Source organism: Siphonobacter sp. BAB-5405 (genome assembly GCF_002872335.1).
In the GTDB taxonomy this organism is placed as follows: Bacteria; Bacteroidota; Bacteroidia; order Cytophagales; family Spirosomataceae; genus Siphonobacter.
The window spans coordinates 173,014-288,356 of the sequence record NZ_NJAG01000005.1; the positions used below are offsets into that span (position 1 = coordinate 173,014).

General features: G+C 48.9%; 95 protein-coding genes and 2 pseudogenes (1 of these 97 running past the window's edge). 40 read left to right on the top strand and 57 right to left on the bottom strand.

Features of this window, described 5'->3' with window-relative positions; genetic code table 11:
• Nucleotides 1-222: 222 nt before the first annotated feature.
• On the top strand, nucleotides 223-7,473 hold the full coding sequence (sprA, locus tag BWI97_RS04755; RefSeq protein ID WP_102200217.1) for a cell surface protein SprA: 7,251 nt from the start codon (nucleotides 223-225) through the stop codon (nucleotides 7,471-7,473).
• Between the two features lie 84 nt (nucleotides 7,474-7,557).
• Entirely contained in the window at nucleotides 7,558-8,298 is a 741-nt protein-coding gene (locus tag BWI97_RS04760) for a hypothetical protein (protein ID WP_102200218.1), read from the top strand.
• A gap of 78 nt (nucleotides 8,299-8,376) precedes the next feature.
• Here BWI97_RS04760 and BWI97_RS04765 read toward each other — a convergent pair whose 3' ends face one another.
• On the bottom strand, nucleotides 8,377-10,212 hold the full coding sequence (locus BWI97_RS04765) for an ABC transporter ATP-binding protein (protein ID WP_102200219.1): 1,836 nt from the start codon (nucleotides 10,210-10,212) through the stop codon (nucleotides 8,377-8,379).
• Between the two features lie 115 nt (nucleotides 10,213-10,327).
• On the opposite strand from BWI97_RS04765, the gene BWI97_RS04770 reads away from it, so the two are divergent.
• Together BWI97_RS04770 and ggt are read left to right on the top strand one after the other, a co-directional pair.
• On the top strand, nucleotides 10,328-11,233 hold the full coding sequence (locus tag BWI97_RS04770; protein WP_102200220.1) for an NAD(P)/FAD-dependent oxidoreductase: 906 nt from the start codon (nucleotides 10,328-10,330) through the stop codon (nucleotides 11,231-11,233).
• A 103-nt stretch (nucleotides 11,234-11,336) separates the two neighbouring features.
• Nucleotides 11,337-13,099 (top strand): annotated as a pseudogene (ggt, locus tag BWI97_RS04775) (gamma-glutamyltransferase).
• A gap of 83 nt (nucleotides 13,100-13,182) precedes the next feature.
• Here the strand turns inward: ggt and BWI97_RS04780 are convergent.
• Nucleotides 13,183-13,905, bottom strand: coding sequence for an RluA family pseudouridine synthase (locus BWI97_RS04780; protein WP_102200221.1), 723 nt, complete (start codon nucleotides 13,903-13,905; stop codon nucleotides 13,183-13,185).
• Nucleotides 13,906-14,054: 149 nt separating this feature from the next.
• Here BWI97_RS04780 and BWI97_RS04785 point away from each other — a divergent pair, with 149 nt between their 5' ends.
• From BWI97_RS04785 to BWI97_RS04810, 5 genes are all read left to right on the top strand, one after another.
• Nucleotides 14,055-15,029, top strand: a complete 975-nt coding sequence (locus BWI97_RS04785) for a MoxR family ATPase (RefSeq protein WP_102200222.1) — start codon at nucleotides 14,055-14,057, stop codon at nucleotides 15,027-15,029.
• A 119-nt stretch (nucleotides 15,030-15,148) separates the two neighbouring features.
• Nucleotides 15,149-20,620, top strand: a complete 5,472-nt coding sequence (locus BWI97_RS04790) for an alpha-2-macroglobulin (protein WP_102200223.1) — start codon at nucleotides 15,149-15,151, stop codon at nucleotides 20,618-20,620.
• An 870-nt stretch (nucleotides 20,621-21,490) separates the two neighbouring features.
• Nucleotides 21,491-22,174: a response regulator transcription factor gene (locus BWI97_RS04800; protein ID WP_094816441.1), complete on the top strand. Its 684-nt coding sequence runs from the start codon at nucleotides 21,491-21,493 to the stop codon at nucleotides 22,172-22,174.
• 16 nt (nucleotides 22,175-22,190) lie between these two features.
• Nucleotides 22,191-23,567: an ATP-binding protein gene (locus tag BWI97_RS04805; RefSeq protein ID WP_102200225.1), complete on the top strand. Its 1,377-nt coding sequence runs from the start codon at nucleotides 22,191-22,193 to the stop codon at nucleotides 23,565-23,567.
• Nucleotides 23,568-23,790: 223 nt separating this feature from the next.
• The gene (locus BWI97_RS04810) at nucleotides 23,791-25,371 is read left to right on the top strand and encodes a SulP family inorganic anion transporter (protein WP_102200226.1); all 1,581 of its coding nucleotides are present in this window, start codon (nucleotides 23,791-23,793) and stop codon (nucleotides 25,369-25,371) included.
• Nucleotides 25,372-25,511: 140 nt separating this feature from the next.
• Here the strand turns inward: BWI97_RS04810 and BWI97_RS04815 are convergent, their stop codons facing one another.
• Together BWI97_RS04815 and BWI97_RS04820 are read right to left on the bottom strand one after the other, a co-directional pair.
• On the bottom strand, nucleotides 25,512-27,602 hold the full coding sequence (locus tag BWI97_RS04815) for a T9SS type A sorting domain-containing protein (protein ID WP_158242687.1): 2,091 nt from the start codon (nucleotides 27,600-27,602) through the stop codon (nucleotides 25,512-25,514).
• Between the two features lie 109 nt (nucleotides 27,603-27,711).
• Nucleotides 27,712-29,019 (bottom strand): aminotransferase class V-fold PLP-dependent enzyme, encoded by a 1,308-nt coding sequence (locus tag BWI97_RS04820; RefSeq protein WP_199181986.1) that lies wholly within the window; start codon nucleotides 29,017-29,019, stop codon nucleotides 27,712-27,714.
• Nucleotides 29,020-29,172: 153 nt separating this feature from the next.
• On the opposite strand from BWI97_RS04820, the gene BWI97_RS04825 reads away from it, so the two are divergent.
• From BWI97_RS04825 to BWI97_RS04845, 5 genes are all read left to right on the top strand, one after another.
• A complete protein-coding gene (locus tag BWI97_RS04825; protein ID WP_233207752.1) occupies nucleotides 29,173-29,787 on the top strand; it encodes a rhomboid family intramembrane serine protease in 615 nt (204 codons plus the stop codon).
• A 5-nt stretch (nucleotides 29,788-29,792) separates the two neighbouring features.
• Nucleotides 29,793-30,641, top strand: a complete 849-nt coding sequence (locus tag BWI97_RS04830; protein ID WP_102200229.1) for a LytTR family DNA-binding domain-containing protein — start codon at nucleotides 29,793-29,795, stop codon at nucleotides 30,639-30,641.
• Between the two features lie 140 nt (nucleotides 30,642-30,781).
• On the top strand, nucleotides 30,782-31,498 hold the full coding sequence (locus BWI97_RS04835) for a hypothetical protein (RefSeq protein ID WP_094816433.1): 717 nt from the start codon (nucleotides 30,782-30,784) through the stop codon (nucleotides 31,496-31,498).
• 83 nt (nucleotides 31,499-31,581) lie between these two features.
• Nucleotides 31,582-32,754: a nicotinate phosphoribosyltransferase gene (gene pncB / locus BWI97_RS04840; RefSeq protein ID WP_233207753.1), complete on the top strand. Its 1,173-nt coding sequence runs from the start codon at nucleotides 31,582-31,584 to the stop codon at nucleotides 32,752-32,754.
• 41 nt (nucleotides 32,755-32,795) lie between these two features.
• Nucleotides 32,796-33,512, top strand: coding sequence for an FRG domain-containing protein (locus BWI97_RS04845; RefSeq protein ID WP_102200231.1), 717 nt, complete (start codon nucleotides 32,796-32,798; stop codon nucleotides 33,510-33,512).
• Between the two features lie 56 nt (nucleotides 33,513-33,568).
• Here BWI97_RS04845 and BWI97_RS04850 read toward each other — a convergent pair whose 3' ends face one another.
• Together BWI97_RS04850 and BWI97_RS04855 are read right to left on the bottom strand one after the other, a co-directional pair.
• Nucleotides 33,569-34,336 carry a M48 family metallopeptidase gene (locus BWI97_RS04850; RefSeq protein ID WP_094816429.1) on the bottom strand — a complete coding sequence of 256 codons (768 nt, stop codon included), beginning with the start codon at nucleotides 34,334-34,336 and terminating at the stop codon, nucleotides 33,569-33,571.
• Between the two features lie 249 nt (nucleotides 34,337-34,585).
• Nucleotides 34,586-35,836: a nitrate/nitrite transporter gene (locus BWI97_RS04855; RefSeq protein WP_102200232.1), complete on the bottom strand. Its 1,251-nt coding sequence runs from the start codon at nucleotides 35,834-35,836 to the stop codon at nucleotides 34,586-34,588.
• Nucleotides 35,837-36,006: 170 nt separating this feature from the next.
• Here BWI97_RS04855 and BWI97_RS04860 point away from each other — a divergent pair, with 170 nt between their 5' ends.
• On the top strand, nucleotides 36,007-36,486 hold the full coding sequence (locus BWI97_RS04860; RefSeq protein WP_233207754.1) for a molybdopterin-dependent oxidoreductase: 480 nt from the start codon (nucleotides 36,007-36,009) through the stop codon (nucleotides 36,484-36,486).
• Between the two features lie 94 nt (nucleotides 36,487-36,580).
• The gene (locus tag BWI97_RS04865) at nucleotides 36,581-37,621 is read left to right on the top strand and encodes a cytochrome-c peroxidase (RefSeq protein WP_102200233.1); all 1,041 of its coding nucleotides are present in this window, start codon (nucleotides 36,581-36,583) and stop codon (nucleotides 37,619-37,621) included.
• 4 nt (nucleotides 37,622-37,625) lie between these two features.
• On the opposite strand, the gene BWI97_RS04870 is transcribed toward BWI97_RS04865, so the two are convergent.
• Both BWI97_RS04870 and BWI97_RS04875 read right to left on the bottom strand, forming a co-directional pair.
• Nucleotides 37,626-37,988, bottom strand: a complete 363-nt coding sequence (locus BWI97_RS04870; RefSeq protein WP_094816421.1) for a hypothetical protein — start codon at nucleotides 37,986-37,988, stop codon at nucleotides 37,626-37,628.
• Between the two features lie 221 nt (nucleotides 37,989-38,209).
• The gene (locus BWI97_RS04875; RefSeq protein WP_102200234.1) at nucleotides 38,210-40,564 is read right to left on the bottom strand and encodes a prolyl oligopeptidase family serine peptidase; all 2,355 of its coding nucleotides are present in this window, start codon (nucleotides 40,562-40,564) and stop codon (nucleotides 38,210-38,212) included.
• A gap of 272 nt (nucleotides 40,565-40,836) precedes the next feature.
• On the opposite strand from BWI97_RS04875, the gene BWI97_RS04880 reads away from it, so the two are divergent.
• Nucleotides 40,837-42,219 carry a DEAD/DEAH box helicase gene (locus tag BWI97_RS04880; RefSeq protein WP_102200235.1) on the top strand — a complete coding sequence of 461 codons (1,383 nt, stop codon included), beginning with the start codon at nucleotides 40,837-40,839 and terminating at the stop codon, nucleotides 42,217-42,219.
• Between the two features lie 101 nt (nucleotides 42,220-42,320).
• On the opposite strand, the gene BWI97_RS04885 is transcribed toward BWI97_RS04880, so the two are convergent.
• A complete protein-coding gene (locus BWI97_RS04885) occupies nucleotides 42,321-42,821 on the bottom strand; it encodes an SRPBCC family protein (RefSeq protein ID WP_102200236.1) in 501 nt (166 codons plus the stop codon).
• A 148-nt stretch (nucleotides 42,822-42,969) separates the two neighbouring features.
• Between BWI97_RS04885 and BWI97_RS04890 the strand changes: the two genes are divergently transcribed.
• The 4 genes from BWI97_RS04890 to BWI97_RS04905 all read left to right on the top strand — a co-directional run bounded on the left by BWI97_RS04890 (nucleotide 42,970) and on the right by BWI97_RS04905 (nucleotide 46,876).
• Nucleotides 42,970-43,368 (top strand): nuclear transport factor 2 family protein, encoded by a 399-nt coding sequence (locus BWI97_RS04890; protein WP_102200237.1) that lies wholly within the window; start codon nucleotides 42,970-42,972, stop codon nucleotides 43,366-43,368.
• A 67-nt stretch (nucleotides 43,369-43,435) separates the two neighbouring features.
• On the top strand, nucleotides 43,436-44,035 hold the full coding sequence (locus tag BWI97_RS04895; RefSeq protein WP_094816469.1) for a GNAT family N-acetyltransferase: 600 nt from the start codon (nucleotides 43,436-43,438) through the stop codon (nucleotides 44,033-44,035).
• A 12-nt stretch (nucleotides 44,036-44,047) separates the two neighbouring features.
• Complete coding sequence (locus tag BWI97_RS04900) at nucleotides 44,048-44,947, top strand: carbon-nitrogen hydrolase family protein (RefSeq protein WP_094816413.1); 900 nt, start codon at nucleotides 44,048-44,050, stop codon at nucleotides 44,945-44,947.
• A 270-nt stretch (nucleotides 44,948-45,217) separates the two neighbouring features.
• Nucleotides 45,218-46,876 carry a beta-xylosidase gene (locus tag BWI97_RS04905; protein WP_102200238.1) on the top strand — a complete coding sequence of 553 codons (1,659 nt, stop codon included), beginning with the start codon at nucleotides 45,218-45,220 and terminating at the stop codon, nucleotides 46,874-46,876.
• 81 nt (nucleotides 46,877-46,957) lie between these two features.
• Here BWI97_RS04905 and BWI97_RS04910 read toward each other — a convergent pair whose 3' ends face one another.
• Together BWI97_RS04910 and BWI97_RS04915 are read right to left on the bottom strand one after the other, a co-directional pair.
• The gene (locus BWI97_RS04910) at nucleotides 46,958-47,290 is read right to left on the bottom strand and encodes a hypothetical protein (protein WP_102200239.1); all 333 of its coding nucleotides are present in this window, start codon (nucleotides 47,288-47,290) and stop codon (nucleotides 46,958-46,960) included.
• Nucleotides 47,291-47,302: 12 nt separating this feature from the next.
• Nucleotides 47,303-47,827: a hypothetical protein gene (locus tag BWI97_RS04915; RefSeq protein ID WP_102200240.1), complete on the bottom strand. Its 525-nt coding sequence runs from the start codon at nucleotides 47,825-47,827 to the stop codon at nucleotides 47,303-47,305.
• 225 nt (nucleotides 47,828-48,052) lie between these two features.
• Here BWI97_RS04915 and nadB point away from each other — a divergent pair, with 225 nt between their 5' ends.
• The 8 genes from nadB (at nucleotide 48,053) to BWI97_RS04955 (ending at nucleotide 58,572) form a co-directional block, all read left to right on the top strand.
• Nucleotides 48,053-49,630 carry an L-aspartate oxidase gene (gene nadB, locus BWI97_RS04920; protein WP_094816405.1) on the top strand — a complete coding sequence of 526 codons (1,578 nt, stop codon included), beginning with the start codon at nucleotides 48,053-48,055 and terminating at the stop codon, nucleotides 49,628-49,630.
• 47 nt (nucleotides 49,631-49,677) lie between these two features.
• Nucleotides 49,678-50,388: a thioredoxin gene (gene trxA, locus BWI97_RS04925; protein ID WP_094816403.1), complete on the top strand. Its 711-nt coding sequence runs from the start codon at nucleotides 49,678-49,680 to the stop codon at nucleotides 50,386-50,388.
• Between the two features lie 118 nt (nucleotides 50,389-50,506).
• Entirely contained in the window at nucleotides 50,507-52,450 is a 1,944-nt protein-coding gene (locus BWI97_RS04930) for a KUP/HAK/KT family potassium transporter (protein ID WP_094816401.1), read from the top strand.
• Between the two features lie 116 nt (nucleotides 52,451-52,566).
• Nucleotides 52,567-53,628, top strand: coding sequence for an NAD-dependent epimerase/dehydratase family protein (locus tag BWI97_RS04935; RefSeq protein WP_102200241.1), 1,062 nt, complete (start codon nucleotides 52,567-52,569; stop codon nucleotides 53,626-53,628).
• A gap of 131 nt (nucleotides 53,629-53,759) precedes the next feature.
• On the top strand, nucleotides 53,760-54,305 hold the full coding sequence (locus tag BWI97_RS04940) for a hypothetical protein (RefSeq protein WP_094816397.1): 546 nt from the start codon (nucleotides 53,760-53,762) through the stop codon (nucleotides 54,303-54,305).
• 65 nt (nucleotides 54,306-54,370) lie between these two features.
• Entirely contained in the window at nucleotides 54,371-54,967 is a 597-nt protein-coding gene (locus BWI97_RS04945) for a Crp/Fnr family transcriptional regulator (protein ID WP_094816395.1), read from the top strand.
• A gap of 377 nt (nucleotides 54,968-55,344) precedes the next feature.
• Nucleotides 55,345-57,705: a TonB-dependent receptor gene (locus tag BWI97_RS04950; RefSeq protein ID WP_102200242.1), complete on the top strand. Its 2,361-nt coding sequence runs from the start codon at nucleotides 55,345-55,347 to the stop codon at nucleotides 57,703-57,705.
• A gap of 3 nt (nucleotides 57,706-57,708) precedes the next feature.
• The gene (locus BWI97_RS04955; protein WP_102200243.1) at nucleotides 57,709-58,572 is read left to right on the top strand and encodes a DUF4249 domain-containing protein; all 864 of its coding nucleotides are present in this window, start codon (nucleotides 57,709-57,711) and stop codon (nucleotides 58,570-58,572) included.
• A 63-nt stretch (nucleotides 58,573-58,635) separates the two neighbouring features.
• On the opposite strand, the gene carA is transcribed toward BWI97_RS04955, so the two are convergent.
• Nucleotides 58,636-59,751: a glutamine-hydrolyzing carbamoyl-phosphate synthase small subunit gene (gene carA / locus BWI97_RS04960; RefSeq protein ID WP_102200244.1), complete on the bottom strand. Its 1,116-nt coding sequence runs from the start codon at nucleotides 59,749-59,751 to the stop codon at nucleotides 58,636-58,638.
• Nucleotides 59,752-60,215: 464 nt separating this feature from the next.
• Between carA and BWI97_RS04965 the strand changes: the two genes are divergently transcribed.
• A complete protein-coding gene (locus BWI97_RS04965; RefSeq protein ID WP_102200245.1) occupies nucleotides 60,216-61,661 on the top strand; it encodes an amidohydrolase in 1,446 nt (481 codons plus the stop codon).
• 56 nt (nucleotides 61,662-61,717) lie between these two features.
• On the opposite strand, the gene rplQ is transcribed toward BWI97_RS04965, so the two are convergent.
• The 31 genes from rplQ to dnaN form a co-directional block, all read right to left on the bottom strand.
• Nucleotides 61,718-62,278 (bottom strand): 50S ribosomal protein L17, encoded by a 561-nt coding sequence (gene rplQ, locus BWI97_RS04970; RefSeq protein ID WP_102200246.1) that lies wholly within the window; start codon nucleotides 62,276-62,278, stop codon nucleotides 61,718-61,720.
• Nucleotides 62,279-62,440: 162 nt separating this feature from the next.
• Nucleotides 62,441-63,430: a DNA-directed RNA polymerase subunit alpha gene (locus tag BWI97_RS04975; protein WP_094816383.1), complete on the bottom strand. Its 990-nt coding sequence runs from the start codon at nucleotides 63,428-63,430 to the stop codon at nucleotides 62,441-62,443.
• A gap of 140 nt (nucleotides 63,431-63,570) precedes the next feature.
• Entirely contained in the window at nucleotides 63,571-64,179 is a 609-nt protein-coding gene (rpsD, locus tag BWI97_RS04980) for a 30S ribosomal protein S4 (RefSeq protein ID WP_094816381.1), read from the bottom strand.
• 171 nt (nucleotides 64,180-64,350) lie between these two features.
• Nucleotides 64,351-64,746, bottom strand: coding sequence for a 30S ribosomal protein S11 (gene rpsK, locus BWI97_RS04985; RefSeq protein ID WP_094816379.1), 396 nt, complete (start codon nucleotides 64,744-64,746; stop codon nucleotides 64,351-64,353).
• Nucleotides 64,747-64,823: 77 nt separating this feature from the next.
• Nucleotides 64,824-65,201, bottom strand: coding sequence for a 30S ribosomal protein S13 (gene rpsM / locus BWI97_RS04990; RefSeq protein ID WP_094816377.1), 378 nt, complete (start codon nucleotides 65,199-65,201; stop codon nucleotides 64,824-64,826).
• 40 nt (nucleotides 65,202-65,241) lie between these two features.
• Entirely contained in the window at nucleotides 65,242-65,358 is a 117-nt protein-coding gene (ykgO, locus tag BWI97_RS04995; RefSeq protein WP_094816375.1) for a type B 50S ribosomal protein L36, read from the bottom strand.
• 95 nt (nucleotides 65,359-65,453) lie between these two features.
• Nucleotides 65,454-65,672, bottom strand: a complete 219-nt coding sequence (infA, locus tag BWI97_RS05000; protein WP_093200805.1) for a translation initiation factor IF-1 — start codon at nucleotides 65,670-65,672, stop codon at nucleotides 65,454-65,456.
• Between the two features lie 57 nt (nucleotides 65,673-65,729).
• Nucleotides 65,730-66,521: a type I methionyl aminopeptidase gene (map, locus tag BWI97_RS05005; protein ID WP_094816373.1), complete on the bottom strand. Its 792-nt coding sequence runs from the start codon at nucleotides 66,519-66,521 to the stop codon at nucleotides 65,730-65,732.
• An 11-nt stretch (nucleotides 66,522-66,532) separates the two neighbouring features.
• The gene (gene secY, locus BWI97_RS05010; RefSeq protein ID WP_094816371.1) at nucleotides 66,533-67,855 is read right to left on the bottom strand and encodes a preprotein translocase subunit SecY; all 1,323 of its coding nucleotides are present in this window, start codon (nucleotides 67,853-67,855) and stop codon (nucleotides 66,533-66,535) included.
• Nucleotides 67,856-67,895: 40 nt separating this feature from the next.
• On the bottom strand, nucleotides 67,896-68,342 hold the full coding sequence (rplO, locus tag BWI97_RS05015) for a 50S ribosomal protein L15 (protein ID WP_094816369.1): 447 nt from the start codon (nucleotides 68,340-68,342) through the stop codon (nucleotides 67,896-67,898).
• A 49-nt stretch (nucleotides 68,343-68,391) separates the two neighbouring features.
• The gene (gene rpmD / locus BWI97_RS05020) at nucleotides 68,392-68,571 is read right to left on the bottom strand and encodes a 50S ribosomal protein L30 (RefSeq protein WP_094816367.1); all 180 of its coding nucleotides are present in this window, start codon (nucleotides 68,569-68,571) and stop codon (nucleotides 68,392-68,394) included.
• A gap of 76 nt (nucleotides 68,572-68,647) precedes the next feature.
• A complete protein-coding gene (gene rpsE, locus BWI97_RS05025; protein ID WP_094816365.1) occupies nucleotides 68,648-69,160 on the bottom strand; it encodes a 30S ribosomal protein S5 in 513 nt (170 codons plus the stop codon).
• 12 nt (nucleotides 69,161-69,172) lie between these two features.
• The gene (gene rplR / locus BWI97_RS05030; protein WP_094816363.1) at nucleotides 69,173-69,520 is read right to left on the bottom strand and encodes a 50S ribosomal protein L18; all 348 of its coding nucleotides are present in this window, start codon (nucleotides 69,518-69,520) and stop codon (nucleotides 69,173-69,175) included.
• Nucleotides 69,521-69,607: 87 nt separating this feature from the next.
• Nucleotides 69,608-70,162 carry a 50S ribosomal protein L6 gene (rplF, locus tag BWI97_RS05035; RefSeq protein ID WP_094816361.1) on the bottom strand — a complete coding sequence of 185 codons (555 nt, stop codon included), beginning with the start codon at nucleotides 70,160-70,162 and terminating at the stop codon, nucleotides 69,608-69,610.
• A gap of 73 nt (nucleotides 70,163-70,235) precedes the next feature.
• Nucleotides 70,236-70,631 (bottom strand): 30S ribosomal protein S8, encoded by a 396-nt coding sequence (rpsH, locus tag BWI97_RS05040; protein WP_102200247.1) that lies wholly within the window; start codon nucleotides 70,629-70,631, stop codon nucleotides 70,236-70,238.
• A gap of 76 nt (nucleotides 70,632-70,707) precedes the next feature.
• The gene (gene rpsN / locus BWI97_RS05045) at nucleotides 70,708-70,977 is read right to left on the bottom strand and encodes a 30S ribosomal protein S14 (RefSeq protein ID WP_094816357.1); all 270 of its coding nucleotides are present in this window, start codon (nucleotides 70,975-70,977) and stop codon (nucleotides 70,708-70,710) included.
• Between the two features lie 62 nt (nucleotides 70,978-71,039).
• Nucleotides 71,040-71,594 (bottom strand): 50S ribosomal protein L5, encoded by a 555-nt coding sequence (gene rplE / locus BWI97_RS05050; RefSeq protein ID WP_094816355.1) that lies wholly within the window; start codon nucleotides 71,592-71,594, stop codon nucleotides 71,040-71,042.
• A 67-nt stretch (nucleotides 71,595-71,661) separates the two neighbouring features.
• Nucleotides 71,662-71,994 carry a 50S ribosomal protein L24 gene (rplX, locus tag BWI97_RS05055; RefSeq protein ID WP_094816353.1) on the bottom strand — a complete coding sequence of 111 codons (333 nt, stop codon included), beginning with the start codon at nucleotides 71,992-71,994 and terminating at the stop codon, nucleotides 71,662-71,664.
• Nucleotides 71,995-72,024: 30 nt separating this feature from the next.
• On the bottom strand, nucleotides 72,025-72,393 hold the full coding sequence (gene rplN, locus BWI97_RS05060) for a 50S ribosomal protein L14 (protein ID WP_094816351.1): 369 nt from the start codon (nucleotides 72,391-72,393) through the stop codon (nucleotides 72,025-72,027).
• A 98-nt stretch (nucleotides 72,394-72,491) separates the two neighbouring features.
• Nucleotides 72,492-72,752, bottom strand: coding sequence for a 30S ribosomal protein S17 (gene rpsQ, locus BWI97_RS05065; protein WP_094816349.1), 261 nt, complete (start codon nucleotides 72,750-72,752; stop codon nucleotides 72,492-72,494).
• Nucleotides 72,753-72,789: 37 nt separating this feature from the next.
• Complete coding sequence (gene rpmC / locus BWI97_RS05070) at nucleotides 72,790-72,972, bottom strand: 50S ribosomal protein L29 (protein ID WP_094816347.1); 183 nt, start codon at nucleotides 72,970-72,972, stop codon at nucleotides 72,790-72,792.
• Nucleotides 72,973-73,067: 95 nt separating this feature from the next.
• The gene (gene rplP / locus BWI97_RS05075; protein WP_094816345.1) at nucleotides 73,068-73,493 is read right to left on the bottom strand and encodes a 50S ribosomal protein L16; all 426 of its coding nucleotides are present in this window, start codon (nucleotides 73,491-73,493) and stop codon (nucleotides 73,068-73,070) included.
• A gap of 54 nt (nucleotides 73,494-73,547) precedes the next feature.
• Nucleotides 73,548-74,438, bottom strand: coding sequence for a 30S ribosomal protein S3 (gene rpsC / locus BWI97_RS05080; RefSeq protein WP_094816343.1), 891 nt, complete (start codon nucleotides 74,436-74,438; stop codon nucleotides 73,548-73,550).
• A 6-nt stretch (nucleotides 74,439-74,444) separates the two neighbouring features.
• Nucleotides 74,445-74,828 carry a 50S ribosomal protein L22 gene (gene rplV, locus BWI97_RS05085; protein WP_094816341.1) on the bottom strand — a complete coding sequence of 128 codons (384 nt, stop codon included), beginning with the start codon at nucleotides 74,826-74,828 and terminating at the stop codon, nucleotides 74,445-74,447.
• An 85-nt stretch (nucleotides 74,829-74,913) separates the two neighbouring features.
• Nucleotides 74,914-75,192 carry a 30S ribosomal protein S19 gene (gene rpsS / locus BWI97_RS05090; RefSeq protein WP_094816339.1) on the bottom strand — a complete coding sequence of 93 codons (279 nt, stop codon included), beginning with the start codon at nucleotides 75,190-75,192 and terminating at the stop codon, nucleotides 74,914-74,916.
• On the bottom strand, nucleotides 75,192-76,016 hold the full coding sequence (rplB, locus tag BWI97_RS05095) for a 50S ribosomal protein L2 (protein WP_094816337.1): 825 nt from the start codon (nucleotides 76,014-76,016) through the stop codon (nucleotides 75,192-75,194). The genes rpsS and rplB overlap by 1 nt, the downstream gene beginning before the upstream one ends.
• A gap of 84 nt (nucleotides 76,017-76,100) precedes the next feature.
• Complete coding sequence (gene rplW / locus BWI97_RS05100) at nucleotides 76,101-76,388, bottom strand: 50S ribosomal protein L23 (protein WP_094816335.1); 288 nt, start codon at nucleotides 76,386-76,388, stop codon at nucleotides 76,101-76,103.
• 41 nt (nucleotides 76,389-76,429) lie between these two features.
• Nucleotides 76,430-77,056, bottom strand: coding sequence for a 50S ribosomal protein L4 (rplD, locus tag BWI97_RS05105; protein WP_094816333.1), 627 nt, complete (start codon nucleotides 77,054-77,056; stop codon nucleotides 76,430-76,432).
• A 52-nt stretch (nucleotides 77,057-77,108) separates the two neighbouring features.
• Complete coding sequence (rplC, locus tag BWI97_RS05110; protein WP_094816331.1) at nucleotides 77,109-77,726, bottom strand: 50S ribosomal protein L3; 618 nt, start codon at nucleotides 77,724-77,726, stop codon at nucleotides 77,109-77,111.
• A 682-nt stretch (nucleotides 77,727-78,408) separates the two neighbouring features.
• Nucleotides 78,409-78,840: a DUF255 domain-containing protein gene (locus tag BWI97_RS05115; protein WP_094816329.1), complete on the bottom strand. Its 432-nt coding sequence runs from the start codon at nucleotides 78,838-78,840 to the stop codon at nucleotides 78,409-78,411.
• Nucleotides 78,841-78,972: 132 nt separating this feature from the next.
• Nucleotides 78,973-80,097: a DNA polymerase III subunit beta gene (gene dnaN / locus BWI97_RS05120; protein ID WP_094816327.1), complete on the bottom strand. Its 1,125-nt coding sequence runs from the start codon at nucleotides 80,095-80,097 to the stop codon at nucleotides 78,973-78,975.
• A gap of 308 nt (nucleotides 80,098-80,405) precedes the next feature.
• Between dnaN and treF the strand changes: the two genes are divergently transcribed.
• Nucleotides 80,406-82,028: an alpha,alpha-trehalase TreF gene (gene treF, locus BWI97_RS05125; protein WP_102200248.1), complete on the top strand. Its 1,623-nt coding sequence runs from the start codon at nucleotides 80,406-80,408 to the stop codon at nucleotides 82,026-82,028.
• 48 nt (nucleotides 82,029-82,076) lie between these two features.
• Here treF and BWI97_RS05130 read toward each other — a convergent pair whose 3' ends face one another.
• Nucleotides 82,077-83,192, bottom strand: coding sequence for a serine hydrolase (locus tag BWI97_RS05130; protein WP_102200249.1), 1,116 nt, complete (start codon nucleotides 83,190-83,192; stop codon nucleotides 82,077-82,079).
• A gap of 366 nt (nucleotides 83,193-83,558) precedes the next feature.
• Between BWI97_RS05130 and BWI97_RS05135 the strand changes: the two genes are divergently transcribed.
• Nucleotides 83,559-86,483 (top strand): DEAD/DEAH box helicase, encoded by a 2,925-nt coding sequence (locus tag BWI97_RS05135; RefSeq protein WP_094816321.1) that lies wholly within the window; start codon nucleotides 83,559-83,561, stop codon nucleotides 86,481-86,483.
• 83 nt (nucleotides 86,484-86,566) lie between these two features.
• Entirely contained in the window at nucleotides 86,567-87,295 is a 729-nt protein-coding gene (gene trmB / locus BWI97_RS05140; RefSeq protein ID WP_094816319.1) for a tRNA (guanosine(46)-N7)-methyltransferase TrmB, read from the top strand.
• Nucleotides 87,296-87,362: 67 nt separating this feature from the next.
• On the opposite strand, the gene BWI97_RS29185 is transcribed toward trmB, so the two are convergent.
• Together BWI97_RS29185 and BWI97_RS05145 are read right to left on the bottom strand one after the other, a co-directional pair.
• The gene (locus tag BWI97_RS29185) at nucleotides 87,363-87,533 is read right to left on the bottom strand and encodes a hypothetical protein (RefSeq protein ID WP_369826536.1); all 171 of its coding nucleotides are present in this window, start codon (nucleotides 87,531-87,533) and stop codon (nucleotides 87,363-87,365) included.
• 8 nt (nucleotides 87,534-87,541) lie between these two features.
• A complete protein-coding gene (locus BWI97_RS05145; RefSeq protein WP_369826537.1) occupies nucleotides 87,542-89,185 on the bottom strand; it encodes an ABC transporter ATP-binding protein in 1,644 nt (547 codons plus the stop codon).
• Between the two features lie 380 nt (nucleotides 89,186-89,565).
• On the opposite strand from BWI97_RS05145, the gene BWI97_RS05150 reads away from it, so the two are divergent.
• A complete protein-coding gene (locus tag BWI97_RS05150; RefSeq protein WP_094816315.1) occupies nucleotides 89,566-90,000 on the top strand; it encodes a cytochrome c in 435 nt (144 codons plus the stop codon).
• Between the two features lie 2 nt (nucleotides 90,001-90,002).
• Here the strand turns inward: BWI97_RS05150 and lptC are convergent, their stop codons facing one another.
• Genes lptC through BWI97_RS05165 form a run of 3 tightly spaced genes read right to left on the bottom strand, consistent with a single transcriptional unit; the run spans nucleotide 90,003 to nucleotide 92,598 of the window.
• Nucleotides 90,003-90,548 (bottom strand): LPS export ABC transporter periplasmic protein LptC, encoded by a 546-nt coding sequence (lptC, locus tag BWI97_RS05155; protein WP_146010874.1) that lies wholly within the window; start codon nucleotides 90,546-90,548, stop codon nucleotides 90,003-90,005.
• 12 nt (nucleotides 90,549-90,560) lie between these two features.
• Nucleotides 90,561-91,868, bottom strand: coding sequence for a hypothetical protein (locus BWI97_RS05160; protein WP_094816311.1), 1,308 nt, complete (start codon nucleotides 91,866-91,868; stop codon nucleotides 90,561-90,563).
• The gene (locus tag BWI97_RS05165; RefSeq protein WP_233207756.1) at nucleotides 91,861-92,598 is read right to left on the bottom strand and encodes a type III pantothenate kinase; all 738 of its coding nucleotides are present in this window, start codon (nucleotides 92,596-92,598) and stop codon (nucleotides 91,861-91,863) included. The genes BWI97_RS05160 and BWI97_RS05165 overlap by 8 nt, the downstream gene beginning before the upstream one ends.
• Before the next feature lie 77 nt (nucleotides 92,599-92,675).
• Here BWI97_RS05165 and BWI97_RS05170 point away from each other — a divergent pair, with 77 nt between their 5' ends.
• Entirely contained in the window at nucleotides 92,676-93,338 is a 663-nt protein-coding gene (locus BWI97_RS05170) for a thiamine diphosphokinase (RefSeq protein WP_102200251.1), read from the top strand.
• A 40-nt stretch (nucleotides 93,339-93,378) separates the two neighbouring features.
• On the opposite strand, the gene BWI97_RS05175 is transcribed toward BWI97_RS05170, so the two are convergent.
• Nucleotides 93,379-95,817 carry a TonB-dependent receptor gene (locus tag BWI97_RS05175; protein WP_102200252.1) on the bottom strand — a complete coding sequence of 813 codons (2,439 nt, stop codon included), beginning with the start codon at nucleotides 95,815-95,817 and terminating at the stop codon, nucleotides 93,379-93,381.
• 710 nt (nucleotides 95,818-96,527) lie between these two features.
• Between BWI97_RS05175 and BWI97_RS05180 the strand changes: the two genes are divergently transcribed.
• Nucleotides 96,528-98,813 (top strand): penicillin-binding protein 1A, encoded by a 2,286-nt coding sequence (locus BWI97_RS05180; RefSeq protein WP_094816306.1) that lies wholly within the window; start codon nucleotides 96,528-96,530, stop codon nucleotides 98,811-98,813.
• 252 nt (nucleotides 98,814-99,065) lie between these two features.
• On the opposite strand, the gene BWI97_RS05185 is transcribed toward BWI97_RS05180, so the two are convergent.
• Nucleotides 99,066-102,311: a VCBS repeat-containing protein gene (locus BWI97_RS05185; protein WP_102200253.1), complete on the bottom strand. Its 3,246-nt coding sequence runs from the start codon at nucleotides 102,309-102,311 to the stop codon at nucleotides 99,066-99,068.
• Between the two features lie 158 nt (nucleotides 102,312-102,469).
• Here BWI97_RS05185 and BWI97_RS05190 point away from each other — a divergent pair, with 158 nt between their 5' ends.
• The 3 genes from BWI97_RS05190 (at nucleotide 102,470) to BWI97_RS05200 (ending at nucleotide 105,918) form a co-directional block, all read left to right on the top strand.
• A complete protein-coding gene (locus tag BWI97_RS05190) occupies nucleotides 102,470-103,609 on the top strand; it encodes a glycerate kinase (protein ID WP_102200264.1) in 1,140 nt (379 codons plus the stop codon).
• Between the two features lie 6 nt (nucleotides 103,610-103,615).
• Nucleotides 103,616-105,421 carry an excinuclease ABC subunit UvrC gene (gene uvrC / locus BWI97_RS05195; protein ID WP_102200254.1) on the top strand — a complete coding sequence of 602 codons (1,806 nt, stop codon included), beginning with the start codon at nucleotides 103,616-103,618 and terminating at the stop codon, nucleotides 105,419-105,421.
• Between the two features lie 134 nt (nucleotides 105,422-105,555).
• Nucleotides 105,556-105,918, top strand: a complete 363-nt coding sequence (locus tag BWI97_RS05200) for a hypothetical protein (protein WP_094816302.1) — start codon at nucleotides 105,556-105,558, stop codon at nucleotides 105,916-105,918.
• Between the two features lie 111 nt (nucleotides 105,919-106,029).
• On the opposite strand, the gene BWI97_RS05205 is transcribed toward BWI97_RS05200, so the two are convergent.
• Complete coding sequence (locus tag BWI97_RS05205) at nucleotides 106,030-108,717, bottom strand: TonB-dependent receptor domain-containing protein (protein WP_233207757.1); 2,688 nt, start codon at nucleotides 108,715-108,717, stop codon at nucleotides 106,030-106,032.
• 386 nt (nucleotides 108,718-109,103) lie between these two features.
• Here BWI97_RS05205 and BWI97_RS05210 point away from each other — a divergent pair, with 386 nt between their 5' ends.
• Entirely contained in the window at nucleotides 109,104-110,120 is a 1,017-nt protein-coding gene (locus BWI97_RS05210; RefSeq protein ID WP_158242688.1) for a type IX secretion system membrane protein PorP/SprF, read from the top strand.
• Between the two features lie 56 nt (nucleotides 110,121-110,176).
• Here the strand turns inward: BWI97_RS05210 and gldN are convergent, their stop codons facing one another.
• The 5 genes and pseudogenes from gldN to BWI97_RS05235 all read right to left on the bottom strand — a co-directional run.
• Nucleotides 110,177-111,253, bottom strand: coding sequence for a gliding motility protein GldN (gene gldN, locus BWI97_RS05215; RefSeq protein ID WP_158242689.1), 1,077 nt, complete (start codon nucleotides 111,251-111,253; stop codon nucleotides 110,177-110,179).
• Between the two features lie 20 nt (nucleotides 111,254-111,273).
• A complete protein-coding gene (gene gldM / locus BWI97_RS05220; RefSeq protein WP_094816298.1) occupies nucleotides 111,274-112,848 on the bottom strand; it encodes a gliding motility protein GldM in 1,575 nt (524 codons plus the stop codon).
• Between the two features lie 63 nt (nucleotides 112,849-112,911).
• Nucleotides 112,912-113,732, bottom strand: a pseudogene (gene gldL / locus BWI97_RS05225) (gliding motility protein GldL).
• A 144-nt stretch (nucleotides 113,733-113,876) separates the two neighbouring features.
• On the bottom strand, nucleotides 113,877-114,965 hold the full coding sequence (locus BWI97_RS05230) for an SUMF1/EgtB/PvdO family nonheme iron enzyme (RefSeq protein ID WP_102200265.1): 1,089 nt from the start codon (nucleotides 114,963-114,965) through the stop codon (nucleotides 113,877-113,879).
• A 307-nt stretch (nucleotides 114,966-115,272) separates the two neighbouring features.
• Nucleotides 115,273-115,343 carry the end of a type IX secretion system membrane protein PorP/SprF gene (locus tag BWI97_RS05235; RefSeq protein WP_102200256.1) on the bottom strand. It continues 880 nt past the right edge of the window, so the window shows 71 of its 951 coding nt (coding positions 881-951); its start codon lies beyond the right edge, outside the window; its stop codon occupies nucleotides 115,273-115,275.

Here is a 115,343-nt window from a genome sequence, read left to right on the forward strand (position 1 = left end):
CTTGAAAAAAAAGCGTTACTCCCTTAAAACAGAGTCGAATCAACCATTCACTACCATTTATCATTTCTTAATCGAATACAAGCGATAGCCTATCCCACTTTTTTTGCAATTTTACTTTTAGTTTTGGCGTTTAAGGATGCGGTAACCCAACACTTCGTTCCCCCGAAGTGCACACGCCTACTCTTTCAATAGATCATATTGCGAAGGACACTTTACCTAACAATGCGAATTTTCCAACCCGTTCGAAAGTCAGGAACCTATTCCCGGCGGCGGCGATGGATATCTGTACCAGGATTAGTAAAGGCTTTTTTGTTGTTTGGTGCAAGTACTGCGATGGCTCAGGCTCAGCAGATTCAACCCGACACGGCCCGCGTAGACACCTTGTACAGAACCAAAACCGGACGTCGACCTCTATTAAAAGTATCGGATCGTTTGGCCAGTCGGTTTAGTTATCGACTCCCGCAATCCCCTTTAATTCCACCTGATCCTAAAGACTTACAAACTCAGTTCCGGTTTAATCCGCTGGATCAGAAAATTACCATCAACGACGCGTTTAAAGTAGGCGACCGAACGATTCCGTACCGGCCCGGCGAAAACATCTCGCTGGACGAATACCTGCGAATTCAGAACAACGCTTCCTATCGGGACTTGATTCGTGAATACGCGGGTCGAAGCGACGGCAAAAGTGAAGTGACGGGTCGGGGACTTTTCCCGAAAATTAAACTGTCCGATCCTTCGCTCGACCGGATTTTTGGTTCGAACATTATCGACTTCCTACCCAATGGTTCGGTACTGCTCGACTTTGGTTATCTTCATCAGAATATCGACAATCCGGCGATTCCGGTACGACAGCGGCGAACGGGTAACTTCATTTTCAACGAACAGATTGCCGTAAATTTCGCCGGGAAAATTGGGGATAAGCTCAACCTGAATACCAATTTTGATACGAAAGCCGCCTTCAACTTCGAGAACAAACTCAAGCTTGGCTTTCGGAATCAGGAGGAAGACATTATCCAGCGGGTGGAGGCCGGAAATACGAGTTTTCGTACCAACAGTCAGCTCATTCCTGGCGTTGAGAACCTGTTTGGAGCAAACGTAGCCCTGCGGTTTGGCAAGCTGGACGTGAATCTGGTAGCCGCTCAGCAACGTTCCAAGCGGCAGAGCATCGTCCTCCGCAACGGAGCCCAGAATCGTGGCTTTTCCATTCGTGAAGATTTATACGATGAAAACCGACACTTCTTCCTGAATCATTTCTTTCGTAACAACTACGAACGCTCGCTCCAGCAACTGCCGATGATTACTTCGGGCGTTACCGTAACACGGGTGGAAGTTTATATAACCAACCGTTCACAAAATACGGAAACGCTCCGGAACCTGGTTGGTCTGGCTGATTTAGGTGAAGGCAATCCGTTTAATAAGACGTCCCCGCTGGTACAGCCCATTTCCGGCTCGGCAGGTTCGCCTGCGGATAACAGCGTCAACGGACTGTTTCAGAACGTATCGCAGAACCCTACCGTTCGGCAGATCGATAACGTTGCCAGTGAACTGACCGGCAGTAACTACGCCCGGGGAGCTGACTTTGATCTTTTACGCGGAGCCCGCAAACTCAACGACCGGGAATTCCGCTTTCATCCGCAGTTAGGCTACATTTCCCTGCTGGCTCCCATCCGTAACGACGAAATCGTTGCCGTTGCCTATGAGTATACGTATCAGGGTCGGAAGTTTAAGGTTGGTGAGCTGACAGAAGATTATCAGAATCGGCAGCAGGACGAAGTGATTGTCCTGAAACTGCTCAAATCATCCACCCTTCGGAATAATACCAGTTTGCCGATGTGGGATTTGATGATGAAAAACATCTATTCCCTCAGTACCCAAACGCCTACCAGCACCACCAGCACAACGACGAGTTACTCGGGAGGAACCGTAAGCGTACAGCGGCAGGGTTTCCAATTACGGGTCATCTACAAGGATGATATTACGGGCGTGGATAACCCCAGCTTACAGGAAACCAACCTGGCTGGTATTCCGCTCTTACAGGTCATGAATCTGGATAAACTTAACCAGATGAACGACGCCCAGCCCGACGGGAATTTCGATTTTGTGGAGGATGTCACGATTGATTCCAAAAATGGTCGCATCATTTTCCCCGTACTCGAGCCTTTTGGTTCCACGCTACGGAATCGCCTCACCAGTACTGATCCGGCTCTGGTAGAAAAGTACGTGCAGAATACGCTCTACCGGGGTACACAGATTGACGCAACGCAACAGGCGGAAAAGAATAAATTTTTCATTCAGGGAAGTTATCAGGGAGCCAACGGAGCCCAGATTCCGCTGGGTTTTGGTGTCGATGAGAGTACCGTGCAGGTATCGGCAGGGGGCGTCAACCTGAATCCGGGCACGGACTTCGTGGTGGAAGGCGGAAGCGTGCGGATTATGAACGATGCCCTGATGAACTCAGGCAGGGAAATTACCGTCAGCTGGGAAACCCCCGAACTCTTCAATAACCAGATCCGTACTTTGCTGGCGGGTCGCTTCGACTACCGAATCGACAAGAACTTCAACATTGGAGCGACGCTGATGCGACTGCGGGAAAGTACGCCCGGTAACATTACGCGGGTCGCTTTGGGCAACGAGCCGGTCAACAACTTCCTCTTTGGTTTTGATGCCAACCTGAAGAAAGACGCTCCTTTTCTAACCAAAGCCCTCGACGCTCTGCCGCTGATTCAGACCAAGGAAATGTCGAGTATTACCTTCGGTGGCGAATACGCTCAACTGCTACCCGGCGTAACGCCCCGGGCACAAAATCGGAGCTATCTCGATGATTTTGAAGGCAGCCGTACCATCTATGACTTCACGCGTCAGCCCATCCGCTGGCGAATGGGAGCAACCCCCACCACTTTTAATCAGGGCACTCCGGCCAATCCGTTGCAATACAACTATCGCCGGGCTTTAATTTCAGTGTATAACGTCGATCAGACCTTTTACGGGACGGGTGGACTGGGTAACAACGTTGTACCCGCGGATCTGGATGTTTCCAACTTCTACGAAAAGCAGTACCTGCCCCAGCAAATTTTCAAAGGCAAGGCGGCTCTGAACTATAACCTTCCCCTGAACATTCTGGATCTGGCGTACTTTCCTGCCGAACGCGGGATGTACAATTACAATCCGGATCTGACGTCAGACGGTCGGCTGAGAAATCCCAAACAGAGCTTCGGGGCCATTACGCGGGCGATTACGTCAGACAATGACTTTGATAACTCCAACATTGAAATCATGGAGTTCTGGGTCATGGATCCGTTCCTGGACGTACCCGTTCGGGCGAATGGCGGTACGCAGGATAAAGCTAACACCACGGGGGGTAAACTGCTGATTCACCTGGGTGATATTTCCGAAGACGTCGTTCCTGACGGTCGGTTCAATTTCGAAAACGGACTACCCACGGGCGAGGTACGCACGCAGACGGTCAACGGGCAACCCGCCAACGTCGATTCGACGGCCTGGGGAAGAGCCACCAAGCAGCAATTCGTTATCAATGCCTTCAACAACGATAACATTGCCGCTCAGGATGTTGGACTTGACGGCGTAAACAATGCCGCCGAGCAGACGTATTTTAGTAACTACCTCAACCAGGTGCGTTCGCGGGTAACGGGTCCGGCACTGGATCAGATTACGAATGACCCTTCCAACGATGATTTCCGGTATTATTTCAGTCCGGAAGCCGATCAGAATAACTGGTCGATCATTCAGCGGTACAAGCGGTTTATGGGTACGGAAAATAACTCGCCGGCGAATACCGCCTCGGGTTCGCAGATTACGCCTTCTTCGACCAATTTGCCCGATTCAGAAGATTTAAATAACGATAACACCATCAACGAAACGGAAGCGTACTACGAATACGAAATTCCGCTGAAACCCGGTGAACTGAAAATCGGATCGAATAACATTGTTGATGAAATTCAGACGGACGACGGAGCCAAGTGGTATTTATTCCGGATTGAAGTACGTAAGCCCACCCGCTCTGTTGGCGGGATCACCAGCTTCAAATCCATTCGCTTCATGCGGATGGTCATGACGGAATTTGAAGAACCCGTAGTCCTTCGTTTTGCTCAGTTACAACTGACGGGTTTCCAGTACCGGAAGTATGAGAGTGATCTCAACGCGAAAGGCCTCGACGAAGTACCCGAACCCTACGATGCGGACTTCCGGGTTTCAACGGTCAGTGTGGAAGAAAATGGCCCCACCGCTGCCGATCTGAATAGCAACAACAACACGCGGGTACCTTACGTCGTACCTCCCGGCTACGAACGCGACCGCGACATCATGACGCTGAACAACGCCGCCCTGAACGAACAGGCCTTAAGCTTGTGCGTGACGGATCTGCGGGACGGTGATTCACGGGCGGCCTACAAAATTGTTAACTACAACCTGAACCAGTACCGCCGCCTGACGATGTCCGTACACATGGACAACCTGAGTGATGAAGACGGCAAGACCTCCGCGTTCATCCGACTGGGTACGGATTTCAAGGATAACTTCTACGAAATCGAAGTACGAAGCCTGACCGCTACTCGCCCAAGTTCGCTCAATATGGGCTCGCCCGACCCAACGCTGGTGTGGCCCCTGGACAATAAGTTTGACTTCGCCATCGACGAACTTCGCCGCGTAAAAGCGGAACGTAACCGTCTCGGAGCGGCTAACGCGACGCCTTTTACGCTGGTATCCGAAGATGGCAAGTATAACATTACGGTGGTGGGAACGCCCGACATTTCTGCCGTTCAGGTGATGATGCTGGGGGTACGGAACCCGAAATCGGATGATGGACAGGCCAAGTCCTTCTGCGTCTGGGTAAACGAATTTCACGCGACGGATTTTGATCAGCGATCCGGTTACGCGGCCATCGCCCGGGCAGACATTAAACTAGCCGATTTTGCAACGGTAACATTGACCGGAGCCATGAAGACCTATGGTTTTGGCGGAGTGGACACGCGTATTTCGGAACGTTCACAAAGCAATTCAATGGCTTTTGGGGTTGCTTCGAATGTGAATCTGGATAAGCTCTTCCCGCAAAACTGGGGGTTACAGATTCCGTTTTATTTCAGCTACGACCGGCAGAACATTCGTCCGCACTTCAATCCGCTTGATCCGGATATGCCGCTGGATTTATCACTGAGTACGATGCCTGCCAGTCAACGCGAAGCGTACCGGAAAATGGTGGAAGAAAACTCCATGCGGAAAGCAATCAATTTCTCGAACGTGCGGAAGATTCGCGTCAATCCGAACAGCCGGGCTCATTTCTACGATATTGAGAACTTTTCGTTTACCTACGCCTACTCTGACGCCGTACGGTCAAGCATTACGCTGGCGGAATACCGGCAACTGTCGCAGCGGGGTGGCTTTACCTACGCGTACACGACAGCACCGAAACCCTGGGAGCCCTTCAAGAAGTGGAAGAACGACCAGCACATTTTCCAGCTAATCAAGGATTTCAACTTTACGCCTATTCCCAACAGCGTAACCTTCCGGGCCGACATGGACCGAAGCCTGATTCGGACGCAGTACCGACAGGCGGCCACGGGCTCTACGGCGGGAAATCCGATGCTGACAACGGACGGCGTGACGCCTTTATTCGAGAAATACTGGCTGTTCAACCGACTGTATGGACTGAACTGGAATTTCTCGAAAAACTGGAATGCTCAGTATAACGCCACGGCTCAGGCCATCATCGATGAACCCTACGGCGACATCAATACGCTGGAGAAACGCGATTCGGTAATGAACAGTCTGAAGCGACTTGGCCGGATGAAAAACTTTGAACAACGGATCACCAACACCTGGCAGATTCCGCTAAACAAGTTTCCGCTCACGGACTGGATGACGGCTCAGCTGCAATACAACGTCGCGTACAAGTTCCAGGCGAATAGTTACGGCATCGTCGATTCGACGGGCGTGGCCTTTGGTAATACCATTCAGAACACCCGCGAACGGGTACTCACGGGTCGGGTTGATTTCGTTGCCCTGTACAACAAAGTGAAGGCTTTACGCTGGGTGAACTCCCCCCGGGCTCCCCGCCGCGATATTGCCCGTAGCCCCGGTGACTTTGACGAAGTGGACGTGGAGCGGAATCAATTCCTGAAAAGCGTATCCCGATTACTGCTAACGGTTCGGGGAATTCGCTATACCTACGCCATTCAGGAATCGACGATTTTACCCGGTTTTTTACCTACGCCGCACTTGTTCGGAGATCGTAGTGGAGTACCGGGTCTGCCTTTCATTCTGGGTAGCCAGGACGGAAGCATTCGTTACCGTGGAGCCGAAGAAGGCTGGATCACCAAGAGTACCGTACAAAACCAGCCTTTTGTACAAACGCTTACGAAACGCTTTGAAGCCACCACCGATCTGGAGCCGTGGAAAGACTTTAAAGTCTTCGTGGATTTACGCTACAACCGTTCGGACAACTACCAGGAATTCTTCCGGCCCGCTACGGTCAATGGCCCGTTCGTGAGCCAGTCGCCCCTGCGGTCGGGTAACTATTCGATGAGTTACTTATCCTTCCTCACGGCTTTTGAAAAAACTAGTCGGGAAAGCTTTTCGGCCAACTTCGAACGTTTCAAAGACTACCGGAACATTTTGCTCGAACGGCTGAAAGCCGCGAACCCCGCCGGCGATTCGTACAACCTCAATTCGCAGGACGTACTGATTCCGGCATTCTTTTCCGCCTATTCGGGTAAAAGTCCAAATAAGGTGAAATTTTCGCCTTTCTATAAAATTCCGCTGCCGAACTGGCGGGTGAATTACAATGGTCTGACGAACGTCCCCTGGTTCAAGAAACGGTTCTCGCAGATTCAGGTTACGCACTCCTATTCGAGTACGTACAACGTTGGAAACTTCGTTTCTTCGCTGGAATACGATGCTGCGTTCGTTGCGATGAACGCTCCGCTGTATCCCTTTGCCAATCAGGTGAACGCCGAAGGTCAGTTTGTACCCGTGTACGTGATGAGCGTAATTTCATTCGTGGAACGCTTTGCTCCTTTTATTGGGGTACAATTCCGTACGAAAGACGGCATTTCGGGAGGACTGGAATACAACCAGGATCGAAACGTTGGACTGAACCTTTCCAATGTCTCGGTCAATGAAGTGAATAATAAGGATTTGACAGGTCGGCTGGGCTTCACGCGGCAGAATATCCGCTTCCGCTTCGGGGGTCGTCAGGTACGACTCAAGAATGACCTGACCTTCGATTGCCGCCTGACCTTCCGTGATCAACGCGTTATGATCCGGAAGCTGGAAGGCGAAACGACCCCGACGGCAGGTAACGTATTCTTCCAGTTTAATCCCAGCGTCACGTACAATGCCAGTCGTCAGCTCAACGTTCGCGTGTATCTGGATCGTACGGTCAACGACCCGCTCGTCTCTAATTCCTTCCGACGGGCCGTTACGCAGGGCGGGGTGCAATTACGACTTAGCTTGAACTAACTTTCTTAAAAAGGCTGTCTGATTGAGGCAGCCTTTTTATTTTTGAGTATCGAATCCATCCCTCCTCAAACCGGTTCCCTGCATATGCATTTCCTGCGATTGAGCTTTGTGCTACTGCTTGCCTATACTACGCAGGCCCAAAACCAGCTTTCTGACGTCTCCAAGGAGCGGATCAACATGGGCAGCGGTCATAATAATTTCAATAGCGTTTTGTGGGGAAGTGCTCCGGCCTCGCGTACCATCCTGGGTGAAATTTACCTGGATACGCTTTGGCATACGGGCAGTGTTAAGCTGAATCAGGGTTTGCTGGACGATAAAAAAACGGCATCTGACAGCATCGGTGGTATACAAATGCGGTACAACATTTACGAAAATGAAGTGGAAGTACTCGCTAATGAAGCACGCCGGGACATTCGGGTTATTCCGGGGAATCAGCTCAAGTACTTTACCCTGAATCAGGGCACGCAATCCATGCGTTTCATCAATACCCGACAGTTTCAAACGGATGAAACCGTAACGGGATTTTACGAACTGCTTGCCCCCGGTCGCCTGCAACTGGCCAAACATCACCGAACAAAAACGATCAAACCTAATTACAATACGGCGTTTGGAACGGGTGAAAAAAACACTCGAATTGAACTAACCAGCGACTACTACGTGATTTCGCAGGGAAAAGCGTCTCGACTGAATCCCGGCAAAAAAACCATTTTGGCTCTCATGCAGGATCAACAGGCTGCGATAGAGGCGTATATCAAAACGAACAAAATCAGCTTCCGCGATCCATCAGATCTGACTAAACTGTTTGCGTACTACAACCAGCTTTAAAGTACAGTTCCCAGTATCTATAGATAAAAAGAGGTCCCGCTGAGTATAGCCAGCAGGACCTCTTTGCTTACAGGATTCTTAACGATAGCCTTCGGCCTGTAATTCGAACAACTCCGCGTACCGCCCCTGCTGGGCCAGCAACTCTTCGTGCGTACCCATTTCCAAGACCTTACCCCCTTCCAGTACCAGAATACGATCAGCCATGCGAACGGTACTGAATCGGTGCGAAATCAGTACTGCCGTTTTTCCTTTGGTCAATTCTGCGAAACGCTGGAAAACTTCGTATTCGGCCCGAGCGTCCAAAGCGGAAGTCGGTTCATCCAGAATCAGCAGATCGGCTTCGCGGAGGTACGCCCGGGCCAGAGCTACTTTCTGCCACTGACCGCCCGATAATTCTACCCCGCCCGAAAACCGACGGCCCAGCGGCTGTTCGTAGCCCAGCGGTAAGCCCGCAATCACGGCATCGGCCAGACTATCTTCAGCGGCTCGTTCCAGAGCGGGCAGATTCTCCCGTTCAACGATGTCGCCGACGGCAATGTTATCTCCCGCCGAAAACTGAAAGCGTAGGTAATCCTGAAAAATGACGCCGATATGCGTACGGAGTTCTTCCAGATTGTAGGCTTTTAAATCATAGCCATCGAGGAGAATACGTCCCTCATCCGGATCGTATAAACGGCCCAGCAGTTTTACTAACGTTGTTTTCCCGGCTCCATTTTCGCCGACTAAAGCCAGTTTTTCTCCGGCTCGCAAATGAAAGCTCAGATTGCGAACGGCCCACTTTTCTGAGTTGTGATACTTGAACCCTACGCCTTCAAAAACAAAGCCTTCGCGAATGGGTACCGGGAACGGTCGGGGCGATACGGGCGATACAATCTGCGGCTGGATTTCGAAGAATTCAAAGAGATCTTTCAGATACAAAGCTCCCTGGGAAATACTATTGAACCGTCCCAGAATGCCTTCCAGCAAACTCCGTACCTGCCGAAACGAACCCGCCAGAAAGGTCAGATCACCCAGCGTAACGCGACCCTGTACGGTCTGGAAAATCATGTAGCCATACGCGGCGTAATAGCCCACCGTACCAATGGCCAGCAGCAAACTGCCCCAGCTCGCCCGCTCCAGAGCGAGCTTCCGGTTTTCGTGGAAATACTGCTCCGAAAGCGTCCGGTAGCGATTAATCAGAAAATCGGACAGCCCGAATAGTTTTACTTCCTTCGCCGTATCGTCGCTGGCCCCGAGGTAACGGTAGTAATCCAGTTCACGGCGTTGGGGCGTCCAGCCGTAGAGGAGCGAATAACTTTTTGCGTTGAAGTGCAGTTCACCCAGAAACGAAGGAATCACGGCGACGAGTAACAACAGTAACAACCAGGGAGCAAAACTGATCAGCCCAATGGCCAGGGAGGCAATCGTCAACAGATCCTGTACCTGTGAAAAGGTTTGGGAGAGCAGTTGTGTACGCCCCGCCGTCTGTTGCCGGGCTCGTTCGAGTTTATCGTAAAAAGTCGCGTTTTCAAACTGGGCCAGATCCAGCGTAGCGGCGTGTTGCATCAGCCGGACGGAAGTTTGATGAGCGTACCAGTCACCCAGTAGGCTCTCGCTGAGGTTAATTCCCCGGCTTAGAAGATCACTTCCGATGGCCAGTCCAAACTCAATCGCGACTAAGGTCCACAAGTGCGTCAAATCAGAGCTGTGGGCATTCGCTAGCCGTATGACTTCATCGACAATGAGTTTGCCCACGTACAGCGTAGCCGTCGGTACGGTTGAGCGAATCAGTCGTAAAACAAAATTCAGAATCGTCAGGGAAGGACTCGTTTGCCAGATTTGCCGGAAGAACGCAGGCAGATTTCGCAAAGCCGCAAATCGTTCGCGAAAGGAAGGTTGATGTTCAGAAGTTTCAGTATTACGTTTTCTTGCCATTGTACAGGGATAACATCCGAATGCCTCAAAAAAATCCCAGGCCAATCCTGGAGTTTTGCTCCTTTCCTAGTACAGCTTTTTTGGCGATCGAGCTAGTCTTTCTAATTCCTTTGACATGACTTTTGATACCATTATTATAGGGGGCAGTTATGCTGGCCTTTCGGCGGCCATGACCCTGGGTCGTTCGCTGCGAAAGGTGCTCATCATTGACAGCGGCGAGCCCTGCAACCGTCAGACCCCACGGGCCCACAATTTCATTACGCACGACGGGCAATCGCCCAATCAGATCCGTACCCTGGCCAAAGAACAAGTCCTGCAGTACGATACCGTTACCTTTCAGGCGGACAAAGCCATTAAAGCTCAGAAACTTAGCAATGGTTTTGAAGTACGAACGGAATCAGGCGATACGTATACGGGTCGAACCGTCCTACTGGCCACGGGGGTTTCGGATCAGATGCGGCCCATTCCCGGCTTTGCGGAATGCTGGGGTACGTCCATCATCCACTGCCCCTACTGCCACGGTTACGAAGTGCGTAATTCACCCATCGGCATTTTGAGCAACAGCGGCGTAACGTATGACTTTGTCCGGTTACTGAGCAACTGGTCAAAAGACCTGCACGTCTTCACGGATGGTCCCTGCGAATTGCCCGAGGATGATTGCACCAAGCTCAAAAAGCACGGCATTCCAGTGATTGAGGATGAAATTCAGGAATTCCGGCACGAAGCGGGACAACTGAAAACCATCGTTTTCAAAAACGGACTAACCACGGATTTTCCAACGCTCTTCGTGCGTACCCCTTTCAGTTTTGCTACGGACCTGCACGAACAATTAGGCTGTCAATTGACCGAAGATGGCTACCTCCAGGTGGATGCTTTTCAACGGACTACGGTACCGGGTGTCTTTGCGGCGGGAGACGCCGCCCACGCCTTTCGGGCCGTATCCGTCGCAACGGGTTCGGGTACTACGGCTGGGGCGTATATCCACCATGACCTGATGCACGAGGAAGAGCCACTGGCGTAGGAAAAAAAGCATCATTACTGACCTGACTTCACGAGATTTTAAGCGGGTTTCATTCCTTTTTACGCTGGATTCGCTATTTTCCAGACTATAAACCTTGTTCCCGATGCGATATCTTTCCCTGGCCTTTCTCTCCCTGCTCCTATTGACGGTTGCCTGCCGAAAAAGCACGCCGAAAATCAGTAAAGGAGCCTATGAATTTATTACGGACGATCCTAACGCCCAGCCTATCGTCTACACCAAAAAGGGTGTTTTTGAAAAGCACGTCATGGTGGCTGCGGCTCACCCGGAAGCCTCGCGGGTGGGAGCGGCAATTATGAAAAAGGGCGGCAATGCCGTTGATGCCGCCGTAGGTACGTTTTTCGCTCTGGCCGTAGCCTTTCCCTGGGCCGGAAACCTGGGAGGCGGTGGCTTTATGGTGTTTCGGTCAAAAGACGGACAGAGTTACTCACTGGATTTTCGGGAAAAAGCTCCCGCCGCCGCCTACCGGGATATGTACCTGGACTCACTCGGCAATGTTATTCCCAATATGGCCTGGTTAGGGCATTCGGCGAGTGGCGTGCCGGGTTCGGTAGATGGCATGGTGGAAGCTCATCGGAAATTTGGTAAACTTCCCTGGAAGGACGTCATTCAACCCGCCATTGAGCTGGCCGAAAAAGGCGTTGTACTTACCGAAAATGAAGCCAAGGGCCTCAACCGCGTCCGTTCCGATATCAAGAAGTACAATCCCGGAAAAACCTATTACCTGAAAGCCGGAGCCGATACCACCTGGAAAATGGGTGATCTTTTTGTCCAGATGGATTTAGGAAAGACCCTCCGCCGCATTCAGGAAAAAGGCCGGGCGGGTTTTACGAGGGCGAAACGGCCCGCTTGCTAATTCAGGAAATGGCCGTAGCGAAAGCTCCCATTGTCCAGAAAGACCTTGATGCGTATCATTCCGCCTGGCGAACGCCCATTACGGGTACGTACCGGGGGCACAAAGTCATTTCCATGCCGCCCACCTCTTCGGGCGGTATTGCACTGGTGCAATTGCTAAAAATGGTAGAACCTTTTCCTTTGAAACGCTGGGGCTGGCATTCTGACTCGACCACGCAGGTCATGATTGAAGCCGAACGCCGCGTGTACGCTGATCGGGCCAAATGGCTTGGTGACCCGGATTTCTTCAAAGTTCCGGTGAACGAACTACTCGACTCCACTTACTTACAAAAACGCTGGAGTGATTTCAACTGGGCGAAAGCCAGCGATTCCCAGGCCATTGCGGGCGGAGCCATTCCCGGCTACGAAAGCAACGAAACAACGCACTTCTCCGTCGTTGATACCGAAGGCAATGCGGTATCCATCACAACCACGATTAACAATGGCTACGGAAGTCGGGTCGTAGTGGGTGGAGCTGGTTTTCTGATGAACGATGAGATGGAAGACTTCGCCGTAAAACCGGGCGTACCAAACGTATTCGGACTGGTAGGTTCCGAAGCCAATTCCGTACAGCCGGGCAAACGGATGCTTTCCAGTATGACACCAACGATTGTGGAAAAAGACGGCAAATTGTTCATGGTTGTAGGTACGCCCGGTGGCTCGACCATCATCACCAGCGTTTTCCAGACCATTCTGAACGTCATTGACCACGGAATGAGTATGCAGGAAGCGGTTAATGCTCTCAAGTTTCACCACCAGTGGCTGCCCGACCGTACGACCTTCGAACGGGGAGCTTTTTCGGATAAAGTACTGAACGCTCTCAAAGCAAAAGGCTACGCCATTGAACCGCAAACCGGCACCCTGGGCCGCATGGACTGTATTCTGGTTTTACCGGATGGTCGGCTGGAAGGCGGTTCCGATCCCCGGGCGGATAATACGAGTATCGGCTGGTAACTTGCCCCACTCTTCGGACTAGTCATGAGGCCATAATAAAGGCTTCCGTTACGGAAGCCTTTTCTTTTTCTATCACTCTCTACTTAGCCGTTCTTTTCCAGTTGCTTGACCAGTACCTCAAAGTCTTTCGGGTACGGAGCTTCAATCTTTACTTCTTCACCGTTCAGCAAATTGAACGTCAGCGAATATGCGTGCAGGGCTACCCGTTTCATGAGCGGTTGTTCGTCGGTATCTTTTTTCAGATTGAATTTCCGCTTGAGTTGTGACAGGTAAACCGGTTTTCCGCCATAGGTTGAATCCGCTACAATGGGGGCTTTCAGGCAAGTCAGGTGAATACGGATCTGGTGCATCCGGCCCGTAATGGGTAGACATTCCACGATGGTATACTGCCGATACGCTTTCAGGGTAAAGAAAATGGTTTCGGCTTCCTTCCCCTTGGCCCGGTCAATTTTCACGACTCCATCGCGGGGCAGAGCCAGAATGGGCAGATATACCGATTCCCCTTGAAAATTATGGACACCATTCACCACCGCATGGTAACGTTTTACCGTTTCGCGGTGCTCGAACTGCATCGACAAATGCCGATACGCTTCCGGATTCTTGGCAATGGCTAGTACACCCGAGGTTTCCTTATCGAGCCGGTGACACAACTGGGCGTCGTCGCTGTAGGCTTTGGCTAATCGTAAAATACTGAGGGTATTATCCGCCTGCCGTTCGTCGAGCGACGCGATGTAAGGCGGTTTATTGATGACGATGAAATCTTCGTTCTCGAAAATAATTAAATCCTTAAAATCCAGTGGCTTCATGCCGCAAAGATACGCATTTTAAACCGGCTTCACTGGCTTTGGAAAGGAGTTAATGAATGACTTGCGAGCAATTCCACCGCCTTTAATTCAGGGCTTTGCGGTACAAATGCAGATTTTGCCGTATTTTGAGAGCCTGAACGCGTGAATCCATGGATGCCTTTGAATCTCGAATTGACTTAAGTGAACTGTACCAGACCGTCGCTGATATTCGCACGGAAGTAGGAAAAGTAATTGTGGGCCAGCACGCCATGATTGATCTACTGCTGACGGCCCTCTTTGCCGATGGTCACGTACTGATTGAAGGCGTACCCGGTGTAGCCAAAACGCTGACGGCCAAGTTACTGGCCAAAACCATTTCGGTCGATTTCAACCGGATTCAGTTTACGCCCGACTTGATGCCTTCGGACGTACTGGGTACTTCGGTATTCAATCCTAAAGTTTCCGAGTTCGAGTTCAAACCCGGTCCGATTTTCTCGAATATCGTGCTGATTGACGAAATCAACCGGGCTCCGGCCAAAACGCAATCGGCTTTGTTTGAGGTCATGGAAGAACGGCAGGTCACCAACGCCGGACAAACCTACCCGATGTCAGCTCCCTTTCTGGTGCTGGCGACGCAAAACCCCATTGAGCAGGAAGGTACCTATCGACTGCCCGAAGCCCAGCTGGATCGTTTTCTTTTCAAGATCATCGTGCAGTATCCCACGCTGGATCAGGAAACGGAAATCCTTCGCGGTCACCACGAACGCCGCTCCAATACGGACGCCGTAGAGGCCATCCAGGCCGTTTTATCGCGGCAACAACTGACGACCTTACGCGAAAAAGTCCGTCAGATTGTGATTGAAGATAAAGTCCTTAGTTACATCGCTCAACTGGTTCACGAAACCCGCACTTCGAAGTTTCTGTACCTGGGAGCTTCGCCCCGGGCCTCGGTAGCTCTACTCAATGCCTCCAAAGCCCTGGCAGCCTTGCGGGGACGGGATTTCGTTACGCCCGAAGATGTACAGGAACTGGCCCTTCCGGTGTTACGGCATCGCCTCATCCTGACGCCCGAAAAAGAAATGGAAGGCACCACGCCCGATGCCATCATCGAACAGATTCTCAAGAAAGTAGAAGTGCCTCGCTAATACACCATTTGCCGTTACCGAACGCATCCGGTAACGGCTTTTTTCTTTCTTTCCAATTTTCCAGGATTCCTTCCGTTATTGGGAGCAGTATCAACACTTCAATCAAATTTTCTTTTACTATGCGTGGCTTCCGCGTGTTTGGGCTGCTGGCTCTGGCCGTCCTGTTTTCTACCTGTTCGAAGCTCAACGAAGTCGTCGTGCGGGCTACCAATTTTGAAGACGAAATTCAACTGGCTCAAAATCTGGTTTTTACCTTCAATAAAGACCTCGTACCGGAAGCTGAACTGGGCATCTGGCAAAGTACTAAATTCGTTGAATTCGAACCTGCCATTCCGGGTCGTTTCAAGTGGGTAGGGAAAAATGAACTGGTGTTTTCGCCGACGTCTTCCTTCCAGCCCGCCACCGAGTATCAGGCCCGGCTTTCCGACAAAATCCTGACGCAGGCCAAGGACAAATCCCTGGGCGTTTCGTCTGATAAACTCACCTTCCATACGCCTTATCTGGAGGTAAAAGAAACGGAAGCGTACTGGACCCGCTCACGTACGGGCCATCAGGCCGTAGCGAAGCTAAAACTGCATTTCAATTACCCGGTATCGGGCGGTGAAGTGGGTACCAAACTGACCGTCAGCGAAAAGGATCAGAAAGTCGGCTTTAGTATCGGACAGAACGGCGTGGCTAGTACCGTACCCCTTACCTTGTCGGGCGTTCAGGAAGCTAAACCCCTGGATCTGAAGCTGGAATCGGGACTTCCGGTAGCCAATACTACCTTTAAAACCAAAGAAACCACCGAGCTACAAACGACGCTGCCTGATCCGAAAACGCTGGAAATCGTACGCGTAGAAACGGGCTTTGAAAATAATCGCGGGTTCATCAAGGTCATTACTACGCAGGAACTGAACCCGGAAAATCTGGCAGCGGCGTATCAGCTCATCAGCAGTACTGCTCCCCCCGCTACCGTTGAATACGATACGCTGGGCAATCCGATTCCAGTAAAAACGAAGACGACTTCGCTGCAAACGCAACCTGAGTTACTGGAAAACGGGCTCCTCATTCGCGGGGACTTTAACGAAACGGATACCTACACCCTGACCCTCAACAGCCAGCTACGCGGCGTACTCGGGCCTTCGCTGAGCGAAGCATATACCAAGGATTTGTACTTTGGAAGAATGCCCGCCGGCCTGGAATTTGTGCATAAGAAAGCGGTGTACCTGACGTCCAAAGGCCATCGCAACGTGGCGGTCAACATTACGAATATTCCGAAAGTACAGGTACGGATTGCCAAGATTTACGAAAACAATATCCTCAGTTACCTCCGTAACAACCGCTATCGCGATTACCGCTACGACAGCGAGGGCAACGGATCGGAGCAGGGGTACGTGTACTCGGAAGACGGCGGTACGTACTCCGACATCGTCGTAAACAAAACGATTGAAACGGAGGATTTACCCAAAACGGGCGGGGTTTCCTTACTCAACCTGAGTCTGCCCGACCCGACCAATTCCTTCCGGGGCATTTATCTGGTCTCGCTGAATTCCAACGACGAGTACTACCATAACGCTACCAAGCTGGTCAGCATCTCGGATATTGGCCTGATTGGCAAACAGTCCGGCGACGAATTTCTGGTCTTTGCCCACTCCATCCGGACGACCGAACCGCTGAAAAATGTACAGGTGAATCTGGTTTCATCCAATAACCAGACGCTGCAAACCATTGCTACGGACTCCAAAGGACTGGCCGTATTCAAGGATTTAAAGGAATCGGACTTTACGACGGCCCTCATTACGGCCCGTACCGACGAGGACTTCAATTATCTGTTTCTGGAAGATACGCAGGTACAAACCAGCCGCTTCGAAGTAGAGGGCAAACGCGATAATGCGTCGGGTTTCGAGGCTTTTCTGTACGGCGACCGGACCATTTACCGACCCGGCGAAACGCTACATTTCAACGTAGTGGTCCGCAAACAGACCTGGGAAACGCCGGGTGAAATTCCGCTGAAAGTACGCTTGCTGATGCCGAACGGGAAAGAGTATCGTACGCTGCGACTCACCACCAACACCGAAGGAGCCGTAGCTCAGGACATTCCGCTGGAAACGGCTACGCTAACGGGCACCTATCAGCTGGAAGTACTGAATGCCAACGATGTACTTCTGACTTCGCAGGCCATTTCGGTGGAAGAATTCATGCCGGATCGTATTAAGGTAGACGTCCGTACGCCCAAAGAAAGCTACCGTTCCGGGGAAACGGCCCCGGTTACGGCGACGGCTACCAACCTGTTTGGCCCACCCGCCGCCGACCGGAACTACGAAATGGAGTTGCAGGTGAAACGTCAGCTATTCCGACCCAAAGGATACGAAGGTTTCGTTTTCGATATTCCCGATCAGACCAAATTCGACAATCAGGTACGGCAGGGCAAAACCGATGCTACCGGACTCGCCAGCGAGCGTTTCGTACTCCCCGCTACCTGGCAGGATATGGGATTGCTCGAAGCCCAGACTTTTGTGACCGTATTTGACGAAACCGGGCGACCCGTGAACCGACTCCAGCGTTTTACAATTCAAACCCAACCCGTTCTGTACGGCATCGGGCTACCGGATACCTACGTCGGTACCAACGCTCCCGTGACCATGCCGCTCGTGGCTTTGAATGCGGCCGGACAGCCTGTAACGGCCACCGGGCAGATTGACATTGTGAAACACGAATACCAGACCGTCATTGAAAAGAATACGGACGGTTCGATGAAGTATTCTTCCAAACGACAATCCAAAGTCGTGTTTACGCGGGAGGTCACTTTTGCCAAAGGCCGGGCTTCGGTCAGTTATGCTCCGGCGACTTCGGGCGAGTACGAAATTCGCCTGCATCGCACGGGCTCCCGCAACTGGACGAGCCAGGAATTTTACGCCTACGGTCGCGGGCAAACCAGCAGTACCGCCTTTGAGGTAAACAACGAAGGACAGGTCGAAATGACGTTCGACAAAGCCCGCTACGAGGTCGGCGATAAAGCAAAAGTGCTTTTCAAAACCCCTTTCGCGGGAAAACTGCTGGTGACGGTGGAACGAAACCGGGTACTGGAACACCACCTGCTGGATACCGACGAGAAATCGGCCGAACTGCAATTCTCCATCGGGGAAGAACACCTACCCAACGTGTACGTCTCGGCGACGCTCTTCCGCCCTATGGACGATGCCGACCTGCCGCTGACGGTGGCTCACGGCTACGCTCCAGTGATGGTTGGTCAGCCCAACCGCCAGTTGCCCGTAACGATTACGGCGATTGAGCAGTCGCGTTCGAAAACCAAACAGACCATTCGGGTGAAAACCGAAGGCCGTGCCCAGGTAACGCTAGCCGTGGTGGACGAAGGCATTCTTCAACTTAAAAACTACAAATCTCCCGATCCTTACGGCTTTTTCTACCAGAAACGAGCCCTGGAAGTAGGCGGATTCGACCTCTACGCCTATCTGCACCCGGAGCTAAGTATTCGTTCGCGTAGCTCGGTGGGGGGCGATGGGTTTAGTATGGAAAAACGCATCAATCCACTGGCGAATGGCCGGGTGAAGCTCGTCGCTCTCTGGAGCGGCATACTGACTACTAACGGCAGCGGCGAGGCGGAATTTTCGGTAGATATTCCGCAGTTTTCGGGCGACTTACGCATCATGGCGGTAGCCTACAAAGACAAAGCTTTCGGCTCGGCTTCCAAAAACATGAAAGTGGCCGATCCGCTGGTGATCAGTACGGCCCTCCCCCGTTTCGCCAGTCCAAACGACGAGCTGACCGTACCCGTCAGCATTACCAACACCACGAAAAAACTGGCTCAGGTAACCGCTACTCTCCAAACGACGGGAGCCTTGCAGAATACCAGTACCGCTCCGCAATCCATCTCGATTGCTGCCGACCAGGAAGGACGGGCCGTATTTTCGGTGAAAGCCGCTCAGACCATCGGTACGGGTAAAGTGGTGGTACGCGTGAAAGGTCTGGGCGAAACGTTTAGTGAAGAGATTGATCTGACGGTACGGCCCAGCGTAGGACTAGTGAAAACGTCCGTTTCGGGCGTAGTAAATGGCGGACAAACGGCCGCCGTTCCGCTGAATGTTGGAGAGCTGGTGCCGGGTACCGTTAAAGCCTCACTACGGGTAAGTCGTTCGCCGCTGGTGTCGCTGGCCGATCCTTTAAACCGCCTGTTGCAGTATCCTTATGGCTGTTTGGAGCAGACGGTATCCGTGGCTTTCCCTCAATTGTACCTCGCCGAGCTGGTTAAAACCTTGCAATCGGGACGAAAACCGTACCTAAAAACGGGAACTTCGGACCTTAACCCAACGACTAACATTACAGCAGCCTTACATAAAATTGAGACGTTGCAACTCTTCAACGGCGGTTTCTCGATGTGGCAGGCGGGCCAACGCGAAGATTGGTGGACGACGGCATACGCGGTTCATTTCATGCTCGAAGCCCAGAAAGCCGGGTACGAAATCAACCCCGCTACCTTGAGCAAGGCTCTTGATTTTCTCAACCAGCAGGTCAGCAAGCAGGCCACTGAAAAGACAGCCCAAACTAACGAAGACGGCAGCGTAACCACCCGAACGCGGGCGAAACGTGAAACCGTTTACAGCCTCTACGTACTCAGCCTGGCCGGGAAACCAAACCGGGCAGTGATGAACTATTACAAAGCGAACCCCGCCCTGCTGACTTCCGAGAGGCGATACCTGTTGGCGGCGGCTTTCGGTACGGTGGGTGATGAAGGCAGCAAAGCCTCCTTACTTCCCGCCAATTTCCGTCCCGAACAACAGGAGCGGGAAACGGGGGGCAGTTTCTCCAGCCCTATTCGGAATCAGGCTCTGGTTCTGAATACACTGCTGGAAACCGACCCGGCCAATAGACAGATTCCGGGTCTGGCCCGGCAACTTTCAGCAGCGGTGAAACAGGCTCCCTGGCTTTCTACGCAGGAAGAAAGTTTCGCTCTGCTGGCTCTCGGCAAGCTGGCTCGTAAGGCGGCTCAGTCGTCGGTAACGGCCCGCATTTTGAGTAATGGGAAAGTACTGGAAACGTTTAGTGGCAAAGATTTGCTGCTCAGCAAAGGTCTGGATCAGCCTGCCACAATTACCGCCACGGGCAAAGGTTCGCTGTATTATTTCGCCGAAGCGGAAGGCTTAAGCCGTAGCGGTACCATTGCGGCAACCGATCAGGTACTGGAGGTACGCAAACAATACCTGGACCGAAATGGTAAACCTCTTTCGGGAGCCTTACAGCAGAATCAACTGATTGTGGTGAAAGTGACGGTACGCTCGCAAAATGGCCTGCCCGTCGATAATGTGGTTGTAACCGATATGTTACCCGCCGGACTGGAAATTGAGAACCCCCGCCTTACGCCCGAACGCGAACTGAGCTGGGTCAAAAACCAATCCATTCCCGACCATTTCGACCTGCGGGATGACCGGATTCATTATTTCACCAGCGTTTCGGCTCAACCCAAAACGTTTTATTACCTGGCCCGAGCCGTCTCCAAAGGACGCTTTACGGCAGGCCCCGTCTCTGCCGATGCGATGTACAACGGAGAGTACCGGAGTTATTCGGGGGGTGGGACTGTAGTGGTGGAGTAGGTTTTGGTAAGCGTTTTATTAGTAATGAAGCCTCCGAAAATTCAAGATTTTCGGAGGCTTTGATTTGCATCGGTTGCTGCTGGTAACGCTACGCTACACACTAACAACGGGGGGAACTGCATTCATCCTGTAGTTCTTCCTCTGATTATTGTATTACATTTATAAGGTCTTTAGTACAAACGATCATTAGTGGTAACGCTTTGCTGAATACAGCTAATGATAAAAATAAGAGCTTATCTTATAATTAAATTTTATACCCACAAAATTTAAGATGTGTTTATGGAACTGTATGGCTGCTCTCAGTGCGTTTTTGATGAAGAAACATATGAAGAATTCGAAGAAAGATACACAGGTTTTTTAAGTGACTTTTACTTGCAATTAAAACAGGAGCTTCCCGAATCATTTCTGAAACTGACTTTTCACAAAAAACGCAGAGAGGATTCCATGACTTTTTACGAGAGTGATTCATTCGCTTGTTATGAAAATGGTTCTAAATCTTTCGTTATTCAGATTGATCCTGAATGTGAATCCATTATTGTAATAGGGCACAATCTGCATCACGAATGGGGTCGCTTATGGAGTAAGGATCCATATACAGACGCATTGCAGTCTATTCGGATCATACTAAATCAATAAATTTCCTGCAATTGATTTGTTTCTGCCGTTGCTAGTGTCAGCATAACGTCACCAACCACTACATTCATCGTGTAATTCTTCCCCGGATTGGTGTATCACTTTTGCAAAAAGCTTTAGTACAGGCGATAGCCATGCTAAGCACCAGCAAGCGAACCGCCAAGAACTAGTCCTTCCTCCTCTAATTTCCATCTTCACCCGTCAATCCGTACTTTCGTAGCCTAATCTCCTGCGGAAATGAAAATCCTGATTGTCGAAGATGAGCACGAAGTCGCTTCTTTCATCAAAAGTGGCCTGGAAGATTACGGTCTGGAAGCGGACGTAGCCGAGGACGCCTTGAAAGCTCAGCAACTGCTGAAAGAACAGGAATACGGTACAGTGATTCTGGACGTGAATCTACCCATCATGAATGGCTTCGAACTGTGCAAGATCATTCGGGATCGCTACGAGAATGTGTCCATTCTGATGCTCACGGCTTTTGGTACTACCGAAAACGTCCTGACGGGTTTTGATGCCGGGGCCGATGATTACCTGGTGAAACCATTCGAATTTCGGGAACTGATGGCCCGCCTCCGGGCACTCAACCGCCGCCGACTGTCCGTACCGGCTGAAGCCGTGGTGCTGAAACTGGCGAATCTGGAATACAACCAGAAAAGCAAAACGGTGAAGCGGGATAATCACAAGATTAACCTGACTGCCCGCGAGCTGGCTTTACTGGAGTTTTTCATGAAAAACCAGAACCGGGCTTTGTCCCGCAGTGAAATTGCGGAAAAGGTATGGGATGTAAATTTTGATACGGGCACGAACGTGGTTGATGTATACGTCAATTACCTTCGTAAGAAAATTGACAAGGATTTTTCGCCCAAACTGATTCATACCATCAGCGGCATCGGTTACATCATGCAGGAGACCGAAGACTAGTTTACCCTCTATCCCTATGAAAATCAGATCCAAACTATCATTAACCTTCCTGTTGATTGTAGCGGCCAATCTGATTTTGTTTTCGTCGGTCGTGTACTTCACTTCGGAGTACTTCCGGCAAAAGGATTTTTACCTACGCCTCAGCGACAAGGCCAAAACGACGGCACGTCTGCTCATTGAAGAGGAAAAAATCGACGCCCAGCTGTTAAAGCTTTTTGAGCGAAATAATTTGACCTCTTTGCCTGAAGAACAGATCATTGTCTATAATTCCAAAAATCAGATTGTTTACGAAAGTGACAACCGGCCCGACCGTCTGGCCGACCAGCTTCATTTGCTGGAGCGGGTGCGGCAAAAGGGCGAGGTGTTCGTTCGATACGGGCAGCGGGAAATTGTTGGGTTAACGTATCGCTACGACAGCAAGGAATTCATCATCATTGCCTCGGCTTACGATGAATACGGGCTTACGGAGATGAGGCACTTGCGGACTATTCTGGGTTTCGGACTCGTATTCGGCCTGACGCTGGTGGGAATTTCGGGCTGGTTTTTTGCCGGGCGTACCCTACAGCCCATCTCCGAAGTCGTACGGCAGGTGGAACAGATTACGGCGTTCAACCTGAATCAGCGACTGGTAGCGGGTAAAGAGGAAGATGAAATTGCCCAGCTGGCTCAGACGTTCAATTCCATGCTGGATCGCGTGCAAAAGGCCTTTGAAGTACAGCGGGATTTCGTAGCCAACGCCTCGCACGAATTACGTACGCCGCTCACCATCATTACGGGCCAGATTGAAGTGACGCTGATCAAACCCCGTACCCCAGAAGAGCACGAGGCCAAATGGAAAACCGTACTCGAATCCATCCGGCGGTTGAACAATCTGGCCAATAACCTGCTGGAACTGGCCCAGGTCAATCAGGATGTATCGACCATTACCTTTCAGGAAGTCGCTCTGGACGAAGTCATCTACGACGCGGCCAAACTGCTTACCACCAAGCACCCCTCGTATCAAATGATTTTTTCGTTTGAAGGCGATACGGCAACTTCACAACCTTCGTTACTGGTAAAGGGGAACAAGTCGCTGCTGACGACGGCATTTCTGAATTTGATGGAAAACGCTTGTAAATTTTCCCAAAACAAGCAGGTAGAAGTAACGCTGGGCGTGAATACGGAAGGAGCCACCGTCACCTTTACCGATCAGGGCGTAGGCATTAGTGCCGAGGATCTCAAACACATTTACGAACCCTTCTTCCGGGCCGAAAATGTTAAGAAAATTCATGGATACGGCATTGGGCTTCCCCTTACCCACCGAATCATGGAATTGCACCACGGTCGCATCTTAGTTAGCTCCGAACTCAACCGGGGGACTTCTGTCGTGTTACAGCTACCCAAGCTTTTCTAATCGTTTTCTAATCACCTCCTCATTACTCTCTAACAATCTTCTAATGGCCTCTTAATTTTGAAAGAGACCGCATGCCCTAGCTTTGTATCAGGCTAAAAAATCGCCTTCTCGTACGAGGAATTACGATTTCCGGGATTGGATGATTTTAGCGTCTATCCAACCTACTAGCCTTCCCACTATCTCTTGACATAGGCCCAAACGCTAGTTCCAACCACGAACCGTTATGAATACGAAGCTTCAATACGGGACTGACGTTTCCATAGCGGGTGACCTGCGAGGTGGCCTGGTTTCCTTTCTGGTGGCGGTTCCGCTGTGTCTGGGCATTGCTCTGGCGTCGGGTGTACCGCTCTTTTCTGGAATCATTGCCGGGATCGTGGGTGGACTGGTCGTTGGGTTACTCAGCAAATCTCAGTTAAGTATATCCGGACCTGAGGCGGGCTTGATTGTCGTAGTACTGGCGACCATGGAACGCCTGGAGGCTTTTCCAACGTTTCTGCTGGCTACGTTTATCGCCGGACTCATTCAGGTGAGTTTAGGTTTTCTTCGGGCGGGGATTATTAGTAATTTCTTTCCCTCCTCCGTCATTAAGGGGATGCTGGCCGCGATTGGTATCATTCTGATCATCAAACAGTTGCCGCATCTGGTGGGCTACGACGCCGATGCCGCTGAAGGCTTTTCGCTTTTTCAGCCCGATGGCTTTGACATCCTGACGCAGTTGACGATTGCTTTCCAGCAGTTTAGCGGAACGGCCATTCTCATTTCGCTGCTTTCACTCAGCGTACTGATTCTTTGGGAACGGCCACTTTTTCGTCAACATGCAGTTTTAAAGAATATTCCGGCTGCCCTGGTTGTCGTTACGCTGGGCATTGGCATTAATATGCTGATTTCCTCCCTGAACCCCACGCTGGCTTTACAGGGAAATCATCTGGTCCAATTACCCGTACCCAAAACCGTGGCGGGGTTCCTTGGGCTTTTTACGTTTCCTGATTTTACGTCCTGGGATAATCCGCAGGTCTATGCCTCGGCCCTGTCGATTGCGATGGTAGCCAGCCTGGAAGCTCTTTTGGCCATCGAAGCCATTGATGAGTTAGATCCACTCAAGCGAAAATCACCGACGAATCGGGAATTGAAGGCTCAGGGTATCGGTAACGTGGTGAGTGGACTGATTGGAGGTATGCCGCTGACTTCGGTCATCGTCCGGAGTTCGGTTAGCCTGAATGCGGGAGCACGTACCAAACGGGCCGCTCTGATTCACGGATCTTTACTACTGGTTTGCGTCGTGACGCTGCCGTCGGTACTGAACCGGATTCCGTGGGCTTCGCTGGCTTCCATTTTACTGGTAACGGGCTATAAACTTTCCCGGGTCAGTATTTTCAGACAGCAGTATGCGGCGGGTATACTCAAGTTTTTGCCTTTCGTTACGACGGTTGTAGCGATTTTACTAACGGATTTGTTAGTGGGCATCGGCATCGGTCTGGCCGTAGGATTATTCTTCGTTCTGCGGGAAACCTACGTGAAAGCCCACCAGACCCATGCCTATCATGTCAACGGGCAGGAACGTATTCGCATTCGCATGGGCGATTACGTATCCTTTCTTAATAAAGTCAGTGTTACGGAAATTCTGGAAACCATTCCGGATGATAGCGTAGTAGAAATCGACTGTACGCGATCTTCTTATATCGACAGCGATGTGCTGAACATTTTAAACAGTTTTGAATCGAAAGCTCATTTACGAAATATTCAGATCACGTATCTGCAACCCATAGTCGAAAATAAATCACTTCATCATCAAATCGCTGTTTAAGCAGTACTTTCTAAAGAATCGCAAGCCTTTGGAGTAACAAGAAAAGGAGTTAGTTTGATAAGGGCCCTTTCATCCGGGGCTTCTTTTTAGGAGTAGAAAGGTAAAGGCTCTGCTAGCCTTTACCTTTTTTGTTTTACAGCTTAGTTCGTCTTTATCAATTTGCCTTCCCGTACGTACGCTCCAGCTTGTACTTTCCAGAGTAACATACCTCCCGTAACGCCTGACAAGTCCAGATCAAAGCGATGCTGATGCTGTACCTGCGTATCCTGCTGATGTAGTACAGGCTGTCCTGTCAGGGTGTACACCTGCAACTGGGCGGCGGCGGCCTGGGGTAAATTTATTTCAATAATGGCCCGACTGGCGGAAGGGTTGGGATATACCTTCACCGCGACTTCGGTCGTACCCGGCTCTACGGCCGTAGGTCCTTCAATCCAGACGTTTACGGGCGAAGAGGGGACGGAGCACCCTTCACTAATCACCACTACGACGTAATTGCCCGTTGCCTGCGAACCCCGAAGTACCAGGCGAGGCCGCGTCGCTCCTGCGATTTCCGCGTTGTCTTTCCGCCACTGATAGGCATAATTGGCTCCCGTAACGGCATTCAATACGACGCTATCGGGAACCATGGTTGTAGTTTTCCCAGCCGGAACGATATTCGCAACGATGTTCTGCCCCCGCTCCACAATAGAAACTGCCGCCGATTCCTTCCGACAACCCAGGCTATCCCGAACCGTAACTGTGTAATTACCCGGAGCAGAGGCATTGAACTGCACACCGGAAGCATTGGGCACAACTGCTGTACCGAGTTTCCATTCGTAGGCGTACGGAGCCTGTCCACCCGCGGGGTTCGCCCGTAGTAAGGCTCCACCACCCCGGCAGTAGAACAAATCACCGGAAATTTGTACCGTAGGCGTTGGTTTGATGGTGATACTCCGGCTCAGCGAATCTTCGCAGCCGCGGGCATCTTCGACTTTAATCAGGTAGGTTCCTTCTTTCGTCAGGTTTACGCGATTGCCAAATACGAGACTTGATCCCTGCCGCCAGCTATAGGTTACAGCACCCAGGCTATCGGTGACCCGCCCCGTCCACTGTGTACTGCTTCGACCCTCGCAGAGGTAGTCAGCCCCCGTTACACTCAGTTTTAGCTTACAGGCAATATAGGTGATTCGGGCCGTATCGCGGGCCGTACAGCCATTTCGATCCGTTACCGTTAGCCAAACCTGTGCAGAGCCTTTAAAAGGCCCAATGCTCGGATTGGCCACGGTATAAACGGGTGTATTAGCGGACGTTTGCCAGGCGTAGGTATAGGGACCCGTACCGCCTCTGGCTGTAATGATGCCTTTCGGCTCAAAGCGATCTTTGCCCGTCAGGGACGTGTCAGCTCCGGCATACGCAGTGGGAGAGTTGTACTTCTGAATTGGAATGTTGTTGCCGGATACGGCCTGACAGCCATTCTTTGCCGTAGCCTGCAAGGTATACGTTCCAGCGTCCCTGGCTTCAAAGGTAGAGCCCGTCCCCACCACCGTTGTACCGCGTCTCCAGGCATAGGTATCCGGCGTAAAGTTCTCCGTCCGAAAAATCTGCATCTTTACCCCTTCCTGATCCGCCGAACACAGGTTGAGCTTACTCGTCGCCGTGGTGATATACAGGACGGGTTTGGTTTCCTGTACGGTTTTCGTGGTGGAAGCAGTACAGCCTTTCGCATCGGTTACCGTCACGGTGTACGTACCGGTCTTGGTAATCGAAAGCTGAGGTGTTTTATCGGCGAGCACGGTCGATCCAAGTTTCCATTGATACGTATAGGGACTCGTGCTACCGGAGGTCGTTACACTCAGGCTGCCTTTCTGTCCCTCGCAAAGGGCCGAATCGCCCGCAATGCTGGAAAGGTTGGGGGTAGGATTCAACGTGATGGTCAGTGTATCAGTAGCTCTACAGGAACCCTGGCTAAGCGTAACGCTGTAGATCCCCACGGTGGTTGCCGTATAGGTTCGGCTCGTACCAACAATTTGAGTACCCCTCCGCCACTGATACGTCAACGTCCCGGAAGACGCCGTACCACTGGGGTTCGCGGTCAGTACCACGCTCCCACTGGCACAAAGGCCCACGCTCGCGGGCGTTATTTCCACTTTTAAGGGGCAAACGGGATTTTGAAAGAATCCATTAGCCGGATTTCTGCCCCAACTCATCAGAGCCGAGGTCAGCAGGAAAAGACTAAGTACAAAATTTTTCATATGGGTTGATGTTAGGTTCATGCGAAGTGGCGGTTCATACCTACAAAAAAAACAAATTCCCCGGGGAAGTATTTGACTTCCCGGGGAATTTACCCGTAAATCCTTGTGATTACTTTCCGGCCTTTGCCAGTTTATCGGTATTTTCTTTGGACAGAATCGTCAGGGCACTGACTAATCGGTCGAGATCCGAGGGTAAAATATAGACGTGCGGCGTTACCCGAACGCCCTTCACATTCTCTTTATCTATTGGCGTTGTATGGATTTTGAAGCGAGTCAGGAGTGCACTTTCCAGCTGGCCGGGCGTCATCCCGTTCACACCAACGACGGCCAAGGCTCCGGAATAGCCCTTTTTCAGCGAGGTATACAACGTTATACCGGGCAAGTCTTTTACTTTTTCAGCCCAGTAGTTTTTCAGATAAAACAGACGCTCGTATTTCCGAACTGCCCCGATGGAATTATTGAACTGAATGGCCTGCCCGATGGCCTGTTCGATGAAAAAGGGTCGCGTACCCAGGTTTTCGAATTTGCGAATATTGTCTGACTGCGGCTGCTCGTTGGGTACCAGGGGGAATATCTTCGAAATTTTCTCTTTTTTCACCCAAAGCATGCCTGTACCAATCGGAGCACTTAGCCATTTGTGCAGACTCGTACCGTAATAATCGCAGCCCAGGTCGGGTACTTTGTAATCCAGATGCACAAAACTGTGGGCTCCGTCTACGAGTACTTCAATCCCGCGTTTGTGAGCTTCGTCGGCAATTTTCCGAACCGGTAGTACCTGTCCCGACCAGTTGATGACGTGCGTGAGGTGTACCACTTTGGTCTTCGGTGTCATTTGCTCGACAAACAGCTTCACCAGCTGATTCTCGTCTTCGCAGGGCATGGGCAGCTTTACGTAATTGAGCTTCAGACCATCGCGGAGTTCGCGTTGCCGCCAGGCACTCATCATATTCGGGTAATCGAAATTGGAGACGACTACTTCATCGCCCTTTTGCAGGGGTAAGCCCAGAATGACCGTATCCAGGGCTTCGGTAGCATTCCGGTTAATGGCGATTTCCTCCGGCGACGTACCCGCTACCTTGGCCAGCTGCTCCCGTAGCGGTTCACGGCCCTGATCCAGTACCCGCCACATGTAGTAGCTCGGGGCTTCGTTGGAATAGCGGAAATACCGTTCGACGGCTTCCTGAACCAGCGTTGGACTGGGACTTACGCCACCGTTGTTGAGATTCAGTATCGTTGGCGAGACGGTGTACGCCCGCTGGATGAGAGCCCAGAAATCTTCATCAGCAGCCAGAGCCTGGGCTGAGTCTCCCGAGCGGTACCGTGCTACTTCCTGAAAGTACGATTCGCTGAGTGGTTTTAAACTGGGAAAGAGGGCAACGCTGGCCGACTGGCGAAAGAACGCACGGCGAGAAGGCATCATAACAGTATGATTGCTAGTGGATAACAGGTTGCGGCCCGGATGGAAATTACTGTAAAATCGGTAAAATCACTATCCCCCCGTGAAAACAGCTATTTTTACGCGTCAAAATACCCTTATCTTTCGACTGAAAGATCGTTTTGTATTGCTACCATGAATCTGAGTCTGACCTTACTGTTTATACTACTGGCCGTAGGTGCCAGTTTATACGCCTGGAATAACGAATCCATCCTGCGTCGCTGGGTAATGAATCCGTACGAAGTCAATCGCCGGAACGAGTACTGGCGGTTTATTACGTCGGGCTTTATTCACGCCGATATTGGTCACCTGGCCTTTAACATGATCTCGCTGTATTCTTTTGGCGGTCTGGTGGAAAGCATTTTCTCGCAGATTTCGCCGATGGGAAATCTGTTGTATGTAGCTCTGTACATGGGCGGTATTATTATTTCCGACCTGCCCACGTACTTCAAGCACCGGAATAATCCCAACTACAATTCCCTCGGGGCTTCGGGCGGGGTATCTTCCGTCATTTTCGCGGGGATTATGTTTGCTCCCACAACGTCGCTGTATCTGTTTTTCATTCCCATCCCCATTCCGGGCTGGATTTTTGGTGGACTGTACCTGGCCTATTCCTACTGGGAGTCCCGGCGGGGAACGGGGTATATCAATCACTCGGCCCACTTGTGGGGGGCTTTGTACGGTATTGCTTTTGCCATTGCGGCTTATCCGCCCGTTATTGGCATGTTCATTGAGCAAATCCGGGGATAACTCGTATGTTCTCGATTCTGGCTCAGCCCCATCCCCGCTTCGAGCGTGATGCCGCTACCTGGTGGCTATCTGTCGGAGCGGGTCTATTCGTGGGCCTGTTTATCATTATTTTTCAGCCCTTTGGAACCGCCCGGGTCGTCATGCCCGGAAAGTACCTGTTTCTTGCGGGTTTTGGAGTCATTACTTCGCTGGTACTGGTTACCAATTACTTTGCCTTACCAGCTCTGTTTCCAGCGTGGTTTCGGGAAGAACGCTGGACGGTTGGTCGCAACATCGTCTTTGTACTGGGCCATTTTCTGGGCATTGCCGTACTTAATTACTTTTACACCACGAGCGTTTTTGGCATATCCCGACACCTGCCGGGTTTACTTTCCATGATTGGGTTTACGCTGATTATTGGTGTTTTTCCGACAACGGCCTTTACCATTACCACGTACGTCAAAAAGCTTAAGAAGTACAGTCAGCCTCCCCAGCCGGAACCCCTCTCCCCGCAGGAACTCGCTACCGAAACCCAACAGTATATTCAGTTTACGGCGGAAAACGGAAAAGATCAACTACGCCTGCCCGTGACCGAACTGCTGTACATTGAGTCCGCGGACAATTACTCGGAAATTGTTTTCCAGGAAAATGGGCAGCTTCGCAAAGAACTGCTCCGGAGTAGTTTGAGTCGGCTGGAAACGCAAATCTCCTACGACTTCATCGTCCGCTGTCACCGTTCCTACATTGTCAATCTGCACTGCGTAGTACGGGTGAGTGGGAACGCTCAGGGGTACAAACTCCATCTGCGGTCGCTGGAAACACTTGTCCCCGTCGCCCGCAAATATTCCGAACTGGTAACCGAACGCTTTCACTGACCTTGTCAAACATCCCAAACGGCTGCTGAATTGTCCCTGGCTTTGTCAAACGTCCCAGAATCCTGATAATCAACCCATTGATTTGACATGTTTTCGTCGTAGCTCTACGTTTGTATGGTCTTGTCAACCATGCAATTCTTATGAAAACGCTTCAGGCTTCGATCCTCGTCATTCACGTTATCTGTGGTTTCACTGCTTTACTCAGTGGATTGGTACCTATGATTGCCCGCAAAGGGGGTCGCTTACATAACTTCTGGGGACTGGTATATTACTGGGCCATGTTTGGCGTATTCATTACGACGGTGGGCCTGTTTGTACTGGATCCGCTTTCGCTGAAAATGCAGTTCTTTCTACCCGTAGCCGTCGGTAGCTTTTACCAGACCTTTACCGGAAAACGAATTTTATTACGCAAAAAATCAGAGACACCACCTGCCCGACTGGACTGGGCCGCGATGTACGGCGTGAGCTTCTTCGGGCTGGTAACACTTGCCTGGAGTATCCAGCGATTTATGGTACAACAACCTTACCAAGGCATTCTGTTTCTATTCCTGACCGCTCTTTGCCTGGCCAATGGCTGGAACGATTACAAGGTATTTAGTGGACGGGTACAACCCCAACGCATGCACTGGTTTTTTACGCACCTGGGTCGAATGCTGGCTTCGTATGCCGCTACGCTAACCGCCTTTCTGGTCAATGTAGGTCCCCGTTTCTTACCCGCTGATATGCCTTCTTTCGTCAATCTCTTGCTATGGGTTGGTCCGGGTGTAACCGTTGGCTTCTTCATTAGCCGACTCACGAAACAGTACCGCAAAAAGATGGGCTTGACGGCTCCCTCCGCCTCCGCTACACCTGCCTAATCGTTTACTGATACGGTTTCAAACTCCGGGCATAACTTTTATGGAAAAACTATCATTTCCATTAGCCCCGAGTTTCCATGTCTATGCCTTCCATTCTTCCCTCCCTGCTGGATAATGACTTCTACAAGTTCACTATGCAGCAGGGAGTTATTCGGCTCTTTCCATCAGCCCGAGCCCGTTATCAATTCATTAATCGGGGAAAACACGCGTTTCCGCCCGGCTTTGCCAAAGCCTTACGTGAAGCCGTTGATGCCATGGCTTCTCTGCAACTGACCCGCGAAGAGAAACACTTCTTACGAGTTACCTGCCCCTATCTTGATCCCGTCTATCTGGATTTTCTGGCGGGATACCGATATAATCCTGAAGAAGTACACATTACCCAAACCGGCGAAGCACTGGAAGTACGCGTTGAAGGCCTGTGGTACCGTACCATTTTGTGGGAAGTACCACTCATGTCGCTAATCTGTGAGCTGTATTATCAACTGAATCATCTGGAACGAATTAGTGATGCGGAAGTAATAGAAAATACCCGCCAGAAGATTGAAAATTACCGCGACCTGAACGTTACGGTGGCTGAATTCGGTACCCGTCGTCGCCATTCGTACGGAGTACATCGCTTGGTCTTACAGGCTTTACAACAGTACGGGGCGGGTTCATTTGTCGGAACCAGCAACGTGCACATGGCCATGCTGTATCAGACCAAACCCATTGGTACGCACGCCCACGAATGGTTTATGTTCCACGCAGCCCGGTACGGTTTTAAGATGTCGAATGCTTTAGGACTGGAACACTGGGTACAGGTCTATCGCGGGGATTTGGGCATTGCCCTATCGGATACGTACACAACGGACGTCTTTTTCCAGCAGTTTGACAAGATGTTTTCCAAGCTTTTCGATGGGGTCCGGCACGACAGTGGCGATCCGCTCGAATTCGCCGATAAAGTCATCCAGCATTACCAAGGCATGGGGATCAATCCGCTGTCGAAAACCATCACTTTCTCCGATTCGCTCAATTATGAAAAAGTCGCACGCATTGCCGAACACTGTCGGGGTCGCATCGGCATGTCGTTCGGCATCGGTACCAGTCTGACCAATGACGTCGGCCCTAAAGCCATGAACATTGTGATTAAAATGACGGAAGCCCAGCCGGGTGAAGGGGAATGGACCGAGGTCGTCAAGCTATCCGACGAAAAAGGCAAATACACGGGCAGCGAACGGATGATTCATCTGGCCAAGGAAATCCTCCACATCGAATGAGAAGTACGTAGTGAATATCAAGATTTTCCACCGATCCAGCCATGAAAGAAATTGAATTAAGTACGATTGAAGCCTACCTCACTCTCATCAAGCAGAGTAAAGAAGAACACAGCCAGCAGGGTTACTCGATTGATTTTCTGTTTCGCGGACAAACGTTCGATCATCCCCTGCTTCCCAAGATTTGCCGCCTGAAAGCCAAAGGCGACATTTTGCAGGTGGAACAAACGCTTTTACAGGAGTTCAAGCGAACGAATCCACTGCTGATTGAGCCGCATCGTCCCATGGACGACTGGGATTACCTCACGCTCGGCCAACACTTTACCTTACCCACGCGTTTGCTCGACTGGTCGAACAATGCCCTGACGGCCCTGTGGTTCGCTACGGGTGAATCGCTGGTAGCCTCGCCGTATAGTGTAGTCTGGATTTTAATGGCTCAGGAAGAGGATTTTGCGGCCAATCTGGAAACGATGCATCCTTTCGATGTGCCACAAACCAAGCTGGTACGACCCCGGATTATCAAGCAACGGATCAATAACCAGTCGGGTGTATTTAGCGTCGCGTCGTCTCAGGAACTACTGACCAAGCAGTACATGAACGAAATCGACTCGTATACGGAAAAGTTGATCAAGGTAAAAATTCCGTCCACCTGCTTGAAGCAAATTCGTACCGATCTGGATACACTAGGCGTCAATGCGTTCTCGATTTTCCCGGAACTGGAAGGGCTCTGTACCTATCTCCAATGGCGTTACTTTGAATAATGAAAAAGGCGGAGAACGAGTCGTTCTCCGCCTTTTTCATTTCATTCTATCGTTACTTATTCTTTTCCGGAATTAAATACGCCTTTGGGATCGGCCTGTTTAACCGAAAGCTGTTCAATGAAATTGAAGTCGAGGACTTGTACATCCAGTTGCCGGCATTGATGCAGGTGTTCCCAGGCTTTATCGAAATTGTTTCGCTGGTACTCGGCCAGGGCCAGTTTCAGGTACGTCGTGGCGTTGGTCGTATCCAGTTGTACGGAACGATTGAGTAAGGCAAACGCTTCGTCCAGGTCATGAGCCTGACCGGATTGCTGGTGTTGCTGAATGTACAGCGTCGCCAGATCGTCGAGTAACATCGAATTGGCAGAATCGCAGGCGACTCCTTTGCTCAACATACGGATGGCCTCGGTTCCTTGTCCTTTCTGATGGCAAACGACGCCTAAACCCCAGTACGCATCGCTGTTTTTCGTGTTCAGCAACTGGGCCAGGTTGAAGCGATAGCAAGCGGTATCCAGCTCACCTTCGGCGATGTACTCCCAACCACGCTCGGCAAAAAACCGGCTGGCTTCGGCCCGATTACCGAAATTCTCGTCACAGGCCTTTAAAAAGGCTTCGTCTTGTTTGATTTGCTGGGCGGATTTCTTTTTTTCACCCCACAGCGGAATACAGTGCAGGGATGTTTTGTCACTGTCTTTAGCTACCGTCGAACGGGCTTCAGAATTTGATTTGGTTAGGGGGTGGGACTGACTGACAAACTGAGAGGTCTGTCCGAAAACGTTCGGAAACACCCCCAGAATGGTCCACACTACTAAAAGGGCTCTCATCGAATTCACTCTCTCCAATTGGTTTCAGCTTTTTAAACGCTTCTCTTCAGGAATAAGTGTCTGTCGAGGTAGTTTTAACGTAATTTTCTGGAAGTTAACCGTATCAAAAGCGACATTCGTCGCTGCTACCCTGGCTTTTCCTCTATACCTCCGTCGCAACGAAAGTACTAGAATCCCTAAGTTTAGCCAAACGATTAGTCGATTCTTAACTCAAATCATCCCCATCATCAGCTCCGTTTAGGAGCCTTCCTACGAAACGTACGCCTTGGGTACTCGCCGAAAGAAAAACAGGGAGAGAAAGGCCGTTAGTCCGAAAACGCCAGCCGTCAGGTACAAGGGTTGCTGGTACGAGCCGGAGGTTTCAAAGAGCCAGCCCATCACTAGTGGTCCCAGCAATGAACCGCAGTTTTCGAATAAGCTGATGGTACCGTTGATCTTGCCGGCTGCTTTCAAGCCAAAGGACCGAACAATCAATACATTGTACAACGTGAAAACGCCGCCCCAGCTTAAGGCCGCCAATCCTACGGAAGGAATAATTAGACTCGGCGTCAGCGAAGCCAGGCCTACCGCTCCGACCATGAGTCCCAACAGACAGCCGGTAAATAGAGGATATACCGAAACCAGATCTGAAATCCAGGAAATTAGAAATTTACCCACCAGAGCCAGCGTGAAATATAGCGATAACGTCCAGGCCGCCTGCCCAGAATCGAAGCCTACACTTCGTAATTGCAGAAAGAGATTGGAAACCAGTCCCACTATTCCCAGAAACGACAGAAATCCGCAGAGAGCAATCAGCCAGAACAAGGGCGTACGCAGAGCTTCAGCATAACTTTTCCCCGTCTTTACCAGCGATTTTTCCGTATTCCTTTGCCCATACGGTTGCATTCCAGCGGCTTCGGGTGTGCTATACACGACGACAGCCGTATAGACCAAGAGCACTAAAGGCACAAACGTCAGCCAGTGAAAGGCTTCTCGCCAGCCGTGGGTATGGATCAGGCTGGTCAGTATAGGGGGAAAGAGAGCACTCCCCAGACTCGTACCCGCCAGCGTAAGCCCTAGAGCCAATCCCCGTTTTTCCTGAAACCAGGATGAAACCAGAATCACGACAGCCACTGACCCCGCTGAAACGTACGCCAGTCCAAGCAGCACGTGCAGCACGTACAAATCCGTCAGATTTCGGGCGAATCCGTAGCCACCCAGAGCCAGGGCCATTAGGGTTAAACCCGCCAGCAATAATTTTTTGACTCCAACCCGATCAATCAGCCAGCCTGAAAGTAAAATGAACAGGGCCGAGACAGCATACGTAACCGTTTCCCGGGATTTCAGTACGCTCCGACTCAGGTGAAATTCCTGCTGGATGACTTCATCAAAGACCGACAGCGAAGAAGTGGTAAGTCCGTTAATGGTAATCAGAATCAACAACCCGGAAACCGCGATCAACCAGGGATACTGTCGATGAGAGGAGGCCGAAGTATCGGTTAAAGTAGATGTTTGATTCATACATTCGGGAAGCAAAGACGCTTTTTTACTCGTGTCTAGTAAACAGCGGAAAAGATAGATGGTTCCCAGTAGTCTAGTCCTAGCCTAGAGTTTTAAACAATTCATTAAATTTGGTCGTTATATTCAAATAAACATAACGATAACTTTAGACCTATTTTCGTTCCTGCCGCATGAAAAAGTTACTGCTTCTGTCAGGTTGCCTCTTTGGGGCCTGGAACGTGTCGGCTCAAGTAATTTTAAAGGTTACGGGTGAAGTCACTACTCCGCTTCAACTACAGGCTTCCGATCTGAAAGCTCTGCCGCATACGGAAGTAAAAGCCGTAGACAAAGACCAGAAAGAACACCACTACTCGGGCATACCGCTGATTGAGCTACTCAAAAAAGCCGGGGTAACCATAGGCGGGCAACTTCGGGGGGAAAATCTGGTCAAATACGCTCTGGTACGGGCTACTGATGGATACGAGGTCTTGTTTGCCTTACCAGAACTGGATCCGGAATTTAGTACACGAACCATCGTGCTTGCCGATGCCGTAGACGGTACCGCCTTACCGACCGGCGTAGGTCCGTACCGAATCGTAGTCCCCGGCGAAAAGAAACCCGCCCGTTGGATTCGGGAAGTACGGGAAATTGAAATCCGCTTTGCCAAATGATTCTTCTTTGCGAGAGAATGTTTATTTTCACTTTCCATTTGCCGGAAAGGCCGCAACCGGACAGGTAGACTCGTTTTTCTTCTCGTCGATACGTATGCTTCGTTGGTTGATCCTGCTGAGTAGTGCGGTGGTGCTGGCCTTTACCCTCCGCAACGATACTCCCTATACGCTTCCCATTCCGGCTTCTTTTGGGCATCGGTACACGATTCCGGCGGATAACCCGATGACATTAGAAGGTGTGGCTCTGGGGCGTTTTCTGTTTTACGACTCCCTGCTTTCCAAGAACAATACCATCTCCTGTAGCAGTTGCCATCAGCAAAATCGGGCATTTACCGATGGTTTTGCGTTGAGTATCGGCGTGAATGGACGTACCACGGCCCGCAATTCCATGTCGCTGGCGAACCTGCTTTGGGTACGCCATTTCTTCTGGGATGGTCACTCCCCCACGCTGGAAGATCAGGCACTCATTCCCATGGCTCATCCGGATGAACTGGGACTGGCTCCCGAGAAAGCGGCTCGTAAACTGCAACAAACGGCTTTTTATCCCCCAAAATTCAAACGGGCGTTTGGTACGGACTCCATTACGCCCCTGCTGATGGCCAAAGCTCTGGCTCAGTTTGAACGGACGCTGATTTCCGCCCAGGCTCCGTATGATCAGTACCTGAGACATCAGTACACGCTAACCGCCGCCGAGAAGCGAGGACTGGATCTGTTCATGCGAACCTCCGATCCTACCAAAGGTATACGCGGAGCGAATTGCACCCATTGTCACGGCGGAGCCCAGTTTTTCCAGAACGTCTTTCATAATAATGGCCTCGATGCCTCACCGCTCGATCCCGGTCGGCAGGAAGTAACGGGTTTTGACGCCGATTTTGCCCGCTTTCGGGTACCGACGCTTCGGAATATTGCCGTGACGGGTCCGTACATGCACGACGGTCGCTTCCGGACGCTGGATGAAGTCATCGATCATTACAGTGAGCATGTGGCCTCCAGCCGGACGCTCAGTACGGACCTGAAAGGCCCCATGCATCTGACCTCTTCCGAAAAGAAAGATTTAATCGCCTTCCTACATACGCTTACGGACACGGAATTTCTACAGAATCCCGCCTTTAGCAATCCGTTTTTGACGCAATAGTTCGCTATTCGTCCATTTCTTCGGGCCTGGTTAATGAACTGGCGAGCAGACTAATGACGCCCATCGCCAGAAAAGTATTACGGGCTTTTTTGTGTTTGGCAAAACCAAAGAGCCAGGGTGCCGCCAGTGCCAAAAGTCCCGCCGAAAAGTCAATAGCTAAGTGCTTTTTGAAGGGTAACAGTCGCAGTACGCCCCATTCGGCTTTAGTTCCCAAGCTATAAACCAGAGCTCCACTACTCAAGAGACCACACAAGGTGACGGCGGCTTTTTCCTTTTCAAAATCGGCCAGCTTAGGAGCCAGGGCCACAAGCGGCACATACGCATAATCAGCCAGGCCGTGCATGGGCCGTGAAATAGGCTTTTCCATAATCGGGTGTTTTTAGGGTTGGGTTACAGAGGTGTAGAAAAAGCTGTACCTGTGGTTATTGGCGTACTTTATCGATTGGTAGTTCTGAATAGATAGATGCAGTCTTTCGTCCCGCTGAGATGGCTGATCTTTTAGTCCGTATCACGATAAGTCACCTACTACAACAAACCCCATACGCAGGTCTGCGTACGGGGTTTGATAAAATAACCTTAAAGTAAATCTTACTTCTTCAACTTCTCCTGAAACAGCTTCAAAATCCGCTTGTACTCATCCATCCAGCTGGTAGGCTCTACGAATCCGTGGTCTTCCATGGGATAAGCGGCGAGTTCCCAGTTTTCTTTTCGCAATTCAATCAGTCGCTGCGAGAGACGTACAGCATCCTGGAAATGCACGTTTACGTCTACCATCCCGTGGCAGATGAGTAGGTTATCTTTCAGACCAGCGGCGTGATAAATCGGAGAGCTGCGACGGTACGCGAGCGAATCCGTTTGCGGTTCGTTCAGAATATTAGCCGTATAGCCGTGATTATACGCTGCCCAATCGGTTACGGGCCGGAGAGCCGCTCCCGCTTTGAATACGCCGGGTTTGGTGAACAAAGCCATCAGCGTCATAAACCCGCCGTAACTACCGCCGTACATGCCAATGCGTTTGGCGTTGATGCCCAGTTTTTGCGTCAGGTACTTCGCCCCGTCTACGTGATCGTCGAGGTCCTTCCCCCCCATGAAGCGGTAAATGCCCGTTCGCCAGTCGCGACCGTAGCCCGCCGAACCCCGGTAATCCATGTCCAGTACCGTAAAGCCCTGATCCACCAGTAAGTTATGGAACATATATTCCCGGTAATACTGACTCCACCATTTGTGAGCGTTTTGCAGGTATCCGGCCCCGTGGACGAAGATGACCGCCGCCCCGTTTTTCTTCTTCGGTACGTACAGACGGGCGTAAATATCCTGTCCGTCGCTGGCTTTTACTGTGATGACCTGCGGTTCTTTCCAGGCGTAGGATTTGAATTCATCGGAAAGAGAATTGGTAATTTTTTCCGCTTTCGCTCCCGCCTGGTTTTCCTGTAGATACAGTTCCCAGGGTTGCGTAGGCGTTGAATAACGAACGAGCAGTTTCGTTTCATCCGGCGAAAGGCTTACCTCATGGGCTCCCGTACCAGTTGTCAGCTTCACGCGTTCACCGCCCGTAACCGCCATTTTATACCAGTGCTGTTCTCCGGGGTGTACCTCATTCGACTGAAAATAGATCGTCTTTTTATCCTTGGACAGAACCGTTTGTTGTACTTCGAACTTGCCACTCGTGAGCTGCTTGCGTTCGTTTGTACGCAGGTTGATGCTGTACAAATGCGAGTATCCCGTCGCTTCTGACTGAAACAGTAACGTTTCCTTATCCAGCCAGGTCAGTGCATACGAACCGGGGCCACCCACCCAGGCCTCGTCGCGGAGGCGGTCGAGTACCTTCAGTTTCGCCGTAACCGGATCGAGCTGGGCAATCCAGCGGTCTTTGTTATCCTGCGAACGAACGATGACTACGGCATACGTACCATCTTCCGACCAGCTCGTACCGAAAAACTGTACCGGACGGACCTTCGATTTTTTGGACGTGGTATCCGCTTTATACTCCGACAGATATTTAGGCTGCTCCGTAATGCCCGTCAGGTCCTTTGCACTCACTTCGCGGATGGTATCCTTTTCGATGTCGTACAAAAACAACTGATGCGAAGCCAGGGGTGCTCCTACTTTGGTGCGGGCCGGAATGTCTTCCGTGAATCCTGATTCGGTGACGTAGTTAGGCACAATCGTGCTCTTCGCTCCTGCCGCCGATTTTACCAGTTGAAAGGTCACGTATTTTCCGCTGGGAGCTGCCGTGGGAGCCATCAGGTTCCGTTCTTCCAGGTAAAATTCCTTAGGCCGCTTGGGCTGTTCGGCTTTGGTGATTTTAGCGGCGTCCTTTTTCTTATCGGCCCGTTCCTTCAACACTTCAAACATCGCTAATTGATCCGATTTCAACCATTTTTCTTCTTCGTTGGCTTTCGGATCGGCTTTCTTACTACCCGACAAAAAGTTGGTCAACTGATTGATTTCACCCGAAGCCAGGTACATGGAAAACAGGTTCATGCCGCGACGGAAAATCACCTGTCTTTCATCGCTACTGAACGTAGGATTACTTTCGCTTTCAACCGTATTCGTCAGCTGTCGAATCTGTTTGGTAGACAGATCGAGGTAGAACAGGTCCCCATTCTTTTCGTACAGTTTTACGGTTTTCGCCTGATTATACTTCCCCGATTCGCTCGGTATACGCTGCCGATCGGTTACACTTACTTTCGTAATCTTCTTGCTGGTGAGTTCGTAGGCATAGAGCGAATCGCTCTTGGCTCCTTCCGGATTCCAGGAAAAATAAACCTTGGAACCGTCTTCGGCCCAGTAGGGATTACTCGGCGAAACGCCCATCCATTTAGGGTCCCGCATGATCTTTTCGACGGTCAGCGGCCCCAGTTTTTGGGCCATGACAGGTAGGGCAGGTAGGCTTAGAAGCAGACCCAGTGAAAGGGCCCGGACGTTAGGAAGATGAAACATACAATGGGATGAACGCAGCATCGGGCTGCTTAGCTGTTTACCGAAGTGCTAATGAATGCCTTAAAAATACGGGATCGTGCGTATTTCTAACGTCTTTGGCGACTAAACCTTATTTCTTACAGGTCAAAAAGCCCATTTCCAAAATCAAGCTAGTCATTCGTTTGGATGCTGCCCCAAATGATTTCTCTCACGCTAGCCATTCATTGGTCGCTTTTGTGCTGTTTCCCAAGGCTTTTTGCGACCTTTGTGTTTTCGTTGGAAGGAATAAGAAGATGACGTTCGAAGATTTTAACCTCAATCGGCAATTGCTCAATGCCGTAAGCGAGGCCGGATATGAGCAACCCACCGACATTCAGGAACAGGCCATTCCGCTGGTTCTGGCGGGTCACGATGTATTGGGGATTGCTCAGACTGGTACGGGCAAAACAGCGGCTTACGTCCTACCCATTCTGTATAAGGTCAAGTACGCTCAGGGTTCGGCACCACGGGCTCTGATCCTGGCTCCGACCCGCGAGCTGGTCATGCAGATTGGCGATGCCATTGAGCAATTGGGCAAATATACCGATTTGCGGACGCTCTGTCTGTACGGCGGACTCGGCCCCAAAACGCAAATTGAGGCTCTTACGGTTGGCGTGGACATTCTGGTCAGTACGCCGGGCCGCTTCATGGATCTCTACCTTCGCGGCGACATCATCACCAAAGAACTAAAAGTGATGGTACTCGATGAAGCCGACAAGATGATGGATATGGGTTTCATGCCGCAGATCCGCCGGATTCTCGAAATCATTCCCCGCAAACGGCAGAACCTGTTGTTTTCGGCTACCTTCCCGGAAAAAGTAGAGAAGTTTTCGTTCGAGTTTCTGGAATTTCCGACCCGTATTGAAGTAACGCCGCAGGCAACGACGGCAACGACGGTGAATCAGGTCATTTATTCCGTACCGAACCTGCACACGAAAATCAATCTGCTGGGTTACCTCTTACAAGACCCCGCGTTTCAGAAGGTGATGATTTTCGTTCGCTCGAAGGAAGTCGCCGATAATATTCACAAATTCATTTCACGGAAGGTCTTCTCGGAAGAGGAAGTTCGGGTCATCCATGCCAACAAGGGCCAGAATACGCGAATCAACGCCATGCAGGCCTTCCGGGATAATACAATCCGGGTACTGGTGGCGACGGACGTGGCCGCCCGAGGGATTGACGTGCAGGAAGTTACGCACGTTATTAACTTCGACGTACCGCTGATTTACGAAGATTACGTCCACCGGATCGGTCGGACCGGACGGGCTTTCCGTACCGGTGAGGCTATCACCTTCGTTACGGAAGCCGAAGAATACCACATTGAGAAAATTGAAAAAATCATTGGTCAGGAAATTCCGGTGGAATTCTTACCCGAAGCGGTCGAAGTAACCAATACGCCTTTTCAGGAACGGCAGGACATGCTGCGGGAAGTGGATGACCAACGGAAGAAGGCCGATCCGACTTTTAAAGGAGCTTTCCACGAGAAAAAGGCCAGACCCTGGCAGAAAGCTCAGGCCGCCGGTCGGCCCGGCAGTAAATCCGGCGGACCCAAAGCCAGCAAACCAGGCGGACGGCCCGGACCCAAAAATTCGGGCGGCAAAAAGCCCACCAGCGGACCAAAACGAGGCAGACGATAAAAGCTCACCCCGATCTGAAATCGGAGTGTAAGGGTTTCGCGTCTGAGACGCTTCACCACGGCTTGTCCTGATCTGTGATCGGAGCAAGCCGTGACTGTACCCTAATAAAACTGAATGTTCAGCGACTGTCCACCCGGCCAGGCTCCGAACACTTCTTCAGCTTTCCGGTAACGAAAGGTGAATATTTCCCGCAGTTTATCTTTCGCTATGATCGCGTGAGCGATATCCCCCAGAATCCAGAAAGGTAGCCGGTAATGCACGATGTCGGTCATTTCCACGCCGCCCGCAATCTCCCGAAAATGGTGCTGGTGATGCCACAGACTGTACGGTCCAAACCGCTGTTCGTCCACAAAATAAGCATGATCTTTTACGTGGGTAATCTCCGTCATCCAATACAGCGGAATGCCGAATAAGGGCTTTACGGTATATTCAATGATTTGTCCGGCGTACATCCGGTCGCCGTGGTGGTGGCTTCGGATATCAAAGCCCATCGTGGACGGTGTTATATTTTTAAGATTTCCGGGCTGACTAAAAAAATCCCAGGCCTGATCCAGCGTAATGGGTAACTTCTGAATCGTTTTCAGTGAATAGGTGCGGGACATAACGTAGGGATTGGTTCGATTGTACTCATCGAACAATTAACCCTACCAAAAGTTACAATTCTGTCGTAATTTGCATTGAACGTTTTTTCTGAAACGTTTCTTTAATGTTTAGTACGTTTTACTCGATCTTTTAATTTCTGTATCCACCATGACTGCACTGGAAATTGTTCAACACTATTATACCTATTTCAACGACAAAAACTGGCAGGGGATGCTAAGCCTGGTAGATCCTGAAATCCGTCATGAACCCAACCAGGGTGATGCCCGCATCGGCATCGAGCAGTTTACCAAGTTTCTTGAGCACATGGATGAAAGCTACGAAGAAACTTTAACCGATCTGGTCTTTTTCAGCGAACCTACGCAAACGCGGGTGGCCGCTGAATTCGTAGTGAATGGCGTTTATAAAAAGGGGGAAGACGGTCTGCCCGAAGCTCGTCATCAAACCTACGAATTGCCCGCTGGAGCTTTTCTGGAAGTGAAAGACGGAAAAATTACTCGCGTTACGACGTATTACAACCTGCCCCTCTGGATTCAACGCGTTTCGTAGTCTAAAGGCATTGCGGTGGGGCGTAACTTTTGCAGCTTCACGCCCAACCCAGATTTTTCCTGATTCTATGCATTTCATTCATAAAACTGGACAGGCAATTGAAGAAGTATTCGATGACCTGGCCCATTTACGTATTGCAGTATTCCGAAGTTTCCCGTACCTCTATGAAGGCTCCCTAGCGTACGAAAAAGCGTATTTGCAGACCTATACGAAGACGGAGCGTTCCTTCCTGTTTGCGGCATATGACGGCAATCAGATGATCGGAGCCACCACCTGTATTCCCCTGGAAGAGGAAACCGCCGAGGTTCGTCAGCCGTTTGAAGAAGCGGGCATGGATATTCGTACTGTTTTTTATTTCGGAGAAAGTATCCTCCTGCCCGACTATCGGGGTCAGGGATTGGGGCATCGTTTTTTTGATGAACGGGAAGCCCATGCTCGCAGCTTTGGTACGTTTCAAACGGCCTGCTTTTGTTCCGTGGTTCGCCCGGACATGCATCCGGCTCGTCCGCATGACTACCGTCCCCTCGACGAATTCTGGACCAAACGCGGCTATCATCGCGAACCTTCGCTGCAAAGCCATATGGAATGGCCCGACGTTGGGGAAACTACCTCAACGGCCAAACCCATGGTGTATTGGCTCAAAGCCCTATCACCCACTACTGCATAAACTCCTGTACCCTTGGAAGTAACGATTGCCGCTGCTCAATATCCGATTACTGAACACGTTGATTTTCTAGCCTGGCGTCGGCATACCGAACGCTGGGTAGCCCAGGCTGCCGGGCAAAAAGCCCAACTGTTGATATTTCCCGAATACGGGTCGATGGAACTGGTGAGTCTGTTTTCGGAAGACATTCGCCAGAACATCCGCCAGCAGGTCCGGGAAATGGACGCTTTACGGGCCGATTTCTGTACGGTTTTCGCTGAACTGGCCCGCCAATACGGCGTCAGTATCGTGGCTCCGAGTTTTCCGGTACTCCTGAAAAAAGAACTGGTCAATCGAGCCTACGTTTTCTCGCCCAAAGGCCTCGTGGGATATCAGGACAAATTTTTCATGACCCGTTTCGAAAATGAGCACTGGGGTATTTCGAGTGGTGAAAAAGAACTGACCATGTTTGAAGCGGACTGGGGCCGCTTTGGTATTCAGATTTGCTACGACGTTGAATTTTCGCTGAGTTCGCAGTTGCTCTGTAACCTGGGAGCTTCACTAGTGGTAGCCCCAAGCTGTACCGAAACCATTCGCGGAGCTACGCGGGTACACGTGGGTGCCCGGGCAAGAGCTTTGGAAAATCAGTGTTATACCGTCGTTTCGCAGACCGTGGGAAATGCCCTTTGGTCACCCGCGGTGGATATTAACTACGGATTTTCTGCTTTTTACTCGACCCCTGATACGGGTTTACCCGAAGAAGGAATCATTGCTTCGCATACGCCGCAGGCCGAAACCTGGCTGATACAGACGCTCGATTTTTCAAAAATTGAGGAAGTACGAAACAACGGAAGCGTTTTCAACTTCAAAGACCACCGGCGATTGTACGGTGGCTTTATGGAAGATCAGGTGAAACTGCACCGAGCGATCCTTTAATTTTATGTCCGTAACGGTGGTTACGGACTTTTTTATGGGTAAACGTTACGATCCGAAAAGCTCGTAAACATCTTTATTTATTCCGTTCCAGGTAACCGTAACCTACGCTTCACTGTCATTGTTAGGGAAAATAGCGTCCTTGGATGGACTGAACGGGTTCCTCAACTGAAGAATAAGGTTTACTTTGCCACTGCTAAACCTAGACTTCTTCAAGTTATGCCCTCTTTTTCCAGACCCTGGTCTCGCCAAACATCCATCCTTTCGGCTTGGATGGCCCTTAGTTTATTCTTTTGTTCAGCGATTTCTACTTCTGCTCAAAATCCTGCGATTCAAGTAGATCTCAAGCAGGAAATTGCCCCCATGAATCCCGTATGGGCCTGGTTTGGGTATGACGAACCCAACTATACCTACATGAAAGACGGGCAAAAATTATTAACGGAACTAGCCCAATTAAGCCCCGTACCCGTTTATGTCCGAACGCATAGTCTGTTAGTAACGGGAGATGGTAAAGCGGCCCTGAAATGGGGTTCTACTAATGCGTATACCGAAGATGCCAACGGGCAGCCCATTTATAACTGGGCCATTGTGGATAGTATTTTCGACAGTTATGTGAAGCGAGGCATGAAGCCCCTGGCTCAGATTGGCTTTATGCCGCAAGCCTTGTCCACGCATCCGGAACCGTATCGGCATTACTGGAAGCCAGGCGACCCCTACACGGATATTATTACGGGTTGGGCCTATCCACCCAAGGATTACAATAAATGGCGGGAATTGGTCTATCAGTGGGTCAAACACTCGGTCGAACGCTACGGCCAGAAGGAAGTGGAAAGCTGGTACTGGGAAGTCTGGAACGAGCCCAACGGGCATTACTGGAAAGGTACGCAGGAAGAATTTCTGAAGCTTTACGACTACGCCGCCGATGGTTTGAAACGGGCCTTGCCGACCGCCAAAATCGGGGGCATCAATATTGCGGGTACGCGGGGCAAGGGAGCCACTGAGTGGACTAATAACTTTATCAAGCATTGCATTTCGGGTACCAACTACGCTACCGGAAAGAAGGGTTCGCCCGTGGATGCCATTCTGTTTCACGCCAAGGGGCAGCCTAAACTAGTGGATGGCTCGGTCCGTATGGACATGTCCGCCCAGTTGAATGACATCAAGACGGGTTTTGCGATTACGGCGGCGTATCCCGAGACCAAAGATTTACCCATTATTATCGGTGAATCGGACCCGGAAGGTTGTGCGGCCTGCGGTATGGCAACGAATCCCGAGAATGCGTACCGGAACGGCACCATGTACTCCAGTTATACCGCCGCGACGTTTGCCCGAAAGTATCTGCTGGCGGATCTGGCTAAAATCAACTTTCTGGGTGCCGTGTCCTGGTCCTTTGAATTTGAAGATCAGCCCTGGTTCTACGGGTTTCGGGATTTAGCTACGAATGGCGTTGACAAGCCGGTTTTGAATGTGTTCCGCATGTTTGGGATGATGTCGGGAAAACGGGTCATGGCTCAAAGCAATCGCATGTATGCGTTGGCAGATGTTCTGAAATCAAGCGTCCACGGACCAACCTCCGATATTGGAGCCCTGGCGACCAGTGATCAGAAAACCGCAGCCGTGATGGTCTGGAACTACCACGATGACGACAAACCAGGACCTATGGAAACCGTCAACCTGGAGATCGCTCACGTTCCGGCCCGCAAAGCAACGTTGCGTATCTATGTAATTGACAAGGAAAATAGCAATTCCTACGAGGCCTGGAAAAAGATGGGTTCTCCGCAAAAGCCCAGTTCCCAGCAGATTGCGGCTCTGGAAAAAGCAGGAAAATTAAAATGCCTGGTTACGCGGAAAGTAAAAACCGTCGATGCGAAAGTCTCTTTGCCCATTACGCTGGAACGGCAGGCCGTAGCTCTGGTCAAGCTGGATTGGTAGGCAGGATTATACTACTCAAAAGCCATGCGGGAAGAATGGAAATGCTCTTTTCCCTTCTTCCCGCATGATTACTCACTCCGATCAGCCTACTAACCGGATTCCCGTCACCTTTTCAATCGCGTCCCAGATTACGGTTACGGCGGCGTTCCAGGCTTTTTCGATGGTTACCTGAGCAACACCCTGCAGCGTTTTCAGAAAGTTCAGTACCATATCCTGTAAACTGTCCAGAAAAAACTCCCGGGTTTCTTCCGTGATTTCACCCGTCGCAATACCCGCCGTAATCAGGACCGACTGCTGGGCGATGGCTTTTAGCTGCCGATCCCGAAAACCCTGAATGGTCGTCACATCTTTACCCAGTACCGCGGATACCGCCGTGCTGATGTCTTTCATGAGTTGCGTAATGTCCAGCTCCATGGGTGCGTAAGGTTAGCGTTCCAGAAAGTTTTCGTATGTAAGAGCCTGATCCAGGTAAATCTTCACCTGTCCTTTAAATGCTTGGCTTTCAGTCAGGGTTAGCCCCTGCTTTTGGTCCGTGTTCCGCATTTTCACGAGCGTTTCGTAAATTTTTCGTAAGGCCGTAGCACTCGGTATTTCGCCCTCTTCAAGTACCGGAATGCCTCGTTTCTGTAGGGCTTCGTTTACTTTCGTTTTGATCTTGTTACGGGGAACGGGCCGGGCATCGGCCTGCAAGGCCAGGGCGTCGAAATTACCAATCAGGCGATTATACTCGGGCAGGCGTTCGGGAAAACTGGCCGCTTTGGTTCCCCAGGCGTAAAAGGCAAAGAATTCCATCACCGCCTTATTCTGCTCCACTAAACCCGCGACTAAGGCTTGATTATGTTGCGGAGCCAGTCGCACGGTGCACCCCGTCAAAAATCCCAAACTAATTCCGAGAATCAGCACTATTTGTACGATTGACTTCCGCCGCACGCTAGTAAGAAGTAAGGCCATAGGGGTTTGTATTGACCAGAGTTTAGATAGAATAGCATTTTCTCCGCCAGCTTGGCTTCGAAGGTTGTTTTATACGTTGCAGGACAGCTCATTCATTTCCTGATTACTAAAATAACGCATTCTGCTCCTGATCTCCATCCATGCCCCTGACATTTCCCTGCCTAAGTTGCCCGCATTACCAAATATCTTTTAACTTTCGCCGCTCTAAATCGTTTTGGATGTAATATGACTCATCAGTACGACTTCCTTGTGATCGGTTCGGGTATTGCCGGGCTAAGTTATGCGACCAAACTGGCTCGTTATTTTGAAAGCCGTCAGGAAGCGGTTTCCATTGCCATCATTACCAAAGTTCAGGCCGACGAGACCAATACCAAATACGCCCAGGGCGGCATTGCGGCAGTGTGGTCCAAAGAAGATTCCTTCGACAAACACATCGAAGATACCGTGGACGCCGGCGATGGCCTCAACAAACGCGATATTGTAGAAATTGTAGTCAAAGAAGCCCCCGCCCGTATTCAGGAACTGATTGATTACGGAACGCGGTTCGATCGCCACGGCGAAGACTATGACCTGGCCCGCGAAGGCGGCCACTCCGATCACCGGATTCTTCACTTCAAGGATATTACCGGAGCTGAAATCGAGCGGGCCTTACTGGAAGAAGTACAACGCCACAGCAGTATCCAGATTTTTACGCATTATTACGCCGTCGAACTCATCACCCAGCACCATCTGGGCGAAACCGTTTTGCGGTACCGCGAAGACATCAAGTGCTTCGGAGCGTACGTATTGAATACGCAAACGGGCGAAGTCGATAAGTTTCTGGCGAAAACGACCATGCTGGCGACGGGTGGCATCGGGAACATCTACCAGAGTACCACGAATCCAACCATCGCAACCGGCGACGGCATTGCCATGGCGTACCGGGCCAAGGGGATTTGTGATAACATGGAATTCATCCAGTTTCACCCCACCAGCCTGTACCAGCCCGGTAAGAAGCCTTCGTTCCTCATTTCGGAAGCGGTACGCGGCTTTGGCGGTATTCTGAAAAACGCGGACGGCTCGACGTTCATGGAACAGTACGACCCCCGCCTTTCCTTAGCCCCCCGCGACATTACGGCCCGGGCCATCGACTCCGAAATGAAACGGAACGGTACCGATCACGTCTATCTGGATGTGCGGGACGCTGATTACGAAAAATTTCTGGAACACTTCCCCAACATTACACAACATTGCCTGGATTTAGGCATTGATATTCGGACCGATATGATTCCGGTTGTACCCGCACAACATTATCTTTGTGGGGGGGTTCGGGTGAATGAATGGGGACAAACCAATATTCATTTCCTTTACGCCGCCGGCGAATGCTCGTGTACGGGGCTACACGGGGCTAACCGTCTGGCTTCTAATTCCTTGCTGGAAGCCGTGGTATTCAGCCACCGGGCTTTTTTGCATACAATTGAAGAGTTGTCACAGGCTCTTATTCCGGACGATGTGCCCGACTGGGATGACTCCGGCACGACGCATCCGGAAGAACAGGTACTGGTCACGGAAATGACGCGGGAGCTTAACAGCATCATGTCCAATTACGTGGGCATTGTGCGTACCAACCGACGCCTACGCCGGGCTTACGAACGGGTAGAGTTACTGTATCGCGAACACGAACAATTGTATCGGGAATCAAAAGTTTCAGTACCGATTTGTGAATTACGGAACATGATTAACGTTTCGTATCTTGTGATAAAAATGGCCATGTCCCGCCGCGAAAATATCGGGCTCCATTACAATCTGGATAATCTGAAGTAAAAGCGTCTCTCTGATTTGGGCTGCATTGGCTCATCAACAACCCTGACATGAAGAATTTTCGTTTTCTGGTAAGTGTGCTGGCGAGCCTCCTGAGCCTGTCGGCCCTTGCTCAAACCAACCTGGACGTCAATGCCTTTGAAGGCAAGCTTCCCGGTGCTACGCAGATTCTGGATGTTCGTACCCCTTCGGAATACGAACGCGGCTATTTACCCAATGCCCAGAACATCGACTGGAAACAGCAGGCTTCTTTTGCCGAGCAGGTAGCGAAGCTTGACAAAAACAAGCCCGTGCTGGTGTATTGCTATTCGGGCGGTAGAAGTGGACAAGCGGCCGAGTACTTGGCGAAAGAAGGCTTCACAGAGGTTTACAACCTTGATGGCGGTTACCTGAAATGGACCACCGCCAACAAAACCGTCGTTGCTCCGAAAGAACGCCCGGCCATGGTAGCAGCTCCTACCGGAAAAGCCGTACTCGATCAGACACTGAAAGACAACAAAGTAGTACTCGTTGATTTCTACGCCGTCTGGTGCGGTCCCTGCAAACAGCAGGATCCGATTCTGCAAAAACTTAAGAAAGACTGGACCGGGAAAGTAGCCGTTTTAAAAATTGACGCCGATCGCGACCCGGACGTCGTTAAACAGTTTCGGGTGGATGCCATTCCTACGCTCATTCTCTTTAAAGACGGTAAACCCGTCAACCGCCTCGTAGGCTTCCAGGATGAAGCCCAGCTTCGTAAAAAGGTCGAAGGCGTATTATAATTTTTCTGGCCGATCGGAACCCCGCGTTTTGGTCGGCCTTCTTGTGAAGCTTCGTTTCTGCCCCCATACGGCTGGTTGTCTAATTACTTAACTTTGCGGCTATCAAGCCAACTTTTACATGGATCATAAACACCTGGACAAGGTGAGTGCTGCGGGGCTCCTGATTGCCCTGGGTATCATTTACGGAGATATTGGAACCTCTCCGCTGTACGTAATGCAGGCTGTCGTGGGTGAAAACCCCATTTCGGAACGCCTCGCTCTGGGAGCCGTTTCCTGCGTATTCTGGACGCTGACCCTGCTTACCACCATTAAGTACGTCATTCTTATTTTACGGGCCGATAACCGGGGTGAAGGCGGGGTTTTTGCCTTGTATACGCTGGTGCGGAAGCACGCCCGCTGGTTAACCATTCCCGCCATCATTGGTGGTGCGGCTTTGCTGGCCGATGGTATCATTACCCCCCCTATGTCAGTGGCTTCGGCCGTTGAAGGGCTGGAGATGCGGTATCCACACCTGGAGCAGTATATCATTTACATTATCCTGGTGATCATCACCATTTTATTCCTGATTCAGGCACTGGGTACGCAGCTGGTAGGTCGCTCGTTCGGACCATTCATGTTCATCTGGTTTAGTATGCTGGGCTTTTTCGGGGTACTCTGGATCTCTCATGACTGGACGATTCTGCGGGCCATCAGTCCCTATTATGCCTACGACATGCTGGCTCACGAGTCGGGCGGTTTCTGGTTGCTGGGTTCAGTATTTCTTTGCTCGACGGGTGCGGAAGCTCTGTACTCCGATATGGGGCACTGCGGTCGGGGCAATATCCGGGTATCCTGGATTTTCGTCAAGCTTTGTTTAATGCTTCAGTACTTTGGTCAGGGAGCCTGGCTCATGGAGCATACGGGCGAGTTTCTGCGGGGTCGCAAGCCCATTTACGAAATGATGCCCGAGTGGTTCTTACTGCCCGGTATTACGATTGCAACCATGGCAGCCATCATCGCCAGTCAGGCTCTGATTACGGGATCGTTTACGCTGATTTCGGAAGCCATTCGTCTGAACTTCTGGCCTAAAGTAAAGCTTCGGTATCCTTCTAACGAGAAAGGACAATTGTACGTACCCAGCGTAAACTGGCTGCTGTGGGCGGGCTGTATGGGTGTCGTGCTTTATTTCCGTGAATCGACAAACATGGAAGCAGCTTATGGTCTGGCGATTACGCTAACGATGCTGATGACCACTATGCTGATGGCGTATTACCTGTATACGCACCGCTTTCATTTCTACGGCGTCATTCTGTTCCTGGTCGTATACCTGAGTATTGAGTTCTCCTTCCTGCTGGCCAACCTGCTGAAATTTACGCACGGTGGCTGGGTATCCCTGCTGATCGGTACCACCATTGCCGGGGTAATGATTATCTGGTTACGGGCTTTCAACATCAAAGCTCGTCTGACGGAATACGTGAAACTTTCGGATTACACGGAACCACTGAAAGAGCTCAGCCGGGATATGTCGATTCCCAAATACGCTACCCACCTGATTTTTATGTCGAATGCTTCGCGGGTCAGTGAAATCGAATCGAAAGTCATTTATTCTATTTTTCAGAAGCGTCCCAAGCGAGCTGACATTTACTGGTTCGTCCACGTAGATACGGTGGATGATCCGTATACCATGGAATATAAAGTCAACGTAATTGCTCCCGATGATGTTATTAAGGTGACGTTCCGACTGGGTTTCCGGGTAGAACAACGTATTAACCTATATTTCCGGAAAGTAATTCAGGACATGGTGAAACGGAAAGAAGTGGATATTACCAGCCGGTACGAATCCCTGAACAAGCAGAATGTAATCGGTGATTTCCGCTTCGTCGTACTGGAAAAATTCCTGTCTTTCGAAAATGATCTACCGTTCTGGGAGCGTATTACCATGCAGGCGTACTTCTACATCAAAGCGTTCACTACTTCCGAAGACCGCTGGTTCGGACTGGATAGTTCGGCCGTGAAGATTGAGAAAGTGCCTCTGATCATTCGTCCAGCTCAAAACTTTGACCTCAAGCGGGTTACGGATTAAGTTACGTACTGAATTTCTATTATTCATCTTTTCATTTTTCAACCATTCCTGTGTTTAGGCTCGAAGCTGTCAGCCGCCGCTACGTCTTCAGGCAACAGCCTACAACCTCACGTATTATGAAAATTCTTATTACTGGCGGAGCCGGGTTTGTAGGCTCAGCCCTCGCCCTTAATCTCAAGAAAAATTATCCTTCGTACGAAATTTTTGCCCTGGACAACCTGAAACGACGGGGGTCTGAGTTAAACATCAACCGCCTGAAAGCCGCTGGTATCGAGTTTGTCCACGGAGATATTCGTTCCAAAGAAGATTTTGACGTGATTCCGGCTGTCGATGCTGTAATTGAAGCCTCTGCTGAACCGTCCGTACTGGCTGGTCTCAATGGCTCGCCCGATTACCTGATCAATACCAACCTGGTTGGTACCATCAATTGCCTCAACTTTGCTCTGAAGCACAAGGCTAACTTTATTTTCCTGTCGACCAGCCGTATCTATCCGATCAAGCCGCTGGAAAAACTGACGTATCAGGAAGAAGATACCCGGTTTGCCCTGACGGAAGAACAGCCGCTTCCGGGAGCCTCTGCTGCGGGTATTGCGGAACATTTCCCCCTCGACGGAGCCCGCTCGCTGTACGGTGCCACCAAGCTGGCTTCAGAGCTGATGATTCACGAATACAATGAATTTTATGGTCTGAAAACCGTCATCAACCGTTGCGGTGTACTGACGGGCCCCTGGCAGATGGGCAAAGCCGATCAGGGCGTAATGGTCTTGTGGGTAGCCCGCCACTTCTACGAACAACAACTGGCGTACATTGGCTTTAATGGTACGGGTAAACAAACCCGTGATATGCTGCACGTAGCCGATCTGTACCGTCTGGTAGACTGGCAATTACATAACATCGATAAAGTAAACGGCGAAGTTCTGAACGTAGGCGGTGGCGTTGAAGTCAGTACATCACTGGTCGAACTGACGAAGATCTGTCAGGAAGTTACGGGCAAAACGATTCCGATCAAAGCCGTTACCGAAGGTCGTACGGCGGATATTCCGCTCTACATCACCGACAATAGCAAAGTAATCGAACTGACGGGCTGGAAACCCGAAATTTCCATTCGCCAGATCGTGGAAGAAGTACACGAATGGCTACAGGAAAATGCGGAACAACTAAGCTACGTACTCAAATAAACTTCGGCATACCGACGCCTGAGGGGTTAAAACGTTCGTGGGTATGTATGCCCTGAATGTTTTAGCCCCTCAGGCGTTCATAAACTCTGGTACGCGTCAAACTATCTTTTCGTTTTTGCTGTTCTCCTGCCATGAAAAAATTGGTATACCTGCTGCCGCTGGTGCTTTTCTTTGCCTGCCAGTCGCCGCAACGTCCGGATGATTTTAAAGCTCCGTATTATGATTTAAAAGGATATATTGATGCCCAGATTATTGATTTAAATCGTACGAAACCGCTGGTTCGGAAAGACGCGATTGTCAACGAAGAAAACGAAACCTTAATTACACAAAAGATTGACTGGAGTAAAGAACTGGAATTGTTTGTACAAGCCGATATTAATAAACCAGCCTTTACCCAAAGTTATTTCGTGGATACTCTTTCGACGCGTACCATTTCGTATCGTTTACGAAAAGGTGAAAATTTACCCGTTCAGTATATGGAAGTAATTACGGACGCACAGGGTAAACTGGAAAAGATTAAAGCCACACTTCTGGATAAAAATTATCTTTTTGAATCGGAGCGAATTCTTACCCTGGAAAGTAAAAACGGACGTCTTTCAGCGTATCAGATTGAAGGCTTTCAGCAGTTATTTATGGGCGAACCCAAGCCTTTTAAAGTAACGGCTATTGTACAATAATATCTTTTTCTTAGACATAATTAACGGCAAGTTTCGTAACATTGAGGCATAGTTCTTATTTGCCTATGCTACCTCTTACGGAATTACCATCCCAGTTAGCTGAAGTCATTACTCAGTTTCCGCCATTTTCTGAATCGGCTCAACAGGCATTAATTCACCTATTCAAGCCGCTTACTTATCCTAAAGGTTCTCTTTTAGTAACGCCTGGTCAATCCAGTGATTACCTGTATTTTATTGAAAAAGGGTTATTGCGGGGTTATTATTTCGAGGAGGAAAAAGAGATTACGGCCTGGATTTTAGCAGAAGGTGATGTAGGTACAATTAGCCATAGTTTTTACCAGCAAATTCCTTCTAATCAATACCTGGAAACGCTCGAAGAAAGTACGCTTTTTCGTCTCCATTATCACGATTTTATTCGATTACAAAAAGAGCATTACGAATACGTTCAGGTAGTTCTTCATTTTACGCAGCAATATTTTCTGGCCTACGATGCCCGCATCCAATTACTTTGTACACGTTCGCCACTTCGCCGGTACCAGTTGTTTGAACAACAATGCCCCAACTTACGCGGGCGTTTACCACAAAGCGTACTGGCCAGCTACCTCAATATGAGTTACTATCAAATCAGCCGCATTCGTACGCAACTTTCGCGGGATAAATAAAAAAACGTGTACGTACATTCGTTGCGAAAACGCAAGCCTTTTTTTGCGTTTTCGCAATGCTTAATTCGAGGGTAATTCAGAATTTTGTCGACGGAATAGCTCGTGTGCTGCTTGCCACAAAAGCTTCTTCGTTTAGCCTTCAACTACTTATCTAGTACCCGCCTGCTGGCTCTGCTGTCCAATCCACTCGCTATGAATGCTACGGCTGGGGCCTCCCCAGCTTCATCTACGGGTCATCGCTCCTTTCGCTGGTAACTGCTGCTTCTTTCCCCGATTGATCGTATAAATGAAGTAATTCGTAACATCTCTGTACTTCAGTCGTTTGTTTTGTAGATTGGCATTCGCTCTCTAAACCTTTCGACAACCCAACGGTTGCTATGCAGTTACGCTTTACCCTGATTTTACTCTTTTTTTTCGGTATAGCTCAGGCTCAATCCAGCCGTGTCACCCTCAGTGGCTACGTACGGGAACAAGGTTCGGGTGAGCTGCTCCCGGGCGTATCGATTCGCGTAACGGAGCGGCAGGCGGGCACCACTACCAACGCTTACGGGTTTTACTCCCTAACGCTTCCTGCTTCGGATAGTCTGCACATTATCATTTCATCCGTGGGTTTTGAAACGGAAGCCCGAACCCTGGTCTTTCGAAAAAATACCGAACTGAATCTGACTTTACGGGCAGAGAACCGCCAGTTACAGGAAGTGGTCGTTTCCGCCGAGCAGGTAATCAAAGAATCGCAGACGGTTCAGATGTCTACCGTATCGGTTCCCATTCAGCAGATGAAGGCAGTACCGGCTCTATTGGGAGAAAAGGACATGCTGAAAGTACTGCAGTTGCTTCCGGGCGTACAAAAAGGCTCCGAAGGTAACTCCGGGCTGTACATTCGCGGGGGTGGTCCCGACCAGAATCTGATTATGCTCGACGATGCTCCGGTCTACAATTCGTTTCACCTGTTTGGCTTTTTTTCCCTTTTCAACGGTGATGCTCTTAAATCCGTCGAGCTGATTAAAGGCGGGTTTCCGGCCCGGTACGGGGGTCGGCTTTCTTCCGTTATTGAGATGCAAATGAAAGAAGGACATAAAGAAGCGTTTCACGGCGAAGGAGGGATTGGACTTATTTCCAGCCGTCTGGTACTGGAAGGCCCCATCAAAAAGAACCAGTCTTCGTTTATTATTTCCGGTCGGCGGACGTATGCGGACTTGCTGCTCAGGCCTCTCCTACCCCGCGAAAATCAGGCCGGTTACTACTTCTACGATCTTAATGCGAAAGTGAATTATGATTTTGGCCGACGGGACAAGCTGTACCTGAGTGGATATTTCGGTCAGGACCGGTTTTCTTTCGCTTCCCGAATTGATGCGAATAGCCAGGGGGGCGGTTTAAACTGGGGAAATGCAACGGCTAGCCTTCGCTGGAATCACCTTTTTTCCAACCAGCTTTTCGCCAATACCTCCCTGATTTACAGCTACTACCAATTTCAGATAGACGCCCGTAGTTCTCAAACCTTCAATCAGGTTACGAGTCAGTACGTTTTGCAAAATGCTTCTTCCATCCGGGATTTTTCCCTGAAAAGTAGCTTTGACTGGTCGCCTTCACCCAGGCACGCAGTCAAAGCGGGTGTAGTACTGACCTCACATCGATTTCTCCCACAAACGGTTACTCTCGAAAGTAGTATTGTATCCCAGAACGTGGCCCGTAGTCAGCCGCTGGACAGCTACGAAGGCGGCCTGTATCTGGAAGACACCTATCATCCTATAACTCCCCTGCGAATCAATGCGGGTGTTCGGTTAAGCTCGTTTACCACCGATGGCCGTACGTATGTCCGGCCCGAACCTCGGCTGGCTGTCGCCTATACCTTTCCCCACGATTGGGCCGTAAAGGCTTCGTATGCGACTATGAACCAGTACATTCACCTATTGTCAAACTCGGGGGTGGGCTTGCCGACGGACCTTTGGGTACCTACTACGCGGAATATTGCTCCGCAGCAATCGCGGCAGGTCGCTCTGGGACTGGTAAAGGATTACCGTTCCTTTTCGATAACGCTGGAAGGATTTTACAAAAAAATGGACGGTATTCTTTCGTACAGGGAAGGCTCCAGCTTTCTGGTGAGTACGGGTCTGGAAAGTCTGACGGAAGCCGATAGACAGCCCCGTTCCTGGGAAGAGCAAATTACAGCGGGTCAGGGCTGGAGCTACGGAACTGAATTTTTGCTGCAAAAGAAAACGGGTCGGCTTACGGGCTGGGTAGGGTATACGCTTTCCTGGATTCAGAATCAATTTGATGAGCTCAACAGCGGCCAGAAGTTCTGGGCCCGGTACGACCGTCGACACGATGTTTCACTGGTTGGGATTTATCGGCTCAACTCCCGCGTGACGTTTTCGGGAACCTGGGTTTACGGAACGGGACAGGCCCTTTCGCTCCCCCAAAGTACCTTTGAAATCAGGGGTCCAATCCAATCGGGTAATGTTTCCCTCTTCCCGGCTCAGATTTTTGATTACAATCAGCGGAATAGTTTTCGGGCAGCCCCGTACCACCGGCTGGATTTGAGCGTACAGCTTCGCAAACAAAAACGCCGTCACGAGCGTACCTGGGAATTTAGTCTGTACAATACCTACAGTCGGCGAAATCCCTTTTTCTATTACATCGATGATTCGGAAAGTACCGCTACTCAGCCGAAACGTATTCTGAAGCAGGTTTCCCTCTTCCCGATTATTCCCAGTGTTTCGTATGGATTTAAGTTTTAAGCCATGAAGATACTCGTTGCTGTATTGCTGTTCCTGAGTCTGATCGGCTGCCTGGCCTGCGAGCAGGAGGTAGACTCGGTTTTGATTCCGTACGAGCGAAAACTAGTCCTGGAATGCTATCTGAATCCCAACGATCAGGTGATTCAGGTTACGCTGCGTTCCAATCAGCCCATGCTGGGTACCGATAGTGGTGCATTTATTCGCAACGCGGTTGTACAGCTTTCCAACGGCCAACGAACCGTTACCCTACCGCCGCGAGCCGATGTGTATCGCATTACGACCCGCCAAATGCCCTTAGTAGCTGGGGCCACCTACACTTTGACGGCTTCCGCTCCTGATTTTCCACGCCTCGAAGCCTCTTGCACGCTTCCGGCAGCGGCGAATGGCTTTAGCTGGCGTGACGAAGGGTTGAGTTATATCCAACGCCCCCTGACCGTTACCGTATACCGATCCTATACGCTGCTCTGGAACGGAGCTGTTGCGGTAGAGCCGCAGTACTTTGCTATCGGGCGACAGTGGGCTTTTTCAGATAGCACAGCCGTAAGCGGACGGGATACGGTAATTAATGGCCTGGAAACGCGGTGGGATTACTTCAAAACTGGCGAAGAACTTCGGCTTAATTCCCCAACCGTACGAGCTTATCTGGGACGAGTTTCTTCCCGGGATTCAGTCTTACGCTCGCCTCGTTCGACGGATCTCCTCATCCTGCAATGCGATCGTAATGCGTATGAGTTTTTAAAAGCCAGTGCCTTACAACTCCAAAATGGAAATAATCCTTTTGCCGAACCGACCCTTATTCCCAGCTCGGTTAAAAATGGCTTAGGTGTTTTTGGAGCCATTTATCTGCGAAGACGAACGATTCCCTAAGTCCACAAAAAAGACCGATACTGACAGTATCGGTCTTTTTTTATATCGAAAATCAGTAAACACCTACGCTTCTACCGTTTCTTTATTCAGTAACTCAACGAACTGATCGAACAGATAACGGGAATCGTGAGGTCCTGGAGCCGCTTCCGGGTGATATTGTACGGAGAAGGCCGGTTTATCCGTCCGACGAATGCCTTCGATGGTTTTGTCATTCAGGTTAACGTGCGTTACTTCTACGTTCGGGTGGCTTTTGATTTCTTCCGCGTTTACGGCAAAACCGTGGTTCTGGGAAGTAATCTCACATAAACCCGTAATCAGGTTTTGAACCGGGTGATTCAATCCACGGTGACCGTGGTGCATCTTATACGTGGAAATACCACTTGCTTCAGCCAGTAACTGGTGGCCTAAACAAATACCAAACAAAGGCTTACCCGTATCAATCAGTTCTTTCACCGTTTCAACGGCATACTCCATCGCTGCCGGATCGCCCGGGCCATTCGAGATAAAGAAACCGTCCGGATTCCAGGCCAATACCTCTTCTACGGGCGTTTTTGCGGGAAAAACTTTGCTATAGCAATCACGCGTAGCGAAGTTATTGAGGATGCTTTTCTTGGTACCGTAATCCATTACCGCTACCCGATATTTCGCATCTTCATTCCCTACGAAATAAGGCTCTTTCGTACTTACTACTGAAGAAAGTTCCAGACCTTCCATAGAAGGCAGCTTTTTCAGTTCAACCATCAATTCTTCCGGATCAAGGATTTCAGAAGAGATAATGCAGTTCATCGCTCCACGCTCGCGGATGATGCGTACTAACTGACGCGTATCCACATCACTAATTCCCACGATTCCAGCCTTTTCAAAATACTCCTGCAAAGATGAATCGGCTACATTACGGGAATGAATGGGTGAGAAAGAATTACAGATCATCCCTGAAATCTTCACGCTATTCGATTCCTCTTCCGTATCCAGTAGGACGCCGTAATTTCCGATGTGTGCATTGGTATTGACAACCACCTGACCAAAATACGAGGGGTCCGTGTAGATCTCCTGGTAGCCGGTCATGCCCGTATTAAAGCAAATTTCGCCACCGTGCGTGCCAATTTTGCCTAATGCGGTACCACGAAACGTCGTGCCGTCTTCTAATAAAAGGAGGGCTTCCTGGGTTTGATTGCTCATGCCTGGTTCGTAAAGAAGCCCTTGCTAGCCGGAAAGACAGACAAGGGCATTATGTGCTATTAGTTCTTTTACTGTACAAATTGGACAAAGATACTTCTTCTAGCCGAAAAGCTTTAAAGCTAAGCTCTTTAAAAAAGAAACTTTTAAGAAAAATAGTTCAGATCCGTTTGATTTTGACACTAATTACTACTATTCAAATATGGAATTGAAGAAAACCGCTACTGCCTATTTAATCAAAATACTATTTCACCTACCCGTCGCATTTACATATAAATAGTTTTTATTTTTATTCGAAACGCCGATTCCATTCCGAGTATCTGTTAAGATAAGTACGATAGATCTTCCGGTTTTCTCTCATTCAAACTAGTAGCGTTGCTAGTAATGTGAGTAAAAGGTAAGCTGTCTTTCATTCCTCACGTATGATCTGATCTTTCCACTCCTATCGACTCAATTTCCTTTCTCCTATGAAGAAGCAATCCTTTCTTACTCTTGGCCTACTTGCCCTTAGCATAGGTATCTCTCAGGCTCAATCCGATCCGCAGAAAGTCATTTCCAGCTTGCAGGACAAAACGGATTACTACGGAGCCATTTCTAAAAAAATCTGGGATTATGCTGAAGTAGGTTACCAGGAAACGAAAAGCTCCGCCCTGTTGCAGGCTGAATTAAAGAAAGCAGGGTTTAGCATTGAGTCAGGCGTGGCGGGTATTCCTACGGCCTTTATTGCCACCTACGGAAGTGGAAAGCCCGTCATTAGCATTCTGGCCGAATACGATGCTTTACCCGGTCTGGCTCAGGCAGCTACTCCCGAACGTAAAGTAATCGAAGGACAGCGAGCGGGTCATGCCTGCGGTCATCATTTGTTTGGAACGGGCTCATCGGCAGCCGCCATTGCCGTAAAAGACTGGCTGAAGCAATCCGGCAAAACGGGCACCATCAAGCTCATTGGAACGCCGGCGGAAGAAGGCGGTTCGGGTAAGGTATACATGGTTCGGGATGGCATTTTCAAGGATACGGACGTCGCCTTACACTGGCATCCGGGCGATGCCAATGCAGCCAATCCTTCGTCTTCCTTAGCCAACATCTCGGGTAAATTCAGATTTAAGGGCATCTCTGCCCACGCTGCTGCTGCTCCCGAACGCGGTCGTTCAGCCCTTGACGGTGTGGAAGCCATGAATAACATGGTCAACATGATGCGGGAACACATTCCCCAGGATACCCGTATTCATTACATCATTACCAAAGGGGGCGAAGCTCCTAACGTAGTACCCGATTTTGCGGAAGTGTACTACTACGCTCGTCACAAAGACCGTAGTATTTTACAAAACGTCTGGAAACGTATTACTAAAGCCGCCGAAGGAGCCGCGTTGGGTACGGAAACCACGATGGAACTGGAAGTGATTGGTGGCGTGTATAATCTACTTTCCGTAGAATCACTGGCTAGCCTGATGTACAAAAACCTTGAGCAGGTAGGAGGCTTCTCGTACACTGACGAAGAGAAGAAGTTTGCCGAAAAGCTTACCGAAAGCTTTGGAGCTTCCTTCGGTTCCCTGCCCAAACCGGGAAGTGCTCAACAAATAGCCCCTTATTCGGCCGCCAGTTTACTAGGGTCAGCCTCGACGGACGTAGGGGATGTAAGCTGGGTCGTTCCAACGGTGGGGATGACAGCGGCCACCTGGGTACCCGGCACCGCTCCGCATAGCTGGCAGGCCGTAGCAGCGGGTGGTACCAGCATTGGTGTAAAGGGAATGATGGTCGCTGCCCAAACACTTACCTTAACTGCAATCGATCTTTACAATGATCCCGCTTTAGTAAAAAAAGCGAAAGAGGAATGGGAAGAATTGCGGGGTAAAAACTTCAAATATGAAGCCTTGTTGGGTGATCGAAAACCCGCTCTGGATTACCGGAAGTAAGTACAAAAAAAGGGTACTCACGGAATGTGAGTACCCTTTTTAGAAGTGAGAAAAGACTATTCTTCGTCTTTCTTTTCTTCTTCAGCAGCGGGAGCTTCAGGAGCCTGTTCTTCCGTTGCAGGAGCTTCCGTAGCGGCAGCAGCTACCGGCGTCGTTTCTACTACTTCAGCAGCAGGAACATCATCCGTAGTTTTTTTACCACCACGACGGCTACGACGAGTCGTTTTCTTTTCTTCTACTTCTTTCGCACTATAAACTTCGTTGAAGTCAACCAGCTCGATCAAAGCTACTTCCGCGTTATCACCCAAACGGTTGCCCAATTTGATGATCCGCGTGTATCCACCTGGACGATCAGCAACTTTCTCAGCTACTGAACTGAACAATTCCTTAACGGCTTCTTTGCTCTGCAGGTAGCTAAATACGGTACGACGATTGTGAGTCGTATCTTCTTTCGCACGGTTGATCAGAGGCTCAGCGTATTTACGAAGTTCTTTCGCTTTCGCTAAAGTCGTTTCAATCCGCTTGTGCAGGATCAAAGAAATGGTCAGGTTAGCTAACAGTGAGCTACGATGCGAAGCCTGACGGCCTAAGTGGTTAAATTTTTTCCCGTGTCTCATGGGAGTCGTAAGTTGCGGTCAGGACACCAGTTTGCAGCGATCTACTGCCCCACCTATTACGAATTGATTGAAAAAAACGATCGAGTGCTGCCAGTTCGATGGTTATAAAAAGTGCTTAGAAACTACAGCTAATGCATTCGTTTTTAAGCACTTTCAAATATACTATTCTTCTTCCAGACGATACTTAGCTACGTCCATTCCGAAGTGAAGATTTTTATCTGCTACTAGTTGCTCCAGCTCAGTAAGCGATTTCTTACCGAAGTTACGGAACTTCATCATGTCAGAAATTTCCAGTTTCACCAGATCACCCAATGAGCGAACATCTGCTGATTTTAAGCAGTTGTAGGCACGTACAGAAAGATCCAGATCCTGAAGAGGTGTTTTGAGTAATTTCCGCATGTGCAGGAATTCCTCATCCACTACGTTTTCTTCTTCAGGTTTAACCGTTTCGAAAGTCATCGTCTGATCGCTGAACAACATGAAGTGTTGGATCAGGATATAAGCGGCTCCTTTCAAAGCGTCTTCCGGGTGGATTGAGCCATCGGTCATTACTTCAATGATCAATTTCTCATAATCCGTACGCTGTTCCACACGGAAGTTTTCGATGCTGTATTTTACGTTTTTGATAGGCGTATAAATCGCATCGATAGCAATATGACCGAAGGGCAATTCCGTCGTACGAGGTTCGTCAGCGGGAATGTAACCACGGCCTTTTTCCAGAATCAACTCAATATCCAATTCTTTGGATTCGTCGATGTGGAGAAGTTCTAATTCAGGATTAAGAATCGTGAAATAAGGGGTGAACTTTTGGATATCACCGGCCGTGAGAACCTTTTGGTTTTTAACCTTCACGTTAATCTTATTATCCAGTACTTCCGAGGCTGCTTTGAAGCGAACCTGTTTCAGATTCAGAATAATATCAGTTACATCTTCCATTACACCTTCAATGGAAGAGAACTCATGCAATACTCCTGAGAATTTTACGCTTGTGATGGCGTAACCTTCCAGAGAGGAGAGCAGGATCCGACGGAGGGCATTGCCAATCGTGACACCGTAGCCCTTTTCCAAGGGCTTAAACTCAAATACACCGTGAAAGTCGTTGGCCTTTTCCATTACGACTTTGTCGGGCATTTGGAACGCGAGTATTGACATACGGATTGGGTTTTTAGCGTAATACTTGGATGGTAAACCTTGACGACGCAAAGGATTGAAGGATGGACCAACCCATCCTCCAATCCTTACTGGGAGAATCAAGGCTCTGGAAAAATCCAGAGTAAATAAGATTTGGCTTATTACTTCGAATACAATTCGACGATTGCCTGCTCATTGAAGCTTTCCGGAATCTGATCGCGTTCAGGATAGCTAACGAATTTACCTTGTAAGTTAGATTGTTCCCATTCCAACCAATTGAAACGCTTCGTGTTCCGGCCAGCCAGACTGTTTTGTACAGCTTCCAGAGATTTTGACTTTTCACGAACCGAGATCAATTGACCAGGACGTAAAGAATAGGAAGGTACGTTCACTACTTCACCATCAACAACGATGTGTTTGTGAACGACCAACTGACGAGCTGCCCGACGCGTCGGAGCAATACCTAAACGGTACACCGTGTTGTCCAGACGAGCTTCGCACAATTTCAGCAGGTTTTCACCCGTAATACCTTCACGAACGGCAGCTTTGTGGAAAAGGTTCTCAAATTGTCTTTCCAGAATACCGTACGTATATTTTACCTTTTGCTTTTCTTGCAATTGGAGAGAATATTCAGACTTCTTACCCCGCTTGCCCTTGCCATGCTGGCCGGGACCATAGTTTTTGCGAGAAACAGCCTTACCTCCACCGAGAACGGCTGCGTCGCCAAAACGACGGGAGATTTTTGCCTTAGGACCTGTATAACGTGCCATGAAAAATGAAATTGGAGAGGTTTGAAGCGGTATATACCGTTATAACCTGTTTCCTATATCTTTTGAGTTGTCGATTAGGACAAGGTGATTGGTTGATTAATGCTTCGGCCCGATACTGGTAATCACCAACCAGGGGTGCCTATCTCACTAAAAGTTAGAATTGTGTCGGTACTAGACGCGACGACGTTTGGGAGGACGGCAGCCATTGTGGGGCAGCGGAGTGATGTCCTTGATCAACGTTACTTCAATACCTGAACCTTGAATCGTACGAATCGCTGATTCGCGGCCTGAACCGGGTCCTTTAACGAACACTTCAGCTTTACGCATTCCCGCTTCGTGAGCTACCTGAGCACAGTTAGCAGCGGCAACCTGAGCAGCATAAGGCGTGTTCTTTTTAGACCCCTTAAAGCCCATTTTACCAGCCGAAGCCCAAGAGATTACTTGACCTTGGTTATTGGTAATTGAAATAATGATGTTGTTAAACGTAGCTCGGATGTGAACCTGTCCAACTGGTTCTACCACTACGACCCGCTTTTTGGCTTTGTCTTTCCGTTTTGCCTGAGCCATTTCTGATGGAGTTTGAAACGTTCAAAGTTTAAAGTTTAAGGTTGACTTCATACCTCAAACCTTAAACTCTAAACTAATTATTTCGTTGCTTTCTTCTTGTTAGCAACCGTCTTACGCTTACCTTTCCGGGTACGAGAGTTATTCTTCGTTTTCTGACCACGGAGCGGTAGTCCTTTCCGGTGACGCAGACCTCGGTAGCAACCAATATCCATCAAGCGTTTGATGTTCAATTGGATTTCTGACCGAAGTGGTCCTTCCGTTTTGTATTCACTGCTAATGACGTTACGGATAGCCGTTGATTCTTCGTCATTCCATTCGCCAGCTTTTTTGTCTACGCTTACGCCAGCTTTAGCTAAAATGGTGCGGGACAAACTACGGCCGATGCCGAAGATGTACGTGAGAGCGATTTCGCCCCGCTTTTTGTCGGGAATGTCTACCCCTGCAATACGAGCCATATTGGTCGGATAAGTTTTGTACGCTCAAAATCGAGCGGGATTAACCTTGACGTTGTTTAAACTTAGGGTTTTTCTTGTTGATCACGAAGAGCTTTCCTTTGCGACGAATTACTTTGCAATCAGCACTACGCTTTTTGATCGAAGCTTTGACTTTCATCTTATTTCGAGTTTTCAGTTTTCAGCGGTTCAGCCGCTTCGGTTTTCAGTTACCAGTCACAGTAATTGAAAACTGTAAACTGCCAACTATCAACTTTACTTGTATCGGTAGGTAATACGAGCCTTTGATAAGTCATAAGGCGACATTTCCAAGCGAACCTTATCTCCGGGCAGAATTTTGATGTAGTGCATCCGCATTTTGCCGGAAATGTGAGCGATCACTTCATGCTTGTTTTCGAGTTGTACCCGAAACATTGCATTCGATAATGCCTCCAGAATGATACCGTCCGTGGTTATAGAGCTTTGTTTGGCCATTTGTTTAGTTTAGAATAGGACTTTTAGAATTGAGAAGTACTCGCCCTATCCTTCCTATTATGCGATGGCCATACTACGTTCGGCCAGTACTTGCTCAATGTATTCGAAAGTGGTTAAGATTTCGGCCTTTCCTTTACGAATGGCTACCGTGTGCTCGAAGTGAGCCGCCGGTTGCCGGTCCGTTGTACGAATAGTCCAGCCATCTTTTTCCTGTACCACACTCCGTTTACCCAGAGTAATCATCGGTTCTATGGCTATGGTCATCCCTTCTTTAAGTTGGGGACCTTGTCCTCTTCTGCCGAAGTTAGGTACCTCTGGGCCTTCGTGAAGAAATTTACCTACGCCATGTCCGACTAATTCGCGAACGACACCGTAACCAAATTGCTCCACATGACTTTGTACAGCATACCCAATGTCACCAATCCGATTGCCGGCTACTGCCTTATCAATACCGAGATACAGAGAATCATACGTACGTTTCAGCAATTGTTTTACTTCGGGTTTGATTTCACCTACCGGATAGGTAAACGCACTATCCGAATGATAACCATTTAAAAAAACCCCGCAATCTACTGAAATGATATCTCCTTCTTTCAGGCGATAGGCACTTGGGAATCCGTGAACTACAACTTCGTTGACGGAAATACAAAGAGCGGCAGGAAAGTCATTATAACCTTTAAACGAAGGATGTCCTTTATGATCCCGAATAAACTCTTCTGCTACACGATCCAGTTCCTTGGTTGTTACGCCTGGATTAATCAGTTTGGCAACCTCGGCGTGAGCCTTACCCAAAACCTGAGCACTGATTTTGATTAATTCAATCTCTTCGTCAGTTTTTAGATAAACCATCTTTCTGTGTATTAAATCGCAGAAACGCTTTCAGTCGTTCTGCCTTGCACGCGTCCTGATTTCATTAAACCTTCGTAGCGACGCATCAGCAGGTAGCTTTCAATTTGCTGCAGTGTATCCAGTACTACCCCTACCAGAATCAGTAAAGAGGTTCCACCGAAAAACTGTGCAAAGCCTTGAGAAATACCAAACAGACGAGCAATCGCTGGCATTACTGCCACCAGAGCTAACATAATCGCTCCGGGTAAGGTAATACGGTCAAGAATCTGACCGATATATTCTGACGTTTCAAAACCAGGTTTAACACCGGGAATAAAACCGCCACTGCGTTTCATATCGTCAGCAATCTGTTGCGGATTTACTGAAATTGCCGTATAGAAATACGTAAATACAATAATCAGGAAACCAAACAACACGTTGTACTGCCAGTGATCATAGCTATTAAACGCTTGAGCAATCGACTGAGCCGTATCACTCTTTTCAGCAAAATAACCCGCTACTAGACCAGGTACAAACATCAACGCCTGAGCGAAAATGATAGGCATAACGCCAGCGGCATTCAGCTTCAAGGGGATATACTGGCGTTGTCCGCCTACCACCTTGTTTCCAACTACCTGTTTAGCGTACTGGACAGGAATACGGCGAGTAGCTTGTGTAATCAGAACGGCACCCATTACAACAAAATACAGGGCAACAAGTTCAATTACGAATAATAAAGCTCCACCAGTACCTCTTGAACCAGCTTCCTGCAGCAAAGCAACCGGGAAACGAGCTACGATACCAATCATAATCAGCAGAGAGATACCATTTCCAATCCCTTTATCCGTGATTCGTTCACCCATCCACATACAGAAGATTGTGCCCGAAATCAAAATAATTGTTGAGTAAATGGTAAACCAGCTCCGCTCAATCATTAAGGCTTCCGCTGGAATCTGTGATTGGGTATAGGCAATTGCCTGAGCCGTAGTAACGAAAATGGTTAGTACGCGGGTGATCTGGTTTAGCTTGCGACGACCAGACTCCCCATCTTTCTGCATTTTCTGAAAATAAGGCAGTGCAATGGTCAACAGCTGAATTGCAATAGACGCCGAGATATAGGGCATAATACCCAGAGCAAAAATGGAAGCGTTTTGAAAAGCTCCTCCAGAGAAGGTGTTGATCAAATCCAGCAAACCATTTCCTTGGCCCTTAGGAAGTCGAGCCGGATCAATACCTGGCAGGACAATATATGAACCTATACGATAAACAGTAATAAACAACAGGGTGTTGAGGATCCGGCTACGGAGCTCCTCAATGGACCAAATGTTCTTGAGAGTAGTTATAAACTTGTTCATTCCAGCGAGGATTCAAATTCACCTGTCGTTCATCCGGAAACTAAACCGTAACTGCTTTACCACCGGCCTTTTCAATGGCTTCAACCGCCGTTTGTGAGAAGGCATGTACCTTCACTTCAACAGCTGATTTTACCTCACCGCGGTTCAGTACTTTTACCAGATCTTTTTTACCAACCAGACCGTTGTTGTAAAGCAATTCAATGTCTACTACAGTGGCATTGGTTTTCTCAACTAAAGACTGGATAGCGTCCAGATTAATTGCTTTGTAAGCTACGCGGCTCAGGTTGTTAAAACCGAACTTAGGTACACGACGTTGCAAAGGCATCTGACCACCTTCGAAACCTCTTTTACTGCTGTAACCCGAACGAGACTGAGCCCCTTTATGTCCGCGAGCAGAAGTTGCTCCTTTACCAGAGCCTTGTCCGCGACCGACACGCTTACCTACTTTCGTAGAACCAGCGGCGGGTTTCAAATTGCTAAGATTCATTGTCGTATTGATTCAAAGTGAAAAGCGTTACCGCTCCACACTGAGTTTCTTAGATTTCTTCCACTTGAATGAGGTGGTTCACTTTACGAATCATACCAGCGATGGCATCATTCAGCTCAACTTCCACACTCCGATTGATTTTGCCCAAACCCAGGGCTTTGATAGTACGCTTTTGGTTTTCAGGACGTTCAATCGTGCTACGAACCTGAGTAAGTTTAACCTTTGCCATTTCTTTAAAGTTCTCGGTTTTTAGTTCTTGGTTCTTAAGTTATGCTTAATTCCCCAAGAACTAAGAACACTATGACTTATCCATTGAATACGGTTGTCAGTTTCACTCCACGTTGACGAGCTACTTCATGGGGAGCACGCATTTTCAGCAGAGCATCAACCGTAGCTTTTACTACGTTGTGAGGATTGGAAGAGCCTTTTGATTTCGCTAATACATCGCGAATACCGGCACTCTCCAGAACGGCACGCATCGCACCACCAGCAATTACTCCCGTACCAGGAGCAGCAGGCTTCAGCAGTACGAAACCACCTGAAAATTTACCTTCCATATCGTGAGGTACCGTATGCTTCAACAAAGGAACTTGTACCACATTTTTCTTGGCATCTTCAATTCCTTTAGCAATTGCGTCGGTTACTTCGTTGGCTTTACCTAATCCGTAGCCTACTACGCCTTTGCCATCGCCTACTACTACGATAGCTGAGAAGCTGAAGCGACGACCGCCTTTTACTACTTTAGCTACCCGGTTAATAGCAACAACACGTTCCTTTAACTCTGACTCGTTATACTTGGTAGGTCTGTTCGTTTGCATGATTCTTTGAAATTAGAATTGAAGGCCACCTTCGCGGGCTCCGTCAGCTAGTGCTTTTACTTTCCCGTGATACAGGTAACCGTTCCGGTCAAACACCACAGCTTCAATACCAGCGGCCTTAGCTAATTCGGCTACTTTCAAGCCTACTTGCTTAGCAGCTTCAACGTTGTTACCCTGTAAGCCTAATTCGAAAGAAGAAGAAGCGGCTACTGTTTTGCCCGCTTCGTCATCGATTAGTTGGGCGTAAATACCTTTATTAGAGCGGAAAACCGTCAAACGAGGACGTACAGGCGTACCATCCACTTTACTGCGAATGCTACGTTTGATCCGAAGCCGCCGGGAATCTTTAGTAGTTGCCATTGAAATTCAAATTGATTGTGGATTACCGACCCACACGTTTGAGTATAGAAAGCTTCAAGCCATAGCCGAAGCTTTCTACTGGAAATATTATTTCTTACCAGCCGCTTTACCAGCTTTCCGACGCACGAATTCACCCGTGAAGCGAATACCTTTGCCTTTGTAAGGCTCAACCTTACGGAGAGACTTAATTTTGGCAGCGACTTGGCCGATTAGTTGCTTATCAATACCTTCCAAAACCACTTTAGGGTTTTGTCCTTTTTCCATCGCTGTCGTTACCTTCAGTTCTTCAGGAATAGCGACGAAAATGCTGTGAGAGTAACCCAAAGCTAATTCCAGGATGTTTCCTTGGTTAGAAGCTTTGTAACCTACCCCAACGATTTCCATTTCGGTACGGTAGCCCGTGCTTACGCCGACTACCATATTGTTGATCAGGGCACGGTACAGACCGTGCAGAGCCTTGTGGCGTTTTTGTTCCGTAGGGCGAACCACTTGTAACTCGCTACCTTCGATTTCTACCGTAATGTCTGGATCAATCGTTTGGCTCAACGTGCCTTTAGGTCCTTTTACAGTAACCTGGCTCTTATCAACCGATACGCTAACTCCAGCAGGCAGGGTAATGATTTTTTTACCAATGCGTGACATGGTACTGAGTGTTAAAATGAATTAGCGGAGGTTTTCAGTGGTAAGATTGACCTCCGCTATTCCATTGGTTTAATTAATAAACGTAGCAAAGTATTTCGCCACCTACATTGAGGGTACGAGCTTCTTTGTCCGTCATAACTCCTTTTGACGTCGAAACAATTGCGATGCCTAAGCCGTTTAATACGCGAGGAAGTTCTTTTGAACCTGAGTATTTCCGAAGACCGGGTTTACTTACGCGGGTTAACTTAACGATAGCTGACTGTTTCGTCAGGGGATTGTATTTCAAAGCGACTTTGATGGTTCCTTGTACGGAAGCCTCTTCGTCAAATTTGTAACTTTGAATATAGCCTTTCTCAAAGAGAACTTTAGTAATCTCCTTCTTGAGATTGGAAGCCGGGATCTCGACGATTCTGTGGCGAGCCTTGATGGCATTCCGCAGACGGGTCAAGTAATCTGCAATCGGATCCATGAAAGAATATGATTTTGCTACGGGCCGCTTCAAAACGGCTCGCAAAATTAGAGAATCAAAATGGATACACCAAAAATTACCAGCTCGATTTTGTTACGCCCGGAATTTTTCCATCAGAAGCCATTTGACGGAACGTAACACGGCTGATACCGAACTTCCGCATGTAACCCCGAGGACGACCATTTAGCTTATCGCGGTTATGGAGACGTACAGGGGAAGCGTTGCGGGGAAGTTTGTCAAGTCCGATGAAGTCACCGGCCTCTTTGAGGGCTTTGCGTTTAGCAGCGTACTTGGCTACCAGACGTTCGCGTTTCCGCTCTCTTGCTTTGACTGATTCTTTTGCCATTTTGTTTGCTTATAATTGGTCCCCGTCCTTTTCAGAAATCTGAAGTGACGGGGGATCAATAATTACTTTTTTTGTCCAGCAAAGGGCATTCCTAAAGCCTTCAGCAGTTCTAAGCTTTCAGCGTCAGTTTGTGCTGTAGTAACGAACGTGATGTCCATACCTGAGATTTTTTGTACTTTCTCAATAGAGATCTCAGGGAAGATGATTTGTTCTTTTACACCTAAGGTATAGTTACCACGGCCATCAAAGCCTTTGTCACTAATTCCTTTAAAGTCACGTACGCGAGGCAGAGCGATCGACGTCAGACGGTCCAGGAATTCGTACATTTTTTCGCCACGCAGCGTTACTTTCGCTCCGATAGGCATATTTTCACGAAGCTTGAAGTTAGAAATTGCTTTCTTAGAGATCGTGGCTACCGCTTTCTGACCAGAGATCGTAGATAATTCTTCTACCCCTACGTCAACCAGCTTTTTATCTGCTACGGCAGCACCGATACCTTTGTTGATCACAATTTTTTCCAGTTTCGGTACTTGCATCACCGATTTGTACTGGAACTTCTCTTTCAAAGCAGAAACTACTTCGTCAAAGTACTTTTGTTTTAATCTGGGAGTTGCCATTGATGCGAATGGTTTGTGGATTTCCGACCCACTGTTTCGTGTTGACGGCTGCTAACCGCCAAGCTAGTTAAATAAGGTTACCGCTCTTTTTGCTGAAACGCTGAGACTTGCCCTTTTCGTTCAGTTTACGGCCGGTGCGGGAGGCTTCGTTCGTCTTCGGGTCTACCACTTTCAGGTTACTGATGTGGATGGGACTTTCGATTTCTTTGATTTCTCCCTGAGGGTTAGTCGCGGAAGGTTTCACGTGTTTCTTTACCAGATTCACACCTTCTACGATAGCCCGTTGCTTTTCGCGATCCACAGACTTGATAACGCCGGTTTTACCTTTAGCGTCACCGGCGATCACTAAAACCGTGTCACCGCTGCGAACGTGAAGCTTCACTTGCTTTTGCTTTTCCATTGTTTGATTTCGTACGATTATCCTGAGTGATTAGAGCACTTCAGGAGCCAGCGAAACAATTTTCATGAATTGCTTTTCACGCAATTCGCGAGCAACTGGTCCGAAGATCCGAGTTCCACGCGGTTCGTCCTGGTTGTTTAGAAGTACGACGGCGTTATCTTCAAAACGGATGTAAGATCCGTCTTTCCGGCGAATTTCTTTTTTCGTACGAACCACTACGGCTTTAGACACCGTTCCCTTCTTCATGTTCGAAGAGGAGAGGGCTTGTTTTACGGTTACTACGACTTTGTCGCCGATAGATGCGTAACGCTTGCCCGTACCGCCCAACACGCGGATTACGAGTACCTCTTTGGCACCACTATTATCCGCTACGCTACATCTAGATTCTTGCTGAAGCATGTCTTTGCTGAGATTTCAGTTTCGTTTTCAGTTTCCGCTTTCAGTTTAGCGATCCGCTAATCATCAAAAAACGGAAACCGATCCCTACTCCTGCCTGATTACTTGGCTTTTTCGATGATTTCAACCAAACGCCACCGTTTGTTTTTAGACAAGGGACGGGTTTCCATCACTTTGATCGTATCGCCGACGCCACACTCATTGTTTTCGTCGTGTACCATCAATTTGGTCGTTTTCTTTTGGAATTTACCGTAGATTGGGTGCTTCACCTTCCGCTCGACGGTAACTACCACCGACTTATCCATGCTGCTGGATACCACCCGACCAAATCTGACTTTTCTGAGCTTACGTTCTACTTCCATGATTCGGAATTTGCTTTGTGCCCGTATCGGGCAATGACTAGCGAGCGTTAAGTTCGGTCAACAACCGGGCGATAAGCTTACGGGAGGTCCGAATACGCAACGGATTTTCGATTGGAGAAATAGCATGAGCAAATTTGAGACGGCTCAATGCATCTTTTTCCTGGGCAATTTGCTGACGGATTTCTTCCGTACTCAAAGCCCGAATGTCTTTGATTTTCATTACTGCTATAATTTGAAAACTTGAAAAGGGCTAATTTGAAAATCGTAGTATTCGACTAGAACCATTTCAAATTGTCGAATTATCAAATCCTCAAATTAGTTAGCTTCCTGGTAATCCCGGCGAACTACGAATTTCGTCCGCAGGGGCAGCTTTTGAGCTGCTAAACGGAGAGCTTCCTGAGCCAGTTCCAGAGGTACACCCGTTGATTCAAACAGAATCGTTCCGGGTTTCACGTTGGCTACCCAATATTCGGGAGCACCTTTCCCTTTACCCATCCGTACCTCTGCAGGTTTCTTCGTAATAGGCTTATCAGGGAAAATACGAATCCATACTTGTCCTTCCCGTTTCATTGCACGGGTAACAGCGATACGAGCCGCTTCAATCTGGCGAGCCGTAATACGGCCGGGCTCCAGCGATTTGATTGCAAATGAGCCGAAGGAAATCTCATGGCCCCGCGTTGCAAGACCCTTGATCCGACCTTTCTGCTGTTTGCGGAATTTGGTTCTTCTCGGTTGTAACATGATCGTTGAGTTCTTTAGAGTTTGAAGCCCTAGTGACTAGGGCTTGCAACCTAATTAGCGACGTCCTCCTGGTCCACCGCCACGGTTTCCACCACCTTGGCCACCACGGTTGTTGTTTCCGCCACGGTTTCCACCGCCTTGGCCACCACGGTTGTTGTTTCCGCGTCCACGGTCACCACCACCTTCACCACGACCCCGACGGTTACCACCATCGCGATCATCTCCACCACGACCGCCACGACGATCGCCGCGATCAGAACCTCCACGAGCTTCAGCACCACCGGCGTTCAAACCAGCGTTAACTACTGAAAGATCACGCTTACCGTATACTTCTCCTTTGAAGACCCAGATCTTGATACCGATCTTTCCGTATACCGTTTGAGCTTCTGAAATAGCGTAGTCGATGTCAGCACGGAGTGTATGCAGAGGGACACGTCCTTCTTTGTACTCTTCCGTACGAGCCATTTCAGCTCCACCTAAACGGCCTGACAAGCGAACTTTAATACCCTGTGCTCCTACCCGCATAGCCGAAGCAATCGCTTGCTTCATAGCACGACGGAAAGAAATACGGGCTTCCAGTTGTTGAGCGATCGTTTCACCAACGAGTTTCGCATCTACTTCCGGACGCTTGATCTCGAAGATATTGATCTGGACATCTTTGCCCGTCAATTTCTTGAGCTCTTCTTTGATTTTATCAACTTCGTTACCGCCTTTACCGATAACCACACCTGGACGAGCCGTGTTGATGGTTAGCGTTACCCGCTTCAGCGTACGCTCGATGATTACTTTCGAGATCGCACCTTTAGGAATACGAGCAGCAATGTATTTACGAATCGTTTCGTCTTCTACCAGCTTTTCAGCGAAGTTCTTTCCACCGTACCAGTTGGATTCCCAACCACGTACAATACCCAGACGAAGACCTACGGGGTTTACCTTTTGTCCCATGGTGTGTTACGCTTCCGTGTTTTCGGTTTTAGTTTCTTCTGCCTTGGCTTTGCTGGCTACAACAAGCGTTACGTGATTCGAACGCTTCCGTACCCGATACGCACGGCCCTGAGGAGCCGGACGAAGACGTTTCAGGAAAGGACCGCCATCTACGAAAATAGTTTTTACGTACAGGTCAGCATCTTCCAGCTTCACTTCTTCGCCGAATTTCTCCTGCCAGTTTGCAATTGCCGACAGCAGCAACTTTTCCAGACGCGGAGAGCCCGACTTAGGCTGATATTTCAAAATCGCCAATGCCTTGTTTACTTTCTGGCCGCGAATCAGATCGGCAACCAGTCGCATTTTCTGGGGCGACGTCGGGACGTTATTAAGTTTTGCGATTGCTTCCATTACTAAGTTGTCAGTTTGTTGTTCTTAGTTTTCAGTTACCAGCGATACGCATCCGTCAACTGAAGACTGCCAACTGTAAACTGGTTTATCGTTTTCCTTTGTCCTTTTTAGCGACGTGGCCACGGAAGTTGCGGGTCGGGGCAAACTCGCCCAGTTTATGACCTACCATGTTTTCCGTCACGTACACGGGGATAAACTTGTTACCGTTATGCACGGCGAAAGTGTGACCCACGAAATCAGGAGAAATCATCGACCGACGCGACCAGGTTTTAATAACCGATTTCTTGCCTGACTCATTCATTACCTCCACTTTATTGGAGAGGCGAAAATCAATATAGGGGCCTTTTTTGAGTGAACGTGCCATTATTTCTTCCGCTTGCTAATGATTAACTTGTTGGATGCCTTCTTCTTGTCGCGAGTTTTCTTACCTTTCGCTAACAGACCCTTACGTGAGCGTGGGTGTCCTCCAGAAGCCCGGCCTTCACCACCACCCATCGGGTGATCAACTGGGTTCATTGCTACACCACGAACGCGGGGACGACGACCTAACCAACGACGGCGACCTGCTTTACCCAGGCTTTCGTTCATGTGGTCGGCATTCGATACTGAACCTACGGTTGCAATACCTGAACCCAGTACCATACGGGTTTCGCCTGAGGGAAGTCGCAGAATTACGTATTTCGATTCACGTCCTACAATCTGAGCGTACGTACCAGCACTACGGGCCATCTGACCACCTTTGCCTGGCTTCAACTCAATGTTGTGAACAATCGTACCGATGGGCAGAGCCATCAGAGGAGATGCGTTACCTACTTCAGGAGCTACGCCTTCACCCGCTACGATCGTCTGACCTACGGTCAAACCTTGGGGAGCGATGATGTAGCGTTTTTCGCCATCTGCGTATTGAACTAACGCAATACGAGCCGAACGGTTAGGATCGTACTCGATCGTTTTTACTTCTGCTGAAACGCCTTGTTTATCGCGTTTGAAATCGATAATCCGGTATTTACGCTTGTGTCCACCACCGATGTAACGCATCGCACGGCGACCCTGATCGTTACGACCACCTGATTTTTTCAGAGGCTCTAAGAGGCTCTTCTCAGGTTTGCTAGCCGTAATTTCGTTAAACGTCGGGGCCGAACGAAAGCGGGTTCCCGGCGTAACAGGCTTCAACTTCTTGATTGCCATTGGATTAATTGCTACGGTCAGGCTATGTCCTCCACTGCCAGCCTAACCTGTTCAAAACGCATCCTGGAGGAGGGGGATGTTGAATTAAATGCCTTGATAGAAATCGATTACTTCACCTTCGGCAACAGTAACGATCGCTCTCTTTTTGGTGGAAGTAAAGCCAGCCGTGATTTTGGTACGCGTGCTACGAGATTTTTTCTTCCCGATTTGACGAACCGTATTCACTGACTCAACCTTCACACCGTACATTTTTTCGATGGCCTTCTTAATCTCGACCTTGTTGGCCGTAAGAGCCACTTCGAAGCCGTACTTTCCTTGCTCGTTCTGAGCCGTTGACTTTTCAGTCAGGAGCGGGCGAATGATGATGCTCATAATCTTTTGTCGTTAATCTCCAGGCCTTTCGGACCAACGGATTAGTTCAATAATGCTTCGATTTTCTCTAACGCTCCTTCAGCAATGATCAAACGATCAGCATTCAGTAAAGCGTAGGTAGTCAACTGATCTGCGGGCAGCACGTTGGCTTTAGGCAGATTCCGAGCTGACAGGAATACATTGTTGTCAGCCGTCGGCAGAACCAGCAGGGTTTTCGTTTCACCCGCCTGGAAGGCGTTCAGAACCGAAATGTATTGCTTGGTCTTAGGAGAATCGAAAGTGAAGTTTTCGACAACGGTTACTACGCCGTCTTTCGCTTTAGAAGCCAGAGCTGATTTACGAGCCAGGCTTTTCACTTTCTTATTCAGTTTGAAGGAGTAATCGCGGGGCTTAGGACCGAATACGCGAGCACCACCTTTGAAAATGTTAGCTTTGAAAGAACCGTGACGAGCTCCGCCGGTACCCTTCTGACGCATCAGTTTGCGGGTTGAGCGGGAAACTTCCCAACGTTCTTTAGCTTTGTGCGTACCCTGACGCTGATTAGCCAAGTATTGCTTTACGTCGAGCCACATTACGTGCTCGTTAGGCTCAATTGCAAACACGTCCTCAGACAGTGTTACTTTCTTCGCCGTTTCTTGGCCTTGAATATTAAATACGGACAGTTCCATTTCTTGTCAAGTGCTACGTTGAGTAGAAGGGCATGTGAATACTCACACGAACCTATTTCTCAAGAATTACAAATGAATTTTTGGCACCCGGAACTGAACCGCTGATCACGATCAGGTTTTGCTCAGGATACACTTTAAGTACTTGCAGGTTTTGGATTTTAACGCGGTTGTTACCCATCCGACCTGCCATGCGAAGGCCTTTGAATACCCGTGAAGGGAAAGAACAGGCACCAATCGAACCCGGGTGACGCTGACGGTTGTGCTGACCGTGCGTTTGACCGCCTACCCCACCGAAACCGTGACGTTTCACAACGCCTTGGAAACCACGACCTTTAGCCGTACCGATTGCATCGATGAATTCACCTTCAGCAAACAGCGTAGAATCGATCGTATCGCCTAAATTCAGTGATTGTTCAAAAGTTTTGAACTCTACTAACTTCCGCTTGGGAGTTGTACCGGCCTTTTTGAAGTGACCAGCCAGCGGCTTGGAAGTGTTTTTCTCTTTTTTCTCGCCGAAACCTAACTGAACAGCTTGGTAGCCATCCGTTTCGACGGTCTTTACTTGCGTCACGACGCAGGGACCGGCTTCAATCAGCGTACAAGCTACGGCAGAACCGTCAGCGTTGTAGAGGCTGGTCATGCCAATTTTCTTCCCAATAATACCAGACATCTTCTTGATTTTTAATTGGTTATCAGCTCTCCCACCTGGGGGCCTCAGAAAACGGACTGCAAAAGTAGTGCTTTTTCTGCTGTTTACCGTATCAAGACAGAAATTCCCTGAAAAATTTTGAAAACCAGTAACGTACCGAGAAGGAAAGCGGAGAGGAGACTTGCGGGGCGTACCAGATAGGCTAAAAAAGCCTGTACGCATCCAAAATCCCGAGATACGGGAAGAAGCATCCTGTCAGCTTACTACTCAACTCCATTGCACCTGGGCATTCAAGTACTGGAGCCAGTAACAGTTCTGACGTTCAAAACCGGGCAAAACCGAAATTGACGTGGCAATCGAACAAATAAACTCAATGGTCTGATAATCAGAGGTTCCTATAGTTCTGCCAACCATATGGAACAGCGACCTTTTGTTCGATCTTTAAACAGAGTTGCAAAATAAGCGGTTTTCTATTTGATAAACAAGAGTTTAGGAAAAGTTTTTGTAAATTTTTGTAAATTTTTCTTGACACTGCATGAGTCCGCCTTAATTGCTTCACAATGAGCTAGTAGCTGTTGCCGTGGAGCATTGATTAGCAGGGGCTAACCTACTGATATAGCTTGCTTCCTAAATTGTATTTTTTCCATAAAAAAGAGTCGGCAAGTTTCTTTGCCGACTCTTCTATTTATGTATCAATAGTTTATTACTGCTCAATGGCTTCGTTCGCAAACGTGATGAGTTGCTCGGGCGTTTTAGCTCCTGCTTCTTTTAGTACCACTTCTCCCTCGTAATCAATGAAAAACAGCGTTGGAAAACCTTCTACAGGATAGCGATCAATCAGCTTCAATCCTTCTCCCGCTTCCATATCCAGTTTCACGTTGATAAACTTGCTGTTATACAAATCCCCCACCTGTTTGTTCGGAAACGATTTGGTTTGCATCCACTTGCAGGGACCACACCAGGTTGTATAGGCATCGAGGAAAATCATTTTGTTTTCAGCTTTGGCTTTCGCTAAGGCCTGTTTCCACGTACCGTGAAAAAACTGGATTCCCTCTTTTTTAGGCTCATCCGAAGCATTGGTCTGAAAGGTCAGTCCAGTCAGTAGCAGGACTACTACGAGTCGAAGTGTTTTCATCGTGTTAAACAAGAAGGGATTTATCAGAATCAATAACGTGAAGTTCGTTGTGAAAAGTCTTTTATCCAACGAATTAACAAATAAAAAGAGCCTTCTTTCGAAAGGCTCCTTTTATTTCATCTTTGAAAATCTTTAAGCATACGTATTAAGCATGACCGGCATCACCAGCATCAGAATGTCTTCGTTTTCGTCCTGATCGTTGGGGACCAGAATACCCGCCCGATTAGGAGCCGATAAACGCAACTGCAATTGATTGGAGCTAAGGTTATTCAGCATTTCAATCAGGAATTTTGCATTGAAGCCAATTTCCAAATCATCGCCGCTATACTCACAAACCAAACGCTCGGATGCCTCATTGGAGTAATCCAGATCCTCCGCTGAGATCACGAGTTCGTCCTGAGAAATTCGCAGGCGAATCTGGTGAGTCGTTTTATTGGCGTAGATAGAAATTCGACGCAACGAACTCAGCAATTCGAGTCGATTGATTGTTAAGATATTTGGATTGTTAACGGGGATCGCGTTTTCATAATCCGGGAATCGCTCGTCGATCAATCGGCAAATCATCTTGATGTTACCAAAGGTGAAGAACGCGTTCGACTGACTGAAATCCGCCTTTACGGTCGTATCATCCGAAGGCAGGGAAGACTTCAGCAGGTTCAGTGCCTTGCGAGGAATAATCATGGTACTGGTATTGGCTGAACGCAAATCCTGCCGACGATACCGTACCAGCCGGTGGCCGTCCGTCGCTACGAAAGTTGCATTGCTTTCCCCCAGTTGAAGATACATCCCCGTCATATTAGGACGTAAATCATCGGTACTGGCGGCGAAGCTCGTGTTCGCGATGGCTTTGCCCAACACTTCTGCCGCTACCTCAATCGATAAGGTTTTGTTAACCGCCGGAACTTTCGGGAAGTCAATTGGATTCTCACCGGAAAGTTTGTACCGACCGTTTTCGGAGACGATTTCAGTACCGAACGTTTCGGCGTCAATTTTGAAGGTAATGGGTTGTTCGGGTAAACCCCGCAACGTATCGAGTAGCAATTTAGCCGGTACAGCGATGGAACCTTTATCTGAAGATTCGACCTCTATTTCGGTAATCATAACCGTCTGTAAATCAGAGGCCGTTACCGTAAGTAGACTCCCTTCGAGTTGGAACAGGAAGTTTTCCAGAATCGGAACAATCGGATTGGACGCTACGACTCCGTTGATAGCCGCCAGTTGTTTCAACAATGCCGAAGACGAGACGATAAATTTCATTGACTATCAGAAGTTTAAACGAGTTTAAACAATGTATTTTTCGGATACCCGAAAATATAATTTAGAGGGCGAAAGTACAACATTTTATCACAAGGTGTGAGATTTATTTACCAAGAGCTAAAACTTTACGTACGTTTCTACTTCAGCTAACTACCCTTCTTGGATATGAATCTTAGCTCTAGCTTCGTTACTTACAGAAATAGGTGATATTTGCCCACTTTTAGGGGCACTGTAGAGCTTTCTCTACTTTTATTGCCCTGATACTCAGAAACGTTTCTAAAAACCCTTAAGCATTATTATTTAGCTCTATGCCCTTTATACTTCGTTCATGTGTTCTATCTATTCTAGCAATTCCCTTGTTACTACTTGCCTGTACACCGGCCGAACTTCAGACTCCCCCGAGTCCTGATGTAGAATTTGGACAACTCTTTGTAGATGTCCAGATGAAGGAGCTATTCCCGGACTCCAAGACCTTTGCTGATGCGGAACCACTCATTCCTGCCAAGCAGATTTTAAGGGCTTATGAAGAGCAGAAGGATAAAGAAGGCTTCGACTTAAGGGCATTTGTTAACGAGTATTTCCGCTTCCCGGATGCTCCTAATAACCACTTTGTTTCAGATACATCCTTATCACCTGAAGCTCACATCAACGCCTTATGGCCCATCCTTACCCGGAAGCCTACGGGCGAAGTGAAGGGATCTTTGCTGGCTCTCCCTCGTAGCTATGTCGTACCGGGAGGCCGCTTTGGTGAGATTTACTACTGGGATAGCTATTTCACGATGCTGGGCTTACAGGAAGCGGGTGAAGACTCTCTGATTGAAGGGATGGTCTCCAACTTCGCTCACCTCATTCGGTATCAGGGTCACGTTCCGAACGGAAACCGGAGTTACTATCTGAGCCGCTCGCAGCCACCGTATTTTTCACTGATGGTACGATTGCTGGCTGAAACCCGCAATAATGATCAGATTATCGCTCAGTACTTGCCCGAGTTATTGAAAGAATACTATTTCTGGATGGGGGCTGCCAACGAGGATGACATGAAAAAGACGGGTGACCTGAAGCCGGGTGAAGCGTACCGACGCGTAGTTCGTCTGCCAGGTAACTATCAGTTAAATCGGTATTACGATGATAGTGATACGCCTCGTCCGGAAGCCTATAAGGAAGACGTAGCCATCGCCCAACACACGGGTCGCAAAGCCGAAGAAGTATACCGCGACATTCGGGCGGGTGCTGAATCAGGCTGGGACTTTACCGCTCGTTGGTTCCGCGACGGCAAGACAATGGGAACGATCCATACGACGGATATTATTCCGGTGGATTTGAACTGTCTGCTGTACGAACTGGAAATGACGCTGGCGGAAGGTTATACGCTGATTAATGATCAGGCTCACAGCCAAAGCTTCAAAAACCTGGCCGAAAAGCGTAAAAAGGCTATTCAGCAGTTTTGCTGGAATAAGGAAGACGGATTTTACCACGATTACGACTTCAAAGAAGCCAGGCAAACGCCCATTGCCTCCCTGGCGGCAGTGTATCCCCTATTCTTTAACATTGCTACGGAAGATCAGGCAAGATTAGTAGCAAAGCGATTAAAAGATGATTTCCTGAAACCGGGTGGGCTTACTACTACCTTGGTTCAAACCGGACAGCAATGGGATGCTCCCAATGGCTGGGCTCCCCTGCATTGGATGGCTATTCAGGGCTTGCGGAATTATAAAGAAACGGCTCTGGCCCAAGAAATCCGGGATATTTGGGTGGAAGAAAACGTCCGGGTTTACAAAGCCACGGGCCGTATGGTAGAAAAGTATAATGTGTACGACACTTCCCTGCTCGGCGGCGGCGGTGAATATCCGCTGCAAGATGGCTTTGGCTGGACGAATGGTGTACTTCTAAAGTTACTGGCGGAAGATAAGAAAAGCGAACCTAAGCAGTAAGAAAAGCAAAAGCGAGGGCCGTATCTAATTTATAGATACGGCCCTTTTTCAATTCGTCAGGCGATGAAAGGTTTGCCAATTCATTTGCGGTTTTAGATCGGGTTCCGTTTGTAGTACGGTCAATACTTCATTGAAAAATGCGTGATGATTGGCCCGATTCGAGAACATTACCAGCAATACATCTTTTTCAGGAATACGAATGACCACGTTGCTAAAACCGCTGGTCGTGCCGCTGTGAAATAACTCGATAGGAGAGGTTTTCTGAATAAACCAGCCCAGACCGTATCCTGAGCCCGGTAATTCGGGAAAGGCGAAAGCTACCGTCTGTAATTTTTTATTCAAGTCCAAGGGCTTGCCCTGCTGTAAGGCCTGATACCAGCGAAAATAGTCGGCCAGCGAGGTATATACACAACCATCTCCCCGGGTGGCACTCGTCAGGCTCTGATCGGATTCTTGCGTATTTCCTTCGTCCGTGACGGTATAACCCAAAGCCCGATGCGGATACGTTTTCCCAGCCTCGTATACAAACGTATCTTTTAGGCCCAGGGGCAGAAACAGTCGTTCTTTCATGAACGTCCCATAAGCCTGACCGGACACCCGTTGAACCACCATGGCCAGTAAGCAGAACCCTGAATTACTGTACCGAAACTGGGTAACGGGTTTAAAATATGTCTGCGTTTGATCCTGTAATAATTTAACTACGTCTTCATCCAGAATCTGCCGGTGCCAGGTACTGTCCATCAACTCTTCATAATCATGAATACCCGAAGTATGCGTAAGCAAATGTTGCAGGGTAATACGTGAAGCCAGTTCTGTACGGAATTCCGGGAAAAAGCGGTTTAGAGGATCCGTTAGTTTCAGTTTCCCTTCCTGTTCGAGCAGTAGAATGCCCATGGCTGTAAACTGTTTGGAAACAGAGGCCATGCGGAAGGTCGTTCGCAAACTGATTTTCTCCTGCGTATCAGCTCGGGCCAACCCAGCCGTTCCCGCATATAAAACCTTTCCCTTACGTACGACACCAATGCTTACGCCCGGCCCCTCGCCGGAAATCCGTTGAGCCAGTAGGCGATCCAGCCGCGAAGCCATAGACTGAGCCTGTAGGGTACCACTAATCAATGTAAATAATAGGCATACTAGAGCCCGATTTTGTTTTAAACTACCCATGGTTAAGAGGACAAACACTCTTGCTTTTGAAAACCTACTTCATTACCTAAGGTTGCGTTTTCTAAATGAATAAAACTGGCAATGAACGCAAAAAAAACGAAGCTTTAAAAGCTTTTTTCTGCCTTTATATTTGGCTAAACTTAAGCATTGAAAAATTAGGTTTTTTCAATAGCAATCATAAAATTGCCGTTCGTTTGCCTTTAAATTAGTTGGATTGCGAGCGTTTTTGTTTCTTTTCAGCAAAAAACGAATCTGTTTACTCTCCAACAATCGCGTCATTCCGTACCTCGATTCCTGCCTCTTGAATTCTGATTCCTGGGGGTAGGTATACACGAATTGATCAGCGGACCTTCCCGCTTTAAACTTATGAAAGTTGCTACCTCCCAACCATTCTGCCTCATTTACTCGCTCTATCAGCACGAGTACCTGGGCTATCTTTGGGAACCGTTTATTGTGCAGTTAAATGACCGTGGTGAACTTACCCTCCTGCATCAATCCATCTCCTCCAAGAATATCAATGAGTTTGCTGAACGGCTGGACGATACTGATTTTGAACTGGTAAAACTTATCGATGCCATTCAGCAGGAAGTAGTCATTAAAAAATTTAGCTCGAAGAAAACGACTCCTACTGATTTTTTTCTCAAAGTATTCGACAAAAACAAAGGCGATAAAAATCTTCAGGATTCCATCTGTAACTATATTGAAAGTCACCGGGCTAAGATTTGTCCCCTGCTGGTAGACAAACGCGTCTTCATCATGGGCAACGATGGCAATCCCATTCGCGAAGAAGTGACCATTCCGGTGGAACCCGCTTCTGTGCGTTTCCATGTCATGCGAAATGCCGACAATACGCATTACTATCCGACGATTCGGCATCAGGGAGTAAAAGTAGAGTTCCAGCACCGCGACGCGATCTTACTGGGCGAAGATCCGGCCTGGCTTTTGTTGGATGCGAAGTTGTACCATTTCAAGCCAGCCGTCGATGGCAAAAAGCTAAAGCCCTTTTTTAACAAGAAGTTTATCGTCATTCCCAAAAGCATCGAAGAGGACTATTACCGGAAATTTGTATCGTCCTTAATTACACTCTTCGATGTATACGCAAAAGGCTTTGAGATCCGTTCGGAATCGTTCCGTCCGGTGCCCCAATTAAACCTGAGCGAAAACGTTGCTGAATCGGCTACGGCGGGTTCTTCGGCGACTTCAGCTGTAGCAACTGACCCGGATGTTACGCTGACCTTATCGTTCAATTACGGCGATCATAGTTTCCGGTTCGACAGCTTCACGGCCTCAGCCAATGTGAGCATGGAAACCCGCAATGACGAGTATATTTTCCATAAAATTCAACGGGACATTCCTCGGGAAAAGGAAACCATACGGATGTTACGGGAGCGAAACCTGCATTTACGGAATGGACAGGCTGTCTTACCGAAAGCGGAAGCTTTTTCCTGGATTCAGGATCATTACGAACCATTACTTGAACAGGGGTTTGTCATTAGTCAGAGTCCAACCGATACGAAACGTTATTTCCTGGGTTACTCCTCCCTGCAGCTTTCCATTCACGAAAACCGTGACTGGTTTGATATCTTCGCAGTTGTACGGTTTGGCGAGTATGAAATTCCGTTCCTGCAACTCAAACAGTTGATTCTCGACAAAAAACGGGAATTTACCCTGCCGAATGGCGAGGTGGCCGTAATTCCTGAATCCTGGTTTTCGCAATATTCCGAACTGTTTGCCTTTGCCAACGACCACGACGATCAGGATCATCTTGTCCTCCAGAAACACCACATTTCGCTGGTGCAGGAGTTGCAGGAAGAAAGTCTGGCCGCTACCATCATTAACCGGAAACTCGAAAAACTCAGGGATTTCGAGGAAATTGAAGCATACCCTCTCCCGCAGGGACTCAATGGTACCCTTCGACCCTACCAGAAAGCCGGCTACGACTGGCTACGCTTCCTGAACCAATACCAGTTTGGGGGTTGCCTCGCCGATGATATGGGTCTGGGAAAGACCTTACAGACCTTGTCGCTGCTGCAATCGCAGTACGAAAACGGGGCGAAAGAAGCGTCACTAATTGTGATGCCTACGTCCTTGCTGTACAACTGGCAACTGGAGATCAAGAAGTTTACCCCCATGTTACGCGTCCTGGTATATACCGGCACGTACCGCGAAAAAAACATCGACCTGTTCAATCAGTACGATGTTGTCCTGACCTCTTATGGCATTGTACGGATCGATGTGGAGCTGCTCCAGCGTTATCCGTTTCACTACATCATTCTGGATGAATCGCAGGCCATTAAAAATCCCGGTTCGAATATTTCCAAGGCCTTGCTGCTCCTGCAAAGTCGGTTTCGGCTTATTCTGAGTGGTACGCCGCTGGAGAATAGTACCATGGACCTGTGGAGTCAGATGAACTTTGTTAATCCGGGCCTGCTGGGTAGTCAGTCCTTCTTTCGGAATGAATTTCAGATTCCCATTGAAAAGCGGGGGGATGAAAAGAAAACGCAGCGGCTGTACAGCATCATCAAGCCGTTTATGCTGCGACGGCATAAATCGCAGGTGGCCACGGAACTTCCCGAAAAGGTCGAATCCGTTCAGTACTGTGCCATGTCCGAAGAACAGGAGAAGGCTTACGAGGAAGCAAAGTCGTACTACCGCAATATGATTCTTCAGCATATTGAAGAAGAAGGCATCGCCAAATCGCAGATGGTCGTTTTGCAAGGTCTGACGCGTTTACGGCAGCTGGCCAATCACCCGAGAATGGTGGACTCAGGATACGAGTTCAGTTCGGGGAAACTGGAGGAAGTACTGGCGAAAATTGAAACGGTAGTCGGCGAAAAACATAAGATACTCATCTTCAGCCAATTCGTCAAACACCTGGATCTAATCAGGTCTGAACTGGAAGAACGCGGATTTCCTTATGCGTACCTCGACGGCAATACGCAAGATCGGCAGGGGCAGGTTGAACTATTCCAGACGAATGCACAGGTTCCTATTTTCTTAATTTCCCTCAAAGCAGGTGGTTTAGGTTTAAATCTTACGGCGGCCGATTACGTATTCATTCTGGACCCCTGGTGGAATCCGGCCATTGAAGCCCAGGCGGTTGACCGGGCTCACCGAATCGGGCAGGACAAGACCGTATTTACGTACAAATTCATTTCCCAGAATACGGTGGAAGAGAAAATTCTGGCTCTTCAACATTCCAAACAGCGGCTGGCCAGCGAGCTGATTACGACCGAAGATACCTTTGTAAAATCGCTGTCGAAGGAAGATGTACTGTCGCTACTGGAGTAAGGAGTAACTCCCTCTGATTGAATATTTTTCGTTCTAATTTTCTGGTAATCTCTACCTTTGTAAGGTTAAACTTACAGGTAGTCGTGTCACGTCAAAAACTCCATTTTTTTGCTCATAACGCCCAGACCGATAACGTGCTGGAGCCACCCAAGCCCTTATTTTACGCCATCAAAGGCCACTGGCATGACCAGTTTTTCAAGAATGAAAATCCACTGATTGTAGAGATTGGATGCGGTAAGGGTGAATATACAGTAGGACTGGGAAAGGTATTCCCGGACAAGAATTTCGTTGGTGTGGATATGAAAGGCGACCGCATGGCCCGCGGCAGTAAGCAGGCCATTAATGCAGGGCTCACCAACATCGGTTTCCTCCGCACCATCGTACAGGATGTAGAACTATACTTTGCTCCTGACGAGGTGGATGAACTCTGGGTTACGTTTCCGGACCCACGGCCCCGTAATCGGGATATTAAACGTCGGCTCACGCATCCACGTTTTCTACGTATGTACGCCAGTATGCTCAAGCAAGGCGGTATCTTCCACTTGAAAACGGATAGCGATAGTCTGTTTGATTATACTCTTGAGACACTTCAAGCCTTTGGTTGTGAAAACCTGATCTACACTCGGGATTTATATCAATCCGAACTCAACATGCGGCACTTTGGTATTAAAACCAGGTACGAAACTCTATTTTACGAGCAAGGATACAGCATTAAATACCTCAGTTGCAATCTGACGCCCAAACTTACCGAAGCCGAAGAACAGGCCTTGATGATCAATGAACCCGAGGCAATCGTTAGTATTTCAGAATAAGAAACCATCTTAAAAACAGAAGAGCGGCGAGCAATGTGCTCGCCGCTCTTCTGTTTTAACGCTATACTTATACGCCCTGCATCATACTCAGACGGCGGTACATCCCTTCTTTCTGCTCCAGCAATTCAAGGTGCGTTCCCTGCTCAATGATCTCCCCGTGCTGTAATACCAAAATCTGATCAGCGTGCTGAATAGTACTCAGGCGGTGAGCAATAACCAAGGTAGTCCGGTTTTTCATCAGTCGGGTCAAGGCCTCCTGTACCAGTTTTCTGATTCCGTATCCAGTGCAGACGTTGCTTCATCCAGAATCAGGATTGGTGGGTTTTTCAAGATAGCCCGGGCAATGGAAATACGTTGCCGCTGACCACCCGAAAGCTTACTTCCCCGATCACCAATCGTGGTTTGATAGCCCTCGGGCGTTTGAATGATAAACTCATGGGCGTTGGCAATGCGAGCGGCTTCTTCTACCTGCTCGGGCGTAGCGTTAATGCCAAAGGAGATATTATTAAAAATCGTATCGTTGAAGAGAATGGATTCCTGCGTTACGATTCCCATCAGATTTCGTAACGATTGCTGCGTTACCTGCCGAATATCCATACCATCGATCAGAATCTGACCGCCCGTTACATCAAAAAACCGGGGAATCAGGTCAGCAATCGTCGATTTCCCACTGCCTGATGAACCGACTAAAGCCACCGTTTGACCTTTCGGAATGGAGAAGGAAATGTTTTTTATTACGTTACGATCTTCCTGATACGCGAAGGTGATGTTTTGTACTTCGATGCCCTGCTGAAAATCTTTCAGTACAGTCGCGTTAGGTTGGTCCTCGATCAGTCGCGGCGTATCCATCAACCGGAAAATGCGATCCGCTGAAGCTTTTCCACGTTGCATCCCCGAAATGGAATTAGAAATTTCCTTGGCCGGCCGGGTAACCTGCGAAAACAAGACAATGTAGGCAATGAAATCTTTGGCATCCATACCCGACTGTCCGGAAAGTACTAACCCCCCACCATACAGCAGAATGCCCGCTACGACGCATACGCCCAGTAACTCCGAAAGCGGTGAAGCCATTTCCTGTCGATAGATCATATTCCGCCAGACGCGGTAATACTTCCGGTTTTCCCGGTCGAATTTCTCTCCAATAAACCGCTCGGCGTTAAAGCCCTTCACGACCCGAACACCGCCGAAAGTTTCCTCGATTACGCTCAGAATATTAGCCATAGTCAACTGGACTTCGATGGCGTGTTCTTTCAGGCGTTTACTCAGTAGACCAATGATGGCTCCGGACAAAGGAATGACCACCAGGGAGAACAAGGTCAATTCTACTGACAGATAGAATAGTGTAATGAAGTAGCCAATCAGTAAGATGATTTCTTTGAAAATAGCCCCAAACGCTCGTCCAATCGAACCTTCTACTTCCAGAATGTCCGTCGTAAGGCGAGCCATCAAATCTCCTTTGCGTTCATTGTTGAAAAAACCCAAGTGCAGACTGATGATTCGTTCAAACACGGCCGAACGGAGATTCGTAATAGTAGAACCCCGCATCTTTTCAATGACCCGACTCGACAGATAACGAAAGATATTCGAAAGTAAAACCGAACTGATAATTACTACGCAGACAAATCGCAGGGCGGCCAGTTTACCATGATTGGTAGTTGCATCGTAGAGGTAGTACTTGAATAAATCAATGAAGTACTGAGGCTCCCATTCAAAGGTGGGCCGGGCCACAACCGCTGCGGGTTGTACATCAAAGAGTACGCCTAGCAAAGGGCCGATCAGGGCGAAATTGAGGATTCCAAAGAGACTACCCAGCAGCGAACAGATCAGATAGGGAATCACAAACCGCCCTAAGGGCTGTGCGTACTGTAAAAGGCGTAAATATGTTTTCATGTATCTTAACCAAAAATAACCTGCCCGGAAGAATAAGCAACGTTATGATTATACGGCGGCGGAACTTGTTTTACGAATCAATTCTATTTTCACAAAAGTAGGGGGCGTTCGCTTTTAGGGATACGTAAAGCCAGATAAAGATGAAATAATTTTCTGGATGTCTCTTCAAAAGCCGTACTTCAGGAAAGCGAATGGAACCCGCGTTAAGCCGTTAAATATGAAGCAAATGCCCTTTTTTTCATTAAATACCTCGTACTTTCTTCTTGCTTTGCTAGGCCTTTAAACGCAGTAGATACTAGATACCATGGCGACTCAACGGACGCTTTTGGCTAACTTCGAATTTCATTTTGATCCATTCACTGATTGATCATTGACCAGTCATGCCTATCATAAAAGCCCTGAAAACGTCAGTATACCTTCTGTTCGTAGCAATAGCGGGATTAACCGCCTGCCAGTCAGAAGCGGAAATCAAGCGGCAACAATACGTAGCCGAAGGGTTTGATCTTTACAAGAAAAGCTGTATGAATTGCCATCAGGCTCAGGGCGAAGGAATGGCCAATCTGTATCCACCGCTGGCAGGCTCCGATTTTCTTACGGCCTCCAACAAAGCTCTCGTCATCTGTGGCATGCGAAATGGTTTTCAACATCCGCTACGCGTAAACGGAAAGCTGTACCGGCAGCCCATGCCCGGCAACACGGCGTTAAAAGCCCTTGATCTGGCCGTGTTAACCACCTTCCTGTACAATGAATGGGGAAATGAAAAGAAGATTACGGATGTAACCGAGGTTGAAAAAGCGTTGGCTCAGTGCCCTTAGCCTTATTCAGGAAGATCATTCACCTGCATCTGGCTATTACGTACTTTTCCCAGACCGTATTGCTTAAAGTCCTGCGTAGCCACCAGCCCCGTCCCATTAGTAACACCGGTGGGGGTGCGGCTGGTTACAGGTCGATCTGTATAGATGCGTTTTCGGTCGGGGCTCCAGAATAGTTCGTCCGTTTCGAGGGTCTCCTGCTTGATCCGGTTTTCAATTTTTACGTGTCCGATCATACGGTACAGGTTTTGCATCCGAATGTACCGCCCGGAATCTGCCCGTAGCCAGGTGTGTTCGGTACCGGCTTTATCGTAAAAATACAGTCGGATCTCTTTGGGAAAAATCCGATCGCCTGTCAGCAAATCCAACTGAACGGGCGTTACCATACGGATCACTTTATGGCCCGAATCGCTGTATACAACCTGCACATCGTAGGTTTCCTGCTGAGGCCCGGTATAGGGTTTCGAATTAACAACCTGTTTTTCTTCACAGGCCATTAATCCAAAGGCACTCAACAAAATACAGGAAAGAAAAAACGTTACTTGTCTCATGGCTTCAATCAACTAATCGACCACCTGACGGTAGAACCACTGGTCGCTGATGGTGAAACCAAGATTAATCCGAAAGAATTGTTCCTTGATGATGCCCGTGCCTTCTTTTCCCCGCTGACCTACTGTAAGGCCAAGGTTTGCATCCGAAAGACCTACTTTCGTTAGCGGTAAGCCCATACCAATGGATAAGCTGGCCTCATTGATGCGTTGCCCACGAACGCTGTAGGGCAATTGCGAGAAATTCACGCCGAAGCGGTACGGAATCCGGTTCCAGTAGGTAGAGGATACAATGTTAGGCGTGTACTCCAGTCCTGCACTGACCTGGTAGCTATCCTGCATATTCTGATTGCTCCGGTTGAAATCCCGGAACTGCGACCATTGCTGCATGGAAAAATCGGCCGTAACGGCCAGGCGATAGGGGTTTTCGTACGATAGTCCGATGCGGTAGCTGCCCGGTAAGTTTACCCGACCACTCCCATTGTAACTTAAGGTATCGTTACTGCCCGCAACGGGAATCTCGCCCACAAGAGCCGATTGCGTACTTACCCGCGATGTACGCAGCTGGGTAGGCAACTCATAGGTACCCCCAACGTTCAGGTAGCGTTTGTCGCTGAATTTAAAGCGGTAAGCCAGACCTCCTTTAAAAAGGAAATTCCGGTTTTGATCCGTATCGGTAAAGAGCAGCGTATAATCGTTGCCATCGCCTCGGAGGGTTTGCGTCGATACTTCCCGGGTGAGGGTTCCGAAAAGATACGAAGCCGAAATACCGGCGTACAGGTTTTTATAAACGCGAACACCGTTCACGAACGAAACCTTGTTCATGCCTCCTGACCCCCGGTATTCGGTCAGCGAAGAGAACATATCACCGGGGATTGTACTCACTCTACGATTGTTGTAATCGAGGTAACTGTACGGGGTATAGTTCAGGCTGGAAGTCCAGCGGCTATTTATCGGAAAAGCCATCGCCAGATAATTCAGATTCCCCCCCACCACATTTTGCTGCAGATTTCCTTCTTTCAACTGTTTGGACTGAATCAGCGTACCTACTTCAAGCGTCGTAATGCGGTTACGGGCAATCAGAGCGGGGTTTATGTTATTAATGAACAGACCGTTGGCGTAACTCACCCCTGATCCACCCATCATTTGCTGAGCTGCAAAAGCATCACTAAATCTTTCCCCGATACCGTAGGTAGAATATGGTGTATTACCCAAGCCCTGACCCACTGCCTGTAATGAACAGAGTCCTGAAAAAACCAACACTGCCCCAAACGAGCGGCTAACGGATGACTGAAGGCGGGTAATGATTGACTTTTTAGACATTATAGTTTAAAATTCGGTGTAGGCCCAGGAGGACCAGTTCGGGGGCTGCAAATATCGGTTCTTTCAGTCGAGATTCAAACAGAGGAGCATCCCCTCCACACAAAATGACTTGAAAATCAGGATAAATACTACGGTATTGTTCGATGAGGCCCTGTACTTCGGCGATTAGTCCGTATAAAACACCGCTTTGCATGGCGTGAATGGTACTCTTGCCTACCAGGGGCGGAAAAGTCTCGGGCACTTCCACAAGGGGTAATCGTTGGGTAAACGAATGCATGGCTTTAAATCGCATACGAAGCCCGGGAGAAATCAGACCGCCGTGAAAATTATTTTCCGTATCCACATAATCATACGTGATACAGGTACCCATGTCAATGACCAGTGCGTTGCGGTCGGGAAACAACTGACGGGCTCCAATGGCCGCAGCTACGCGGTCGGCTCCCAGGGTATGCGGCGTATCGTAACATTTGGTTAGCGGCACGGGCGTTTGCGGGGTAAGCCAGAGAATGGGCGAAGGCAGAAAGGCAAACCAGCTACGTATTTTTTCTTCTGCATGCCCCGTGGAAGACAGCACCACCCGAGCGGGCTTGCGTTCGCGAACATATTCCAGCAATTCCGGTATGGTAAAATTCCAGTGCGTTTCCTGTAAATGTCCATCCGCCGTAAAAAGGCCGGTTTTGGCGTAAGTATTGCCCAGATCAATGGCCAGAGCGTACGTTTCTGATTTCAAGTTTCAAGCTTTGTTAGGCATCTTTGCGAATCGCAACGCGAACTTCAAACCAGAATCCCGAAACTCAAAATAATCCGGTGTCTTCTCATCATATCATCCGCGAAAAACAGGAACCAGCCCTGGTCATTGCCAATGGCGAAGCCTGTAGCTGGGATTTACTGGCTCAGTTGCTGGAATGGTCCCCTTTGGTAGTCGTACTCGACGGAGCCATCAAGCGTGTACTGGAGCTGGGCATCAAGGTAGATGTACTGCTGGGAGATTTTGACCGGGACATTAACCTTGACGAAATTCGCCAGGCTCAATATCCCATTGAGTTCGTCCATACACCCGACCAGAACAAAACCGATTTGGAAAAAGCTTTTGATTTCCTCATCGAACGCGGCCACGAAGCCGTAAACGTGGTCTGGGCGACGGGTCGCCGGGCCGATCATACGATCACCAACATTACCAACATCGTCCGGGTACGCAATCAGATCAAAGTGGTTTTACTGGATGATCATTCCCGTATTTTCCTGCTTGCTTACCATTACGAAAAATGGTACACGGCCCGTACGCCACTTTCGCTCATTCCGGTAGGTACCGTAGCGGGCATTCGTACGGAAGGATTAACGTATAACCTGTTTAACGAATCGCTGCAAATAGGTTACCGTACGGGCAGCAGCAACGAAGCCGCTCAGGACGGACTAGTGAAGATTGCATACGAATCGGGGGATTTATTGTTAATGGAATGTTGGGATTGACCCGTAAAGACGTCTATCGGAGGCGTCTTTACGGAAAACCTTACTGCACTCGGTAACTCACCTTTACCGTCCCGATCCGACCATCGGAGCAAGCTCCTTCCAATTGAGCCTGAATCTGGGTGGCATGATCGGTATTATAAAACGTGATTCGGGCCTTACCATTTTCGTCCGTTTGGACATGCGGATTCCAGTATAGGGTCGAACGGTAATCAGGTCGCCGGTTTTCGGGTGCATCCACACTATAATCCGGCGAATAGAACTCCCGAACTTTGGCGTATCCATCCAGCACCCGTATCAACTGTCCAGGTATCGTTTCTTTGGACCAGTCGTAAGAGGTGTTGCCGCGTTTGGTTAAAATCGAAATTACTCCTCCCGCACCCCGCGAGCCATAAATGGCCGCCGAACTTCCCTTGAGTACATCCACGTAATCCACATCCGTAGGCGGAATGGTAGCCACCGTTTGCTTGTCTACCGGTATTCCATCCAGTACGAACAGGGGTTCAACCACGCCCGAAAAATTCATAGCCCCGCGAATCTGCACCGTATATTCCATCCCCCCACCCGAGATAGTCAAGCCAGCCACCCGTCCCTGCAGAACCTGAAATATTGAAGTAGCTCCAGACGCATTCATCTGGTCGAATTTCACTGTTGCGTCGGACCGACCGTAGATCTTACGGCTATCCGTCTCTTCCGTTCGTCGGGCTTTTACCGTTATTTCCTTTAGTAAGCGTGCTTTGTCGAGCCGAAATCTCCGCTCGATTTCCAGGTTTTCGTTCGCCCGGCTCAAGTAGTTGGCAAACGCCTCTGCCTGAATATCTACGGGTTGAAAAGGCGTTTTTATTAATCGGACGGTGGGTGCGGGAAATCCATGTAGCGTAACACTCAGATTCCGGTCATTCTTACCGGCAACGGCCTGCATCATTACTTTCACCGAATCGCCGAAGTATAAGTTGTGAAAGGCATACGAGCCATCCGCTTCGGCAGGAACGACTTCCAGCATGGGAGCCTGGCGGGGCGGTGTCATGAACATGGTTACATTAATGCCTTTCTTCTCCAGAATTTTGCCGTTAGGCCGGGTAACTTTGCCCGTCAGTGACAGCCCCTGTTCTACCCAGTACGCTGGCCTTTTGGACTCCTCGGTTAGAATCTGTTTCCAGTTAAAACGTCGCCAACCCTGCGTCATCATCAGAAAATCCAGGTACAACACCGCATTTGTATTTTGTGGATCAAAGTAATAACCGGGTTCTTCGATAAATCCTTTCAAATCGGAACTCATGAGCAGATAGGAAACCAGGGTTTGCGGGTACCGTTCCGGCGTTACCTGACCAGCGTCCGTTACTGCCAGTGAAAAATCGCCCAATACGGGTTTGCCCGCGGCATCTTTGGCTTCAAAATCCAGGGTTACTTTTTCGCGGGGCTTGTACGCAGCTTTATCCGTTTTTAATTCAAGACTGAGTATACTATTGGGCTGACGAACGTAGGCCAGACGCTCGGCAAGCGGTTCGGCATTCGCTCCAAAAAGTGTAAACTGGACAATCCCTTCTTCCGTAAATTTGGCTCTCGGTACATTGGCAACAAAAGTTTTCTTACCCGTCGAACCCTTGGCAACAAAGAGTACTTCGCCCCGCATCTGAGCCACGATAAACAGTTCTTTATTTGCTTCAGTAGCGGGCAACTGATTAAATATAAATACCCGAATCAGGTCTTTATTCGATAGATTATCAACAATCAGTACGTGGCCTTGCGGTTTGGCTTCGGGTAAAGTCAGGCGTTGGGTAGTGGTACCATGGTTGAATACCGCCGTGTATATCTTCCCGGCCCTGGGAGTCATCATCAATCGGCCCATCCCCAGGTGTTCGGATTGAAAGGCGGTAACCGTATCCTTGTTATCTTCCAGAATTACGCCCTGTATCGCCACTCCTCGTCCAGACTGATTAATCGCTTTAAATCCAACCCGGCATTCAATGTCCTGAACCAGATCGCCGCCTTCCGGAAAAAACTGCACGGAGCACTCTTCTTTGGCCTGAACCAGGTTTCGTTCGGTTACAGCGGGCTGGTATACCTGAAATTCTTTGGTAAAAAAGAAGTCGTCATCAAAATTTCGCATCCAGTTTGTGTAGGCCCGAATCTGATATAAGCCTTCCTGAAGCGTATCAGCCAGATAGAAGTCACCCGTCGCCATGCCTTCGCTGGGAAGTACCCGTTTTTGCAACAGCGTTTTTCCATTACTAATTAGATCCACATACAATACCCGACTTACTGTATCCGCCCGATGACTGGCTGCATCGAAAAGATAACCTTTAAACCAAATGGTTTCGCCCAGAGCATAATAGGGTCGGTCGCAGTGGAGGTATACTTTTTCCTGAGGAAACTCCTGATGATAGGCATTGAATCGATTGACGATGCGGGTCAGTACATCATCAGCAGTAAAGGCCAGTAGTAGCCCCAGACCCGCAAATACGGGAAGCAGGTATCGCATGGAGGTAAGGTTAGGATAGGTCGAAAATGGGACAAAGGATAATTTTGTATTACAAAAAGAATATTAAATGGAATATTTTCATAAAAGTTGAAAATTTCTAATTTTTTTTAATTAAAAAAAGAGTATAAATCAGGCAAATGCTACTCTTGTATATAGAAGTAATTGTATTAGGTTTTGTTCAAAAATCCCTTTTTCTCTGAGGAAGGGATTTTTTATGTTTTTACCCCACTTTTACTGCCTATCGACTACGTAATGAACTGGCTTCCTTTCAATCTATTTTCAGACGTAGATTATCATCCAAGACACATTCCCTTTCCAACTGTTTTTGTTGCTTAACGTCGTCCCTGGATACTTTCGATGCTTGTGCATACGTACACGTTTCGGATAGGCCAGGAACGCTACCCGGAATGCTGACCCTCGTCGGGAAAAGCAACGATTCCTGGAGTGAGCGAGTCCTCCAGCACCGCCTGTCCGTTTTGACCGCACACACGGCGGGCGAAACAAGACAAATTTTATTAGTCATGCATCCGTAAAAACCCCTATTTTACAGCCGTTTGCTCAACTACGTGGCCGAAAGACGCCCAAAAGGCTTCTTTAATACCCGGCAATGTATACGAGTGAGCCTCTACCCAGCGTTGAACCTTGCAAGACATCCTTGGTCTTCCGCTGGTTCCTTTGCACCTTTGTAATTATACACCTTTCTCATTGCTATGTTTAAGTTGCTTCCGGGTCCTTATAAGCAAATGATCCGTCAGGTCTGGCGGTTTACGCTTTTTGCTTTGGGATCCTTCTTTTTGTATATCCTGGCCGTGTACTTCAACTTGTTCAATCTGTTCGGCGGTATGCCCAGCCTGAAGCAGTTGGACAACCCGCGTAATGAACTGGCCTCAGAAATTATATCGTCTGACGGTGTTGTGCTGGGTAGTTACTTTCTGGAAAATCGTAGTCCGGTCGAATTACAGGACATTTCTCCCAATGTTATTAATGCCCTTATTGCTACGGAGGACGTTCGTTTTGTTAAGCACTCGGGGATTGATCCGCGAGGAATTGGTCGATCGGTAGCCGGTATGGGGAAAGCCGGAGGCGGTAGTACGCTGACGCAACAGTTGGTGAAAAACCTGTTTGAAGCCCGTAGTGAACGCTACAAAGGGATTTTGGGCGATGTACCGCTGGTCAAGCTTTTGATTATTAAAACGAAGGAATGGATTACGGCCATTCAGCTGGAACGCCGGTACACCAAGCAGGAAATCATGCAGATGTACCTCAATACGGTGGAGTTTAGTGACAATGCCTACGGAATTCGTACGGCTTCCCTGCACTATTTCAGTAAAGAACCCTCACAGTTATCGGTAGAAGAGGCCGCTGTCCTGGTAGGGATGTGTCAGAACCCGGATCGCTTTAATCCGCGGATGCACCCGGAGGCTTCCAAAACCCGTCGCAATATTGTAATGCAACAAATGGTGCATTACAACTTTCTAAGCCAGTCGCAGTACGAAGGTTATCAGGCCGATCCTATTGCCTTGCGGTTAAAATCCCTCAACCATAACAGCAATCAGGCTCCGTACTTCATTGCGGTCATGCGGGATCGGCTGTTGCAGGAAATTGAAGAACTCAACCGGCAGCGTTCCAGTGATGATCCATTAGATCTGTACACGAGCGGACTCAAAATTCACGTTACAATTGATTCGCGGATGCAACGCCACGCGGAAGATGCCTGTATGGAACACATTCAGGAACAACAGCGGCTCTTCAACGCTCACTGGAAAGGTCGTAACCCCTGGGTAGATGAAGGCGGACGCGAGTTGAAAGGCTTTATCGAGAATCGTATTGCTCCCCGTACGGAACGCTACCGTACCCTGAAACAGAGCTTCGGCGACGACAAGGAAAAAATCTGGAAAGGGTTGAATACGCCCGTTCGGATGCGAATTTTCTCGTACCGCGGCGAACGCGACACGACCATGACACCCCTGGATTCCATTCGGTACTACAAGCGGTTTATGCACATCGGAATGATGTCGGAGGATCCGAATACGGGTCATGTAAAAGCCTGGGTAGGCGGTATCAACTTTAAGTACTTCAAGTTCGATCACGTGAAGCAATCGCGTCGCCAGCCGGGTTCTTCGTTTAAACCTTTCGTATACGCTACGGCTATCGACAAAGGATATACCCCCTGCGATATGGTGGAAGACGTTGCCACCTGTATTGGTAACTGGTGTCCTAAAAACTACGACGGGGGTGCTTCAGGCCGCAGTATGACCCTGCGACAAGCCATTGCGAAGTCGGTCAACACGATTTCGGTTCAGTTAATGAAAAAATTCGGAGCCGAAACGATTATTGAATACGCCCATCGACTCGGTGTAAAATCACCGGTTCCGAAGGATGTAACCATTTGTTTAGGTACATCCGACGTGAACCTATTCGAAATGGTGAACGCCTATTCAACGTTCGTGAATGGTGGCGTAGCCTGGGACGAACCCCAGACGGTTTTGCGAATTGAAGACCGCTACGGCAACGTACTGCGAAAGTTTGAAGCTACTACGCACGACGCCCTGAGCCCCGAAACGGCCTGGCGAATGGTATACATGCTTCAGGGAGCTACGCAGGAGCCCGGTGGTACTTCCGCCCGCCTCAATCGGGAGCCTTGTGGCCAGAATAATCAGATTGGTGGAAAGACGGGTACTACGTCAAACTACTCCGATGGTTGGTTCATGGGCGTAACGCAGGGACTAGTGACGGGCGTATGGGTAGGCGGCGACGAACGCTCCATTCACTTCCGGACGGGTGCTTTAGGCCAGGGGGGTCGAATGGCTTTGCCCGCCTGGGCCAAGTACATGAACCGCGTGTATGCCGATCGTTCGATTGGTCTTCAGAAAATTCCGTTCAAGAAGCCCGCGAATGACAAAGTTTGTGACAATCCTTTCGGTGACCGTTCGTACGGCGATTCGACCATTGTGATCCCTAACGAAAAGCGGCCTGCGGATGGCGAACTTCTGTAAGAAATCAGTAAAACAAAAGAAGCGGCCCTGAAAGAGCCGCTTCTTTTGTTTGTTAGCAGGTGTCGTTTGGGGTAGACCCTAAATATATCAGTAGGTTTTGTTCAAAAATCCTACAATTTTATCCAGTTAACTTTCCATTTCAAAATAAAAGCCAACTTTTTATATACTTTTTCAAATAAGCCCTCCACGTTTTGCGACTTACCTAGTACTTTTTATCGACTAATGCCCTGAGTTTAAAGTAAAAGTTCTCGATTAAAAGGCAAAAGCCTGTAGTTTCCCCTTGTTTCGTCCGACGAACAAACGGTACTTCTGCTGTACACGTACCAGAGTAAAGCCGCGGACCTGTCCGTTGAAAAAGCTTTTACCCGCGTGATGTTCCCTGAAAATCAGGGAAGATTCTTGGACCAGTAGGGTTCCTCGACTTGCGTCCAGGCGGCCTTTGGACGGAGGCATCCCCCAAAGATTTCCACCCAGCAGAATATCAGGTTTGCCGTCTTTTGTAAAATCGTGAATGGCAATGGCAAATACAGGACTTTGTTGAGCCACCGGCGGCAGTGGTCGTAAGGTAAAATTACCTCGCCCTTCATTGATAAGTGCGGAAGAACGGAATTCAACCACTTTTTTCTCCAGCGTACCTCGCCGTTGGGCATTAGTAATGAGCTGATGGAAAGACTTTTCGGCAAATGCACTATTCGAAGGAAAGGGCGAATTCCAGCCGGGTAGCTGTTGTTTCCATTCATCTTTCGTATCCAGCGGGTATTGTTCGCCATCCCTTTCAGCCAATGTCAGTAAGGCATCGATGCTATTATTACGGTCAAAATCGTTGATTTGCAAATACAAGGGTCTCTCATAGGAAGCTTTGTACTCGGAGTTTAGCCCCCAGTTTCCTACCACAAAATCCATATCCCCATCGCCGTCCAGATCGGCCTTTTGCAGAGCCGTCCACCAGCCTTCCGAGTTTGGAATGGTCTGATTATGGGAATACGTAAACTTGCCACTTCGATTATAAAAAATCGTGATCGGCATCCACTCGCCTACAACCAATAGATCGGGCATTCCATCCGAATCCAAATCCTGCCAGGTGGCATCCGTCACTAGTCCGATTCGGCTAAGTACTTCGGGGGTATCTTCTTTAAAAACCCCTTTTTCATTCCGGAACAGATAACTTTTGGGCGTCACGCCGTACGATCCGGGTACACTCCGGGCACCAACGAACAGGTCCAGATCGCCATCTTTATCAAAATCCGCTGCGGCCAGACATGAAGCATTCAGTGATACCGTGGGCATCTGGTCAGTAGCCAGGGTAAAGTTTCCTTTTCCATCATTCAGGTACAATCGAACCCAGGAACTATCGGCAGACTGGTTGCCACCCGAGGCTACCACCAAATCCAGATCCTTGTCGCCTTCCACGTCAAGAAAGAGGGCCGCTACTTCTTCCCGGTACTGATTTTCCAGAAAAGCGGGCTGATTACTAGGAAGAAACGTACCCTTTGGGGTTTGCAAAAGTAATTGTCCAGTCTGTCCCTGCACACCCGTTAAAAAAACGTCAACGAGTCCGTCTCCATTCACATCGCCCTGGGCTAGTTTAGGACCTTCTTTTGACAAGGTACGGGGCAGGTACGGCTGGCTCAGCAGATCATCAAAGGAGTCTTCCTGATGGCGGACTTCCTTCGGGAAGAGTTCCCCAGTAACGTCCGTTAGCACCCGGTTCGTTTTCAGCATGGTTGAGCCCACTCTATCCCGAGCTTCACTGGCATCCATAACCAGCGTCTGATTCGCCGTTACGGCCCGTAGTACCTGCATTTTAAAACCTGGCCAATAGACTACGATGGAATCGGCCTGTTGGGCCGAGCCTAATCCCACCTGCAAAATAGGCTCCTGACTCGACTGGTATCCCTGATTGGGTTGTAAAATGATTTTTTGCTGTAACTCACCCGTAAATACCCGGATTTCGGCTCCGTATCCAAACGGATTACCCGCAGGGCCTTTAAACTTGATTTTCAGCGACTGTATTTTTTGTGCTTCGTCGAAATCGTTGCGGTACAGACTAGCGGGTTTGCCCATCTGATTAATGATCAAATCCAGATCACCGTCGTTATCTAAATCGGCGTAAGCGGCTCCGTTTGAGAAACTGGGTTCACCCAAACCCAGTCGAACGGCCTGATTTTCGAAAGCAAAGTCCTTCTGATTCAGGAAAGCGAAACTCGACTGCGTTACAGAAGGCATCATCCGAAGCAGTGTTTTCAGAGAAAGCCGACCGCCTGCTTTGGAAAGTTTTTCGAGAAAATCCAGATTACGCGTATCCCGCATCAGGCCGTTCGGTACGAAGAGATCTTTCCAGCCATCCGTATCCAAATCCAGAATCAACCCACTATGACTGACATCGGTAGCCGCCACGCCTGCCAGCCAGGCCCGTTCGGAAAATTGCCCTTCATTGCGTTGCAGCGTATTGTGACCTACCGTCGGCAAAACCTGCTGATTATTGCCAAATCGTGCCTGCGTACGTCGACGGATGGCATCATCCGAGAGTACGGACGCGGTAAAGAGATCGGTATAGGCATCGTTATCCAGATCGGCGGCGGCTAGCCCCAGACTTCGCTCGGGCGTGTGAGCAAAGGGATACGTTTCCGCAAATGCTCCTTTCTGCTGGTTAATATACACAACGTCGTTTTCGGGAAAATCCCGCGAAAGAGCGACATCCGGCCACTGATCCCCGTTGAAATCAGCGACGGCGATGCCCGTACTGAAGCGTGCGGAGCGAAACCCAGCTTTCTCGGAAACGTCTATGAAAACGCCTTTTTCGTTCTGATACAGTCGATCCGGGCCATTCGGCCATTCCTTCGTAGAATCCGGACTCGCCTGAAAATTATTCGCGACCAGACAATCGAGATCACCATCCAGATCATAATCGAAGAAAACGGCCTGTACGGCCTGCCGTTCGTTCTGTAAGCCTAGCTGCTGAGCCTGTTCCGTAAAAATGGGGACCCCCTGCTCGTTCAACGTTCCGGAGTGGATGAACAATTCGTTCCGGGCATTCGCTCCAAAATGACAGACGTACAAGTCAAGCCAGCCGTCGGCATTCACATCCGCCAGCGATACGCCCGCACTCCACTGCCCATTACCGCCAAGCCCTGCTGCTTTGGTTACGTCTTCAAACCGCCAGCCACCCCGGTTGAGATACAGGCGATTTTCACCGTTGCTGGAAGTAAAGAAAAGATCGGGCAAGCCATCATTATTCAAATCTCCAGCTCCTACGCCACCCGCTCCCAACAGGCGTTCGGCCAGACGCAGGAAGTTTTCCTGACGGGCCGAATCAGCGGGAAAATTCAGATACAAGCTATCCAGCCGGGGAAGTTGATCCCGAAAATCAAGCCCCGTAGCCGCGGTAGAAAGATGAACAAATACGGGATTTTCGGGAGCAACGTACGCCGGCTTCCGTTCCGAGCGTTGACAGCCCATAAGGAACACCAGCAAACATCCGAAAATCCAGTACTTCATGCGTAATCGGGGGAGAAAGGTTAGAAACGGCAATTTACCATTCGCCGCTCAATAAGACATAAAAAATCGGAGGTCATCGCTCAGAAATGCCGGAAACGGCTACCGAGCCCCGTACCTTCGTAGATGAACCTCTCGTTTCGTATTCTTTTCCACAGCGTATGAATATTTTACTCGCCCCTGATAAGTTTCGCGGTTCTCTAACAGCCACTGAAGCCTGTCAGGCGATGACGGAAGGCATTCGGGAAGCGTATCCTGAAGCCCATATTGTAGCTCTTCCGCTCTCGGATGGCGGGGAAGGCTTTCTGGAAACCCTGGTCGAAGCTACCCAGGGAACGTATCAGGAAGTAAGCTGCCATGACCCGCTCATGCGACCGATTACGGCCCGCTGGGGGAAATCGGGTGATGGAACGACGGCTTTCATTGAAATGGCTACGGCTTCCGGACTAGCCTTACTAGAACCCGAGGAGTATCAGGCTAGCCAGACCACCACTTACGGTACCGGCGAGCTGATGCGGGCCGCTATGGCTTCGGGTATCAAAAAGCTGGTACTGGGCATTGGTGGCTCGGCTACCACCGATGGCGGCATCGGCATGGCTCAGGCCTTAGGCTGGAACTTTTGCGGTTCCGATGGTCAGGCACTGCCGCCCGTGGGAGCTTCCTTATCCGGTATCCATAGTATTCATCCACCCGAACAGCCAGTGTACGCAGGTGTAGAAATTGTTGTAGCTTCAGACGTTACAGCTCCACTTTTCGGTCCCGAAGGAGCGGCCTTCGTATACAGTCCACAAAAGGGAGCCGGTACCCAGGAAGTTGAAAATCTGGATACAGGATTGCGGCAACTGGCCGGGGTAGTTTCCCGTACCAGCGTTGGCATAAGTTCTTTAGAAAACAAGCCGGGAGCGGGTGCCGCGGGTGGTTTGGGCTTTGGGTTGATGACTTTTTGCGGAGCCCACTTACAGCCCGGTGCAGAACTGGTGATGGAACTTGTGGGCCTGGATTTATTGTTACAAAAGGCTGAGCTAATCCTTACCGGCGAAGGCAAACTGGATACCCAAAGCCTGCAGGGCAAACTCATCGGGCGGCTTTGCGAGAAGGCCAAACCCCGAAAGATTCCCGTATTCGCTTTGTGTGGAACGCTGGCCGCCCCACCCACGGAATTACGAAAGCTGGGCCTCAGTTATGCAACGTCCATCTTAACGGGACCCGTTGACTTACCTACGGCTTTGCGTACGGCGTATGAACGGTTGCGGGAAGCGAGTTTCTGGGCCATTCACTGGTATGTGACTCAAAAAAAATGAAGCGTTATGGCATTTGATTATAAACAGGAATTAACGAGAATCCCGCACCAGCCGGGTGTATATCGCTATTTCGATGAGGAAGGAACCGTGATCTACGTGGGTAAAGCCAAAGATTTGCGGAACCGCGTAAGCAGTTATTTCCAGAATTCCCGTGATCACGACCGGAAAACCAAACGGCTGGTTTCATATATCCGCAAGATTGAGTTTACGATTGTTCCTACGGAATTCGACGCCCTGCTGCTCGAAAACTCCCTGATTAAGCAGTATCAGCCCCGCTTCAATATTCTGTTGCGGGATGATAAAATGTATCCCTTCATCTGTATTACCAACGAGCGTTTTCCGCGTGTGATTACTATGCGGCGGGTGGATCGTAAGCTGGGCACGTTCTTCGGACCGTACGCTAATGTGAAGGCGATGCATAGTTTGCTGGAAATGTTCGGACAGTTGTATCCCATTCGTACCTGCAGCTACGCCCTTACGCAACCCAATATTGACAATCGGAAGTTTAAGGTTTGTCTGGAGTACCACATTGGCCGTTGTAAAGGTCCCTGTGAGGGACTGGAAACGGAAGAGGCCTACAATCGCAAAATTGAGCAGATCAAGCAGATTCTAAAGGGTAACCTACAGATTCCCCGGCAGTTTCTTCAGGAACAGATGAGCGAGGCTGCCCAGCGACTGGACTTTGAAGAGGCTCAGGAGTGGAAAGAAAAACTGGAACTATTTGAGAACTTCCAGAGTCGGAGTACAGTCGTAAACCCCAACATTGGTAACGTAGACGTTTGTACCATCGTTTCGGATGAGACGACGGCTTTCCTCAATTTCATGCGGGTGGTCAACGGCTTCATCAGTCAGACGCATACGTTCGAAGTCAAAAAGAAACTCGACGAAACCGACGAGGACATTATGACCATGTGGGCCTGGGAATTGCGGACGCAGTATGGTTCGGAAGCGAAGGAAATCATTACCAATCTGCCCTTATCGCTTGAATTAAAAGGACTGACCAACACCGTACCTCAGATCGGCGACAAGCGAAAACTCATGGAGGTTTCGCTGAAAAACGTGTTGTTCTTCCGTAAAGAAAAGTCCGATCGGAAAGTAGCTGAAGACACCGCAGGCAATCCCAAGATGCGGGTACTGATGACGCTGAAGAATGACTTGCAGCTCAAAACCATACCCCGGCACATCGAATGTTTCGATAACTCCAACATTCAGGGTACCAATCCGGTATCGGCTATGGTGTGTTTCATGGATGGGTTAGCTTCCAAGAAAGACTACCGCCACTTTATTCCTAAAACGGTAGAAGGGCCGAATGACTTTGCTACGATGAAAGAAGTGGTAGGTCGTCGCTATGCCCGTTTGCTGGAAGAGGGCTTGTCCTTACCGGATCTGATTATCGTCGATGGTGGTAAGGGGCAATTATCGGCCGCGTGCGAGGCCCTGAAAGAGCTTAAACTTTACGGCCAAGTACCCATTGTAGGCATTGCCAAACGGCTGGAAGAAATTTATTTCCCCGAAGACCCGATCCCGCTTTACATCGACAAGCGTTCTGAAAGTCTCAAGCTCATCCAGCGACTCCGGGATGAGGCTCACCGCTTTGGTATCACCCATCACCGCGATCGCCGTAGCAAAGCCTTTTTGGTCAGTGAGCTGGAAGAAATCGAGGGAATTGGCAAGATAACGGCCGCCAAACTACTCAAGTATTTTAAAACCATGAAAGCCGTACGGGAGGCTTCATTTGAAGAGATTGAAAAAGTGATGGGAAAAGACAAGGCTCAGAAAATCAGAAGCTACTTTGAAACGGCAAAAGCGTAAGTAGAAGGGCGTATCGACTCGAAAACAAGTAATCTAAAGCTTAAAGCTTTCGAAACTCATTTTTCGAATTGACTTTCGTCATATCTGGCGGAGATACCTGTGTGTAATTTTGGTGTATCAAATTGATAATCACTATGGTACGCACAGAAATCAACTCGCAATATCAGCACTCTTCCGCTACGCTCAGCCAACCCGCTGGCTCTTCGCTCTGGAACCGTTTTATGGCTTTCTGCGAAGGTCAGGAAGCTGAAAACCACTGGCTCTGGGCCGGAGCCACCATTGGTATCCAAGGCTGTATTTTAACGCCCCTACTGCTCTGGACGATCAGTCATTTCGGGCTCAATGATGCTTATTTGTTCGTCGCCGTAACCTCCATTTTCGGCGTCGTTGTTCCTAATCTTTCGGCATTATCGACCAAGGTTATTCTGCCAATCTTTTTAACCAGTCTGCTCGTTCACGTAACGATTATTCTCGGTACGCTTGCAACCTATTTATAATCCATTCCGTAGGTAAAAAATCCACCGCTGATTGGCGGTGGATTTTTTTATGACTTAAGAAAAAGCCCCTTCGCTGAGCAAAGGGGCTAACTAGTTTAGAGAAAAGCAGGATTAGTTGCGTTGTCCACCCGGACGACCTCCGCCCGGACGATTACCTCCCGGCGTACCATTTTGCGGCTGTTGGTTCTGGGGCTGACCGCCACCTTCTCCTTCGCCACCGCTCTTGATATCGTCGTTGTTTACACCCTTACCCCGACGGCGTTGCGGCTGATCGAAGCTCATCTTACCGATCCGGTAGCTGAACGTCACCCGTACCCCAGTGTTATAAAGCGTATTCACGCTCCGTTGACTAAAGGCCGGCGAATCGAAGCTGTTGCGTACCTTGAAACCATTGAAGTTGAGGAAGTTTTCCAATCCCAAACCCAAACTGGCCTTTTTATCCTTGAATTCTTTCCGTACACCCAAATTGTAGAAGGCCATTCCGCCCTGCGTTCCCTGTAATTGAATCTGACGACCCCGAATAAAGCCAAAGCCCTGTACTGCCCAGCTATTTTTAAGGCTAATCGAGAGGTTGAAGCGACCACTTACGTTGAAACCTGAATTGGACGCCCGTAACGTAGTATTGCTACCGTTGCTCAGCATCGAGTACATAATGTCTGTACCACCGCCGACTGAAATCTTGGGTGTAATACTAACGTTTCCGAATACGTTAACTCCAACGACTTCCTGCTTTCCTATGTTACTCGAAGTAGTTACAATGGCATCGGCAGCCACGCCTTCAAGCACTGAGTTCAGCACCGTTCCGTACGCAGTTCCTTCGAAGATTTGTTTGATGTCCCGCACATTGGAACGTACCTGCTCAATCGAATTACCGGTGTGACGGTAGAAACCCGTAAAGTTCAGGTACGTTTTGTTAATGGAAGTGCTATAGGACATTTCCACATTGTCGGTCAACTCCGGACGCAGGTAGGGATTCCCTAAACTGACGTTAGCCGGATTGGCAATGTTTACGTTCGGGTTCAGGGACTGAATACCGGGCCGTTGCAAACGCAGGTTGTATCCCCACTTCAGTGTACCCGAACCAAGCGATTTAGAAATGTTAAAGCTGGGCACCAGGTTGTTATAATCCGGAATATCCAGTGAACTGAAGCCTACTTTGAAATCGGCATTGATAAACGTGCGTTCGTACCGGGCACCTGCCTTGAAGTACCATTTGTTTTTGGTGGAAAGCTGGTACGTTAAATAACCCGCCATTACATTCTGATCGTAATTCAGCTGGTTATTCGTCCGGGTCGTATCAGTGATGAAAGCTCCATTTTCACCAGGGGCAACGAAGTATTTGTAATCACTTTGTACCTGACGGAAAATGCTCTTTCCTCCAAATTCCACAATTTGGGTTTTTCCAATCGGGGTTTGGTAATCGACCTGTATAGTCGTTTCCTGATTGTAGCTTTCGTTATCGTTTCGCTGACGGCTTCCAATGGTTCCTTCACCGTTCATCAATTCAGCCAGGTAATTATTCGTACGATTATTCCGGCTAAACTGACCCGAAATACTCAGTTCCTGCTGAGGCTTAAAGGTCTTGGTATAGTCAATATTGGCATCTACGGTATTAGAAAAATCCTTGGTATCAATATGTCGGGCATCAGTACTCGTCATTACACCACCCCGGTAGCGACCGGTTACCAGATCCTGCGTATTGTTTCCGTTTCGGGTTCCGAAGCTAATATTTCCGTTTAATGAAGCCGTTTTGGAAATGTCGTAATCCATACCCAGCGAGTAGCGACCGAATAAATTCTGGTTCATCCCGGTCGACGTCTGATTCGTCAGCGTTTCAATACCTTCAACGATACTTGTCTGATCGTTGACATTTTTATTCTTCACGTTATAGCTGGCCCGGCCAAAACCATTGAGCGAAAAGCCAAGTTTTCCCCGACGGTAGTTTCCGTTCAGGCCCAAATTAGCTCCGCGGTTACCCACGCCCGAGTCAATGTTCAGGGTAAGTCCCTGAAGCGTATTTTTCTTCGTAATAATATTGATGATCCCACCGGAACCCTCCGCATCATATTTAGCCGAAGGTGACGTGATAACTTCAACGCTCTTAATCATTTCGGAAGGAATCAGCTTAAGTGCATCCGCTACACTTTGAGCGACAATCGTCGAAGGTTTGCCGTTGATCAGTACGCGTACGTTTGAACTTCCCCGCAATTGAACGTTTCCGTCCAGATCCACAGATAGCATGGGGACTTTCCGTAAGATGTCGCCCGCATCGCCCCCTTTCGCCGTAATATCTTTTTCTGCGTTATAGACCATGCGATCGACTTTCTCTTCAATCAATTCCCGCTGTCCGGTTACGGTTACTTCCTGAAGGGTACGGGTGGAACCTGAAAGCTTGATTACGCCGAGATCCAGGTCTTCTCCTTTTTTTACAGTTACATTGTCAACCGTTTTAGTTGTATAGCCAATGAAGGTGATCAACAGTTTGTAGTTTCCTTCCGCTACGCGATTCAGGGTAAATTTTCCCTTATCATCGGCCACCGTACCATCGACGGGTTTATTGGTTGCTTTATTATACAGGGCTACGCTGGCAAATTCTACGGCTTTTGTTAAAGCTGAATCCACTACAAATCCCGTAACCCTGGAATTACCCTTTGGATTTACGTCGGTATCAGTACCTGGGATAGCCGTCGGCTGGCCTCCTGGGGGAGCAGGAAACTGAGCAAAGGCCGTTCCGCAGGAAAGGATGGCAAAAAGGAAAAATAGATATTTAATCATGGCTCGTTTGAAGAACAGATTCATGCGTGTGGACCCCCAAATGGGAAAATAGGTTTGCGTTGTAACGAACTGGAAAGAGTAACCAGGTGCTAGAGATTCGTATAGATACTATTATTCAAAATTGAATGAAACATTCGAACTCAAGAGGGAAATTCGACGAAAGCGGTTTCTTTGGAGATCAAGGTTTTTGACTTATTTCAAGAAAGACCCTTGACTATCAAATCTTAACATATGTTTCAATTGTACAAAAGCAAAAAGTGTATCGACGCATGGCAAAAATGTATCGGCATCCGGGAAATGACTTAAAACTTTGACTTCGAAATACCGTATTACTATTTTATTTATTGGAAAGGTTTGTACTTCATCTTTGTATCTGGGCGTTTTCAAAAACGAAATCACCAATGGATGGAATGCGTATTCGTTACTTGCTAATTAGTTTTGTTCTTTCACTGCCCGTCGCCCAGGCTCAACAACGAGCTCAGTATAGTCAATACATGCTAAATCCGCTGGTGTTGAATCCCGCCGTTAGCGGGCTTGAGGATTTTATCGACGTTAAGGCGGGTTACCGTAATCAGTGGGCGGGTTGGCAGGGAGCACCTAAGACCTTTTATTTGACCGCTCACGGGGCCCTTAACAAGGCAGATCGTACCAGCACGTTGCCCGTTCGCGATCCTTATGGTCGCCCGTATCAACGAAGTCGTGTTTTCCCTTCACAGCCCGCCGCACCTTCCCATCATGGCGTGGGAGCTACCTTACTTCGCGATGAAACAGGACCTAGCTCACGTACTACACTGCAAGTGAGCTATGCTTTACATTTACCGATTACGAACCGGATAAAAGTAGCCACCGGCGTCGGTATGGGTTTTACGCAACATACGCTCGATTTTGATTTGCTTCACGTACTTGAGCCGAATGACCCCGTCATTCAGCAGGGAAAGCTGAACACGTTTGTACCCGAACTAAATGCGGGTGTGCTTCTATACGATCCTAATTTTTACGTTGGATTTTCTGCCAGTCAGCTTTTTTTCAAAAAACTGGATTATGGACAAACTGGAACTGCTAATTACGAATGGCTGGGACGCCTGTATAACCATTATTTTCTGACGGCTGGCTATCGTTTCGAAGTAGATCCAGACTGGGCGATACTCCCCTCAGTACTGGTTAAATCCGTACGACCCCTGCCCCTTTCTTTCGACATCAACGCCAAGGTTGCATATCAGGATCGAATCTGGATGGGGCTTTCCTATCGGCATCAGGATGCAATTGTTGGTTTACTCGGCTTCAATGTTAACTACAAACTCAACATTGGCTATTCATATGATTTCACCCAGTCTTCGGTACGAATGGTATCTCGCGGAACGCATGAGATTGTCGTTGGGCTGATGTTCAATAACCGCCAACGTCTGGTTTGCCCCCGTATCTTCTAAACGTAAAAAGTCCGCCGGTTTCCCAGCGGACTTTTCCGTAAGCGTTTGACTCTATCCTAGTATTCCCATAAGTTGTGTTCCCACTCCATGAGTTTGTACTCCAACTGCTGAGCCTTAACCAGACCTTCTTTTTCGCCTCCATAAATCTGAGACAAGTAGGCATTTTTGGAATTTGATTGCTTCAGAATCCGAGAAGAGAACAACCGCAAATCAAAGGCATCCGCCATATTGAGGTGTTTCGCATTATTCTGATTGTTATACCAGATAAACTTCTTCGGATTACTACGGAAATATTGATCTACATCTCTGTACCGGAACGAAGCCACTTCACGATCCAGACCTGTAGACGTCTTAGCTGCGGGAATAATCAGTGTAATGGACTTCATATCGTAGTACTGGCGTGAACGACGCTTATCAAATACGTAGTCCTCTTTCAGTTCCAGTACGGTGATATCGGTAGGAAAATACTCGTAAGCTGAATTATCATCAGCGTATGAGGGCTGATCGAAACCACTGGTATCTTTTTTAGCACCCGTAGTACCTCCCCAGCCGTCATCTACGCCACCCGCTGCTGGAGCCGCAGGCTTCTTGGCATCTTTTTTCTTCGCACTATCGCCCCAGCCATCATCGCCAGCGGGAGCTGGATCACCAAATCCGGCCGCTTTTTCTTCATCCGAAAGCCCGGCACCCGTGCCTTCCATACGAAGGTTCGTCTGGAATTGTTCAGGGGTTAGTTCAGTAACCAGCGAATCATTTTTGTACGCCTTCAGTACACCCGCTTTCATACCATCGATCAAATAGCGAGTAATCTCATTATTGGTCGAAAAGAAAGGCTGATTCTGGGTTTCCTGCAGGTCCATGCGACGCCAAAGCGTCGTTTTATACATAATATCTTCCTCATCAATGGGTCGCAAAGATTCAGAAGCACGGTTCCGTTCCGCCATTGCCGTCCGCTGATCGTTCATCGGAGCACGTTGCTCAGCTCCCAGTACCCGGGGTTGGGTATTGGTTGGAGCTGCCTGCAAGTTGGCTGGGGGAGCCTGCTCGGGCATGGGTGTTGGCTCCTGAGCATAGACCGATCCTGCCACTACCAGTGACAAGGTTAGTCCCGCAAATCCTCTCAATTTCGTCATGGCAAAATGTGTTTTTTCCATTAGTTCAACGGCACAGTAATAGGTTCGTTAATCGTAGTGCTTGAAACTTTTCCTTGGAAATTCTGACGTTGGTACCCTTTTACTTCAATTACGTAACGATCGCCTGCTTGAGCAGCAGCTGCCAAGGAAGCAATATTTCCCTGACTCACGGGACCAGCCACTCGTTTTGATCCACGGGCTAGTGAAATTTGTACATCATTCACCCGGAACTTGGCATCTTCAGGATTTGAAGCAGCGAAATCTTCATCCGCAATCGCCCGAACTTCCAATACCCGAAGCTGGCTGGCTGGAACACCTTTCCGCACATCCAACTTCTGTCCATTACCAAACGGAACTAATTGCGGAGCTGGTACACGACGAACATTAAATTTTTCAACGCCGAGTGTAGTACCCATGTTATTCACGTTCAGACTTACTTGGCGATTGTTGGGTACAATCGTTACTTTACCTTGGCTACCTGCAATCGTTTCAGCTCCTTCAGCACTGAAAGAAGGATTCCACATGGCTCCCATCTGCGGACTTACGAATTGCAAACGGTTGGCACAACCCAGATATAACGGAGGCAAAGAAGCCGATTGGATACTGTACGAAGGCTTCGCTACAAAATATTCACCCGTTACCGTAAACGTTTTCATAGCTCCCGTCGGATCCGGATAATTTACCGTGGCCGTATAGGATTTCTTAGCCAAACCGTCCGGACCATACGCACCACCCTGAGCCGTAAACTGAATCTGACCACGACCATCTTTCATGGGTACAGCCGCTCCGTTAAAGCTCATACGAGGCGTAATGGCACTAGAAGTAGCTGCTACGTACATCTCTGCTTCGTACTTCATGCCGGCTACAACCGTGCTGGATTTTGCCGAGATTACCGGAAAAATCTTGTCAAACTTGATCTCTTTCAAACCTACTTTGGCAGCCAGCTGATCGAGTACCGTGTTTTCGTAACGCAAAACTTCAGCCTGCTTCTGGCTCAGTACTGCCAAAGCAGCAGGAACCGGCGTTTGAGCGAAGTTCATTTCAGCGAAATCTTTGTTCCGCTGCTCTGCACTTTTACTCGCGATCGGATCATCCTTCGCGTCTACAGCTAGCGGAGAAAACTGAGTACCTTTATCTGCATAGGCCTGTAAGTCCGTTACGTACTTGTTAAGCTGATTTTTGAGATTATAGGCTTTACCGCTTCCACCCGTTCCGACCATCAACATGGCCACCTGCTCTTCTTCTTTCGCGTTCTTCAGGTTACCCTGTTCGTCAAATCCACCGCTTTTGTCAATGATCTGCGATTTCAACGCATCTAGTTCATTGTACATTGCTGTAGAAAGTTTCCGAACCGCATCCGCTTTCTGAATAACATCTGCGTAAAGACTCCCACTTTCTGCTGCTTTATCTTTAATTCCTTTTACTGACTGTTGGTTTGTGATACTTGCGGTACTGTTAGCCGTTTCAAGGCTACGGTTCAACAAAATGAATTTATCAATCAAAGCCGAACTCACCTGCAAGGCCAGCATTGCTGTCAGTACCAGGTACATCATCCCGATCATTCGCTGCCGGGGTGTTTCATTGGCACCTGCCATATGTTTTTATTAGTTTTTCAGTGTCAGAAAAAAATGAGTAACCAGGGTTGGTTCATGAACTGGTTATTGTACGCCTTTCATAGCCGACAACATACCGCCGTAAATGTTATTGAGCGACTGTAAGTTGTTCGTCAGGCGTCCCATTTCACTCTTGAATTGCTGAGCATCTTTGGAAGCTTCCTGCATATTATCCATAGCGGAAGCCAGATTACCGTAGAAAGCATTCATCGCTTTCAGGTGTTTCTGGGTGTCCTGCAATTCCAGTTCGTATACCGCATTCAGAGCACCCATCGTTTGTGTAATCTGCTGGAACTTCACGCGGTATTCTTTCGCATCCATCGTTGCACTAGCCATATCAGACATGGCTGAGACAGCCGTTCCGTAGGTTTATTCATTTCCTGCAAAGAGCCCGCAGCGATTTTTACGTTTTTAGCGTATTCGTTCGTAGCTACGGTAGCGTCCGTAATCTGACCCAGTTTGCCAACGGTATCCGTCAGGCTACGTAAGCCGGTACCCAGACTATTGAATACGTCAGGTGATACCTTTGCATTCGCCAGCATATCGTCCATCTTGGCCATCAGACCCAGGTTAGGAGACGCAGCTACCGCAGGAGCGGCACTACGCGTAGGTAATTCACCTTTATAACTATCATCTAATTCAGGATATACTTTTTCCCACTGGTAATCAGCCGTAGGTGCTACGAATTGCTGTAAAGCAAACAGAAGGAAAATAACGGCTTCCGTACCCATACCGATGGTCAGCATTTCATCGGCACCGGGGCGGTGCTGAATTTTAAAAAGAGCCCCCAAGATTACAACAGCGGCCCCAACACTATAAACTACAGGAAGAATTTTGTCGAAGAAGACGTTACGTTTCGCCGCCATGAGTAAATAAAAAGGTTAAAACGTGAAAAGGACTGGATTAGATGATAAGGAATGTAATGATATGCCTGGGTTATCCGGAATGAATTCGTTGGTACATAAAAACACCTGTCAGGACAAACTGACCTAACAGGTGTTTGGAATTTTCTAACGGAACTCGCGTCCAGAAGACATACCTAAGTGTTGCATAACGCAACGGAAGCCAATATATGAACGACGAGCATCTTTGTATTCCCAGGAACGCGTACCTGTTTCCAGGAAGTAAGCTACATCTTTCCATGAACCTCCGCGAATCACTTTACGAGGTTCATCGTCATTAATATTATCTGAGTTCAAATCCCAGGTTACGACGGCAGCATTATCAGCCCAGGCATCTAAACACCATTCGGCTACGTTACCGGCCATATTATATAAACCGTACTCATTGGGGTTGTACATATTGGCGGGAGCGGTGTATGCATAACCATCCGCATCGTAGTTTCCACGTTGAGGTTTGAAGTTAGCGAGCATACAACCTTTGCCATTGGCTACATAAGGGTTACCCCAGGGATATTTCGCACCGGATTTACCACCCCGGGCCGCCCATTCCCACTGCGATTCGGTAGGCAATTCGAAACGGGGCATAGCGGCCTGATTTTCATTCGTGCGGTAATCGTTCAATACCGACGTCCGCCAACGGCAGAAATCACGAGCGGCATCCCAGCTTACACCTACGACAGGATAACGGTCGAACGCCGGACTTGAATAATAATATTCCGTCATGGGGTCACCATTATGGTAAGTAAAGTCTTTCTTCCAAACTGTAGTATCCGGGTAAACTTTACTCATGATGTATTCTTCACCCAAAACCGAAACCGAATCCGTCAGCATAGCATTTACATACTGACGGTACTCATTATTGGTAATTTCGGTATCATCCATGAAAAACTGGCTGATCGTAACCCGTTTGTTGAAGTTTACCTGAGCCGTAGCCACATCCTCATCGGCCTGACCCATCAGGTAAGAACCCGAAGGAATCAGAACCATCCCATACGGAGTCGGTTGTTTCCAGCCTTTACGGGCGTCGGCAACAATTTCCCCGTTGTAGACACCTACTTCCCCTTTGCGACTTCCCTTTCCACCTTTGCCTCCGTTGCTGGCATTGTTACCTTTTTTACCGCAACTCTGTACCACCAACATGGGAACAAGAATCAGAAGACTCCAAATGAGGCGTTTACTCATATACCGCTCATTCATGATCATATAGTTGTTTTTCTTATCAATATCGTTTAGATACTACTTCTTTAACACAAGACTTGTTTATTGCTCGTAGTGATTACGCGGCAAAAAAACGATGAATACACAGCTATCGTATTTAACTCAGCCAGCAAAAATAAAAAAAATATGCTTGGTACTAAGTTCCGCTCGCTAAACTTACGAGAATCAAGGCTTAAACAGTCTTAGCAGATTGCTTTAAAGCGTAAGATAAAGCAGTATGCACGTGCAAATGCGATTTCTTCGGGCTTTGAAGATGTATAAATTTCATAGTCGGATAACTGTCATTTTAGAAACGGAAACGTGGAGTCCGTACGGGAATTCGTTTGTTGGGTTTGGGTGCTGGTAAGCCATAACTCA

Coding starts and splice junctions, on each gene's coding strand:
- sprA (WP_102200217.1), top strand. CDS start 223: ATGCGAATTTTCCAACCCGTTCGAAAGTCAGGAACCTATTCCCGGCGG.
- BWI97_RS04760 (WP_102200218.1), top strand. CDS start 7,558: ATGCATTTCCTGCGATTGAGCTTTGTGCTACTGCTTGCCTATACTACG.
- BWI97_RS04765 (WP_102200219.1), bottom strand. CDS start 10,212: ATGGCAAGAAAACGTAATACTGAAACTTCTGAACATCAACCTTCCTTT.
- BWI97_RS04770 (WP_102200220.1), top strand. CDS start 10,328: ATGACTTTTGATACCATTATTATAGGGGGCAGTTATGCTGGCCTTTCG.
- BWI97_RS04780 (WP_102200221.1), bottom strand. CDS start 13,905: ATGAAGCCACTGGATTTTAAGGATTTAATTATTTTCGAGAACGAAGAT.
- BWI97_RS04785 (WP_102200222.1), top strand. CDS start 14,055: ATGGATGCCTTTGAATCTCGAATTGACTTAAGTGAACTGTACCAGACC.
- BWI97_RS04790 (WP_102200223.1), top strand. CDS start 15,149: ATGCGTGGCTTCCGCGTGTTTGGGCTGCTGGCTCTGGCCGTCCTGTTT.
- BWI97_RS04800 (WP_094816441.1), top strand. CDS start 21,491: ATGAAAATCCTGATTGTCGAAGATGAGCACGAAGTCGCTTCTTTCATC.
- BWI97_RS04805 (WP_102200225.1), top strand. CDS start 22,191: ATGAAAATCAGATCCAAACTATCATTAACCTTCCTGTTGATTGTAGCG.
- BWI97_RS04810 (WP_102200226.1), top strand. CDS start 23,791: ATGAATACGAAGCTTCAATACGGGACTGACGTTTCCATAGCGGGTGAC.
- BWI97_RS04815 (WP_158242687.1), bottom strand. CDS start 27,602: ATGAAAAATTTTGTACTTAGTCTTTTCCTGCTGACCTCGGCTCTGATG.
- BWI97_RS04820 (WP_199181986.1), bottom strand. CDS start 29,019: ATGCCTTCTCGCCGTGCGTTCTTTCGCCAGTCGGCCAGCGTTGCCCTC.
- BWI97_RS04825 (WP_233207752.1), top strand. CDS start 29,173: ATGAATCTGAGTCTGACCTTACTGTTTATACTACTGGCCGTAGGTGCC.
- BWI97_RS04830 (WP_102200229.1), top strand. CDS start 29,793: ATGTTCTCGATTCTGGCTCAGCCCCATCCCCGCTTCGAGCGTGATGCC.
- BWI97_RS04835 (WP_094816433.1), top strand. CDS start 30,782: ATGAAAACGCTTCAGGCTTCGATCCTCGTCATTCACGTTATCTGTGGT.
- pncB (WP_233207753.1), top strand. CDS start 31,582: ATGCCTTCCATTCTTCCCTCCCTGCTGGATAATGACTTCTACAAGTTC.
- BWI97_RS04845 (WP_102200231.1), top strand. CDS start 32,796: ATGAAAGAAATTGAATTAAGTACGATTGAAGCCTACCTCACTCTCATC.
- BWI97_RS04850 (WP_094816429.1), bottom strand. CDS start 34,336: ATGAGAGCCCTTTTAGTAGTGTGGACCATTCTGGGGGTGTTTCCGAAC.
- BWI97_RS04855 (WP_102200232.1), bottom strand. CDS start 35,836: ATGAATCAAACATCTACTTTAACCGATACTTCGGCCTCCTCTCATCGA.
- BWI97_RS04860 (WP_233207754.1), top strand. CDS start 36,007: ATGAAAAAGTTACTGCTTCTGTCAGGTTGCCTCTTTGGGGCCTGGAAC.
- BWI97_RS04865 (WP_102200233.1), top strand. CDS start 36,581: ATGCTTCGTTGGTTGATCCTGCTGAGTAGTGCGGTGGTGCTGGCCTTT.
- BWI97_RS04870 (WP_094816421.1), bottom strand. CDS start 37,988: ATGGAAAAGCCTATTTCACGGCCCATGCACGGCCTGGCTGATTATGCG.
- BWI97_RS04875 (WP_102200234.1), bottom strand. CDS start 40,564: ATGTTTCATCTTCCTAACGTCCGGGCCCTTTCACTGGGTCTGCTTCTA.
- BWI97_RS04880 (WP_102200235.1), top strand. CDS start 40,837: ATGACGTTCGAAGATTTTAACCTCAATCGGCAATTGCTCAATGCCGTA.
- BWI97_RS04885 (WP_102200236.1), bottom strand. CDS start 42,821: ATGTCCCGCACCTATTCACTGAAAACGATTCAGAAGTTACCCATTACG.
- BWI97_RS04890 (WP_102200237.1), top strand. CDS start 42,970: ATGACTGCACTGGAAATTGTTCAACACTATTATACCTATTTCAACGAC.
- BWI97_RS04895 (WP_094816469.1), top strand. CDS start 43,436: ATGCATTTCATTCATAAAACTGGACAGGCAATTGAAGAAGTATTCGAT.
- BWI97_RS04905 (WP_102200238.1), top strand. CDS start 45,218: ATGGCCCTTAGTTTATTCTTTTGTTCAGCGATTTCTACTTCTGCTCAA.
- BWI97_RS04910 (WP_102200239.1), bottom strand. CDS start 47,290: ATGGAGCTGGACATTACGCAACTCATGAAAGACATCAGCACGGCGGTA.
- BWI97_RS04915 (WP_102200240.1), bottom strand. CDS start 47,827: ATGGCCTTACTTCTTACTAGCGTGCGGCGGAAGTCAATCGTACAAATA.
- nadB (WP_094816405.1), top strand. CDS start 48,053: ATGACTCATCAGTACGACTTCCTTGTGATCGGTTCGGGTATTGCCGGG.
- trxA (WP_094816403.1), top strand. CDS start 49,678: ATGAAGAATTTTCGTTTTCTGGTAAGTGTGCTGGCGAGCCTCCTGAGC.
- BWI97_RS04930 (WP_094816401.1), top strand. CDS start 50,507: ATGGATCATAAACACCTGGACAAGGTGAGTGCTGCGGGGCTCCTGATT.
- BWI97_RS04935 (WP_102200241.1), top strand. CDS start 52,567: ATGAAAATTCTTATTACTGGCGGAGCCGGGTTTGTAGGCTCAGCCCTC.
- BWI97_RS04940 (WP_094816397.1), top strand. CDS start 53,760: ATGAAAAAATTGGTATACCTGCTGCCGCTGGTGCTTTTCTTTGCCTGC.
- BWI97_RS04945 (WP_094816395.1), top strand. CDS start 54,371: ATGCTACCTCTTACGGAATTACCATCCCAGTTAGCTGAAGTCATTACT.
- BWI97_RS04950 (WP_102200242.1), top strand. CDS start 55,345: ATGCAGTTACGCTTTACCCTGATTTTACTCTTTTTTTTCGGTATAGCT.
- BWI97_RS04955 (WP_102200243.1), top strand. CDS start 57,709: ATGAAGATACTCGTTGCTGTATTGCTGTTCCTGAGTCTGATCGGCTGC.
- carA (WP_102200244.1), bottom strand. CDS start 59,751: ATGAGCAATCAAACCCAGGAAGCCCTCCTTTTATTAGAAGACGGCACG.
- BWI97_RS04965 (WP_102200245.1), top strand. CDS start 60,216: ATGAAGAAGCAATCCTTTCTTACTCTTGGCCTACTTGCCCTTAGCATA.
- rplQ (WP_102200246.1), bottom strand. CDS start 62,278: ATGAGACACGGGAAAAAATTTAACCACTTAGGCCGTCAGGCTTCGCAT.
- BWI97_RS04975 (WP_094816383.1), bottom strand. CDS start 63,430: ATGTCAATACTCGCGTTCCAAATGCCCGACAAAGTCGTAATGGAAAAG.
- rpsD (WP_094816381.1), bottom strand. CDS start 64,179: ATGGCACGTTATACAGGTCCTAAGGCAAAAATCTCCCGTCGTTTTGGC.
- rpsK (WP_094816379.1), bottom strand. CDS start 64,746: ATGGCTCAGGCAAAACGGAAAGACAAAGCCAAAAAGCGGGTCGTAGTG.
- rpsM (WP_094816377.1), bottom strand. CDS start 65,201: ATGGCTCGTATTGCAGGGGTAGACATTCCCGACAAAAAGCGGGGCGAA.
- ykgO (WP_094816375.1), bottom strand. CDS start 65,358: ATGAAAGTCAAAGCTTCGATCAAAAAGCGTAGTGCTGATTGCAAAGTA.
- infA (WP_093200805.1), bottom strand. CDS start 65,672: ATGGCCAAACAAAGCTCTATAACCACGGACGGTATCATTCTGGAGGCA.
- map (WP_094816373.1), bottom strand. CDS start 66,521: ATGGTTTATCTAAAAACTGACGAAGAGATTGAATTAATCAAAATCAGT.
- secY (WP_094816371.1), bottom strand. CDS start 67,855: ATGAACAAGTTTATAACTACTCTCAAGAACATTTGGTCCATTGAGGAG.
- rplO (WP_094816369.1), bottom strand. CDS start 68,342: ATGAATCTTAGCAATTTGAAACCCGCCGCTGGTTCTACGAAAGTAGGT.
- rpmD (WP_094816367.1), bottom strand. CDS start 68,571: ATGGCAAAGGTTAAACTTACTCAGGTTCGTAGCACGATTGAACGTCCT.
- rpsE (WP_094816365.1), bottom strand. CDS start 69,160: ATGCAAACGAACAGACCTACCAAGTATAACGAGTCAGAGTTAAAGGAA.
- rplR (WP_094816363.1), bottom strand. CDS start 69,520: ATGGCAACTACTAAAGATTCCCGGCGGCTTCGGATCAAACGTAGCATT.
- rplF (WP_094816361.1), bottom strand. CDS start 70,162: ATGTCACGCATTGGTAAAAAAATCATTACCCTGCCTGCTGGAGTTAGC.
- rpsH (WP_102200247.1), bottom strand. CDS start 70,631: ATGGATCCGATTGCAGATTACTTGACCCGTCTGCGGAATGCCATCAAG.
- rpsN (WP_094816357.1), bottom strand. CDS start 70,977: ATGGCAAAAGAATCAGTCAAAGCAAGAGAGCGGAAACGCGAACGTCTG.
- rplE (WP_094816355.1), bottom strand. CDS start 71,594: ATGGCAACTCCCAGATTAAAACAAAAGTACTTTGACGAAGTAGTTTCT.
- rplX (WP_094816353.1), bottom strand. CDS start 71,994: ATGGAAAAGCAAAAGCAAGTGAAGCTTCACGTTCGCAGCGGTGACACG.
- rplN (WP_094816351.1), bottom strand. CDS start 72,393: ATGCTTCAGCAAGAATCTAGATGTAGCGTAGCGGATAATAGTGGTGCC.
- rpsQ (WP_094816349.1), bottom strand. CDS start 72,752: ATGGAAGTAGAACGTAAGCTCAGAAAAGTCAGATTTGGTCGGGTGGTA.
- rpmC (WP_094816347.1), bottom strand. CDS start 72,972: ATGAAAATCAAAGACATTCGGGCTTTGAGTACGGAAGAAATCCGTCAG.
- rplP (WP_094816345.1), bottom strand. CDS start 73,493: ATGTTACAACCGAGAAGAACCAAATTCCGCAAACAGCAGAAAGGTCGG.
- rpsC (WP_094816343.1), bottom strand. CDS start 74,438: ATGGGACAAAAGGTAAACCCCGTAGGTCTTCGTCTGGGTATTGTACGT.
- rplV (WP_094816341.1), bottom strand. CDS start 74,828: ATGGAAGCAATCGCAAAACTTAATAACGTCCCGACGTCGCCCCAGAAA.
- rpsS (WP_094816339.1), bottom strand. CDS start 75,192: ATGGCACGTTCACTCAAAAAAGGCCCCTATATTGATTTTCGCCTCTCC.
- rplB (WP_094816337.1), bottom strand. CDS start 76,016: ATGGCAATCAAGAAGTTGAAGCCTGTTACGCCGGGAACCCGCTTTCGT.
- rplW (WP_094816335.1), bottom strand. CDS start 76,388: ATGAGCATCATCATTCGCCCGCTCCTGACTGAAAAGTCAACGGCTCAG.
- rplD (WP_094816333.1), bottom strand. CDS start 77,056: ATGGAACTGTCCGTATTTAATATTCAAGGCCAAGAAACGGCGAAGAAA.
- rplC (WP_094816331.1), bottom strand. CDS start 77,726: ATGTCTGGTATTATTGGGAAGAAAATTGGCATGACCAGCCTCTACAAC.
- BWI97_RS05115 (WP_094816329.1), bottom strand. CDS start 78,840: ATGAAAACACTTCGACTCGTAGTAGTCCTGCTACTGACTGGACTGACC.
- dnaN (WP_094816327.1), bottom strand. CDS start 80,097: ATGAAATTTATCGTCTCGTCTTCGGCATTGTTGAAACAACTGGCGGCT.
- treF (WP_102200248.1), top strand. CDS start 80,406: ATGCCCTTTATACTTCGTTCATGTGTTCTATCTATTCTAGCAATTCCC.
- BWI97_RS05130 (WP_102200249.1), bottom strand. CDS start 83,192: ATGGGTAGTTTAAAACAAAATCGGGCTCTAGTATGCCTATTATTTACA.
- BWI97_RS05135 (WP_094816321.1), top strand. CDS start 83,559: ATGAAAGTTGCTACCTCCCAACCATTCTGCCTCATTTACTCGCTCTAT.
- BWI97_RS29185 (WP_369826536.1), bottom strand. CDS start 87,533: ATGAAAAACCGGACTACCTTGGTTATTGCTCACCGCCTGAGTACTATT.
- BWI97_RS05145 (WP_369826537.1), bottom strand. CDS start 89,185: ATGAAAACATATTTACGCCTTTTACAGTACGCACAGCCCTTAGGGCGG.
- BWI97_RS05150 (WP_094816315.1), top strand. CDS start 89,566: ATGCCTATCATAAAAGCCCTGAAAACGTCAGTATACCTTCTGTTCGTA.
- lptC (WP_146010874.1), bottom strand. CDS start 90,548: ATGAGACAAGTAACGTTTTTTCTTTCCTGTATTTTGTTGAGTGCCTTT.
- BWI97_RS05160 (WP_094816311.1), bottom strand. CDS start 91,868: ATGTCTAAAAAGTCAATCATTACCCGCCTTCAGTCATCCGTTAGCCGC.
- BWI97_RS05175 (WP_102200252.1), bottom strand. CDS start 95,817: ATGCGATACCTGCTTCCCGTATTTGCGGGTCTGGGGCTACTACTGGCC.
- BWI97_RS05180 (WP_094816306.1), top strand. CDS start 96,528: ATGTTTAAGTTGCTTCCGGGTCCTTATAAGCAAATGATCCGTCAGGTC.
- BWI97_RS05185 (WP_102200253.1), bottom strand. CDS start 102,311: ATGAAGTACTGGATTTTCGGATGTTTGCTGGTGTTCCTTATGGGCTGT.
- BWI97_RS05190 (WP_102200264.1), top strand. CDS start 102,470: ATGAATATTTTACTCGCCCCTGATAAGTTTCGCGGTTCTCTAACAGCC.
- uvrC (WP_102200254.1), top strand. CDS start 103,616: ATGGCATTTGATTATAAACAGGAATTAACGAGAATCCCGCACCAGCCG.
- BWI97_RS05200 (WP_094816302.1), top strand. CDS start 105,556: ATGGTACGCACAGAAATCAACTCGCAATATCAGCACTCTTCCGCTACG.
- BWI97_RS05205 (WP_233207757.1), bottom strand. CDS start 108,717: ATGAATCTGTTCTTCAAACGAGCCATGATTAAATATCTATTTTTCCTT.
- BWI97_RS05210 (WP_158242688.1), top strand. CDS start 109,104: ATGCGTATTCGTTACTTGCTAATTAGTTTTGTTCTTTCACTGCCCGTC.
- gldN (WP_158242689.1), bottom strand. CDS start 111,253: ATGACGAAATTGAGAGGATTTGCGGGACTAACCTTGTCACTGGTAGTG.
- gldM (WP_094816298.1), bottom strand. CDS start 112,848: ATGGCAGGTGCCAATGAAACACCCCGGCAGCGAATGATCGGGATGATG.
- BWI97_RS05230 (WP_102200265.1), bottom strand. CDS start 114,965: ATGAATGAGCGGTATATGAGTAAACGCCTCATTTGGAGTCTTCTGATT.